The sequence below is a fragment of the Amycolatopsis roodepoortensis genome, from assembly GCF_024628825.1.
Classification (GTDB): Bacteria; Actinomycetota; Actinomycetes; order Mycobacteriales; family Pseudonocardiaceae; genus Amycolatopsis; species Amycolatopsis roodepoortensis.
This window is the reverse complement of sequence record NZ_CP102415.1, coordinates 6,049,573-6,161,949: the sequence shown is the minus strand read 5'-3', so window position 1 is coordinate 6,161,949 and position 112,377 is coordinate 6,049,573. Positions and strand designations below refer to the sequence as shown.

Genomic DNA, 112,377 nt, shown 5'->3' with positions numbered 1-112,377 from the left:
CGCAAGCCGTCACCTGCTCGTCACCTGGCGGGACCTGATCGATCAAGGTCGAAGGTCGGTCCGCCCGGCGCTTTGTTCCGGCTCTTTCCGGTCGTCCGCGGAATCGCGCCCGGCTTCACAAAATACGGAAAGCGCCTGGACAGACCGGGTCGGCAAGGAATTCACGGCCATCCTTTCCGCTTTTGTTTCGTCGATATTTCGGAACTCCGCGAACAATTCTTCCGGTTTTCACAGCGGCACACGCGCCCGCCCCTGCTAATTCTGTCGATTGACAGAAATTACCGCCCGGAACATCTTCGTGAGGTGTGCCGGCGAAGGACGGCTCCGGGACGGCAATTCGCCTCCCGAAACCGGCCTTCTCCGGGGTTGTCAGTTCGTGACGGTGAACTCCGCCCGGACGATCCAGCCCCAGCAGTCGTACGACGCCGTGTACCGCCCCGGGACCGTCCCGGCCGGACCGTCGCCGCGCAACGCGACACCGATGCCGCCGGTGCCGCCGTCCCCCACCACCCGCAACGGAATCGGCGCGGCGAGACCGTCCGCGACGAGGGTCGTCGCGAGCTCGCCCGCCCCCGACGGGCGCAGGCAATAGATATCCGCGGTGACCGTCCCACCTGCGACGACGGTGTTCGGGCTCAGGACGAGGCTCGACGGTCTGGTCGCGTTCGCCTGCCCCGCACCGGCCAAGGTGGACAAGATCGCCGCCCCCGCGACGCATGCCGCGGCCGCACGAAATTTCATCCTCTGCTCCCTCCGGAATTTTCACCCGCCACCCGATGGACGTACGCCGCCGGGCACCGGGTTGCCCACCAGGTGAGAGTCCGCCCTTTGGGGCGAACGGCCGGGTTTAGCAGAATGTGACAGCGAATCGTGCAAGAGCCGACGATCACACTAGGTAGACCTTGCGCCACTCGATAGGATCGCCGCCGAGAGCAACGGGGTGATCACCTCTATCCAGAGTGTTCAGAGGTTTTGATGGGACGGCCGGGTGTGCGGCCGCGCCATCGCCATTACCGGCCGGGCTTCCGTGAGGGAGTTCGACACCGGTCGATCAGTCCTGCGCTCGAACAGCCGGAACTTTCCACGCCCGAGTTACTCCCCTTCCCCAGGAGTGCGTTGTGATTTCCCGTTCCCGCCGTCTCGTGACGGCGTTGTTGTGCGTCCTTTCGCTGGCAGGCGTGACCGCCCTTTCGGCTTGTTCCGACAGCACGGCCGCCTCCGGCACCAAGGTCACGATCGGTTACAGCGCCTGGCCGGGCTGGTTCCCGTGGGCGGTGGCCCAGGAGAAGGGCCTCTTCGAGAAGAACGGCGTGAACGTCGACCTGAAGTGGTTCGACAGCTACACCGAGAGCATCAACGCCCTCTCCTCCGGCGCGATCGACGCGAACAGCCAGACCCTGAACGACACGCTCGCGTCGGTCAGCGGTGGCGCGAAGCTGTCGGTCGTGCTGGTCAACGACAACTCGACCGGCAACGACAAGGTCATCGCCCGCCAGGGGATCGGCAGCGTCGCCGAGCTCAAGGGCAAGAAGGTCGCCGTCGAGCAGGGCACCGTCGACCACTACCTGCTGCTGCTGGCGCTGCAGGAGGCGAAGCTGACCGAGAAGGACATCGAGCTGGTCCCGCTGCTGACCGACGCCGCCGCGGCCGCGTTCGTCGGCGAGCAGGTCGACGCCGTCGCCGCCTTCGCCCCCTTCACCACGAAGGCGCTCGAGCGCCCGGGCAGCCGCGCGATCGCGACGTCCGCCGAGTTCCCTGGCGCCATCCCCGACCACCTGGTCGTCTCCGAGCAGATGTCGAAGGAGCGCAAGAAGGAGGTCCAGGCGCTGGTGAACACCTGGTTCGAGACCATCGAGTGGATCAAGCAGAACCGCGAAGAGGCCGTGAAGATCATGGCCAAACGCGGCGCGGTGTCGATCGAGGAGTACAAGACCTACGACGCGGGCACCACGATCTTCACCAAGCAGCAGAACCTCGACGCGTTCACCCCTGGCGTCACCCCCGCCCACCTCAACTTCCAGGCGGGCAAGATCGCCGACTTCATCGTCTCCAACGGCCTCGCCCAGAGCAGGCCGAACTTCGACGGGCTGTTCGACGACCAGTTCGTCAAGGCGGTGAAGTGAGCGCCACGGACGCGTCGGGGCGGGCCGCTCAGCGGACGGACGCCGACGACGAGGCCGAAGCGCGCCGACTCGAAGACGAGCAGCGGCTCGCCGAGGCGCAGGAGGAGCGGCGCGGCACGCGACCGGACTGGTCGCCGCTGCCCCGCCGGGCGGGCCTGAAGCCGAACGCCTCACCGCTGTTCTCGCTCCGGACGCCGATCCCCGCGCGCTGGCGGTGGGCGCTGGCGGTGGCCTCGTTCGTGATCCCGCTGCTGATCTGGGTGACGCTGAACGCGCTGGGCACGATCAAGCCGATGTTCCTCCCGACGCCGGTCGCGGTGTTCGACGCGCTGGTGAAGATGATCGAGTCGGGCGAACTGTTCAGCGACCTCTGGGCCACCACGCAGCGGGTGCTGCTCGGCTTCGGGCTCGCGATCCTCGTCTCGGTGCCGCTCGGCATCGTGATGGGGACGTTCGACGCGGGGCTGGCGCTGTTCGAGCCGGTCATCGCGATGCTGCGCTATCTGCCGGCGAGCGCGTTCATCCCGCTGCTGATGATCTGGCTCGGCCTCGGCGAACCGTCGAAGGTCGCGGTCCTGTTCCTCGGCACGGTCTTCTTCAACACGCTGATGATCGCCGACGCCGTCCGCGGGGTGCCGCGTTCGCTGCTCGACGTGTCGTACACGCTCGGCGCGCGGCGCGGCGAGGTCCTGCGCAAGGTGATAGTCCCGCACGCGCTGCCCGGCATGATCGACGCGACCCGCGTCAACGCGGCGGCCGCGTGGAACTTCGTGGTGGTCGCCGAACTGATCAACGCCACCGCCGGGCTCGGCCTGCGGATCATGCGCGCGCAGCGGTTCACCCAGACCGACCGGATCTTCGCGCTGCTGATCGTGATCGGCCTGCTCGGGCTGGTCATCGACATCGCCTTGCGGCTCCTGCGGGCCAGAGTCGGGAAGTGGGCGGCATGACGCTGCAGTTGAAGGCGGTCGCCAAGGACTACACGGTCCGAGGCAAGACCACCCGCGCGCTCGACGGGATCGATCTCGACATCACGCGCGGCGACTTCGTCTGCGTGGTCGGCGCGAGCGGGTCCGGCAAATCGACCCTGCTGTCGCTGATCGCGGGGCTGACCGAACCGACCGAAGGCCTGATCACCCTCGACGGTGACGCCGTGACCGGGCCGGGCCCGGATCGCGGGCTGGTGTTCCAGCACGGCGCGCTGTACCCGTGGCGCACGGTGGAGAGCAATGTCGCGTTCGGACTCGAACTGCTGGACATCGACAAGGCCGAACGAGCCCGCCGGGTCGACTGGTATCTCGACGAGACGGGCCTCGGTCACCTGCGGAAGTCGTTGCCCAAACAGCTTTCCGGCGGGCAGAAACAGCGGGTCGCGATCGCACGGGCGCTGGCGTGCGAGCCCGACGTGCTGCTGCTGGACGAGCCCTTCGGGGCGCTGGACGTCCAGACCAAAGAGGACATGCAGGTCCTGATCCGCCGGATCTGGACCGACACGCACACCACCGTGCTGATGGTGACCCACGACGTCGAAGAGGCCGTGTTCCTCGGCCGTCGCGTCGTGGTGCTGGCCTCGGATCCGGGCCGGGTGGCCGCCGACATCGAGGTCGGCCTTCCCGCGGAGCGCGACCTCGCGGTCAAACGCGCGCCGGAGTTCGTCGCGCTGCGCGCGTCCATCGAAGACCTCGTCCGGGAACAGCACCGCGGACACCTCGGGCGGAGCCGGGGAGAAAGGTGACCATGAGGCACGGGAAGACCCGGCCCGAACGCGGGCCGCGGTCCGGATTGCTCGGCAGACTCGGTATCCGGGGCAAGCTCAACCTGCTCCTGATGCTGCCGCTGACCGCCGTGGTCCTGGTGTCGGTGCCTTACGTCGCCGGGGAGATCGACGACGCCCGGTCCGCGCGCACCACCGCCGACGTCGCGTCGCAGGCCCGCGCGCTCGGCACGCTCGCCTGGGAACTGCAGCGGGAACGGCTGCTGACGGCGCACTACATCGCGTCGTCGTCGGCGAGCAGTGCGGCGATGCTGAAACAGCAGGCCGTCGTCGCGGACACGGTGAACCAGGTGAGTTCGCAGCTGAGCGCCGACGCGCCGGAAGAACTCGCGGCGGCGCTGGTGCGCATCGGATCGCTGAACGAGATCCGGGAGAACGCGCTCCGGCGCGGCGCCTCACTCGACAGCGTGGCGCGGACGTATCACGCGGTGATCGACGCGGTCATCAACTCGCTCCGCCTGGTCCCGCAGCAGACCAGTGACGCGGCGGGCACCCAGCAGCTGACCGCGCTCGACGCGCTGCTGCGCGCGAACGAGGAGAACTCGTTGCGCGGGATGGCGTTGATCATCGTGCTGGTCACCCCCGAATCGGGCGCGCCGGTGCTGGCCGACGCGAAACAGCAGTCGTCGCTGTTCCTCGAACGGTTCGTGCAGCAGGCCGACGTCACCCAGGCCACGCAGGTCGTCGCGGTGGAGCAGGGCGAGTCCGGCCGCCGGGTCGACGCGCTGGAGGCCAGGCTCGCGGAGGCCCGTGGCCCGCAGGCCGTGCAGAGCCTGCTGCCGGACATCCTCGGCGCCGTCGACGCCCAGTCGAACCAGCGGCGCCTCGCGCAGGACGCGGTCACCACCGGCATCACCGACGCCGCGACCGCGCGAGCCGACGCGGCGCAGAATCTGGCGTGGACGATCGGTATCGGCGCCGGTGTGCTGTTCCTGCTGGTCGGTGGGCTCGCGATCGCGGTCAGCCGGTCGATCGCGGATCCGCTGCGGAAGCTGACCACGGCGGCGACCTCGGTCGCCGACCTCGCGAGCACCGAACTGGTCCGCGTCACCGACACCGAGCAGGCCGAAGAACTCGCGCCGCGGCTCGCCACCATCGACGTGTCCTCACAGGACGAACTCGGCAAGCTGGCCGAGGCGTTCAACCGGGTGCAGGCCACCGCGGCCGAACTGGTGGAACGGCAGGCCGTCACGCGGCGCAACGTCGGCCTCATGTTCGCCAACGTCGCGAAGCGCACGCAGAACCTGGTGGGCAGGCAGCTGGCGCTGGTCGACGAACTGGAGCGCAACGAGCAGGACGTCGCACTGCTGGCCAGTCTCTACCGGCTCGACCACCTCTCCACCCGCCTTCGCCGGAACGCGGACAACCTGCTCGTCGTGTCGGGGAACCGCGACGAGGCAAGGATTTCCGGCCCGATCGAGCTGTCGACGGCGCTGCGTTCGGCGCTCGCGGAGATCGAGGACTACCAGCGGGTGCGGCTCGGTTCGATGGGCGACGTGCTGCTGTCGTCGCCGTTCGGCTCCGATCTGGTGCTGATCTTCGCCGAACTGCTGGAGAACGCGACGTCGTTCTCGCCGCCGGAGTCCTTTGTGGACGTCGGGACGAAGATCCTGCCCGACGGCTCCTGCCTGATCGTGATCGTGGACCAGGGCATCGGCATGACCGCGGAGCGGCTCGCCGAGGAGAACCGGCGGCTCGTCGAACGCGAGCGGCTCGAACTGGCGCCGACCAGTGTGCTCGGGCTGTTCGTGGTCGGGCGGCTCGCGCGGCGGCACGGGCTCAAGGTCGAACTGGCCGAGACCGAGCCGGGAGCCGGGGTCACCGCGCGGATCACCATCCCGCCGACCCTGCTGACGTACCGGCCGCCCACGCCGAAGTCCGTCCCCGCGCCGCCGGTGTGGCCGACGGCGGAACCGAGCGAAGAGCCCGAACCGCCGTCGCGGCCGGAGCCTGCCGCGCACGAGCCGCCGACGTTGGCGATCGCCGGGATGATCCCGCGCGGCGGTCAGCGGGCCGGGGACTTCCGGTGGTTCCGCAAGACCGACGGGGAGATCGCGGAACCGGCTCCGGTGCCGCTGCCGCCGCCAGTGCCCGAACCGGCGCCCGTGTACCAAGCACCCGCGCCGACGCTCACCGCCGCCGATCCTGGCGAGACCCGCGGCGGGCTGCGACGCCGGGTCAAGGGCGCGCAGCTTCCCGGCGCCCCCGAAGCGCCTTCGCGGCAGAAGTCCAGGCATGATCCAGAAGCGGCCAAGGCGGCCTTCGACGGCTTCGAGGCCGGGCTGGCGAAGGCCACCGCGCCGCCGGCGGCCGTCCCGGCGCCGATGCCCACCCCGACGCCGGTGCCCGCCGCCTCGCGCGGCGGTCTCACCAGGAGGGTCCCCGGCGCGCAGCTGGCGCCGGGGCTCGCGAAAGGTCCGGCCGCGCGGCACCAGACCGCGCGGGCGGCGCTGAACACCACCAAGCCCAAGGGCATGCGTGACCCCGAGGCCGAGCGTGCCGCGTTCGACGCCTTCAGTGACGGGTTGGAGAAAGCCGTCAACCCGGAGATGCAACAGAGAGAGAAGAGCAAGAGATGACGACCGGAGTCAGCGTCGAAGCCCGGAACTTCAACTGGTTGGTGACGCGCTTCGCGCAGAACACGGCGAGCGCGATGGGCGCGATCGCCGTCTCGGCCGACGGCCTGCTGATCGCGATGTCGTCCGAGCTGGAGCGGGCGAACGCCGACCGGCTGGCCGCGATCTGCTCGGCGATGCTCGGCCTCGCGCACGGCGTCTCCGAGAGCCACCCGCTCGGTTCACCCGACAAGATCATCATCGAGCTGGAGCAGGGCTACCTGCTGGTCTGCACGATCAGCATCGGATGCTCGCTCGGCGTGCTCGCCACCAAACAGGCCAGCCTCGGCACCATCGCCTACGAGATGGCGATGTTCGCCAACCGTGCGACCGAGGTGCTCACCCCCGCGCTGATCGAGGAACTCAAGAAGAGCGTCGGCAGCTGAACTGACGAGGGGACAAGGGAATGAGCGACGACCAGGTACCTCAGCCGCGGGGCGCCGAACAGGGCATCTCGCCGCTACGCCCGTATCTGCTCACCGCCGGCCGCGCGCAGCCGGTGGACGGCACGCTCGAAATCGAGGCTCAAGTGCTCACGAGCAGGCTGGGCGCGGCGTCGCACGCGAGGCTGACGTTCGAACGGCGGGAGATCGTCTCCCTTTGCCGGGAAACGAAATCCGTCGCCGAAGTGGCGGCGATGCTCGGCCTGCACATCGGCGTGGCCAGGGTGCTCGTGGCGGATCTCGCCGCACTCGGCTACGTCGTGCTCCGTCGCCCGGCCGGTGCCTTCACCCAGGACCTCGGCATGATCGAAAGGGTCATTCGTGGACTCGAAGCAATTCGCTGAACCGGCGCCCGCCAAGCCGCCGACACCGGTCAAGATCGTCATCGCGGGCGGGTTCGGGGTCGGCAAGACGACCACCGTCGGCGCGATCTCCGAGATCAAACCGCTGACCACCGAGGCCGCCATGACCTCGGCGGGCGCGGCCGTGGACGGCTCCGGCGGGGAGGTGCCGTCGAAGACCACCACCACGGTGGCGCTGGACTTCGGCTGCATCACCATCGACGAAGAGGTGAAGCTGTACCTCTTCGGCACGCCGGGGCAGGACCGGTTCGGGTTCATGTGGCACGACCTCGTGCTGGGCGCGCTCGGCGCGCTCGTCATCGTGGACACCCGGCGGCTCGACGACTGCTATCCGGCCGTCGACTACTTCGAGAAGGCCGGGTTGCCGTTCGTGGTCGGGGTGAACGTCTTCGACGGTTCGCTGAAGCACGACCTCGAAGACGTGCGCTGGGCCCTCGCCGTCGGCGAGGACGTCCCGCTGATCACCTTCGATGCCCGGCAACGCCTTTCGGTGCGCGACGCGCTGCTGGCCGTGCTGCACAACACCTTCCGGCGGGCGTCGGCCGCGTCGTAACTTCGGCAAGGGCCCCGGTTTCGGCACGCCGACAGTGACGGCGAACGGGCAGGTCGTGAAGCTGGAGCAGGACTGGGTACAGAAGGTCGTCGGCCGGCTCTGGTGAAGTACATGAAGGCCCCCTTCCTCGCGCCTAGGTACAGGAAGGGGGCCTTCATGTACTTCGGGCCGACGGGGCGGCCCGGCGGAAGAAGTGACAATTAGCCCCTGAACGTCACACGATCCTGTTATCCTCGATCGCATTCCCGCCCATCCGGCCGCGGGAATGCGAAACGGGGTGGATGCGATGTCCGGCGACTACATGAGCGGAAGCGAGTATTCGGCGACGCTCACGGCCGCGCTCAACGGCTATTGGCAGACGCTGGAGAAGCGCTGGCTGCACGACGCCGGCCAGTTGCTGAGGGGCGGTTCGAGCCAGTTCCCCGGGGCACCGGAGCCCGCTCGTTGGCAGCCCCCGACCGACTCGTGGGGCCATCTGACGACCTGTCCGATCGTCGGGTGGGCGGTCAATGACGGCGCCGCGGCGAACCGGCCGCAGGCGGAGGCCTGTGACGGCTGGAGCGTGCGGGACGCGAAGTACGTCGAGTGCCGGGCGTTCGACGTGTTCACCCAGGTCGCGGATTGGGCGTGGCGGAAACGGGAACAGCTGGCGACCGGCATCCCGGATCTCGCGGGCGGGCCGGAACTGTCGTCGCTCGAAGAGGCTTACAGCGCCTTCTCCTCCGTCGAGAAGAAGATGCGGGTCGGCAACGCGATGGGCGACCACGACCTGGACAACATGATCGCGCTGCTCGCGGGCAGCAACGACGACTCGGGCACCCGGGCTTGGATGACCGGCTGGATGGGGCTCGCGGCGAACAGCCTCCGGGACGGTTTCCTCGCGACGGTCCTCCCCACCCTCACGCATCAGGACCTCCTCGTGCAGTGGCTCGGCAACAGCTACTCGTGCCGGGCCACGATCATCCACGCCGCCAGGAACAACATCCTGAACCTCATCGCCGAAGCCACCACCGCGCTCAACGAAGCCGCCCCCGCTCCGACGGAACCGCCCAAGGAGAAGCTGGTACTGAGCGCCGTCAGCGACAAGTGGGAGTACGCCAAAACCGTCATCGGCGCCTTGGGCCGCACGGCTCCGGCCGGCGTCGGCAACGCGCTGATCCTGCTCGAGTTCGCGATGAACATCACCGCACGGCCGTTCAACTCGGACCTGCGGTTCCCTCAGCTGGACGCGTTCTTCGCGCATGTGGACACCGGCGTCCGTGAACTCCACAGCGACCTGGACAAAGCCGAGAAGGACTACCACGACGCCATCAAGGCCATCGAGAGCGAGATCGCCGGGGTCGACCGCATCGATCTCGAGCTCTACGACATGACGCAACCTCCGGCGAAAGGCGGCCCCAAACCAGGATCGGACGGCACCCAGCGCTTCGCCGTGGACATCACGGTCGTGCTGCAGCTCGCCGAGGCCTGCTACGGAGCGGCCGAGATCTACTCGGGCTTGCTCGGGGAACTCGCGAAAACCTCTTACGCCGACGGCCAGCTCGTCGGTCGCGGGGTCGTTCCCACCGAGGCCGACACCGCCCTGAAGCAGTTACGGAACGACGTCGAGTCCTTCTTCCAGAAGACGACCGCGCGCTACCTGGCCGCGGGCGACCGCATCAAGGAAGCCGCCGAGAAGTACGCGCAGACCGACGCCGAGCAGAAGGAGCGGCTCCAGTCGTCGATCGGCACGCTCGGCGATTGGGCCAAGGAAGAGCCAGGCAAGAAGCCCGAGGGTGAACGGCGGGACCGGATCGACCTCGACCCGGACAAGGAAGGCGCCCAGAACTGACGTTCAGGCGGGCCGGGTGATCGCGGCCAGCATCAGGGCCCGGAGTTCGGCGGCCACCTCGGCGACCGGGAGCGGCGGGGTGTGCGCCTGCCACTCGCGCAGCAGACCGGTCGCCGCGCCGACGAGCGCGATCGCCGTCAGGCGGTAGTCGCGATCCGGTGCGACCCCGTGCGCGGCGGCGTGCCGGGCCTCGCTTTCGATGAACGCGGCCCACCGATCGACCCATTCCTGGTGCTGCGCCTCCAAAGCGGCGCTGACGCCGACGGCCTCGACGTAGTTCAGCCGCGGCATCCGGGGATCCGAGGTGACCGTGCTGACGAAGACGTCCAGCAGTGTCCCGATCCGGGTGACCGCGTCGGCGTCTTCCAGCGTCTCCAGGGTGCCGGTGACGTGCTCCAGCGCGAGCGCGTTGATGCGCTCGTGCAGGGTGAGCAGCACCTTCTCCTTGCTCTCGAACTCCTCGTAGAAGTTCCGCGTCGAGACGCCCGCGCGGGTGCACAACTCGGTGATCTTCGCCTGCCGGTAGCCCGTCGACGTGAACAGGTCCAGGGCCGCCAGGAGCAGGCGTTCACGCCGTTCGGCGCGCCGTTGCTCGGGCGCGACCCCGCCGTAGGTGCGGGCCACTCGACCTCCCCCGATTCGGTAACAGGGATTGCCAGATGCTAGCAACAGCGCCTACATTGCGAAAATCTCAATTACCAAACTGGAGGCAACGGTGCTTCGGACAGTTCTGGTCGCAGCTCTGACAGCCACCCTGATCGGCGCGCCGGCCGCGCAAGCCGCGCCAAGCGCTCCCGGGGACCTGGTCGACTACAAGCCGGTCATCGCCACCGCCCCGGCGAAGGCCTGGAAACTCCACTACCGCTCCACCTCGGCGACGGGGCGGCCGAACACGGTTTCGGGCATCCTGCTGGTCCCGCACACCCCGTGGACGAAGGGCGCGCGCCCGCTGGTCAGCTACGCCGTCGGCACGCACGGCCTCGGCGACCGCTGCGCGCCGTCGACCCGGCTGACGAACGGGTCCGAGAACGAAGTCCTCCTGATGAGCCAAGCGCTTTCGCGCGGCTGGGCGGTCGTCGTGACCGACTACGAGGGCCTCGGCACCCCGGGCACGCACACCTACGCCGTCGGCCAGTCCGAAGGCCGGGCCGTCCTGGACGCCGCCCGGGCCGCTTCCCGGGTCCCCGAAGCGGGCCTGTCCAAGACCGGGCCGGTCGGCGTTTTCGGTTACTCGCAAGGAGGTCAAGCCGCGGCTTTCGCCGGCGAACTGCAGCCGTCCTACGCGCCGGACGTCAACCTGGTCGGCGTCGCGGAAGGCGGGGTCCCGGCGGATCTGAACGCGGTCCTGAAGTTCAACGACGGCGGTCCGGCGTTCGGCCTCGTACTCGGTGCCGCTGTCGGCTTCGCGACCGCTTACCCGGAACTGCCGTTCACCGAGGTGCTCAACGCTAAGGGCGAGCGGGCCGTCGCGAAGGTCAAGGAAGCGTGCACCGTCGAACTCGGCGCTGCGGCGCCTTTCGCGCGGCTCAACGACTTCACGACCGTGCCCGATGTTTCGTCGGACCCGCGCTGGCAGACCCGGCTCGGCGAGAACCTGGCGGGCAAGACCAAACCCGGCGCGCCGGTCTTCCTGTACCACGCATCTCTGGACGAACTGATCCCGCTTTCGGTCGGCCAGGGCCTGCGCGACCGCTACCACGCTCTCGGCGCCGACGTCACCTGGCAGGAGTTCCCGCTGCTGGAGCACATCGGCGGCGTTTCGGCGGGCGGGCCCGTCGCGATGACCTGGCTGGGCACCAAGTTCTGACGAGCCCGGGGGATGACGCGAAAGCCACTTTCGCAACCTTGAAGGTTGCGAAAGTGGCTTTCGCAACGCTCGGCACCGTCACACGAGCCCCACCAGCCCCTCCTGAGGAGAGCAAGGGACCTTTAGTACCGCTAGGTTTTCTAGCGATGCTAGCGCCATCGGCCGGCACGCGAGACTGAATGGACGTCGCACGTGATCAGAGGGACGACACGCGTGATTGAAGGGACGACACGACCGAGGCCGGGTCTCACCCACGTGTCGTCCGTCCAGTCACGTGTGTCGTCCGTCTGATCACGCGTGTCGTCCAAACACGACCGGCATCAGACAGTGTCGAACACCCGAAGCGCGGTCACCGCGTCCGGAGCCAGCGAAGTCGTGAGCGTCCCACCGGCGGCCAAAGGCGTACGCGACCACCACTCACCCGAGGCGGCAGGCAGCGAAGGTCCGCCCACGACCAGGTCGGTCGCCAGCACCCGCCGCCCCGCCAGATGCGCGAGACTGGAGTCCAAAGTGGAGTCACCGATCTCCAGCGTCTGCCGCAGTACCGGAACGACTCCCCGCACCACATGTTGCGTGGTCACCAAAGACCCCGGCCGCTCACCCGCGCGCCCGAGAACCAGCACCTCCCGCGTATGCAGGTACGCATCAGCCGCCACGGCGGCCCGGAACTCGGCAGTGTGCCGCGCGCGAGCCGTCACCACGGTCGGCTCCGGCAGATACTCCAGCGACCCACCGTCCGCCACCACAACGTCCACAAGGGACGAACTCCCCTCCCCGTGCGGGCCGGGGAGCGCGATCGTCGCCGCGACCCCGGAAAGCCGCAGCGAAGCCCCGGCGCCGACGCGGATGGTCAGCTTCAGCTCGTCGCCGCCCAACGGCGAGGTCGCCGAATTGACCAGATGCACCACCGCCGTCGCACCGGCACCCCGCTTGGGAAGGAGCGTGAGCGGCGCCATCGAGCGCAGCTCACGCAGTACGGTCCGGCCGCCCTCGAAGCAGGCGGTCAGCCGCGCGTGCGCCTTCACCCCGCGCGGACCGGAAGCAGCGAGCGGACCCAGTCCGCGACCGCCGGCGCGTTCGGAGTGTCCACAAGGGACTGTGTGATCACCGGCAGCTCGCCCCGCATCCGGTGCGCGTCCGACGTCATCACGTCCATGTCCGCGCCGACCAGATGCGCGATGTCGATCTTGTTGATCACCAGCAGGTCCGCCGTCGTGACGCCCGGCCCGCCCTTGCGCGGCACCTTGTCGCCACCGGCGACGTCGACCACGAAGACCTGACTGTCGGCGAGCCCCCGGCTGAACACCGCGGTGAGGTTGTCCCCGCCGCTTTCGATGATCACCAGGTCCAGCCCCGGGAAGCGTTCCTCCAGCCGTTCGACGGCGTCGAGGTTCGCGGTGATGTCGTCGCGGATCGCGGTGTGCGGGCACGCACCGGTCTGCACGGCCTCGATCCGTTCCGGGTCGAGCACCCCGGCCTTGCGCAGGAAGTCGGCGTCCTCGGTGGTGTAGATGTCGTTGGTGACGACGGCGAGGTTCACCTCGTCGCCGAGCGCCCGGCACAGCGCCGCGGTGAGCGCGGTCTTCCCGCTCCCCACCGGCCCGCCGATCCCGATCCGGTACGCGCGCCCCGCGGTCGGCGCCTGCTCGTAGTGGTCGGGTTCCGCGGCGGTCGGGTCGAAGTTGACCGGGTGCACATGTCCGTGACCGTGACCATGCTCAGCTGGCAAAGAGACGCACCTCTTCCTGGTGATGCCGGGCGTGTGCCTCGGCGAACAGATCGAGCGCCGGTGAACCCGGCGCCGGGAGATCGGCCGGATCGTCGCCCGCGACCTCGGCCGCGCGCAGGGAAACCTCCCGTACCTCCTTCGAGAGACGGGCGACGACCGCGTTGACGGCGAACGGATCGAGCCCGAGCAATCGCACGGCCGCGCTCGCGGGCCCGCTGATCGCGAGGTATGCCACCGCCATCGCCGCGTCGAAGGGCACGCGAACCAGCGCACCGACGATCACCGGATGATGCGGTCGCGGAGTTTCCTTCAGCAGCTGCGAAAGCACCGGCGACGGCCACGCCGCCTTTCCCGCGCGAGCAGTTCCGCGACCCTGCGCGCGAGACGCCTCCCGCTGCGCGAGCGACGGCGTCCTGGCATCGAGTTCGAGGTCGAGTCGCCGCCAGTGTCCACTATGGACGCCTCGTGCGGCGGCATGTGCCGAAGCGGCCGCGAACACCGCGGCCAATGAACCGGCTGTTCGCAGCCGCCCGGAGAGGAAACCCGGCAGATCGCGCTCATGCGTGACCAGCTTCCGGGTGACGGCCTCTTCGAGCCCGCCGGAATGGACGTGCCCACCCCCGGGGAAGCGGGAGTCGGCGAGGATGAGCGCGGCGAGGTCCATCAGAACAGGAAGTACCTTTGCGCCATCGGCAATTCGGTCACCGGCCGCGGCTCGATCAGATCGCCGTCGACGTGCACGGCGAAACTGTCCGGATCCACCCGGATGTCCGGCGTCGCGTCGTTCAGCACCATGTCGGCCTTGCCCCGCGAGCGCGTGTTCGCGATCGGCACGAGCTTCCGCGTGATGCCGAAGCGCTCCGCTACCCCGCTTTCGAGCGCTTCCGGCGCCACGAAATGGAAGCTGCTCGCGGCGGCGACCACGGGGGCCGCGCCGAACATCGGCCGCGCGAGCACGGGCTGCGGCGTCGGGATGGACGCGTTCGCGTCGCCCATCGCCGCCCACGCCGGGAAACCGCCCTTGAGCACCACATGCGGCCGGACCCCGAAGAACTTCGGCTCCCACAGCACGAGATCCGCGAGTTTCCCGACCTCCACCGAGCCGATCTCGTGGTCCATCCCGTGCGCGATCGCGGGGTTGATCGTGTATTTGGCGACATAGCGACGAGCCCGCAGGTTGTCGGCCGCGCCGTCGCCGGGCAGGGTGCCGCGCCGTCGCTTCATCACGTGCGCGGTCTGCCAGGTCCGGATGATCACCTCGCCGATCCGGCCCATCGCCTGCGAATCCGAGCTCATCATGGAGATCGCGCCGAGATCGTGCAGGACGTCTTCGGCCGCGATGGTCGTCGGCCGGATCCGGCTTTCGGCGAACGCCAGGTCCTCGGGCACCGACGGGTTCAGGTGATGGCAGACGACGAGCATGTCGAGGTGTTCGTCGAGGGTGTTCGCGGTGTGCGGGCGGGTCGGGTTCGTCGACGACGGCAGGATGTTGGGCAGCCCGGCGACCTGGATGATGTCCGGCGCGTGCCCGCCGCCCGCGCCTTCGGTGTGGTACGCGTTGATCGAGCGGCCCCGGATGGCGTCCACAGTGGACTCCAGGAATCCGGCTTCGTTCAGTGTGTCGGTGTGGATCGCCACCTGGACACCGGATTCGTCGGCCACCGTGAGGCAGGCGTCGATCGCGGCCGGGGTGCTGCCCCAGTCCTCGTGCAGTTTGAACCCGCCGGCGCCCGCGGCCAGCTGTTCGCGCAGCGCCTCGTGCCGGACGGTGTTCCCCTTGCCCAGCAACAGGACGTTGACCGGCTGGCCGTCCATCGCCTGCAGCATCCGGCCGAGGTTCCACGCGCCGGGCGTGACGGTGGTGGCCTTGCTGCCTTCGGCCGGGCCGGTCCCGCCGCCGACGAGGGTGGTGAGGCCGGACGCCAGCGCGGTCTCGGTCAGCTGCGGGCAGATGAAGTGGACGTGGCAGTCGATCCCGCCCGCGGTGAGGATCTTCCCGTTGCCGGACAACACCTCCGTCGACGGACCGACGACCAGCGCCGGGTCGACGCCGTCCATCGTGTCCGGGTTGCCCGCCTTGCCGATGCCGACGATCCGGCCGTCGCGGACGCCGACGTCGGCCTTGACGATCCCCCAGTGGTCCAGGATCACGGCGCCGGTGATGATCAGATCCGGCGCGCCTTCGGCCCTGGTCGCCATTCCCTGGCCCATGGATTCGCGGATGACCTTGCCGCCGCCGAACAGCACTTCGTCGCCGCTGCCGGACGGACCCATACTGCGGTCTTCGGTGACCTCGACGAGCAGATCGGTGTCCGCGAGGCGGATCCGGTCGCCGGTCGTCGGGCCGAACAGTTCGGCGTACCGCTCTCGATCGATCGACGGCATCAGGACTCCATCCGCAATCCGGGCACCACACGGTTCCCGGCCAGCGGGACGAGATCGACTTCGCGTTCGACACCCGGCTCGAACCGCACCGAAGTCCCCGCGGGCACGTCGAGCCGACGCCCTCGCGCGGCTTCACGATCGAATTCGAGCCCCGGATTCACCGCCGCGAAATGGTAGTGCGAGCCGACCTGGACGGGCCGGTCGCCGAGGTTCCGCACGAGCAGCCGGACCCGCGGCCTGCCCGGGTTCAGCTCGACCGGCGCGCCGCCGGTGATGATCTCCCCTGGTCGCACTCGCGGCCCCTCCCTAGACGATCGGGTCGTGCACGGTGACGAGCTTCGTGCCGTCCGGGAAAGTGGCTTCGACCTGCACGGAATCGACCATCTCCGGCACCCCGTCCAGCACCTGTGCCCGGGAGAGCACCGTGCGGCCGCTCGCGACGAGTTCGCTCACCGTCCGGCCGTCACGGGCACCTTCGAGGACGTGGTCGGTGATCAGCGCGACCGCCTCGGGGTAATTCAGCCGGACCCCGCGTTCCAGGCGTTTGCGAGCCACGTCCGCCGCGACGTGGATGAGCAGTTTGTCCCGCTCCTGGGGGCTCAGGTGCATGGGAAAGGTCTATCACCGGAAACCGCCGGCCGCCCGATCTCGAAACACAGGATTTACCTCGGCGACCGGTACACGGAAAGTGAACGGCACCGTAACTCTTCGCGTACGAAGCCCGATTTCACTGAATCGTTCTCGTAATCGTGACCGAAAGCACCACATCTTTCGATTGCCCCACGCCGCGACGTGGAGCAAAGTTTGTCCATCCGTGCGATGAGGCGCGCCTTCGCTGCGTGCATCCCGTCCACGCATGAAACACAAAGCCGGGGAATGCGCATCGAAAGGTTTCACCACAGTGAGTACCTCCACGATCAGCACCAAGCCGTCCGACCAGGTCGACGACGGTTTCCGACCGGGTCTCGAAGGTGTGGTCGCCTTCAAGACCGAAATCGCCGAGCCCGACCGTGACGGTGGCGCACTGCGCTATCGAGGTGTCGACATCGAGGATCTCGCCGGCAAGGTGACCTTCGGTGACGTCTGGGGCCTTCTCGTCGACAGTCGCTTCGGCCACGGGCTACCGCCCGCCGAGCCGTTCCCGCTGCCGGTGCACACCGGTGACGTCCGCGTCGACGTCCAGGCCGCGCTCGCCATGCTCGCCCCCATCTGGGGTTACCGGCCGCTGCTCGACATCACCGACGACGAAGCGCGCGACCAGCTGGCCCGCGCCTCGGTGATGGCGCTTTCGTACGTCGCCCAGTCCGCGCGCGGTATCGGGCAGCCCGCCGTCCCGCAGACCCGGGTCGACGAGGCGAAGTCGATCACCGAACGCTTCATGGTCCGCTGGCGCGGCGAGCCCGACCCGGCCCATGTCAAGGCCATCGACGCCTACTGGGTCTCGGCCGCCGAACACGGCCTCAACGCCTCCACCTTCACCGCCCGGGTCATCGCCTCGACCGGCGCCGACGTGGCCGCGGCGCTGTCCGGCGCGATCGGCGCCATGTCCGGCCCGCTGCACGGCGGCGCGCCGGCGCGAGTGCTGCCGATGATCGAAGAAGTCGAGAAGACCGGTGACGCCGTCGGCCTGGTCAAGGGCATCCTGGACCGCAAGGAACGGATGATGGGCTTCGGGCACCGCGTGTACCGCGCGGAGGACCCGCGGGCACGCGTGCTGCGCCGCACGTGCCAGGAGCTCGGCGCGTCGCGCTACGAGGCGGCCGCCGAGCTGGAGCAGGTGGCGCTGAAGGAGCTGCGCGAGCGGCGTCCGGACCACCCGATCGAGACCAACGTCGAGTTCTGGGCGGCCGTGATCCTGGACTTCGCCGAGGTACCGCCGCACATGATGCCCGCGATGTTCAGCTCGGCGCGCACCGCCGGCTGGGCCGCGCACATCCTGGAGCAGAAGAAGACCGGGCGCCTGGTGCGGCCGTCGGCCAAGTACGTCGGGCCGGAGCCGCGTAAGCCCGAGGACGTCGAAGGCTGGGACCTGGTCGTCAAGCAGTCCTGACCGTCGTATGTCATGAAAGGGTCGTTCTTGACGTTTTTTGTCCTGAACGACCCTTTCATGACATCTGCGGGACCGAAGAATCGTGCGCCGCGGTCGCCGAAAGCATGGCCGTGAGCTGATCGACCAGCCACCCGTCGAGGGCTTCGCGCGGCACGGCTCGCTCCTGCAGCCAGCTCAGCAGCGAGCCCTCCACCACCGCGGTCCAGCAGCGCAACGTCAGCAGGAGCATGGGCGAGGGCTCCGACACTCCCAGCGCGTCGAGGATGAGCTCGACGGCGCGGTTGCGGACCTCGTCGATCGCCGCGTCGGTCTCCGAAGTCGCGATCACCGAGCCGCTGCGCAGCAGCGCGACATAACCCGCCCGGTAGTGGTCGGCGACGTCGATCAGCCCGCGGACGGCGGCCCGCAGGCGGGTTTCGGGCGGCCCTTCCTCCAGCCCGGCCAGGCCGTCGATAAGGCCTTCGGTGACCGTTTTCAGCGCCTCGACCTGCAGTTCCCGCAGACTCGAGAAATACCGGTAGAACAGCGGCCGTGATACCTCGGCGCGGGCGATGATGTCGTCGACCGTGACGAGTTCGGGCGCGCGCGAGCCGAACAGGTCCAGCGCGGCGCGGATCAGGTCCTCGCGGCGCGCTTCCGGCGACATCCGGCGTGGACGTCTGGTCACGGGGTGACGTCCAGTTTCGCCGCGGCCCGCAGCAGCCCGGGGGTGAGCCGGGAGAGGACGAGCGCGGCCTTGGCCTCCGGGGTCGACGGCTGGATCGCCTTGTCCTTCTCGACCGCGCGAAGGATGTCGCGCGCGACCTTCTCCGGGCCGAAACCGCGTTTCGCGTACAGCTTGCTGCTCGACTTCTGGCGCCGCTTCTGCTCGATCTCGTCGACGCCGACGAAACGGGTGGTGCTGGTGATGTTCGTGTTCACGATGCCGGGACAGATCGCGGTGACGCCGATGTTCTCGGCGGCGAGCTCGGCCCGCAGACAGATGCTCAGGGTCAGTACGGCGGATTTCGTGGTGGCGTAGGCGGAAAGGATCTTCGACGGCAGATAAGCGGCGGCCGAAGCGACGTTGACGATCTGGCCGCCTTCGGCCCGCTCGCGCATCTGCTCGGCGAAGACGCGGCAGCCGTGGATGACGCCCCACAGGTTCACGTCGATGAGGCGTTCCCAGTCCTCGACCGTCGTGTCGAGGAACGGGCCGGACAGGCCGATCCCCGCGTTGTTGACGACGATGTCCGGAACCCCGAACTCCTCCTTGACCTGCTGGGCGAACTTCTCGACCGCCTCGGCGTCGGAGGAGTCCACTGTGTACTCGCCGACGGTGACGCCCTTGTCCCGCAGGAGTTTCGCCGTTTCCGCGGCGGCCGAGCCGTTGATGTCGGTGATGACCAGGTCGGCACCCTTGTCCGCGAACGCGAGCGCCGTCGCGCGGCCGATGCCGCTGCCGGCACCGGTCACCACGACGAGCTTGTGCGCGAACCCGCCGGATCGGGCCCGCTTGAGCGCACGGCTCTCCTCGCCGCCTTCGACGTGGTCGATCAGCTCGGCGGTGGCGTCGGCGATCACCTGGGGCTTCTCCCGGACGACCCAGTGCGTGCCGACGATCCGGCGGATCCTGAGGTCCGGCGCCCAGCGCTCGATCTCGGTCTGCAGCGGCGTGGTGACGAATTTGTCGCCGGTGGGCGCGAGCACCTGTACCGGGATTTCGGCCGGCCGCGGCCTCGGCCGGGAAAGACGCGTGAACATGTTGGCGCGATAGAGGTTGAGTCCATACAGACCGTCCGAAGTGGACGGCGCTCCGGCCGCCGGGTCCATCCGGCCGATCAGCGCACCCATCGCGCCGGTGCGCCAGAGCAGCTGCGGGATCAGCGGGACCTGGAAGCCGAGGATGTAGGTCGAATGCGCCCCTTGGACGAGCGCGTTCTTGAGCCTTTTCGGGCTCGGGCGCACCTGCGCGCGGAACCACGCGCCGGCGTGGTCGAGGCTCGGCCCGGAGATCGACGTGAACGACGCGAGCCGTCCGCGCAGCTTTTCGCCGGTGACCGAATGCCAGGTCTGAATGGAGCCCCAGTCGTGCGCGAGCAGGTGGACCCTGCCCTCGGGCTGGACCTCGTCGACGACTGCGGCCAGATCGTCGGACAGCTGGTCCAGTTTGTAGGACGCGCGTCCCGACGGCTTGTCCGAGCGGCCCGCGCCGCGGACGTCGTAGACGACGACCCGGTAGCGGCGTTCCAGCACGGCCGCGATGCCGTCCCACATGGAGCCGTTGTCCGGGTAGCCGTGGACGAGCACCACCGTGGGCGCGTCGTCGACGCCGGTCACCCGGACCGAGAGGCGGACACCGTCGCTGGCCGTCACCCACTTGTGAGACATGATGTCATGTTAGACAACTTGTCAATAAGGGCGCTTTTTCAGTACCGCGCGACCGAGGGTCCACAAGGTGTCGATCACCAGGACGAAGGTCCAGATCCGGCCGATATTCAACAACCAGTGACCACTGGAGTTCCAGTACCACTCGGCGGGATGAGGGTCGCCGAACAACGCTTCGACAGGCCAGCTGTAACCGGCGAACGCCAGCGCCGCCTGCGCGACGACGTACACCGCGACATGGACCATCCAGTTGCGGAGCGGATTCGCGCGCTTGTTCGGCTCCTTCGTCACCGATTCGGCCGCTTGCGGACTCTCCCCGACCGTGCGGGTTACCGGCTTTTCCTTTTGTGACACCGTTTTTCGTGGTTCCACGGGAAACTCCGCAACTCCGACACGCCGTACGGCGCCACGAACCACGAACGATCCGAAGAGCAGGAGCGCCGCCGCGCCGAAGCAGGCGGCGCGCCACCCGGCGTCCGAACCGTAGAGCTGCCCCGCCACGAAGGTGCCGATCGTCGCTCCGAGTAGCGTCGCGCTCTCGTAGATCCCCATCGCGCGGCCGAGACTGAGCCCGGCCGCCTCGGCGACCACCGCCTGCTCCACCGGGATGGCCGCCGCGAACGCCGCCGCGGACAGCACCCACATGACCGCGAGCACCGGCGGACTCGGCGCGAAGGCCAGCCCGGCGGCGAAGATCGCGCTCGCCACCATCGCCAGTGCGAGCACCCGCGTCCGGCCGACCTTGCGGACGAAGCCGTGCAGGTAGTCCGGCAGCAGGCTGTACACGATGAAGCCGGGGATGAACACCGCCGCGATCTCGCCGAGTTGCAGCTGGTGCCCGCGTTGCAGGTGCATCAGGAGCAACAGGGCGACCCCGGCCTCCGCCATCGCGGTCAACGCGACGAGCGCGAGCATCGGGCGCATCCTCTTGCCCAGTTGCAGCAGCCGCGGCGCGCCTTCTTCGCGCACGGGTGCGGACTTCGCGTTCAGCAGGACCACCGCGGCCACCGCGCAGGCCGCCGCGCCGAGCCAGAACACACCCCGGTAGTCGATCCAGGCGATGGCGGTCAGCGCGACCACGAACGCGATCCACGTTCCGCCGCCCTCGGCCGCGAACAGCTTGCTGAACGCCCCGTCGTCCCTCGCGAGCCCCTCGCCCACGCGGGCCCGCAACGCGACCCAGAACAGCGCGCCGCCCGCGCCGCCGAGAACCGCGGCCAGATAGGCGACCCCGATCCCCGGCGCCACCGCATAGACCACAAAGGACAGTCCATAGAGGACCGCGCCGACGGCCGCGATCCGGCCGCGATCGAACCGGTCCGCGAGGGAACCCGCGATCGGCCGGGCCACGAACGACACCAGCGTCTCCAGCGCCGTCAGCGCGCCGACCTCGGCGGCCGACGCGCCGAGCTGGCTCCCCACCCACAGCGGCAGGAGGAAATCGAGAACCTCCGCCGGACCCTTGGTCAGCGCGGCGGCGAGCTGGTTCTCCTCCGCCCTTCGTTTCTGCGCTACTTCGTCCACCCCAGTACCCCCTTTTCGGATACGACTGTATTCTAAAGAGTGCCGGGTGAGCAACTTGCGGACGATGTCGCGAAAGCCACTTTCGCAACGTTGAAGGTTGTGAAAGTGGCTTTCGCAACGCCCAGCTCGGGCCACGAAGGGCAAATCAGCCAACGGCGAGGGAGGATGCGTCCGTGCCGAAGATCGTGGACCGCGCCGAACGCCGTCGCGAGATCGCCGGCGCCCTCCTGCGCATCGTCGCGCGCGAAGGCGTCGAGGCCGTCAGCGTGCGCTCGGTCGCCGTCGAAGCAGGCGTGTCCGCGGGCGCGGTGCAGAAGTACTTCTCCACCAAGGAAGACCTGTTCCGCTTCGCCCTCGACATGACCAGCGAGTTCCTGGAGCAGCGCTGGAACACCCTCGACCAGTCCGGCGACCTGCTCGACCTCCTGCTGCGCTTGCTGGTCGAGGCGATGCCGCTCGACGAGCAGCGCCGCGCGGAGGTGATCGTCATCAACGCCTTCACCGCCCGCGCCGCCGTCCGGCCGTCGTGGGCCGAGTTCATCCGCACGGGCTACGACGAGCTCGTGGAGATCACGGCCCAGTACCTCTCGAAAGCACAGGCAGCGGGCCATGTGCGAGACGACCTCGCGGCGAGCGACCTGGCCGACGCCGTCCTCGCCCTGACCGACGGCTTCGCGAACCGGATGCTCACCGCCACCGACCCGGCCGCCCTCCTCCCTTCCCTCGAAACCTCCGTACGCACGCTCCTGACTCCCCGCATTTAGTCCTCTGGATGCGGTAGTTGCACGCGCAAGGACCACATCCAGAGGACTAAATGCGGGAGGGGGCGACACCGGTGTCCATCGATCGGTTGACAGCCGGGTTCAGTCCAGCGGACGTCCCGTGGACCCGCCCAGCGCAGCACGATCGAAGGTATGAAAACGGCAGTGAGAGTGCGCGGCCTGCGCAAGGAGTACCCGGGACACACCGCCGTCGGGGGCATCGACCTCGACATCGAGTCGGGCGAGGTATTCGCGCTGCTCGGTCCCAACGGGGCGGGCAAGACGACGACGGTCGAGATCCTGGAGGGCCACCGCAAACGGACCGACGGCGAGGTCGACGTGTTGGGCGAGGATCCCGGCACCGCCGGGCGCGCCTGGCGGGCGAAGCTCGGGATCGTGTTGCAGACGGCCAACGACGCCGCCGAGCTCACCGTCGCCGAGACGGTCCGGCATTTCGCCCGCTACTACCCGGATCCCCGCGACACCGAAGAGGTGATCGAGCAGGTCGGCCTGACCGAGAAGGCGGGCGCCCGCGTCAAAAGCCTTTCCGGCGGCCAACGACGTCGTGTGGACGTCGCGCTCGGCATCATCGGGCGGCCTGAACTCGTGTTCCTCGACGAGCCCACGACCGGCTTCGATCCGGCGGCCCGGCGCCAGTTCTGGGAGCTGATCAGGAGTCTCGCCCGCGAGGGCACCACGATCCTGCTCACCACCCACTATCTCGACGAGGCCGAGGCGCTGGCCGACCGCGTCGCGGTCATCACGCGCGGGGAGATCGTCGCCGAAGGGACGCCGCAGACGCTCGGCGGCCGGGCGACCGCGGAGGCCACCGTCCGCTGGACCGACGAGCGTGGCGGACACCAGGAGCGCACCCACTTCCCGGCCAAGCTGATCCGCGAGCTCTCCGCCGACGGCCGCGAGCCGTCGGAGCTGACCGTCCACCGCCCCACTCTCGAAGACACCTACCTCGACCTGATCGGAGAAGCCCGATGAGCACGCTGACCCTCCCGGGCACCCTCTCGCTCGGTCTGGTCCGGGGCGCCGCGGAGATCAAACAGTTCTTCCGCATCCGGGAGCAGGTGATCTTCACCTTCGCCTTCCCGTCACTGCTGATGATCCTGCTCGGCTCGATGCTGAACTCCTCGATGCCCGGTATGGCGATCACCACCGGTCAGGTGCTGGCCGCGGGCATGATCGGCTCCGGCATCGTCTCGACGTCCTTCACCAGCATCGGGATCAACCTCGCGTCCGATCGCGAGCTCGGGGCGCTGAAACGGCTGCGCGGCACGCCGATGCCCGCGGCGTCCTACTTCGTCGGCAAGATCATCCTGGTCGGCTTCACCAGCATCGCGCAGGTGGTGCTGATGTCGATCGTGGGCAGCCTGCTGTTCGATCTGGAACCGCCCACCGATCCGGCGAAACTGCTGACCGCGCTGTGGGTCTTCCTCCTGGGCATCACCAGCTGCACGTTGCTGGGTATCGCGATCGGCTCGGTCACCAGGACGGTCAGCGGCGCGGTCGCGGTGACCAACCTGATCTACATCGCGCTGCAGTTCGTCTCCGGGGTGTTCGTCACGCCGATCACCACTCTGCCGAAGGTTATGGTCGACATCGCTTCGTTCTTCCCGGTGAAGTGGATCTGCCAGGGCTTCCGCTCGGTGTTCCTGCCGGCCGAGGCCGCGACACAGGAGATGGCGGGAACATGGGAACTTCCGATGGTGGCACTGGTGCTGACGGCGTGGTGCGTCGCGGGGCTGCTGCTGGCGAAGCTGACGTTCCGCTGGTCGAACGAGGGCAGGTGAACGCCTGGGAGCGGTTCTACTGGCTCTGGGAAGTCCTGTTCGGGGTCACCTTCGTCGCGACGACGGCCTTGGTGGTTCTCGACGACGGGGCGGCGACGAACAGAACGGTCGCGCTCCTGTGCCTGGCAGGGCTCGGCGTGACCTACCTGGTCCGGGGACGCCGCCTCATCAAAGGCCCGGACTACGACCACACGCCACGGTTGTTCGCCGGGACGATGATGCTCTTCACGCTGGGCGCCGTCTTCGCCTCCGGCAACTCGAGCTTCATCCTCTTCCTGGTCTGCCCCGTGCTGTACATGACGATGCCGACGAAGGCCGCGTCGATCCTCACCACGGCGGCGGTGCTGTCGAGTCCCGCGTCCCTGCTCGTCCGGGGCGGGCTCGATGAGCAGCCGGTCCTGCTGCCGATGACGGCGATCCTGATCATCTTCAGCCTTCTCGCCGGCCGCTACACCACCCAGATCATCGAGCAGAGCAAGAGCAGGGCGGCGCTGATCGAACAGCTGAAAGCCAGCCAGGCGGAGGTTTCCCGGCTCTCGCGGGAGGCGGGGACGGCCGCCGAACGCGAGCGCATGGCCCGCGAGATCCACGACACGCTCGCGCAGGGTTTCACCAGCATCGTCACCCTCACCCAGGCGATAGAGTCCGAAATGGACACCGACCCGAAGGCCGCGCGCCGTCATCTGGAGCTCGCGGCCCGGACGGCGCGGGAGAACCTGGCGGAGGCGCGGGCGATGGTCGCGGCACAGGGGCCGTCGGCACTCGCCGCCACTTCACTGGAGGAAGCGTTGCGCCGTCAGGTGGAACGGCTGACCGAGGAGACCGGGATCGAGACGTCGATCGAGGTCGGCGGCCCGCTGCCCGCGCTCCCGATGGCCACCGAGGTCGTCCTGTTGCGAGGCGCGCAGGAGGCCTTGAGCAACATCCGCAAGCACTCCCGCGCCACCTCCGCCGCACTCCGGCTGTCCACTATGGACGGACGGGTCCAGCTCGCCGTGGCCGACGACGGCAGCGGATTCGACCCCGCGGCGCCCACCGGCGGCTTCGGCCTGGCGGGGATGCGGGCGCGCACCGATCAGGTCGGTGGCATCGTGACGTGCACGAGCGAACCCGGTGCGGGGACGACGCTGGAACTGGAGGTACCCGCGTGATCACGATCATGCTGGTCGACGATCACCCCGTGGTCCGGGAAGGTCTGCGCGGAATGCTGGAGGCCGAGCCGGATCTGAGCGTCGTCGGGGAAGCGGGTTCCGGCGACGAGGCCGTCGCGCTGAGCCGGATCAAGCAGCCCGACGTGATCCTGATGGATCTGCGGATGCCCGGTCTCGACGGCGTCGGCGCGACGCGGAAGATCCTCGCCGACCGGCCGGGCCAGCGGGTCGTCGTGCTCACCACCTACGAGACGGACGCGGACATCCTGCGCGCGGTCGAAGCCGGCGCCTCGGGCTACCTGCTGAAGGACGCTTCGCGCGCGGAGCTGGCCGGTGCGATTCGTGCCGCGTCGCGCGGCGAGACGGTCTTGGCGCCTTCGGTGGCTGGGAAGCTGGTGAACCGCGTGCGCAACCCGACGACATCGCCGTTGTCGGCGCGCGAGATCGAAGTGCTCCGGCTGGTGGCGCGGGGAAGCACGAACGCCGAGATCGGCCGGGCGCTCCACATCAGCGAGGCGACGGTCAAGACCCACCTGCTGCGCGTGTTCGGCAAACTGGACGTTTCGGACCGCACGGCCGCGGTGACCACCGCTATGCGACTGGGCCTGCTCGGGTAGGCAGAATGCGTCCCATGCTTGCCTCGACCGAATTGGCGCTGCTCCGCCGCCTCGCGCACGAGCAATCCTCGTGCCGCGCCCCGTCCATCGTCGCCGCCGTCGTCCGCGACGGGGAACTCGCCTGGTCAGGAGGGCGCGGACGCGTCGACGGCGAGACACCCGGCGCCGACACGCAGTACCGGCTCGGCTCGATCACCAAGACACTCGTCGCGACGGCCGTCATGCGGCTGCGCGACGAAGGCAAGCTCGACCTCAACGACCCGCTGGAGCGGCACCTGCCGGGTACCGCGTTCGGCTCGGCCACCATCGCGCAGCTGCTGTCGCACACCTCGGGCCTGACCGCGGAATCGCCCGGCTCCTGGTGGGAGCGCACGGTCGGCGCCGACTGGAACGCGCTGGTCGAGAGCCTCAAGGACGGTGCGACGCGGCTGCGTCCGGGCAGCAAATTCCACTACAGCAACGTCGGCTACGGCGTGCTCGGCGAGCTGGTCGCCCGGCATCGTGGGCAGTCCTGGCTCGACGTCATCCGCGCCGAAATCCTCGGCCCGCTCGGCATGACCAGGACGTCGCCGCATCCCGAAGGCGCGCACGCGAGCGGATTCGCGGTGCATCCCTTCGCCGATCTCCTCATGCCGGAGCCGTCTCCGGACGCGGGCGCGATGGCGCCCGCCGGGCAGCTGTGGTCGACGGCCACCGACCTCGCCCGCTGGACGGCGTTCCTCGGCGGGCACACCGGCGGCGTGCTGAGCGAGCAGACCGTCGCGGAGATGCGCGAGATGGTCACCGTGGACGACGGTGACGCCTGGACCACCGGGTTCGGCCTCGGCGTCATGCTGGTCCGCACGGAGGGCAGGCGGCTGGCCGGGCACACCGGGTCGATGCCGGGGTTCCTTGCCTGCTCCCTGGTCGACGCGAACGCGGGCATCGGCGCGCTGGTGCTGACGAACTCGACGGCGGGCGTCGGCATCACGCAGCTCTGCCTCGACCTGATGAAGCTGACCGAACAGCACGAGCCCGCCATGCCCGCGGAATGGCAACCGTCCACAGTGGACCCGAAGCTCCTGGAGCTGACCGGTTTGTGGCACTGGGGCCCGACTCCGTACCACCTGCGGTTGCTCCCCGGCGGCCTGTTCTCCCTCGCGCCGACCGACGGCCCCGGCCGCGCGTCGCGGTTCGCACCGGTGGGCGAAGACACCTGGGTCGGCCTCGACGCCTACTACGCGGGCGAAACGCTGCGGGTCGGGCGGGACTCGGCGGGGAAGCCGAACCACCTCGACCTCGCGACGTTCATCTTCTCGCGGACCCCGTTCGACCCGGCCGCGCCCATCCCGGGCGGTGTCGACCCCGAGGGCTGGCGCTAACGGAAGCGGATGGCGGCGGTCGTGAACTCGCGGCCGCCGTCGGCGCACACCAGGACATCGCCGTAGCGGGCATCGCCGACGACCCACATCCGGCGCGGTCCGCGCAGCGATTCGGCGAGTTCGTCCGGGCAGTCGTCGATGACGAACTTCGCCGGGTCGCCGTCGAGGACGGCCCATCCGCGCGCGGTTCCGGTATCCGGGTCCAGCGTGGCGGTGGACAGCGCCCAGGGTCCGAGCACGACGTCGAGGACATGTTCACGACGGCGGATCGTGTACCGCAGCGCCGCCCACCACTGGCGGATCCTCGGCGAGGACCTCTCCCCGGGGAGGTCTCCGTGCATCCAGGACGGCAGGCCGGGGACGAACACGAGCACGAGCGCGCCCACGAAACCGACGATCGCGCCGATGGTGGCGGTGTCGTCCCAGTCGCGGAAGATCCAGTGCCCGCCGAGCCCGAGGAAGTACAGGAGCAGGAAACCCCATCTGGGTCTCCACGGATCGGGCATCAGGCCGCCGGGGTGTGCCCGACCGCCGCGCCGACGGCCGCGATGAACTTGCGGGCGATGCGCTTGCCCTCGCCCCAGTCGACGAAGCCGAACTTCAAGCTCGTCTGGATCGCCAGGCCGGAGCCCTCCGTCGTCCGCTCCACCTTCACGGTGACCGTCTGCCCGTAGCTGAAGAAGCCGAGCTTGGTCGAGAAGGTGACGTACCCGGCCGCGGCGTCGTAGTAGGGGACCTGCCCCTTGACCGCGTCGACCCCGTTCGGGAGGGCCTGCCACAACGCCTCGGGGGGAACGGGGAATCGTTCGTGCACTGTCGCCATGAGGCGAGAAGCTACCCGGCGGTCGGCGACGGCGGGAGCCGGTCCGCCGATCCCACATTCCGGACTCGCGGCACCGATTGTCAGCAGGGGCATCCCGACCTGAGAGACTGGGCACATGACCGACGCACCTGAGTTGACCCTCCCCGCGGACCTGAAGCCTGCCGATGGCCGCTTCGGCTGCGGACCGTCCAAGGTCCGTGACGAGCAGCTCGCCAACCTGGCGAAATCCGGTGCCACCTACCTCGGCACCTCGCACCGTCAGAAGCCGGTGAAGTCCCTCGTCGGCCGCGTGCGTGCGGGTCTGTCCGAATTGTTCTCCCTGCCCGACGGCTACGAAGTGGTCCTCGGCAACGGCGGGACGACCGCATTCTGGGACGCCGCCGCGTTCGGGCTCGTGCGGGAACGTGCGCAGCACTTCACCTACGGCGAGTTCTCCTCGAAGTTCGCCACGGTGACCAAGGGCGCCCCGTTCCTCGCCGACCCGATCGTCGTCAAGGCCGACCCGGGCAGCGCTCCCGAGATCGCCTACGAGGCCGGTGCCGACCTGGTCGGCTGGGCGCACAACGAGACGTCGACCGGTGTCGCGGTGCCCGTGCGCCGCCCCGAAGGCAGTGAAGGCGCCCTCGTCGCCATCGACGCCACCTCCGGCGCGGGCGGCCTGCCGGTCAAGGCCGAGGACTTCGACGTCTACTACTTCGCGCCCCAGAAGTCCTTCGCCTCCGACGGTGGCCTCTGGATCGCGCTGGCCTCGCCGGCCGCGGTCGAGCGCATCGGCGAGATCGGCGCGAGCGACCGCTGGATCCCCGAGTTCCTGTCGCTGACCACGGCGCTCGACAACTCCCGCAAGGACCAGACTTACAACACCCCGGCGGTGTCGACGCTGTTCCTGCTGGCCGACCAGATCGAGTGGATGAACTCGAACGGTGGCCTGGAGTGGACGACCTCGCGCACCCGCGACTCGTCGACCCGGCTGTACGAATGGGCCGAGAAGACCAGCTACACGACGCCGTTCGTCAGCGACCCGTCGCTGCGCTCGCAGGTCGTCGGCACCATCGACTTCGCCGACGAGGTGGACGCCGCCGCGGTGGCGAAGGTGCTGCGCGCCAACGGGATCGTCGACACCGAGCCGTACCGGAAGCTCGGCCGCAACCAGCTGCGCGTCGGCCTGTTCCCGGCCATCGACCCGGACGACATCACAAAGCTGACCCAGAGCATCGAGTACGTCGTCGAGCGCCTGGGCTAAGTCTCCTTTCGCGCGTGAAGGCCCCCTTCCCTCGGCTGAGCCGAGGGAAGGGGGCCTTCACGCGCTACCAGGGCGAAAAAGAGCAGCAGCACAAGGCCGTACAGCACGAAGGATTCCGTCGCCAGCCACCAGCCGAAGCTCCCCGCGGGCCGCGGAGCGAGCCACATCGGCGCGATCACGAACAGCGCGACCGTCACGGCCGCGAGCGCGTACGAAACGACCGAGCGCGTCCAGATGAGCAGCGCGAGGATCGGCACGCACCAGATCCAGTGGTGCGTCCAGGACACCGGCGACACCAGCAACCCGCCGATCGCGCAGGCGGTCAGCGCGAACACCGGCTCCGCGACGCGCACGATCACGAACGCGGTCAGCGCGACCACGGCGACCGAGGCCAGCACCCAGGCGATGTCCTCCGCCGAGCCGAGCCCGAACCGCGCGAGCATCCCGCGCAGCGACTGGTTGCCGACGTAACCGCGATCGCCGATCCGGCCGGTGTCGAAGAGGATGTTCGTCCAGAACTTCGCGGACGCCCCCGGCGCGACCAGGAACATCAGCCCGCCCACGCCGACGAATCCGGCCACGACCCGGGCCGCGGAGCGGAAATCCTTGCGGAGCAAGAAGAACAGGATGAAGAACGCCGGGGTCAGCTTGATCGCCGCGGCGACGCCGATCAGCAGTCCCTTCGTGCGGGCGCGGCCTGGGAGCAGCGCGTCGAGGACGACCAGCAGCATCAGCAGGGTGTTCACCTGGCCGAAGCCGAGCGTCGAGCGGACCGGCTCCATGATCCCGCCGACGGCCTGTGCCCCGATCGCCGCCAGGACGGCGATGGCGCGGCCACGGACGTTCGCACGATCGGTGAGCGAGCCGTTGAGCGTCGCCACGAAGAGGTAGACGACGATGCCGCCCGCGATGATCGACGCGAGCCCGACCAGTCTCGTGGCCAGCGCGGCGGACAGGAGCGTGCCGGGCAGGAACACCGCGGCCGCGAACGGCGTGTAGGTGAAGGGCAGCCAGCCCCCGTGTGTCTGCACCCACGCCCCGTACGGGTCACCCGAGTCGAGAAGCAGCCGCGCACCGCCGATGTAGACCTCGAGGTCCTGGCCGTCGAACACCTTGAGGGTGAAGAGCACGCCGACCACGACCACTTCGAGCGCGATCAACGCCCCCGCGAGTTTCCGCCCCGACAATCCCACCAGCACCCGGCGAGATTACCCACCGCTACTCCGCGTCCAGTCCTCTGGATGCGGTGAACCACCGCATCCAGAGGACGAAACGCGAGCTAGGCGAGGGCCTGGGTGGGCGGGAGCCGCGCCGCGCGCATCGCCGGATAGGCGCCGGCGACGGCACCGACCAGCGCCGAGATCCCGACCCCGCCGAGCAGGGCGCCGACGGGGAGCACCGCCGGCCACCCTTGGCTCAACGCGTACCCCGACGTCACCAGCACCCCGACCAGCACCCCGGCGATCCCACCGAGCCCGGACAACAGCACCGACTCGGCCAGGAACTGGCCTCTCACCTGCCGTTTCGTCGCGCCGAGCGCGCGACGGAGGCCGATCTCCCGGCGCCGCTCCAGCACCGAGATCACCATCGTGTTGGCCACCCCGACGCCGCCGACCAGCAGCGCCACCCCGCCGAGTCCGAGGAACAGCGCGCTGTAGGTGTTCTCCGTCAGCTTCTGCGCCTCCAGCGCCTCCGACGGACGACGGACCTCGACCTCGTTCGGCGCCTCCGGGTTCATCGTCTGCGCGAGCACCGACCGCACGTTCTCGACCTGCGAGTCCTTCGCCCGCACGTACACCGTCGTCGGATGCCCCTTGAAGCCGAGGAGCCGCTTGGCCGCGTCCCAGCCGACCAGCACCGAACGCTCGATCTCGGGCGCCAGCGGCGTCGGCCCGAGGATGCCGCCCACGGTGAACCACTTCCCGTCGATGAACACCTGCGGTGGCTTGGCCGGGTCGATGCGGTCGATCCCGAGCCGCGCGGCCGCGACCGAACCCAGCACGACGACCGGGTAGTCGCGCGTGGCGTCCCGCAGGAACTGCCCTTCGCGGACGGCGCCGCCGATGACGTCGAGGAGTTCCGGCGTCGCCGCGTAGACGCCGAGGCCGGACGTCTCGTCCTTGTCGATCTTGTCCGTGCGCCGCACGGTCGCGCCGGTGGTGCCGGTCGCGGACGCCGCAGTCACCGGCGCGATCCGCTTCGCCATCGGCACCGCGCTGTCCGGCAGGGTGGCGTCGCCGCCGAACAACGTCTTGCCCGGCCCCGCGGTGAGCAGGTTGGTGCCCAGCGCGGCCAGCTGGTCTTGCAACGCCTTCGCGCCCGACGCCGGGATCGCGAGCACAGCCACCATCGCGGCGATCCCGATCCCGATGCCGAGCGCGGACAGCACCGCCCGCATCGGCCGTGTCCGCATCCCGTGCGCGCCGAGGCTCAGCACGTCACGCGGGCCGAGCCGGGCCGGATCCGGCGTCTTGCCGAGGACGGGTGCGCTCACACCAGCACCCCCGTCCCGGTGTCGAGCCGGATCCGGCCGTCCCGCAGCTCGATCCGCCGCGGGATACCCGCCGCGATCTCCCGGTCGTGCGTGATGATCACGACCGTCGTCCCCTGCGAACTCAGCGTGGCCAGCAGGTTCAGGATCGCCGCGCCGTTGCCCGTGTCGAGGTTCCCGGTCGGCTCGTCGGCCAGCAGGATCGACGGCGAGTTGACGACCGCCCGCGCGATCGCCACCCGCTGCCGTTCCCCGCCGGAGAGCTCGTTCGGGAAATGGGCCGCGCGATGCGCGAGACCCACCCGGTCGAGCGCGGCCAGCGCCCGCTCACGCCGCTTCCGCCGCGGCACCCCCGCGTACAGCAGCCCCGTCGCGACGTTGTCGACCGCGCTCACCCCCTCGCTGAGGAAGAACTGCTGGAACACGAACCCGATCCACCGCGACCGCAACGCCGAAAGCTTGCGATCGGGCAGTTTCGCCACGTCGTGCCCGCGCAGTTCGATGACGCCGCTGGTCGGCCGGTCGAGCGTGCCCATCAGCTGCAGCAGCGTCGACTTGCCGGAACCGGACGGCCCCAGGATGGCGACCATCTCCCTGTCCTCGATGGACAAAGTCACTTCGTGCAGGGCGCGCACGCCGCCGGGATAGGTGCGCGAGGCGTTGCGCACGGCCAGCACCGGGGTCATGACGTCGTCACCACCCGCATCCCGGCGGCGAGGCCGGTGCCGCTGACTTCGACGCGACCGCCGGAGAACAGGCCGGTCTTCACCGCGACGAGACGGCGTTGGCCGTTTTCGTCGACCTCGACGGCGTATCCGCCTTCGGCGAGCGCGAGCAGCGCCCCGACCGGGACCGCCAGCACTCCACTGTGGACTTCCTTGGTGAAGCGCACCGAGACGGGCGTCGAATCGAGGGACCCCGCCGCGGCCGGATCTTCCAGCTTGATCTTCACCTTGATCTTCGGCTTGCCGTCGTCCTGCCCGGCGCCGTCCTTGCCGGTTTCCGCGACCTTGCCGACCTCGGTGATCACGCCGGTCGTGGTCTTGCCGCCGGTGATGTCGACCCCGACCTTGTCCCCTTCCTTCGCGATCGCCTGTTTGGCGGCGTCGAGCTTGACCTCGACGAGGCGCTCGGTGCCGGTGTACTTCAGGAGTTCGCCACCGCCGGGGCCGCCGAGCTGCGCGGCGACCTGCGAAACCCGGATCTCGCCGGGCGCGAGGACGACGTCGCCCTGCCCGAACGCGCCGGTCTGCTCCAGGCCCAGCGACTTCTGCCATTTCTTGAGCGCGGCGGCGGTGGCGGAGGTGAACTTCTTGTCCGGGGTGCCGAAACCGCCGAAACCGAGCGCCTTCAGGTTCTCTTCCAGCTGCTTGACGTCCGGGCCGTCCGCGGCCCCGTCCGCGAGGTCACGGAAGAACGGCAGCGTGCCGTAGAACAACGGCACCGGCTTGGCGTCGACGCCGTACACGGTCTTCCCCCGGGTGTACACCGCACCGGTGTCCGGCAGGGAGGTGACGGTGCCCTGTTTACGGCCGGCGAGAGCGTTTTCCTCGCCGTAGCCCAAGGTTCCGTTCGCCTCTTCCTCCTCCTGCAGGTCGGTCTTCTCGATCTGCGCGGTCTCCACCGGCGGGGGTGCCTGCCCGACCTGCTGGGCCTCCGACGTGACCCTGGTCAGCACGACCACGGACATCGTCCCGGCCACGACGACGAGGACCGCCGCGATGATGAACCAGCGTGCCCGGCGCGACCGCCGTGCACCGCCGGGTCCTTCGTGTTCGCTCATTTCGCCGGAGCCGCCCTCATGGTCATGCCCAGACCGCAGGCCTTCGCCGCTTCTTCGAACTTCTTGGGGTCGCCGCCCGCGTCCAGCGTCATGGCGGCGCCCTTTCCACTGGGATCGGGATCCGGGAAGTCGATGCCGTGCTCGCGCATGCACTTGGCTTCCTTGCGCAACTTGTCGAGTTCTTCGGGCGTGGGCGGCTTGATCTCGCCGCCGTTCGGCAGCAGCTTCCGGCACGCGTCGCTCGCGGCCTTCATCTTGTTCTCGTCGCGCCCGACCTCGCCCGCCTCGATGGAGATCGAGCCCTGCCCATCCCCGTTGGTCTGGGGATCCGGCATGTCGACGCCGTGCTCCCGCATGCACTTCGCGAAGTTGCGCATCTTGTCCTCGTCGGACACGTTGTCCGCCTGCTTCCCGTCACCCGCTCCGGCGGCGGGCGGGGAAGAGATCGACGCGACCTTGTCGCCGCCGTCCCCGCCACCACCGCAGCCGGCCACCAGCGCGAAGACCGCTCCGGCGATCAGCACCGCCATGGGTCGTTTCCGCATCGCTGCTCCTTCGGTCGTCTTGGCGTCCCGATTTCTACGGAGCGAGCGATTCCGGGGCGGTAAGCGATGTTGCTTATGCCGCGCTTACCGTCCCGATCAGCGGAACAGAGGTCTGATCTATCCGCCGTCTTTCCGGGTGAAATAGGCACTCAGACAGCCTTTCGGAGGTTCACATCCGACCTTTGACCTCTTAGAGTCCCCGGCGTCCACACCTCAGCGAGGAGGAGTGCATGAATCGCCGCAAGCCACTCCGGGCCCTGGCGGCCCTCGTCATCGCGACCACCGCACTGGGCGTCGCGCCCGCCGCGGAAGCCGCGCCACTCCCGTCCGACCACGCCTACGACGACCCGTTCACCGCCGAGCGGACGCGCTGGTGGCGCGACGACCGGTTCGGCCAGTTCATCCACTTCGGCGCGTACTCCCAGCTGCAGGGGAAGTACACCCGCCCCGACGGAAGCGTTTGCCAGGACGCCGAGTGGATCCAGCGGAACTGCCAGATCCCACGCGCCGAATACGAGCAGATCGCCGCGAAGTTCAACCCGGCCGGTTTCGACGCGAACGCCATCGCGCAGTCGGCGAAGGACGCCGGGCAGAAGTACGTGGTGATCACGTCGAAGCACCACGAGGGCTACGCGATGTGGCCGACGAAGGTCAACAAGTTCAACCTCCGCGACCACTCTTCGTTCGACAAGAAACGCGACATCCTCGCCGAACTGAAACGCGCGACCGCCGCGCGCGACGTCAAACTCGGCTTCTACTACTCGATCTGGGATTGGCACGATCCGGACTTCCCCGATCCCGCGACGTTCCCGAAATACAAGGAACGGATGTACGCCCAGCTCAAGGAACTCGTCGACAACTACCGCCCGGCGGTGCTGTGGTTCGACGGCGAATGGAGCACCGACCGGCCGAACAACCCGTGGACGGAAAGGGACGGCGAGGAGTTGGAGGCCTACGTCCGCAGCCTCGATCCGTCCATTGTGGTCAACAACCGCGTCGGCAAACGGCGAGTGGTCGACGGCGACACCGGAACGCCCGAACAGGAGATCCCGGACAAGCCGGTCGACGGGCAGCTGTGGGAGTCGTGCATGACCCTCAACGGCAGCTGGGGTTACACGGACTGGGACCACAACTGGAAGTCGTCGGCGGATCTGACCAGGAAGCTGCTTTCGATCGCCGGCCGGAGCGGGAACTTCCTGCTCAACGTCGGCCCCGATCGCAACGGCCGCGTGCCGCGGGAATCCATCGACAGGCTGAAGCAGATGGGCCAGTGGCTGCGCACGAACGGTCACTCCGCCGCCGTCTACGGGGCGGGTGCGCCGGGGCTGGTCGCCGAACCGGGTTGGGGCGTCGTCAGCCGTCGCGGTGACAAGCTCTACGCGTCGGTGTTCGACTGGCCTGCCGCGGGCGGCTCGCTGACGCTCGACGCGTTGGCACCCTTCCGGGTTCGCGAGGCGCGGGTGCTCGGCAGCCATCAGCGCGTGCGGGTCGAGCAGACATCCGGAAGCGTGAAGCTCACGCCGTCGGGCAACCGGACGAACGACATCGCGACCGTCATCGAACTGAGCGTCGATCCGCTGCCGCAGGCGCCGGCCGGCCGGGGGACGGGGCTGGCCGCCGAGTACTGGCCGAACGCGGACTTCACCGGGACACCGACGGTGCGCCGGATCGAGCCGGGAGTGAACCACAACTGGAAGTTCACCGGCTCGCCGGACGCGAAGATCCCGGCGGAGACCTTCTCCTCGCGCTGGACCGGGCAGGTCACCGCGCGGGACACCGGGAAGTACACGTTCACCACGGTTTCGGACGACACCGTGCGGCTGTGGGTCGACGGGAAACTCCTGATCGACAACACCGTCCCGCACGGCCCGAGTGTCGACAAAGCGACTCTCGACCTGGTCGCCGGACGGTCGTACGCGATCCGGCTGGCACACACCGAGCGCGGCGGCGAGGCGTCGATGAAGCTGCTGTGGTCCAGCCCGAACACACCACAGCAGGTGATCCCGGCGCGGCAGCTGCACCCGGCCGGATAACGCGTGCTTGAAGCCGTAACTCGCGTGATTGGAGCCGGATCACGCAGTTACGGCTTCAAGCACGTGAGTTACGGCTCCACGCACGCGAGGTACGCCTTCGACCGCCGCCCCGTCGGCGGATCCACACACTCGCCGGAGCCGGTGGTGTCGCGAAAGCCACTTTCGGGACATCTGACGTCTCCAAAGTGGCTTTCGCGGCACCACGGACCGGCGCGCCTTGACATGAAAGGGACTTTCGCAACCCGGTCGGTGGATCCACGCAGAGACGAGCACCGAGCAAGGCCCGGGTGTCGCGAAGGGGACTTTCCTCGTCCGATGCGGGGAAGGCTCCCTTCACCTGGGCCCCGCAGCGCGAAGCGACGTTGCGAAAGCCACTTTCGCAACGTTCAAGGTTGCGAAAGTGGCTTTCGCAACCCCGGGCCGCCACCCGGTCGGCTGAGCCGCGCTTATCCCCCGCTTACCCCCATCCGGGGCAGACTGGCCAGGTGAGAGTGCTGGTGGTGGAAGACGAGCGGCTCCTGGCGGACACGATCGCCGAGGGCCTGCGACGGTTCTCCATGGCCGTCGACGTCTGCTACGACGGCGCGCAGGCCCTGGACCGGGTGGGGGTGCACGGCTACGACGTCGTCGTGCTCGACCGGGATCTCCCCGTCGTGCACGGCGACGAGGTCTGCGCCGCGGTGATCGGCACCGGCGGCGAGGCGCGGGTCCTCATGCTGACGGCCGCGGCCGACGTCAACGACCGCGTCGCCGGGCTCGGCCTCGGCGCCGACGACTACTTGACGAAACCGTTCGCGTTCGCCGAACTCGTCGCGCGGGTGCAGGCGCTGTCGCGGCGCGCCCGGCCGGCGCTGCCACCGGTACTGGAACGCGGCGGCGTCGTCCTCGACCTGCCCCGGCACCAGGCGTCCCGCGACGGCCGGTTCCTTCCCTTGTCCCCCAAGGAGTTCGCGGTACTGGAGGTGCTCATGCGCGCCGAAGGGACCGTCGTCAGCGCGGAAGACCTGCTGGAGAAGGCGTGGGACGAACACGCCGACCCGTTCACGAACGCCGTCCGGGTGGCGATGATGACGTTGCGGCGCAAACTCGGTGAACCGCCGCTGATCGAGACCGTGCCCGGAGCCGGTTACCGGTTCGGGTCGTGAAACCGCTCCGGCTCTCCGTCCGCACCAAGCTGACGGCGCTCTACGGCGGCGCGTTCCTGATCGTCGGGCTCGCCCTGCTGATCGTCAACTACCTGCTGGTGAGCTCGACCCTTCCGGACACGACAGCCTTCGCGAGCGACGCCGCGGGCCTCGCGGTCCAGCGCGCGTATCCCCTGGACACCACGACCATCCTGCCCGTGGAGCGCGCTCAAGCCACCCAGCTGGTCGCGACCTCGATCACCGAATACCGGTCGGACGTCCTGTCGACCCTGCTGTGGCAATCGCTGGTCGCACTGGCGATCGCAGGCGCGCTCGCGGTACTGCTCGGCTGGCTGATGGCGAGCCGCGTGTTGCGACCGCTGCACGCGATCACCTCCACCGCGCGGAAACTCGAGGTCGAAAACCTGGACCGGCGCATCGACCTCGACGGTCCCGACGACGAACTCAAGGAACTGGCCGACACGTTCGACGGCATGCTCGACCGGCTCGCCGTGTCGTTCGACAGTCAGAAACGCTTCGTCGCCAACGCCTCCCACGAACTGCGGACCCCGCTCGCGGTGCAGCGCACGCTGGTCGAGGTGGCGATGGCCGATCCCGACGCGAGCCCCGAGGTCCGGAAACTCGGCGAACACCTGATCTACACCAACGAACGCAGCGAACGGATGATCGAGGGCCTGCTCGTCCTCGCTCGCAGTGACCGCGGCCTGGCCGCGCGCGGCCCCGTCCGGCTGGACGAGGTCGCGGCGACGGTGATCCGCTCGGCGTCGGCCATCGCCGAGGAAGCGGGCGTCACGGTGGAGTCGCGGCTGCGGCCGCGGACGGTGTCCGGGGATCCCGTGCTGCTGGAGCGACTGGTCACGAACCTGGTGCACAACGCCATCACCTACAACCACCAGGGCGGCTGGGTCCACGTCGACATCGGCGCCGATCCGGCGCTGGTGGTGCGCAACACCGGCCCGCGGGTGCCGCTGGACGCCGTGCCCGCGCTGTTCGAACCGTTCCGGCGGCTCTCGGGCGACCGCACCGGCGACTCCCGCAACGCCGGGCTGGGCCTGTCGATCGTCCGGTCCATCGCGAAGGCGCACGGCGGGACCGCGGGCGCGGAACCCGGCGGCCGCGGCGGCGGACTGGTCGTCCGGGTGCGGCTGCCGTAGATTCCCCCGATCGTGACTGTGCGTGTCCGGCGCGTCACGCGGCGGACGGCGCGTCGCTCCCGCAGAATTCCCCTTGCCGTCATGAACAAAATAGTGAGCAGGACACATGACATCGGCGCGCCTCACACGTCAAGGCGACGCGCCGTTTTAACGTGGACACCCACAATGGTGAAGAATCGGGGAGGCGAGAATGCGAGCGCTACGGGTGGTCGGGCTGCACGAGGACGGTAAGTCCATCGTGTGCGAAGACCCGGCGAGCCGCACGCGCTTCCTGCTCCCCGCGGATGAGAGGCTGCGAGCGGCGGCGAGGGGTGACATCACCCGCCTCGGCCAGATCGAAATCGAGTTGGAGAGCCAAATGCGGCCACGCGAGATCCAGGCACGAATCCGGGCCGGTGAGTCCGTGGAGCAGGTCGCGAGCAGCGCCGGCGTCACCGTGCAGCGCGTCGAGCGGTTCGCGTACCCCGTCCTGCTCGAACGATCCCGCACCGCCGAACTGGCCCAGCGGGCGCATCCGGTCCGCGAAGACGGCCCCGACGTCCAAACGCTCGGCGAGGTCGTGGCGCACTCCTTCGGGCAGCGCGGCCATGACTACAGCCAGGCGACCTGGGACTCCTGGCGAGGCGACGACGGCAAATGGGTCGTCGTGCTGAGCTGGAAGGCGGGCCGCTCGGACAACCGCGCGCACTGGTCGTTCGCGCCCGGCGCGCACGGCGGCACCGTGCAAGCCCTCGACGAGAACGCCGAAGTCCTGCTCAACCCCAACGCCTACCGTGCCCCGCGCACCGTCCGGGCATTGGAACCCGGCAGGGACGCGGTCGTCCAGCCCACCCTCGATTCGGTTCCGGACGAGCCGGTCGCGAAGGTGATCGACGCGCCGATAGCCGAGCCCGAAGAAGATGCCGAGCCACCACTTCCGGCTGACGAGCCGGCGGAAGTGGCCGAACCCGCTCCACGGGCGAAGGGGAAGAAGAACCACCCCATCGTTCCATCCTGGGAAGACGTCCTTCTGGGCGTCCGATCACAACGAGGTTGAATCCGCACGTAGTGGCCCCTTCCGGTGGAGGGGCCATTACGTGCGTCCGGGGACCTGCGCGATCAGGGATTTCGGCGCCACGAGGCAATACGCGTCGGTGACGATCTGTCCGATCTCGGCCCAGTCGACGTCGGTGTCCAGCCGCACCCCGAGCCACCCCCGATGCCCGACGTACGGCGGCCGGAAGAACCGTTCCGGCTCGGCGCCCACGAGTTCCTCCTGCGCCCCGGGCGGCGCCGGGCACCAGAAGGCGACCTTGTCGTCGTGATGACGGTCGGCGTACATGACGAACGTCTTCTTCCCGCGCACGAACCATGTCGGCTCGCCGTGACTGAGCCGCTCGGAGACTTCCGGCAGCGCGAGACACAGCCTTCTGAGTGAATCCAGCGGGTCACCGGTCATGGGGCTCAGTATCGTCCCGGCATCCTCGCCGCCGAGGGGGATTCATGCAGGATTGGTACGCACGCGCTGTCCGTTTGCGTTTCCAGGTTTCACCGGAACGCCGTACGCGCATGTCTCACCGATGGAATGGCGGATCGATCCCGGCGCTCTCCGCGGTATCGCCCAAAGCCGCGGCTACCTCGAACACCGTTTTCGATCTCTAGAAGACGACGACCAGCACGCCGATCCACGCGATCACGATCCCCGCGGCCGCGCCGAAGGCGGCCCAGCGCACGATCGGCACCCGACGCGCGAGCCACAGCGACGGCGTGATCCCGGCGGTCACGACGGCCGACGCGAGCAGCGCGAGCCAGCCGTTGGTCTCCCGCGCGAGGGTGTTCGCCAGTGCCAGCATCGCCACGACGACCAAGGCCGCGGCGAACGCGGAGACGGTCAGCCCGGTCAGCCACGGGGTCGGTTCCCCAGCGGGGTCCGGCGTGCCGAAGAGCCGCCGCGCGAGTTCGTTGCGGGGTGTGGGTGCGGGCGGGTCGATGATGACGCGGTCGCCGGAGACCGGATCGACGAACCGCACCGACGTGCCCATCGTGGCGGCGACCCGCTGGGCGAGCTGGCGGCCTCGCTGCGAAACCACGGAAGCCGCCTCGGTGCCGGAGCCGCCGACGGCGGAGGCGACCCGGGCCCATTCGTGCAACGCCTGCGCGAGATCCGAACCGATCGCGAGTGAATGCGGGTCCACCTCGCGCGCGCTTTCGCCGCCAGGACCGGCCAGCACCGCGCGTCCCTCACGGATCCGCAATTCCATGGTTCTCCTTGTGATCGCCCGGGTGCTCACGATAGCGGTGGACGCGTCTCGTAGAACGCGATCGCGCCCGCCGTGGCGACATTCAGCGAATCGACGCCTTCCGGCATCGGGATCCGCACCGCGACGTCGGCGGCGGCGATGGCCTCCTCGGTCAGGCCCGGCCCTTCGGCGCCCAGCATCAGCGCGACCTTCTCCGGTGTCTGGTCCCGCAACTGGCGCAGCGAAACGGAATCCGCACGAGGAGTGAGGGCAGCGATGCGGAAACCGCGTTCCCGCAGCAGTTCGAGGCCGCCTGGCCAGGATCCGAAGGTCGCGAACGGCACGCGCAGGACGTGCCCCATCGAGACGCGGACGCTGCGCCGGTACAGCGGGTCCGAGCAGCCGGCGCCGAGCAGGACCCCGTCGACGCCGAGCGCGGCCGCGTTGCGGAACAGCGAACCGAGATTCTCGTGGTCACCGACGCCTTCGAGTACCGCGAGCACCCGCGCGCCGTCGATGACCTCTTCCACCGCCGGCGGCGGAGACGGCCGGTCCGCGACGGCCAGGATGCCGCGATTCAGGTGGAATCCGACCACCTCGGCCATCGTTTCGGCCGAAGTCACGTATCCGGGGACGTCGACACGGTCCAGGTCGCCGCCCAGTTCGTGGAATCGCCGTTCCACCCCGAGCAGGGAACGGACCGGATAGCGGGACTTGAGCAGGCGCTCGACCACGACGGTGCCCTCGGCGATCACAAAGCCACGCCCACCCGGCCTATCGGGACGCCGATCGGCTGTGGACAAGTCGCGGAAATCGTCGAGCCGCGGGTCGTCACGGTCGTCGATGGTGATCAGTTCTGCCACCAGGAGAGTGTGTCATCCGCCCGCTGCGCGCCGTTTGCGTCCGATCGTCCACGGGTAAGTAGTACGAATGGAGGTATTTTGCTGTCAGTTAACCCCTAGTGACAGAGAGCACCAGTTTGGCCGCTAGCCGGGCGGCTGCGAGGCGTGAAACCGTTGGGCCGCCTGGCAGTCCCGCCTGGATCCCGCGGAGCGTGGCCAATGAGGAGCTCGACGAACATGGGTAAGAATCTTTCGGCGGACCCCTCCGAGCCGCAGGATCGCGGCCGCTATCGCCGGAAGGTACAGCGCTGCCTCGACACCTTGGCCCGGATGCTCACCGACGGAAGTTTTTCCTTCCCGCGCAAGAACATCGGCCTCGAGGTCGAACTCAACCTCGTCGACGCGGAACTGCGCCCGTCGATGACGAACACGACGGTGCTCGAAGCGCTGAACGATCCGTCGTTCACCACCGAGCTCGGCCAGCACAACCTGGAGCTCAACGTGCCGCCGCGGCCGCTGGCAGGCGAGTCCGCGCTGCAACTGGAGGACGACCTCCACGCGTATCTGGGCGCCGCTTCGCGCAAGGCCGAGGAATCCGGTGCCTCCCTGGCGATGATCGGCATCCTCCCGACCTTGCGGCACGAGCACTTCGACCAGAAATGGCTGACCAACAACGCCCGGTATTCACTGCTCAACGACCGGATCTTCGCCGCGCGCGGGGAGCGCACCGTGCTCTCCATGGAGGGCGCGCCGCTCCCCGGCCGCCAGCCCGAGCGGCTGCGCAGCTACTCCGAATCCATCCTGCCCGAAGCCGCCTGCACCTCCGTCCAGCTGCATCTGCAGGTCGCGCCGGAGGAATTCGCGGCGCACTGGAACGCCGCTCAGGCGCTGGCCGGGGTCCAGATCGCGGTCGGCGCGAATTCGCCTTTCCTGCTCGGCAAGGCACTGTGGCACGAGACCCGGATCCCGCTGTTCCTGCAGGCCACCGACACCCGGCCCGAGGAACTGAAGAACCAGGGCGTGCGGCCGAGGGTGTGGTTCGGCGAGCGGTGGATCACCTCGATCTTCGACCTGTTCGAGGAGAACGTCCGGTACTTCCCCGGCCTGCTTCCCGAGACCGACCGGGAGGACCCGATCGAGGCGCTCGATTCCGGGCAGGCCCCGAAACTCACCGAGTTGCGGATGCACAACGGCACCGTCTGGCGCTGGAACCGGCCGGTCTACGACGTCGTCGACGGCCTGCCGCATCTGCGGGTGGAGAACCGTGTGCTGCCCGCGGGCCCGACCGTCGTCGACATGGTCGCGAACGCCGCCTTCTTCTACGGCGCGCAGCGGGCGCTCGCCGAGGCCGACCGTCCAGTGTGGACACAGATGTCGTTCCAGGCGGCCGAGGAGAACATGTACGCGGGGGCGCGCCGGGGTTTCGACGCGCAGCTGTACTGGCCGGGTATCGGCTGGATCCCGCCGGACGAGCTGGTGCTGCGGGTCCTGCTGCCCCTGGCACACGAAGGACTACGCCGGTCGGACGTCTCGGACGAGGCGAGAGAGCGCTATCTGGGCATCATCGAGCAGCGGTGTCTCACCCGGCGGACCGGCGCGGCCTGGCAGCGGGAGTACGTCCTGCGCGCGGAGGAGCGCGGCGCGGAGCGGGAGACCGCGCTGAACCGGATGCTGGGCCGGTACCTGGAGCTGTCGGCCACCGAGACGCCGGTGCACACCTGGTCCCTGGAGGCTTAGAGTCTTCCTCCAGGGAGGTGGCTCGTGCCCAAGATCATCGGCCGGTCGCTGGAGGAGCACCGGCGCGAGGTCCGCAGCAGGGTGTTCGACGTCCTGCGCGGGCAGCTGTACGAGCGCGGATTCGACGCGATCACGCTCGCGGGTGTCGCCGCCGAAGCGGGCCTCGGCCGCACGGCGATGTACAACCACTTCCCCGACAAGGAAAGCCTGCTGGTCGCCTTCGTCGAGGACGAGGCGACGCGGTACGTCGAACGACTGAAGGCGGCCGTCGCGACCGCGGACACCCCGGTCGAGAAGCTCGCGACCTTCGTCCGGCTCCAGCTGCGGGTGCTGGCCGAGTACCACCTGCCGCCGGGGACGGCGCTCGCGTCGGCGCTGGCACCCGCCGCGTACCGGCGGATCAGCGCACACGCCGACCCCATCACCGGCCAGCTGCGCGAGATCCTCGCCGAGGGAGTGCCGGACGAGGACCCCGACGTGCTGATCCCGATGATCACCGCCGCGCTGGGCAGCCGTCAGGTCGTCGACGTGCCACCCGAACGGCTGGACGACGCGATCGAGGGAGCCGTCCGCTTCGTGCTCAGAGCGGTCGGGATGACGGAAAACCCGTAAATAAGGGTAGCCTAACCCGTGGTTGTGCCTTACGCTCTTTCTGACAGCATGTCAGATCGATGCTTGGAGGCTCTGTCCATGCCGGTGACCACCGACGTCGAATCCGGGCCGTTCTCCGCGGCCCTGCGCGCCTCCACCCTCCCCGCCCACGAACGGGCCAACCACTCCGAGTACATGAACGCGCTGCTCGGCGGCGAGCTCACGCGCGACGGGTACACCCGGCTGGCGATCCAGTACTACTTCATCTACCAGGCCATCGAACAGGCCGCCGACAAGCTGGCGAAGGACCCGGTGGCGGGCAAGTTCGTCTTCGAGGAGCTGCGGCGGCTGCCGAGCCTCGAACGCGACCTCGAACACCTCGTCGGCCCGGACTGGCGCGAGACCATCCGGCCGCTGCCCTCGACAGAGCGGTACGCGCGGCGCGTGGCCGAGGCGTCGGACTGGTCCGGCGGGTTCGTCGCCCACCACTACACGCGCTACCTCGGCGACATCGCCGGCGGCCAGGTCATCCGGCGGCTGCTGGAGCGCAAGTACGAGCTCACCGAGGCGGGTTCGCTGTTCTACCACTTCGACCAGCTGGGCAGCGCGCCCAAGTTCCGGGACAACTACCGCGAGCAGCTGAACTCGGCGCCGTGGACCGAGGACGAGCGCGCGCGGCTGATCGACGAGGCCATCGTGGCCTTCGAATGCAACATCGCGGTGTTCGACGAGCTGGCGAGCGAGCTGGACGCGTACCGGGCCGCCTGACCTCGTGAGTGGTAAGGACGGTTAGAACCGTCCTTACCACTCACGAGCAGCTTGACGCGGGCCGGTCACCAGGTAGGGCAGGCCCCACCCCGCGCTCGGCGGCCCGCCGGATCCCTTCTCCCCGGGGAAATCCCTAACTTTCGGGGTATGTTCCGGATCGCGGCCACCGCCGCCCTGCTGACCTTCGCGACGGTCCTGAGTGCCCCCGCCGCCCAAGCCGCGACGCCCGCCGGTGTCTTCGACGAAATCCTCCCGCGAAGTCTTGCCGAGCATCACATCCCCGGTGCCGCCGTGGTGGTCGTCGAAGGCGGCAAGACCGTTTTCTCGAAGGGTTACGGAGTGTCCTCAGTGGACACTCAGGCCAAGGTGGACCCCGAGCACACCGGATTCCTGATCAACTCCGTCGGCAAGTCGATCGCCGCGACGGCCGCGATGCAGCTGGTCGAACAGGGCAAGCTCGCGCTGGACGCCGACGTCAACACGTACCTGAAATCGTTCAAGATCCCCGAAACCTTCCCCGGCCGTCCGGTCACCCTGTTCTCCCTGCTGACCCACACCGCCGGTTTCGAGGACCGCGTGTACCGGATGTTCACGCCGCGGGACGAGAAACTCCCCTCGCTCGCCGAGCACCTCGCGAACGAGATGCCCACCCTCGTCCGCCCGCCCGGCGAGATCGCGATCTACTCGAACTACGGCTTCGCGCTGGCCGGGCATCTCGTGGAACTCGCGTCCGGACAGTCCTATTCGGACTACGTGCGGCAGCACATCTTCGAACCGGCGGGCATGAAGGACAGCAGCGTCGCACAGCCTGCCCCGGACGTCCCGCTGGCGAGCGGGTACCGCTGGGACGGTGCCGCACAGGTCGTCCCGCCCGCCAACTTCGGCCCCGAACCGCCCGCCGGTGACGGGAACGTCGCCACTCCGGCCGACATGGGCCGCTATCTGTCCGCGAACCTCGTGCCCGGCGTGTTCAGCCGCTCCTTGCTCGACCAGCTGCACGGCGCGCGGTTCCGCAACGACCCGCGGCTGCCCGCGATGGGGTTCGGCTTCTCCGAGCGGTATCTGAACGGCCTGCGCATGGTGGAGAAGACCGGCGACTCACCGGGGTTCTTCAGCGTGCTGGAGCTGATCCCCGAGAAGAACACCGGCGTGTACCTGGCGTTCAACGGCGGCGCGTTCTCCGGTGACGCCGCCGCGGTGACCGCCGAGGTGCTCAAGGCCTTCGTCGAGCGGCTCCAGCCCGCCGCTCCCGTTCCCGCGCCCGTGGCCCTCGCGGGTGATGTCTCCCGGTTCGAAGGCAGCTACACCAACACCCGGCTGGACTACGACAGCTTCACGAAGGTGCGTGCGCTCGCGGGCGGCGTCACGGTGACCGCCGACGGCGACGGCGTGCTGACGACGTCCGGCCTCGGCGAAGGAACCAGGCGATGGACGCAGACGGCCCCCGGGCTGTTCACCGACGCGGCCGGTGAGCGGCTCGCGTTCCGCGAATCCGGCGGGGAGATGCTGCTGTTCGCGGGCGACGACCCGAACTCCTCCTACGAACGCACATCATGGCTCAGATCGCCGTCCACGCACCTGCTGATCCTCGGTATCGCACTGCTGTTCCTGCTGGGCGCGCTGCTGTGGTGGCCGATCCGCGCGTTCGTCCGGCGTGGCCGCGAGCGGAATCCGAAGGGCGCCCGGTTCGCGACGGTCGCCGCCTGGTCCGCCGCCCTCGCGGTCCTGCTGTTCACGGGCGGTTTCGCCCTCCTCATGAGTGATCTCAGCGCCGCCGCCGTCGCGCTCACCTCCGGGCACTCCCCCTTGCTGAGCGTCACCCTGCTCCTGCCGAACGTCGTCCTGCTCCTGACCGGCGCGGCCGTCGTCTGCACGGCGCTCGCGTGGCTCCGCCGCTGGTGGACCACCCCCGCCAGGATCACCTACACGGTGGTTTCCGTGGCACTGGTGGCCTTCCTCGGAGTGCTCGCCACCTATCACCTGGTCGGGCTGCCCTACCTGGCTTGATGACCGCCGTCACATCGCCTTGACCTCCAGCTAACTGGAGCTAGCAGGGTGGGTTTCAGGCGGTGGCCCCACCGGGTACAGCCGCTACGAACGGGTCGTTCCACCTGGGGAGAAACGCGGCGCCCCCGGTCGCCGCAAACGGGTGAAGACGACTAAGTTCGTCCTTGGAAACTTGTGTCGAAGACAGAAGGAGGGCCGATGGCCCGCTACGTGCTCCCGGAACTCGACTACGACTACGGCGCCCTGGCGCCGCACATCTCCGGCGAGATCAACGAGCTGCACCACAGCAAGCACCACGCGACCTACGTCAAGGGCGCGAACGACACGCTCGACAAGATCGCCGAGGCCCGTGAGGCCGGCAACTTCGGCGACATCGTGGGCCTGCAGACCACGCTGGCGTTCCACCTCGCCGGGCACGCCAACCACGTCGTGTGGTGGAAGATCCTCTCCCCGGAAGGCGGCGACAAGCCGACCGGCGAGCTGGCCTCCGCGATCGACGAGGCGTTCGGCTCCTTCGACAAGTTCAAGGCGCAGTTCACCGCGGTCGCCACCACCATCCAGGGCAACGGCTGGGCCGCGCTCTCCTGGGACCCGATCGGCAAGACGCTGATCACCCAGCAGCTGCGTGACCACCACAACAACCTGGTCCTGCCGACCACGCCGATCCTGCTGGTCGACGTGTGGGAACACGCGTTCTACCTGGACTACAAGAACGTGAAGCCGGACTACGTCAAGGCGCTCTGGAACATCTTCAACTGGGCCGAGATCTCCAAGCGGTTCGACAACGCCGTCGCCGGTGGCAACGGCCTGCTGCTCGGCTGACACTTCTCGTCACGAAGCGGGGCTCTCCTTCACGGAGGGCCCCGTTTTCGTTTCTTGACCTCCAGCGAAGTCGAGGTGTCAAGGTGGACGCATGGACGTCGCCGCATACCTCGACCGACTCGGGCTCGACCCTCCCGCCACCGCGGACGTCGCCGCGCTGCGGACGCTGCAGGAACGCCACCTCGCGGTGGTGCCGTTCGAGAACCTGAGCATCCACCTCGGCGAACCGATCGTCCTGGAGACCGAGGCGTTGTTCGGCAAGATCGTGCTCCGGCGCCGTGGCGGCTTCTGTTACGAGCTGAACGGGCTCTTCGCCGCCTTGCTGCGGGAGCTGGGGTTCGACGCCGGGTTGAGGTCGGCGAAGGTGTTCCGGCCGGACGGCACCCTCGGACCGCCGTTCGACCACGCCGTCGTCCACGTCGAACTGGACGAACCGTGGCTGGCCGACGTCGGCTTCGGGCGGTTCAGCCGGTTCCCGCTGCGGCTGGCCGCCACCGAGGCGCAGGCCGACCCGGAAGGGGAGTTCCTGGTCCTCGACGCGCCCCACGGCGACATCGACGTCCTGCTCGACGGCGCTCCCCAGTACCGGATCGAGCGGCGGCCGCGGGCGCTGGACGAGTTCGTCCCGACCGCTTTCTGGCAGTCGACGTCGCCGGACTCGCATTTCACGCGGGGACCGACCTGCTCGCTGCCTGCCAAGCACGGCCGGGTCACGCTGGCGGGTGACAAGCTGATCGTCACCACCCACGGCGTCCGCGAGGAGACCAGGCTTTCGGGTGATCAGGAGATCCTGGACGTCTATCGGAAGGAGTTCGGGATCGCACTCGACCGGGTGCCTTGACCTGATCGGCGCGGTCATCGACCATGAACCCTCCGGAATGAACGAAGCCCCGCCTCCGGGGGTGACCCGGTCGCGGGGCTTCGTCCGTTCCCGAACTGACTGCCGCTCCCACCACGAAGCGGACATGTATGAGGTTAGCCTAACCTCATCTGCCCCGACAAGGGGTTCGGCCGAGAGATGCCGATCTCACCCGTCCGGGTGACGGCACACTTGTCCCCATGAGTCTTCTGAGCGGCACCGGATCGGTTCCCTCCGGCGTTGCTTCGTCGTCCCCGCGAGAGGGGAGCTTTGCCCGCGCGCAAGGGCATCACTCTCAGCCGATGATCGTCTTGTCGGCCCTCACCGGAACAATGCACGGGATGACCAGCCACGTGTTCGTCGACGAAAGCAAAGAGCGCGGTTACTTGGTGACAGCCGCCGCGCTGCTTTCAGGCGACCTCACGTCCGCCAGGCGCGCTATACGCGGCCTGGTGCTTCCCGGACAACGGCGTCTGCACTTCACCCACGAGAACGACGGCCGCCGGAAACGGATCCTGGACACCATCGCCGGACTCGGGCCGACGGTGACGATCTACGACGCTTCAGCGCATCATCGACGTCGTCAGCGCGAAGCCTGCCTCGACGCGCTCGTCGAGGACCTCGCGAGCGCCGGGACCCGAATGCTGGTCCTGGAGAGCGACGAATCGATAGTGGAACTGGATAGGAAGACGCTGTATCGCTCCGTCCGGCGGCACGGATGCCACGACACTCTCGAGTACCGGCATCTACGTGCCTTCGAGGAACCACTGCTGGCCGTACCGGACGCCCTCGCCTGGTGCTGGCAGCGTGGCGGCCACTGGAAGACCCGGGTGAGGGAAATGGCGGAAGAGATCAGAACCGTATGAGGTCCGGATACGCGAAACCCGGCCCACCCACCGTCCGGAAGGCTGCCGGGTCCACTTCGCCGGTTTACTAACCAGCGCTGATCGAAGTCTACCGCAACCCTCCCCGAAGGCCCACCTCCGCGGATCCGCCCATCGGGTTGGCGTTTCGCCGGACAGGCGGCGCCCGACGGGCTAGCTTCACCCCGTGGCCACCCCGAACGATTACCGAGCCATCGCGCGCAGGACCGACCGTCCGATGTGGATCTGGGCGGGCTGCGCGCTCGTCAGTGCCCTGCTGCTGTTCGGGGTGGGCATCTTCGTCGCGATCACCCTGCTGAACCGGGACGACACCGGTACCGAGGCGAAGCTCCCCGAAGTCTGGCCGTCCAAGTCCGGGCAGGAGCTCCGTCCGGTCATGATGCCGACGGGCGAGATGGTGGCCGCGCTGACGGACGAAACCGCCGCGCAGGTGCTGTGCCAGGCGATCCCGGAGCAGCGCTGGGAGGAGATCCTCGGCGGTCGCACGCTTCGCGAGGCCGGTCAGTCCTGTCACGCGGTCACCGCGGAGCTCGACGTCAGCACGCAGATGGTCCCGGCGCTGCCGGAAGACACGAGCCGCGGCCTGCCCACGAAGACCACGGTCGCCGGCAAGCTCGCGGTCATCGCCACGGACAAGGACGGCACCACCCTGGGCGTCGAACTCGTCGAGGTCGCGCCGCACATCGGCGCCTCGCCGGTCCTGCACGTTTCGCTCCGCGGCAGGATCGTCGAGAGCCCCGAAACCGAGAAGAAGGCGAGGGCGCTCGCCGAAGCACTGATCGCCGGCGCGATGCCGCCGGGGCCGAAGTTGCCGAAAACCGGCAAGGACGGCGAGATCCCCCTGGAGAAGACCGAACCCGGCCCGATCAAGGACAAGCCGCTCCCGGTGATCTCGTGGCTGCTGTGCGGAGAACTCGGCCGCGCGCTCGGTGTGCCGCCGGACAACGCGAAGCCGAACTTCTTCGCCGCCTGCGAGCTGAACGGCGTGACCGCGGACTACAGCGAGCTGTCCACCGCCGTCGCCCCGACCACGACGATCGCCGGGCGGCCCGCCCAAGTCGACGGACGAGGCGTCTTCGTGCAGCTCACCGGCGATCCGGCCGGGCAGACGCTCAAGTTCAAGGGCCCCGGCGATCTCGTGGCACTCGCCGAGAAGATGGTGCCGCCGCTGCTCGGCGGCTAGGCCCGGTATTTCGACAGGAGGTCGCCGAGCAGCGTCTCGTACGCCTTCCGGTCGAACCTTGCCCCGGTGAACCCGTCCTCGTCCAGACCGTCGAACGGCTCGTAGTCGGTTTGCCAGCCGAGGGCCCGCCATTCGACCACGTCGTCGCCGAACACGACCTCGACGCTGTAGGCGCCACAGCCGAGATCACCGCACGCCGGGCACACCAGCAGCGCGACCCGGCCGTCGTCGAAATCACCCGGCAGTTCGCCCAGCAGACGGCGAAGCGTCTCGACAGCGGCCTCGCGCCACACATCGTCGTCCAGGAACAGCGGTGTCTGCTGCTCCGGCATCTCAGAAACCAGCGTGCGCAGCGCGACACCGTCGATCGTCCAATCGAGGAACCGGGCCTCGCCGTCGGTCCACCGGGTCACCGAAGGTTCGACGCCGAGTCTGTTCACACCCGCTCCCGCTTCAGCACCCGCAGCCCGTTCCCGAACCGCCGCACCGGCAGGCTCACCCCGCCACGCCGGATCAGCACGACGGCACAGGCTATCGCGGCGAGCGCCGAGACCGCGCCACCGATGTAGAACGGCGAGCGGCCGCCGAAGGCGTCGGCCATCCAGCCGGTCATCGGGCCGCCGATGGGGTTGCCGCCGATCAGCACCAGCACGTACAGGCCCATCACACGGCCGCGCATCTCCGGGCTGACCGCGGTCTGCACCAGCGCGTTCGCCGTGTTCAGGAAGGTGATCGTCGCGAAGCCGAGCGGGATCAGTGCCAGGCCGAAGCTCAGGTACGTCGGCATGAACGCGGTGACCACCTCGAACGCGCCGAGCAGGAACGCCGAGATCAGCAGCAGCCGCACGCGGGGACCACCGCGGGTGTTGCGGCGGGCCGACATCAGCGCGCCGGTGAAGGTACCGACGGCGACCAGCGTCGACAGCAGGCCGTAGCCGTCGGCGTCGGTGTGGAAGACGTTCGCGGCGACGATGGGGAGCGACGTGAAGTACGTGATGCCGAACGTGCTCACGAAGAACACCAGCACCATCACGGTCATCAGGTCGCTGCGCCGCCGCACGTAGCGCAGCCCTTCTACGAGCTGCCCCTTCTCGCGCGGGATGGCCGGGCCGCGGAAGAGCTTGTCCGGGTTCATCATCACCAGCGCGGCGATGACGGCGCCCGTGCTCACCGCGTTCGCCATGAACAGCCAGCCGGTGCCGACCCAGGTGATCGCGAAACCCGCGATCGCCGGGCCGACGATCCGGGCCATGTTGAAGATCGAGGAGTTGAGCGCGACGGCGTTGGTGACCTTGTCCCTGCCGACCATCTCGGCGACGAACGACTGCCGCGCGGGCACTTCCAGCGACGCCGTCACGCCGAGGGTGAAGCAGAGCAGATAGACGTGCCAGAGCGCCGCGATCCCGCTCAGATCGAGCGCGCCGAGGACGACCGCCTGCGCTAGCACGGCGATCTGGATGCCGATCAGCAGCCGTCGCTTGTCGACGCGGTCGGCCAGCACGCCGGCCCACAGCGAGAGGAACAGCGTCGGCAGGAACTGCAAGGCGACCGCGATGCCGAGCGCGATCGGGTCGTTGCCGCTGAGGGTGAACACCAGCCAGTCCTGCGCGATGCGCTGCATCCAGGTGCCGATGTTCGAGATGACCTGGCCGGTGAAGAAGAGCCGGTAGTTACGGACCTTCAGCGAGGAGAACATGCTCCCGCGCGGTTTCTCGCGAACGGGAGATGGCGGTGGAGAAGGTTCCCGGGTAGCGGCAGTCTTGGAAGGACACTGTGTTTCGCTACCCGTGGTCGTCACCGCTGTTAGTTCCCCGCCATCCTGTCGATGATCTCGGAGGCGCGAGAGAGCACTTCGCGTTCTTCGGCGCTCAACTCCGCCAATTGCTTGTCCAGCCAGATCTCCCGCGCGGTGATCTGCTCGATCACGTAGGCCCGGCCGCGGTCGGACAGTTCGACGATGGCCTGGCGGCCGTCCGTCGGATGCGGCCTGCGCTCGACGTAACCCATCTCCTCGAGCGCGGCGATCACCCTCGTCATCGAGGGCGGCTGGACGCCTTCCTTCGCGGCGAGCTGCCCAGGGGTCAGCGCACCGCATTTGTGCAACGTCGACAACGCGGACACCTGGGTCAGCGAGATGCCGTCACCGGCCCGCTGGGCCCGCAGCCGCCGATTCAGCCGCACCACCGCGAGACGCAGGCGGCTCGCCAGTGAGCGCTCGTGCGTGTCTCCGGACATATAGTTAGCATACCTCACGATCGGATCATCGGCCCGTGAGATCGCCCACGGCTGACATAACCGCTGGTCAGCTGAACGCGGCCTGGATGGGGCCGACCGCGAAGTAGGCCACGAACATCGCCGCGATGGCCCACATGAGCGGGTGCACGCCCTTGGCCTTGCCGGTGACCGCGCGGATGACGACGTAGCTGACGAAGCCGGCGCCGATGCCGTTGGCGATCGAGTAGGTGAACGGCATGACCACGATGGTCAGGAACGCGGGCAGCGCGACGGTGAAGTCGGCGAAGTCGATCTCCTTGACCTGGCTCATCATCAGCGCGCCGACGACGACCAGCGCCGGAGCGGCGGCCTCGACCGGGACGACCTGATAGAGCGGGGTCAGGAACATGGCCGCGATGAACAGCACGCCGGTGACGACGTTCGCGAGCCCGGTCCTGGCGCCCTCGGCGATACCGGACGCGGACTCGACGAAGACGGTGTTCGAACTCGAAGACGCGAACCCGCCCGCCACCGCGGCGGTGCCGTCGACGAACAGCGCCTTGCCGACGTTCGGGAGTTTGCCGTCCGGCGGGAGCAGGCCGCCTTCCTTCGCCAGGCCGGTCATCGAGCCCATGGTGTCGAAGAAGTCCGCCAGCACCAGGGTGAACACCAGCAGCACGACGGTGATGATCGGCAGCCGCGTCCACGCGCCGAAGGAGATGTCACCGACCAGCGAGAGATCCGGCACGCCGAGTACCTGATCGGGCAGCGCCGGGTAGCCGAGGTTCCAGCCCTGCGGGTTCACGCCTTTCGACGGGCCGACCTTGGTGATCGCCTCGATGACGATCGCCAGCACGGTCGAGGCGAGGACACCGATCAGGATCGCGCCCTTGACCCGCTTCGCCACCAGGATTCCGGTGATCAGCAGGCCGACGACGAACACCAGCGTCGGCCACGACGCGATCGAGCCGTTGATGCCGAGCCCGACCGGCACGGTGGTCTTAGCGTCGTCGGGGACGCGGCGGACGAAGCCGGCGTCGACCAGGCCGATCAGGCAGATGAACAGGCCGATGCCGACCGCGATCGCGGATTTCAGCGGCGGCGGCACGGCGTTGAACACCGCCGTCCGGATACCGGCGAACACCAGCAGGACGATGACCAGGCCTTCGATCACCACCAGGCCCATCGCCTCCGGCCAGGTCATCTGGGAGGCGAAGGTGACCGCGATCAGGCTGTTGATGCCGAGACCGGTGGCGATGGCGAACGGGTAGTTCGCGACCAGCCCCATGATGATCGTCAGCACCCCGGCGACCAGCGCGGTCACCGCGGCGACCTGCGGCACGGGGAGGATGTTGCCGAGGACGTCCTTGTGCGCGCCCGCGTCGTCGGCGGAGAAGCTGCCGAGGATCAGCGGGTTCAGGACCACGATGTAGGCCATCGTGAAGAAGGTGACGACCCCGCCGCGGATCTCCCGCCCCGGTGTCGAGCCGCGCTCGCTGATCTTGAAGAACCGGTCCAGTGTGGACCGGGTGCGCTGCTCCGCCATCGCGTACCACCCTTCGCCCGTTGCCGGGTACCCTTCCCCACGTGGGCGAATCGATCAATTCCGGGGAAGTAAACGGTTCATTGCGGCCAACGCCGGAGCTGCCGAAGCGGCTGACCGACCTGACGCCGGTGGTGATCGTAGGTACCTCGCTCTGGGCGGTCGCGACCGTGGTCCTGTTCTTTGTGACCGACGGCATCTGGGTGCAGACGGCGTTCTCCGGCCTCGTGCTCGGCTTCATCGGTCTCGCGATCATCGCCTGGCAGCGCGCCGCCGCCCGGCGGGGCTCGAAGGGCGCACAGCGTTTCTAACCCCGCATTTCGTCCTCTGGATGCGTCAGTTGAGCAGGGCCGAAGGCGAGGGGTCTTCGAGCAGGGCCGTCAGGACGTGGCGGTCGGCCCATCGGCCGGTGGCCCAGGCGAATGCCCGGCCGAGGCCTTCGGGGGTGTCGGCGGCGTGCAGCCTGCCGTCGGACCACCAGGCGACCTCGTGCTCCGCGTCCTCGAAGGTCACCGTCAGCGCCTCGTGCAGCAGCACCCCGCCGTCGGGCAGCTCGACGCCCAGCTGGTCGGCGGCCAGCCGCAGCGCGGAAAGCTCCGTCCACGGCACGAACTCGCCGTCCTCGGTGACCTTGGCGTCGAGACCGCTCGCCACCGGCAGGTCCAGCAGTTCCGCCAGCGCGGCGGCGCCGCTCGCCGACACGACCATCCGCTCCGGTGCCAGCACGGCCGCGAACCACGGCACGTCGAGCACGACGGCGTCGCGGGCGTCGACGGCCGAGCCGTCCGCGGCACGGACACGATCCGGCGCGGGAACGTCCACTGTGTACTCGGCGAGGGCCGCGTGCGCCCGGGAAGCGAGCCCGGGGCTCACCTTGCGCTCGGGATCCCCAAGCCGCTCCAAGAGATCCTCGACGTCTTCGGCGTCTGCCCCCAGCTCCGTCCGGACACCGACGGCGAGCAGGATCTCCTTGCTCAGCCCCGAATCCGGGACGACGTCGTAGAGTCCCGCCAGCGCGGACGCCTCCGGCATCCGCCAATCGAGCGGCGCGTGCCCGTCCAGGAGCGCGTACCGCGCGAGCCACCAGCCGGTGTGCCCGCCGGGTTCGGTGAGGGCACGCCAGGTTTCGGGACGAGACGCCAGCAACCGCAGCGCCTCCGGCCAGGCATCGTCTGCGACGAGATCGAGATCCCGCACGGCCAGTACCCGTGACGGCGGACGCTCCAGCGAATCCCACCAGTCGTGCTCGTCGGGCAGGCCGTGCTCGGGTTCCAGCGGTTCGTCGTCGGTGATGATCGCGAACGAATCGAGCACGCCGACCGCGACGAGCGTGGCCGCCGGCCAGTCCTCGGCGAATTCCTCGTCCAGCACGGACAAGGCGCCGTCTTCTTCGAACACCTCGGGATCGAAGATGTCGCCCAGCGGCGACGTGGGCAGGACGAGTTCGTCCGCGCGCCGCCAGCCGTCCTCACTCGGCAGGGCCAGCGCACCCGCCCAATCGGGGGCTTCGTCGCCGACCTCGGCGATCAGGCGGAGCACCGCGCCCGCGAGGGCCATTCCGTCCAAACCGGACCGGACGTCCTCGACGCTGCGTTCGACGGCGGCGCTCAGCGCGTCGGCTTCGAGCAGGTCCCTCGCCTCGGCGTGCTTGGCTCCCAAGCGTTCCAGCAACGGATGCGCGGCGGCCGGATGCACCAGCCGCAGGCCGATGATGTCCACATCGGACAGCAGTTCGAGCAGTTCCGCCGAGCCGCCGACGAGCAACGCGTCGCGGACGCCGGGCAAGGTACGGCCGTCCGACATCGGCACCGGCAACGCGCCGAGGTCGTCCTTGGTGAGGTCGTGGGCTTCGAGCGCCGGGAGCAGCACGTCGTAGAGCGAACGCCACCACGAGGGATCACGCTGCGCTCCGGTCAGCAGCTCGATAGCCTCGGCGGGCGAAAGCGACCGCGCACCGACCGCACGAAGGTCCACACCGGACAGTGAAGTCAGCCCGGGCACCAGGTCCGCCAGCAGCGGCGCCAGCCCCGGAACGTCCACCGACAGGACACGCGCCTGACGCCCCGGCAAGTCGTCACCCGCTTGCGCCGGAAGCCAGGGCGAGTCGGCGAGATTTTCGAGAATGGCCTCCCGCAGCGTTCCGTCCACAGTGGAACGCGGGAAGTCCGCCCCGGGCACGAGCGCCAGGCGTTCCTTGCCTGGCAAAGAACGGACGAGTTCGACGTACTCCCGCGCGGCGTTCTTCAGCGCCGCCGTCAGCTCCGGGCCCGGCAGCGCGCGGCGGCGGGACGGCTCGATCGGCAGCGTCGCGATCAGCCTGGCAGGCAGGGAAAGCTCGTCGTCGGTGGGAGTCGGCGCGTGCAGGACGTCGTCACCGAGCGGCCGGGGCGAACCGGACCCGTCCAGCGGCACGGCCCAGACGACATCGCCGCGATGGACCTGCCAGTGCTCGGAACCGTCCGGCGACGCGAGCTCGACGACGCCGTCGCCCAGCTCGGACCGGCGCCAGACCCCGCCATCGACCTCGATGCTTTCGAGCCAGGGCAGGGTGAGCAGGAGATCACCGACGTCGTTCTTCAGATCCTCCAGCAGGGCCTGGCCGTCGACGCCTTCACGCAGCGGAAGCCGGACCTCGGTGGTGAAGCCTCCGGGCACGGGAGGTTCGGCGTCGGCGACCGGCCACGGAAGCCGGAGCACGGGAACGTCGCCGGTGCGGCCGGCTTCGGCCCGCGTGCGTTCCGCGGAGAAGGCGACGCCACCGGTCACCGAAACGATCCTCGGCTCGGCGGAAACCGTGAGCACGGCGGCGAACCCGACGCCGAACCGGCCGACGGTCTCCTCGCCCTTGCCGGAAGCGCGAAGAGATGCGAGGGATTCGACACCGCGCGCGTCCAAGGGAGCGCCCGTGTTGGCGAACCTCAGCTCACCGTCCACAACGGACACCCGGAGCGTGCCGCGTTCACCGGCGGCGAGGGCCGCGTCGGCGGCGTTCTGCGCCAGCTCGACGAACAGCCGGTCACGGTAGCCGCCGACCCGCAGGTCGTTTTCGGTGTTCGTGTCCTCGGTGAACCTCGTCGGCGAATCCGCCCACGCCCGCAGGACGGCGGCGCGGAGCCGCTCGGTGCCGAACGGGTCAGTGCTCACTGGCGCTTTCGGTCTCGACCTGCGCTTCGTCGGCGGTCTCCGAAGACTGCGCAGCGGCGGCCTCGGGCTCGACCTCCGGCTGGACCTCGGCGGTCTCCGGCGCCTCGGCGACGGGGGCCTCGGACTCGTCGACGACGGTGGCCTCGGCCGGCTCGGGCTCGGGCTCGGCCGGGGTCTCCGGCGCGGGCTCGAAGTCGATCAGCGAGTCGTCGTAGACCAGCTCCGCCACCGGCACCGACGAGGTCACCTCGACCTCGATCTCGGAGTGCGCGCCGCAGCCGTACTCGACGTCGACGACGTGGCCGTCCGCCGGGGAGATGTCGTTGGTGCACGCACCGAAGGCCGCGCTGAGCGACCCGGCGAGCGGCACGAAGAACCCGCAGCTCCCGCAGACGTCCGGCGCGCTGCGCGCCATGTCCGACCGCGGGCCGAACTCGCCGCCGTGCCAGCGGGCGGCGGCGTCGAGCCTGCCGTACCGGGACAGCACGTGGACCCGGCCGAGACCGGTCTCCTTGGCGACCGCTTCGACCGCGGGGTCGTCGGACTCCAGGTACGCCGGGACGAGCCGCGGGTCGTCCTTCTCCACCGGGAAGATGTCGCCGACGCCGAGGTCGCCCGCCTGGACGCGGCGGTCCCACGGGACCCACGCCGGGGCGACACGTGCTTCCGGACCGGGGATCAGCACGACCTCGCTGACCGTGATCGGCTCTTCCTCGCCGGCGAGCGCGACCGTGACCGACCAGCGCCAGCCTCGATAACCCGACACGGTCGCCTCGAACAGGTGGCTCGCGGAAACCGCGTCCTCCCGGTCAACGCCGACGTGCGCGCCGACCTGTTCGGCACCGGCGTCCTCCAGCACCGCCGCACGGGCGAGATCGACCGCCTCGGCGAGTTTGCGCTGGATGGAGCCGTCGTCCAGGGTCAACAGCAGGGTCATGCCCCCATTCTGCCGCACGCGATATCGCGGTCCGTGTCAGGCTGTCCGCGTGCGCACGCTGATGACCATGTCGCTCCTGCTGGCCGCCGTCCTCGGTGGCTGCGCCGCCGCGCCGGTGAGCGACGCCGCCCCGCCCGCGCCCGAGAAACTGAAGGTGCGGGTGGTCTCGACGCTGCCCCACGACCCGGCCGCCTTCACGCAGGGCCTCGAGTTCTCCGGCGAGACGCTGTACGAGGGGACCGGCCTGGTCGGGAAGTCGTCGATGCGGGCCGGGCCCCCGGGCGCGGCGCCGTCGGTCCGGCGGGAACTGCCCGGCCTGTTCGGCGAGGGCATCACGGTGCTGGGGGCGACGGCCTGGCAGATCACCTGGCAGGACGGCGTCGCGATCGAACGCGACGCCAAGACGCTGGCCGAGCTGAGGCGCGTGACGTACACCGGCGAGGGCTGGGGGCTCTGTCACCGCGACGGGCAGCTGGTGATGAGCGACGGCTCGTCGAAGCTGACCTTCCGGGACCCCGTGACCTTCGCGCCGACGGGCAGCGTCGAGGTGGGCCGTGACCAGCTGAACGAGCTGGAGTGCGTCGGGGCCTCCGTGTACGCGAACGTCTGGCAGACCGACCGGATCCTGCGGATCGACGCCGCGACCGGGCGGGTGACCGGCGAGATCGACGCTTCCGGGCTGCTCGCTCCCGAGGAACGGGGGTCCGCCGACGTCCTCAACGGCATCGCGGCGGTGCCGGGGACCGACGAGTTCCTGCTCACCGGCAAGCTCTGGCCGAGGATGTTCCGCGTGAAATTCGTCCCCGCCGCCTAGAAAGCAGTGGTGAACGCGCGAAGCGAGACCCGCGTAAGGCAGGATTGAAGCGTGGGAATCTTCGGCTCGAACTCTGGACGCGACGGCACGCCTTCCGGCAGGCCGGGCAAGGAGCGTGGCCGCAAGAGCAAGCGGAAGTGGACGCCGGAACCGGGGGCCGCCCAGGCGCGCAGCTGGTCCGCGCCGCCGCCGACCCGCGTCGATCAGCAGCCGGTGCCGCCACCGCCGCCGCGCGCGTCCCGTCCGCAGCCCCAGTACCAGCCGCATCCGGCCGGGCCGACCGCCGACGAGGCGCGCACCAGCGCGATCCCGATGGGACACCACCAGCCACCGCCGCCGCCTCCACCGCCGAGGACACCTCCCCGCGGCGCGCGACCGTATCCGGATCCTTCGCAGCGGCAGACCGAACCCGTCCGGCGTCGTCCGGGCGGGTTCTACGACGAACACCCGCCGGGCAGCGGCGAGTACGAGCACTACGACACCGGCGGTTACGCGGGTGAGCCGCGGGTCGCCCAGGAGCAGCCGCACGAGCACCCGACGACCGCGGTCCCGCCGCGCGCGGGCTCCCTGCCGAAGATGCCGAAGAAGATCACGGTCACCCGGGTCGCGGCGATGCGCAGCCGTCAGCTCACCGGGCAGGCCGTCGGCGCCTTCCAGCGCGCGACGAAGGCGGACGGCGCCGACAAATCGGGCCTGACTTCGCTGACGTACGCGGTGATGCTGAACTACGCCAGCGACGCCGCCATGGCGATCGCGCTGGCCAACACCCTGTTCTTCGCCGCCACCAGCGGGGAGAGCAAGGGCAAGGTCGCGCTCTACCTGCTCATCACGATCGCCCCGTTCGCGCTGGTCGCGCCGGTGATCGGCCCGGCGCTGGACAAGATCCAGCGCGGCCGCAGGCTCGCGATGTGCGTGTCCTCGGCAGGCCAGGCGCTGATGGCCATCGTGATGGCGCTGCACTTCGACGACTGGCTCCTGTACCCGGCGGCGCTGGGCATGATGGTGCTCTCGAAGTCGTTCACCGTGCTCAAGGCCGCCGTGACCCCACGCGTGCTGCCGCCCGAGATCACGCTGTCGAAGACGAACGCGCGGCTGACCGTGTTCGGCCTGGTCGCCGCCGGTGCGTTCGGTGCGCTGGCGAGCGGGGTCAACGCGATCTGGGGCTCTCAGGGCGCGCTGTGGTTCACCATGCTGATCTGTGTCGCCGCCGCGGTGCAGTCGATGCGCATCCCGTCCTGGGTCGAGAAGACCGAGGGCGAGGTGCCGGCCTCGCTGTCCGCGCATCCCGAGCGGCGGGTCAAGAAGCAGCGGCAGCCGATGGGGCGCCAGATCGTCCTCTCGCTGTGGGGCAACGGCACCGTCCGGGTGCTGACCGGGTTCCTGATGATGTTCTCCGCGTTCGCGGTGAAGGCGCAGGCGGAGGGCAGCGGGCAGAGCCCGTTCGAGCAGCTGTTGCTGCTCGGCATCATCGGCGCCGCGGCGGGTGCCGGCGGCTTCCTCGGCAACGCGCTGGGTTCGCGGCTGCACTTCGGCAAACCGGATCAGGTGATCCTGGCCTGTGTCGGAGCCTGTCTCGGCATCGCGATCATCGCCACCGTCGCGGCGGGACTGGCGACGGCGGCGATCGTGGCGCTCGTCGGCGCGACCGCGAGCGCGCTGGCGAAGATCAGCCTCGACGCCGTCATCCAGGAAGACCTGCCGGAAGAGTCGCGCGCGTCGGCGTTCGGGCGGTCGGAGACCGTGCTGCAGATGTCCTGGTGCTTCGGCGGTGCCGTCGGCCTGCTGCTGCCGCCGACGTACTGGATCGGCTTCCTGGTGCTTTCGATCCTGCTGGCCGTCGGGTTCACGCAGACGTTCATGGTGCGGCGCGGCACTTCGCTGATCCCGGGACTCGGCGGCGACCGGCCGCTGCGCCCGGAGCCGACCAGCGAATCGCCGATCCCCTCGCAGCCCGGTGACTCCCGGTGGCGGCCGGGCTCGTAATCTTCACCGTATGCGGCGACTTCGTATTGCAGCCCTACTCGCGGCGGGTGGTTTCGTGGTGGCCGGTTGCTCGGCCCCTGGCCCCGAAGAGGTGACCTTCTTCGCCGACGGCAACACGGTGAACGTCACCCCGCTGGCGTCCTGCGACATCAAGACCGCGCAGTGCACCACCAGGCCCGACGCCGCGGGCAAGCTGCGCATCCGGCCGGGTAAGCCGGTGCAGATCTCCGTGCCGACCGCGATCGCGGAGACACCGTGGAAGGTCACGGTGCAGTACGTGAACGGCAAGGGCGAGCCGCAGGAGCTCAAGCAGGACATCATCACGTCGCTGGACCGGTTCGCCTACACCGTGACGACGCCCCGGCCCGACGACCAGATCCTCGTCGTCGAGGTCGCGCAGGCTTCGGTGATCAGCCAGACCGGACGTCCGGAGGACGCCGAGGCGGTCACCACGGCGATCTGGTCGCTGCAGGTCGAGCCGCCTGCCGCCTGAGGGAGCAAGGGACCTTTGCTACCACTCGCGGATCTCCCCTGAGCTGAATCGCGTGAAGGCCCCCTTCCCTCGGCTCAGCCGAGGGAAGGGGGCCTTCACGCGCTTGGGCCGCGGGGGTGCCGATCAGGGATCGAGGTCCCGGGCGACGGCGCGCATGATCTCGGCGATCTGCTTCGTGTTCTTGCGGTCCGGGTAGCGGTTGCGCCGCAGATCCGGCTGCACCTTGAGCTCGAGCAGCTTGATCATGTCCTCGATGAGCCCGTGCAGCTCCTCGGCGGGACGGCGGCGCGCCTCGGCGACCGACGGCGGCGGGTCCAGCAGCCGGACGGAGAGCGCTTGCGGGCCGCGGCGGCCGTCGGCGACACCGAACTCGAGGCGCTGGCCAGCCTTGAGCCCTTCGACGCCCTGCGGCAGCGCGGCTTTACGGATGTAGACGTCGGCGCCCCCATCCTGGGTGACGAAACCGAAACCCTTCTCCGCGTCGTACCACTTGACCTTGCCGGTCGGCACTTCCCTCACCAGTCCTTTGCTGTCCTGCTCACAACGAACGCGCCCGGGGGCGTACCCAGGGCGCGCGTCCCATAAGCGTATCTCGCCACACGCCCTGTGGAGAAGCGGATACCGGCGGATACCCTCTGCTCCATGGAGACCGCAGTAAAGGAGGCCGCTGTGGCCGTCCCCGAAAAGCCGGGCAAACCGATCCTCATGCGCGTCGGCATCGGCCTGTTCGCGCTCGGCATGCTCGCCGTCACGGCGGTGTTCGTGCTGTTCGCCGCCGGGCTGGAGAACCTGCCGGTGTGGCTGTCCGCCGCGGCGGGCGTGATCACTCCGCTGGGGCTCGCCCTCGGTCTGATCGCCCTGATCCGCGAGGCTCGCCGAAAGAGCTGAACCAGCCGGGGAACTCGGTCAGCGAGTCGAACACCACGTCGGCCCCCTCCGCGAGCAGCTCCTCCTTGGTGCACGGGCCGGTGGTGACCCCGACGGGGACCGCGCCCGCCGCCAGCGCGCCGCGGATGTCGCCGAGGTGGTCGCCGACGTAGACACGGGCGCCGTGCTCGGTGAGCGCGGCGGCCTTCTCCGTCGACCACAACTCCCCGACCAGGACGTCGACCTCGAGCCCGAGGGCGTCCAGGTGGAGTTTCGCGTTGGGCCCGTACTTGCCCGTGACGACGACGGTGCGCCCGCCGGCCTCGCGGACCGCGTGCAGTGCTTCGGCCGCGCCGGGCAGCGCGACCGTCACGGGCACGACCGTGTCCGGGTACATCGCGCGGAACCGCGCCACCAGCTCCGGGATCCGCTCCTCCGGCGCTCCGAAGCCCCGCAGGCTGGCGTCGAGGGGCGGGCCGAGGTTGGCCGCGAAGTACTCGCCGTCCAGCGGCAGGCCGGACTCCACGCCGAGCGCGTTCATCACCGCGACCATGCCCGGCCGCGGATCGATCAGTGTCATGTCGAGGTCGAACCCCACGGTGATGCCCACCAGGCCACGGTAGCCGCCGCCACCGACGGATTTACATCGGATGGGCGCCCGTCAACTTCTTTGACATGGACGTGATCTGTGTCAAGCTGGGAGTGTGGGCGAGATCACCAGCTTCTCCGATCGGACCAAGGCCTCCCTGCGGGAGGCGCTGCTCGACGCGGCCACCGAGCTGCTCACCGAACACGGTTACACCGCCTTGCGGATGGCGGACGTCGCCGCGCGCGCCGGGGTGAGCAGGCAGACCGTCTACAACGAGTTCGGCAACAAGGCCACGCTCGCCCAGGCCGTGGTCCTCCGGACGACGTCGGAGTTCCTGGAAGGCATCCGGTTGCGTGTGCAGGACGCGAAGGACCTGCGCGACGGGATCCGCGAAGCGGTCGTCTACACGATCGAGCACGCCCGGGAGAACCGGCTCGTCGCCACCACCCTGGGCACCGAAGCGGGCGAAGACCTCCTGCCCCTGCTGACCACCAAGGGCGAGCCCATCCTGACCGCGGCGACCGAGGTCGCGGCCGGGCAGTACCGGGAGTTCGAGCCGTCGCTCTCCCCGGAATCCGCCACGCTGCTGGCGGAGACCGTCGTGCGGCTTTCCCTGTCCCATCTCGTCATGCCGACGCATCCGGCCGGCGAGGCGGCGGCTTCGGTAGTCGCCGTGCTGGCGCCCGCGATCCGGGCGCTGACCACCGATTCGTCCACAATGGAGTGACACGAAGGGTACGTCATGACCGATACGCTCTCCGAACTGCGGACCGGTTTTTCCTCACTGCGCAAGGGCGGGCTGAACTGGGACTCGTTCCCCCTGCGGCTGTTCGTCAAGGGCAACCAGAAGTTCTGGAACCCCGCCGACATCGACTTCTCCCGTGAACGCGAGGGCTGGGACTCCCTCAACCCGGAACAGCAACGGTCGACGACCTATCTCGTGGCGCAGTTCATCGCGGGCGAAGAGGCGGTCACCGAGGACATCCAGCCGTTCATGCGGGCGATGTCCGCGACGGGCCGCTTCGGCGACGAGATGTACCTGACCCAGTTCTGTTTCGAAGAGGCCAAGCACACCGAGGTGTTCCGCCGCTGGATGGACGCCGTCGGGCTGACCGAGGACCTGCATCCGTACGTCGCGGAAAATCCCCACTACCGCAAGCTTTTCTACGAAGAGCTGCCGCAGTCCTTGCGCGCACTGGAGGACGATCCCAGCCCGCTCAACCAGATCCGCGCGAGCGTCACCTACAACCACGTCATCGAAGGCAGTCTCGCGCTCACCGGGTACTACTCCTGGCAGCTGATCTGCACGCAGCACGACATCCTGCCGGGAATGCAGGAACTGGTGCGCCGCATCGGCGACGACGAACGCCGTCACATGGCCTGGGGCACCTTCACCTGCCGTCGTCACGTCGCCGCGGACGATTCGCTGTGGGACGCGGTGCAGCAGCGGATGGGCGAACTGCTCCCCCACGCGCTGGGGATGATCCAGTGGGTGCAGGACCAGTTCGAGGAGATCCCGTTCGACAACGATCCCGAGGAGATCATCCAGTACGCGGCCGACCGGGCGCAGCGGCGACTCGGCGCGATCGAATCCGCGCGCGGGATGCCGGTGGAGCAGATCGACCTCGACTACTCGCCGGAGAACCTCGAAGAGACCTTCGGCGAAGAAGACGCGAAGGCGATCGCCGCGGCCGCCGCCAACACCGCGGCCTGACACTCGCGTGAAGGCCCCCTTCCCTCGGCTGAGCCGAGGGAAGGGGGCCTTCACGCGCGATCAGGCGTGTTTGGTTGCCGCCGCCTTTTCGAGCCCGAGGATGCTGATCGACTCCGCCCGCATCTCGACCTTGCGCACCTTGCCGGTCACCGTCATCGGGAACTCCTCGACGACGTGGACGTACCGCGGGATCTTGTAGCGCGCCAGCTTTCCCTCGCAGAACTCCCGCACCGCTTCGGCCGTCAGCGGCTCCGCGCCCTCGCGCATGCGGACCCACGCCATCAGTTCCTCGCCGTACTTCTCGTCCGGGACGCCGATGACCTGCGCGTCGAGGATGTCCGGATGGGTGTAGAGGAACTCCTCGATCTCGCGCGGGTACAGGTTCTCACCGCCGCGGATGACCATGTCCTTGATCCGGCCGGTGATGTTGACGTACCCGTCGGCGTCCATGATCGCGAGGTCGCCGGTGTGCATCCACCGCGCCGCGTCGATCGCCTCGGCCGTCTTGTCGGCCTGTTCCCAGTAGCCGAGCATCACCGAGTAGCCGCGGGTGCAGAGTTCGCCCGGTTCACCGCGCGGCACGGTCAGCCCGGTCTCCGGATCGACGACCTTGACCTCCAGATGCGGCCCGACCCGGCCGACCGTCGACACCCGCCGTTCCACCGAATCGTCCGCGCGGGTCTGCGTGGACACCGGCGACGTCTCGGTCATGCCGTAGCAGATCGACACCTCCGCCATGCCCATCCGGTCGATGACCTGCTTCATCACCTCGACCGGGCACGGCGAGCCCGCCATGATCCCGGTGCGCAGCGAGGACAGGTCGTGCGAAGCGAAATCCGGGTCGGCCAGTTCGGCGATGAACATCGTCGGAACGCCGTACAGGGACGTGCACTTCTCGGCCGCGACGGCTTCGAGCGTGGCCTTCGGCTCGAACGCGGGCGCCGGGATGACCATGCACGCGCCGTGCGTCGTCGCCGCGAGATTGCCCATCACCATGCCGAAGCAGTGGTAGAAGGGCACGGGGATGCAGATCTTGTCGGCTTCGGTGTAGTTGCAGAGTTCGCCGACGAAGTAGCCGTTGTTGAGGATGTTGTGGTGGCTCAGCGTGGCGCCCTTGGGGAAACCCGTGGTGCCGGACGTGTACTGGATGTTGATCGGGTCGTCGGCGGAGAGTTCGGCCTGCCGCTTCACCAGCGGCGCGCGGTCGGCCTTGTGGCCGATCTCCAGCATCGACGGCCACTCGGGGCCGTCCAGCAGCACGACGTGTTCCAGCGCCGGGCATTTCGGGCCGGCTTCGGCGATCATGCCCGCGTAGTCCGACGTCTTGAACGACGCCGCGGCCACGATGAGCTTGATCCCGGCCTGGTTCAGCACGTATTCGAGCTCGTGCGAGCGGTACGCCGGGTTGATGTTGACCAGGATCGCGCCGATCTTCGCGGTCGCGTACTGGACGCAGGTCCACTCCCAGCGGTTCGGCGACCAGATGCCGACGCGGTCGCCCTTGGCGATCCCGAGGTCGAGCAGGCCCAGCGCGAGCGCGTCCACCTCGGCGGCCAGTTCGGTGTAGGTCCAGCGTTTCCCGGCCGCGCGGTCGACGAGCGCGTCCCGGTCGCCGAAGGCGGCGACGGTGCGGTCGAAGTTGTCACCGATGGTATCCCCCAGCAGCGGGGTGTCCGAGATTCCCGATGCGTAGCTCGGTACTGCGGGGGCGTCGGGCATGGAGACTCCTGCGTTCGGCGGCATCGACGCGTCGAGTCTAGGAACGCGACGTGACGGCGGCCACCTGCAAGTGGAGACCACCTCAGGGGAAACCCGGAGGCCGGGTCCTGCGGCGGCCGATATCGTCGGAGGCATGCGCCTCTACATCGTCGACGCTTTCACCTCCGAGGCCTTCGCCGGTAACTCCGCCGGCGTGGTGCTGCTGGACGCGCCGGGCGACGCGGGCTGGATGCAGTCCGTCGCCGCCGAGCTGAAGCACGCCGAGACGGCCTTCGTCGAGGTCGGAGGCGAAGGCCCGAAGGCCCTTCGCTGGTTCACGCCGGAGACCGAAGTCGACCTGTGCGGGCACGCGACGCTGGCGACCACGCACGTCCTCGGCGGCGAACAGACCTTCACGACGAAGAGCGGCGAGTTGCGCTGCCGCGCCGAAGACGGCTGGGTGTCGATGGACTTCCCGTCGGATCCGCCCCGCGAGTCGGACGACGATCTGTCGTCGATCCTGCCTGGCCTGGAGTTCGAGTACGTCGGGCGAAGCAAGCACAACCTGTTCGCGGTGGTCGACGACGCGTCCGTGGTGCGCTCCCTCGCCCCGGACCTCGCCGCGTTGCGCGCGCACTGGAACGGACGGCTGATGGTCACCGCGCCGGGTGACGTGGCCGGGATCGACTTCGTCACCCGGTTCTTCGCGCCGGGCGTCGGCATCGACGAAGACCCGGTCACCGGCTCCGCGCACTGCGTCCTCGCGCCGTACTGGGCCGCCCGCCTCGGCCGGGACGAGCTCGTCGGCGAGCAGGCCTCGGCCCGCGGCGGCATCGTGCGGATGAACCTCGAAGGCGACCGGATCCTGCTCTCGGGGCAGGCGGTCACCGTGGCCAGCGGGGAGTTGCACGTCTGATGCGCCTGATCCTGAACGTCATCTGGCTCGTGCTGTGCGGCCTGTGGATGGCACTCGGCTACGTCGTCGCCGGCATCATCTGCTGCATCCTGATCGTCACCATCCCGTTCGGGCTGGCGTCGTTCCGGATCGCGGCGTACGCGCTCTGGCCGTTCGGCCGCACGGTGGTGGACCGGCGCGACGCCGGGGCGGCGTCGACGATCGGCAACGTCATCTGGTTCGTCTTCGCCGGGCTCTGGCTCTCGATCGGCCACGTGCTGACCGGGGTCGCGCTGTGCGTCACGATCATCGGGATCCCGCTGGGCGTGGCGAACTTCAAGATGATCCCGGTCTCGCTGATGCCGCTCGGCAAGGAGATCGTGGAGCTCCCGTGAGGGGGGCGCCGGTCTCGTCCCTGCAGTACGTGAAGGCCCCCTTCATTGCGTCTAGCGCAGTGAAGGGGGCCTTCACGTACTTGGGTCAACAACGCGCCCGGCGCGTCAGTCCTCGGGTTCCCAGGGCAGCGGCACGATGAGGCACGGACCGCCGACGAACAACCCGCCGTCGATCCCGAGCGCCTTGCCGCCCGCGTAGAGGTACGGCCCCTCGATCTGCGCGGGATGGATCCCGAGCTGGTCGGCGATGACGCTGTGCCCGTGCACGATGCGTTCGCCGCCGAGCCGGTCCATGAGCTGCCGCGCGACGTCGGCGCCGTCCGGGCCGCGGAAGGCGTACCGCGTGGTCATCCGCCGCCACACGTCCCACCAGGCCTGGATGTCGCTGCCTTCGAGGATCTCGCGGCCACGAGTGTTGATCTCGTCGATGTCCTCGCCCCAGCCGAGGTACTCGAGCGTGTCCGAATGCATCAGCAGATGGTCCGCGGCCAGCGTCAGCATCGGGCGGGAGCTCAACCACTCGATATGCTGCGGAGTGAGCCTGTCCTGGTCTTCGAGCAGGCCGCCATTGATCTCCCAGCTGCGGGCGAAGCTGCGCGGCCCGAAGTCGGACGGCACCTCGGTGTCGCCGAAGTGGTACATCCCGAGCAGCAGGATCTCGTGGTTGCCCAGCAGCGTCCCGCAGCGCCCGCCCGCGGTGGCGGCCTGCCGTTCCAGCCGCATCACCAGGTCGATGACGCCGACGCCGTCGGGCCCCCGGTCGACGAAGTCGCCGAGGAACCAGAGCGTCGCTTTCCCGCCCGACCAGTCGTCGTCGGAGTCGATCAGCCCCTTCTCCCGGAGCGCTTCGGCCAGCTCGTCCCGGTGTCCGTGCACGTCACCGACCACATAGGTCGGGGACGCGGGCTGATCGTCGTGCATCGTCTGACGATAAGCCCTCCCCATGCGACCGTGCCGCTCAGCCTTCGCCGAACGGGTCGCCGGTGCGCCCGACCAGATCGGCGATCGAGTCGATGATCTTGGTCGGCCGGTACGGGTAGTGCTCGGCGCTTTCCCGCGTGGAGATGCCGGTGAGCACCAGGATCGTCTGCAAACCGGCCTCGATTCCCGAGTGGACGTCGGTGTCCATCCGGTCGCCGATCATCAGCGTCGACTCCGAATGCGCGCCGAGCCGCCGCAGCGCCGAGCGCATCATCAGCGGGTTCGGCTTGCCGACGTAGTACGGCGAGCGGCCGGTCGCCTTCTCGATCAGCGCCGCGACCGAACCGGTGGCGGGCATCGAGCCCTCCATGCTCGGGCCGGTGGCGTCGGGGTTGGTGGCGATGAACTTGGCGCCGCCCTCGATGAGCCTGATCGCGCGGGTTATCGCGCTGAAGCTGTACGTGCGGGTCTCGCCGAGGACCACGTAGTCCGGGTCGCGTTCCGTCAGCACGTAGCCGACTTCGTGCAGTGCCGTGGTGAGCCCGGCCTCGCCGATCACGAACGCCGAGCCGTTCGGCCGCTGCGACGCGAGGAACTTCGCGGTCGCCAGCGCGGAGGTCCAGATGGCCTCCTCGGGGATGTCGAGACCGGTCCGCTCGAGCCTCGCCCGCAGGTCGCGCGGGGTGTAGATCGAGTTGTTGGTCAGCACCAGGAAGCCGATGTCGTTGGCGCGCAGCTCCTTGAGGAACTCGTCCGCGCCGGGTACGAGGTGCTCCTCCTGGACCAGCACGCCATCCATGTCGCTGAGGTATGTCCAACGGCGCTCGTTCATACCGCCCACCCTAATGATCCGAGACGGCGTGAACAGCCACGGACGCCGCCTTGACCGAAAGATTGACCGGTGTGCCGGGTTCGAGCGCCAGCTCGGCGACCGCGGCCGGGGTGAGGTCGGCGGCGAGGCCCGCCGCCCAACCGTCGCCGCGGGCCCGGACGCGGATCACCGGACCGTGTGGTTCGAGCGCGTCGACGATTCCCTCGACGGTGTTGCGGGGGCTGCCCCGGTGCTCGCCGTCCCGCAGGTACACCGCGACGGCGCTGGGCGCGAAGACGGCGACGGCCGCTTCGCCCTCGACGACGTCCTCGGCCGGAATTCCGGCCAACTGCCCGCCTGACGTGCGCAAACCACCTTCGGCGGCGACGCCCGGCACCAGGTTCAGCCCGGCGATCCGCGCGGTGAACGCCGTGCGCGGGGCGGAGAGGACCTTGCGGGTCTCGCCGCGTTCGACGATCCGGCCACCGTCGAGGACGGCGACGTGGTCGGCCAGCGCCAGCGCGTCGAGCGGGTCGTGGGTGACCAGTACGGTCGGCGGCCCGGACCGCAGGATCCGCCGGAGCAGCCCCCGGATGGCGGGCGCCGCGTCGACGTCCAGCGCGGCGAAGGGCTCGTCGAGCAGCAGGAGCCCCGGCTCGGCGGCCAGCGCCCGCGCGATCGCGACGCGCTGCGCCTGCCCGCCGGAGAGCTGCGCGGGCCGTCGCCCGGCCAGTTCGAGGGCGTCCACTTCGGCCAGCCACTCCCGCGCGCGCTTCTTCGCCTCGGCGCGGCCGGCGCCGGTCGAGCGCGGAGCGAAGGCGACGTTGTCCAAAGCGGACAGATGCGGGAAGAGCAAGGCGTCCTGGGAGAGCAGGCCGATACCGCGTGCGTGCGGCGGCAGGCAGGCCAGGTCGCGGCCGCCGAGCGTGATCCGTGCCCGGCCGGGCCGGAGAAGACCGGCGAGACAGCCGAGCACACTGGACTTCCCCGACCCGTTCGGGCCGAGCAGCGCGAGCACACCGCCGTCGGGAACCTCGAAGCCGACGTCCAAGGTGAACTCGCCGCGCCGGAGGGCGAGCTCGGCCGAAAGGGTCACGACCGGACTCCTTCGAGCGCGCGCGGCCGGGCGAGCGCGATGACCGCGACGGCGACCAGGATGAGCAGCAACGCGAGCGCCACCGCGCTGTCGACGTCGACCTCGGCCTGGGTGTAGACCTCCAGCGGCAGGGTCCTGGTCACCCCTTCGAGGCTTCCGGCGAAGGTGATCGTCGCGCCGAACTCGCCCAGCGCCCGCGCGAAGCTGAGCACGATGCCCGATCCGAGCGCGGGCAGCAGCAGCGGCAGCGTGACCCGGCGGAACACCGTCCACGGCTTGGCGCCCAGCGTCGCGGCGACCCGTTCGTACCGGTCACCGGCGCCCCGGAGGGCTCCTTCGAGGCTGACCACCAGGAACGGCATCGCGACGAACGTCTGCGCGATGACCACGGCCGCCGTGGTGAACGGCACCTGCTCGCCGGTCAGGGTGGTCACCAGGATGCCGAGGAAACCCTTGCGGCCCAACAGGTACAGCAACGCCAGGCCGCCGACGACGGGCGGCAGGACGAGCGGGAGCAGCACCACCGCGCGCAGCACCCGGACCCCGCGCGCCCTCGACTGCGCGAGCACCACGGCGAGCGGGACACCGAGCAGCACACAGGCCACAGTGGACAGTCCGGCGGTGAGCAGCGAGAGCTTGAGCGCGTTCAGCGACGACGGCGAGGCGATGAGGCTCGGGAAGCGGGTCAGGTCCGAACGCACCAGCAACCCGACGACCGGCAGCACCACCAGCGCCAGCGCGCAGATCGCCGGCGGCCACAGCACCCACGGCACCCCGGCTCCCGCGTTTCGTCCTCTTGCGCGTGCATCCACCGCATCCAGAGGACGAAACGCGGGGTCAGGGCGTGCCAAAACCGGCCTTCGCGAGTTCGGCCTTGCCTTCCGGACCGAGGACGAACTCCCTGAACAGCCCGGCGAGCTGAGCCTGCGGAGCGTCCTTCAGCACCGCGATCGGGTAGTCGTTGAGCGCGCCCGCGGCCTCCGGGAAATCGACTTTGTCCACGTCGGCCGACGCCGATGCCGCGTCGGTGACATAGACGAGCCCGGCGTCGGCGTCACCCGAACGCACCTTCGCGAGCACCGACTTGACGTCCTGCTCCTCGCTCGCCGGCTTGAGCGTGACCCCGGCCGACTGCTGGACCTTCTTCGCCGCGGACCCGCACGGCACCTGCGGCGCGCAGACGACGACGGTCAGCCCGTCCTTCGCGAGATCGGCCAGCCCCTTGACGCCCTTGGGGTTGCCCTTGCCGACCGCGATGGCGAGCCGGTTGGTGGCGAAGACCGACGGCTGCCCGCCGAGCAGCTCCGCCTTGGCGGCCTTGTCCATATTGGTCTTGTCGGCGGAAGCGAAGACGTCCGCTTTCGCGCCTTGGGTCAGCTTCTGGACCAGCGCCGAGGAGCCCTCGAAGCTGAACTTCACGGACACCCCGGAGTTCTGCGCCTCGAACCGCTTGCCCAGCGCCCCGAACGACTCGGTCAGCGACGCGGCCGCGAACACGGTGAGCGTCTTGGCCTCCGCGGCCGGCTCCCCGGATCCGCAGGCCGTCGCCGCCAGCGCCAGTGCGGCCAGGACGGGCGCGAGCTTCCTCATCGGCTTCCTTCCGGGGTTTCGATCACGACGGTGGTCGCCTTGACGACGGCGACCGCGAGCACCCCGGGCCGCAGCCCGAGTTCGCGGACGGCCTCGGCGCTCATCAGGGAGACCACGCGATGCGGGCCGCACTGCAGCTCGACCTGTGCCATCACCTTGTCCGTGATCACCTCGGTGACGAGACCGACGAACCGGTTCCGCGCGGAGCGGCCGACGCCCGACGGGTCCTCCGGCTGTTCGGCCTGCGCCTTGGCGAACGCGGCGAGCTCGGCGCCGTCGACGACCTTGCGGCCCGCCGAGTCGTCGAACGCGGTCAACTGGCCGGCGCGCACCCAGCGGCGGACGGTGTCGTCACTGACACCGAGCAGACGAGCGGCCTCGGACAACCGGAATTGCGGCATGCCCGGAAGATTACTTCCGCAGATGCGGAAAAGCTACGCATCACCGGTGAGTTCGTCGCGGAGCCCGTCGAGCACCGCGCTCTGGAATCGCTCCAGCACTTTCCGTTCTTCGGGAGAGAACTGTTCGAGCACCGTCTTCAGGTTCGTGTACGCGGATTCGAAGAGCGGCGCGTGCCGTTCCATGGCGCCGGGGACGACCTCGATCAGAACCTTCCGGCGGTCGGCGGTGTCGCGGACGCGGCGGGCGAGACCGGCCTTCTCGAGCCTGTCCATGACGCCGGTCACAGCGCCCGTCGACAGTCCGGTCAGCTCGGCGATCCTGCCCGCTGTCAACGGTCCCGGCGCCTGGCCCGCCAGTTCGAGCACCTTGTGATCGGTGGCCGACAGGCCCATCCGCTCGGCGATACGCGCGTGCCGGAGAACGGTCAGGGTGCTGCTTTCCCTGCCGAGATGGGCGAACCGGGCCAATTCCTCCGCCGGGAGCGGGTATTTCGCCATCCGGAAACCCTTCAGATTCGGTGCCCGTGGAATTCTAGACAGTCGGTTTTCGCCCGCTTCGGGGTTAGTCTGGTGTCAATGACAGCAGTCGATCTCGGGTTTCCCCGTGTCCCCGGTACACGCGGTCGCCCCAGCGTGCCCAGGCCGGACAACCCCGCTCTGATCGACACCTTCGGCCGCGTGGCGACCGACCTGCGGGTGTCGCTCACCGACAAGTGCAATCTGCGCTGCACCTACTGCATGCCCGCCGAAGGGCTCGAGTGGATGCCGAGCGCGGACGTGCTGACCGACGACGAGCTCGTGCTCCTGCTGCGGATCGCCGTCGAACGGCTCGGAATCACCGACATCCGGCTCACCGGCGGCGAACCGCTGCTGCGCCAAGGGCTGGAGAAGATCGTCGAGCGGGTCGCCGTGCTCGAACCGCGGCCGCGGCTTTCCATGACCACCAACGGGATCGGGCTCGCGAAGCGCGCGAAGTCGCTCGCCGACGCCGGGCTGGACCGGATCAACGTCTCACTGGACACCGTCGACCGCGCGCTGTTCGAGAAGATCACGCGTCGCGATCGGCTTTCGCACGTGCTCGCCGGCATGGCCGCGGCGCGGGAGGCCGGGCTGGACCCGGTGAAGGTCAACGCGGTGCTGATGCGCGGGCTGAACGAGGACCAGGCCGTGCCGCTGCTGCGGTTCTGCCTCGCCGAGGGCTACCACCTGCGCTTCATCGAGCAGATGCCGCTGGACGCGCAGCACGGCTGGAACCGCGCCGACATGATCACCGCCGAGGAGATCCTCGGCATGCTCGGCGAGGAGTTCGCGCTGTCGCCGTTCCCCGCCGCGCGTGGCGGGGCGCCCGCCGAACGCTGGCTGGTCGACGGCGGGCCGGGCGACGTCGGCGTGATCGCGTCGGTGACCCGTCCCTTCTGCGGCGCCTGCGAGCGGACCCGGCTGACCGCGGACGGCGCGGTGCGCTCGTGCCTGTTCAGCAACGACGAGACCGACCTGCGCGCCCTCGTGCGCGCGGGCGCGCGCGAAGAAGAGGTGGCGGACGCCTGGCGGGCGACCATGTGGGGCAAACTCGCCGGGCACGAGATCAACGAGGCCGGGTTCGCGCAGCCGATCCGGCCGATGAGCGCGATCGGCGGCTGACATGGTGACCATCGTGGTGCGGTACTTCGCCTCGGCCCGCGCGGCCACCGGCCTCGACGAGGAGAAGGTGACCCTGCCGGACGGCGCCCGCGTCGCCGACGCCGTCGCCCGCCTGCGCGAACTCCACCCGGAGAAGCTGGCGAAGCTGCTCGACGCGGTCTCGTACCTGCTGGACGGCGTGGCGGTGCGGGATCTCACGCGGCCGCTGACCGAGGGCGCCGAACTGGACGTCCTGCCCCCGTTCGCCGGCGGCTGACCTGCCGTCTCGCCGCCAGGGCGTGTCGCGAAAGCCACTTTCGGGACACCTGACGTCTCGAAAGTGGCTTTCGCGACACACTGGCCGCCCGCCGACCGCCGCTGACCTGCGCGAACGGCGAAAGTGGTAGCAAAGGTCCCTTGCTCGCCCACTCGAGTTCACCGTCCGGTCGCCGAAGCAGCCGAGGATGCGCCAGTGATCACTCCCCGCCGTATCCTCGCCGCACTGCTCGCCGCGGTCGCCGCCACGAGCCTCGCGACCGCTCCGGCGTCCGCCCACGAACGCGGCGTCCGGCCGCTGCCGCAGGCGCACAGCCACAACGACTACGAGCACACGCGTCCGCTGCACGACGCGCTCGATCAGGGCTTCACCAGTGTCGAAGCCGACATCTTTCTGGTGGACGGGCAGCTCCTGGTCGCCCACGACCTCGCGGACACCCGCCCGGACCGCACCCTCGAGTCGCTCTACCTGGAGCCGCTGCGCCGGCGTGTCCTGGCCAACCACGGGGTCGGCGTCTACCGGCAGCGGGCGGAGTTCCAGCTGCTGATCGACGTCAAGGGTGACGCGAACAGCACCTACGCGGCTCTCGAGAAGCGGCTGTACGACCCGCGCTACTCCTTCCTTTTCTCTCTGTACGCGTTCGGACACGTCAAGAAGCGGGCGGTCACGGCGGTGATCTCCGGCGGGCGCCCCAAGGACGTGATGCTCGGGCAGAAGTTCCGGCTCGCCTTCTACGACGGCCGGATCAGGGACCAGAACGACCTCGGCATCGGCTCGGACCCCCGGGTCACCCCGCTGGTCTCGGACTCCTGGAGCAGCCTTTTCACCTGGACCGGTGAGGGCCCCTTCCCCGCCGAGGAGCGGGCGAAACTGCACGATCTGGTCAAGCGGGCCCACGCGGCGGGTCAGCGCGTGCGCTTCTGGGCCACGCCGGACACCGCCGGGCCAGGACGTGACGCGTTGTGGAAAGAGCTGGTCACCGCCGGGGTCGACCACCTGAATACGGATGACCTGCCAGGGCTGGCGAACTTCTTGAGGTCTCGCTAAAGTGCGCGGCCCATTCGCGCGCGAAGGCGCACGAATGGGCCAGTCACCCCTTAATCCACGTGATGCAAGCCTCACGATCCGTGAATTATCTCGGTCAGGAAACGGCCAGATAACGGCCCGCTGACCTGCACAAACAGCCGAATCGTTATGGGTTGCGTGCTGTTACTGTGATGTAGGTCACAGCTCGAATAATTTCCGATCAGGCCGTTCGTTACGTACCGTCGCTTTTCGGTTGGCCCCGACCGACCACGCAACACCGGGAACCCGTAGCGCCGAGCCCTGTCCAACGGATTCCCGGACCCAACCCCGAGCGAAAGCATTTCCGGACAGGGACGAGGGGACCGAGCCGACGCGTCGTGCGTCAGGCGAAGTCAGCCGGCCTGAGACGGCCGGCCAGGACCCACGGGTCTTTCCCTCAGCACAGGCTCGTAGGCGCAGGGAGCGAGATTCATTCACATGTCTTACCGAGGCAAGCACCGCAAGATGTCCGCCGCCACCCGTCACATCGCCCGCGTCGCCATTGCGGGTGTCGCGGTCGGCGCTCCCCTCGCAATCGCCGCGACCCCCGCGTCGGCGACCAACTGGGACGCCATCGCGCAGTGCGAGAGCAGCGGCAACTGGAGCACCAACACCGGCAACGGTTACTACGGTGGCCTGCAGTTCTCGCCGAGCACCTGGCGCGCCTACGGTGGCACCGGCAGCGCGCACACCGCGTCGCGTGAACAGCAGATCGCCGTCGCCGAGCGGGTCCTCCAGGGCCAGGGCATCGGCGCGTGGCCGCACTGTGGCAAGAAGGGCGGCTCCGCCAGCCCCGCCAAGGCCAAGTCGAGCGCCCCGAAGGCCACCAAGAAGGTGACCCCGAAGAAGTCGACCGCGCCGGTCCAGAAGCAGCAGGCCCCGGCCCCGGCCGTCGCGAATGTCGCGAACTCCAACCCGGCGGGTGACTACACCGTCGTGGCCGGCGACACGCTGTCCAAGATCGCCTCCAAGTTCAACGTCCAGGGCGGCTTCCAGAAGCTGCAGGAGCTGAACAAGGAATACGTGCCCAACGCCGACTTCATCGTCGTCGGCCAGAAGCTCGCCACCAAGTGAGCTCTTGAGCACCGGTAAGTCGTGATGCCCGCGGGATTCCCCGCGCGGCCACGTCACGACTGACAAGGCCCCACCGCGCCATTCCCCCGGCGGTGGGGCTTTGTCGTGCCCGGGCCGAAGCGCCCTACGGCGAGTTGACCCATTCGTCGCTGCCGTCGCTGAAGTGCTGGTGCTTCCACACCGGCAGCCGCGCCTTGACCTCGTCGACCAGCTCCGAGCAGGCGGCGAACGCCTGCCCCCGGTGCTCGGCCGCCACGGCGCACGCCAGCGCGACGTCACCGATGGCCAGCGCGCCCAGCCGATGGCTCACGGCGACCGCCCGCACGCCCTCCCACTTGCCCGAGAGGTCCGCGACGACCTCCGCGAGCACGTCGGCGGCGCTGGGGTGTCCTTCGTAGGCGAGCCGGTCCACCGACCGACCGCCGTCGTGGTCCCGCACGACCCCGCCGAAGGTGACGACGGCACCCGCGGCCGCGTCGTCCACCAGGCGGGCGTGTTCCTCGACCGAAAGCGGCTCGTCCACCACCGCGATCCGTGCGACCCGAACGCTCACTGCTGTACCTCCCGTGGGTGGTCGCCGCCCGCCAGCTGGTCGACGGCGTGGTCGAGGATCCCGTCCAGTACGCCGAGGCCGTCCTTCACCCCGCCGCGTGAGCCCGGCAGGTTCACCACGAGGGTCCGGCCCGCGACGCCGGCGACCCCGCGGGAGAGCACGGCCGTGGGCACCTTGGGCAGCCCGGCGGCGCGGATCGCGTCCGCGACGCCGGGGAGCTCGTAGTCGAGCACGGCGCGCGTGACGTCCGGGGTGCGGTCCGTCGGCGAGATGCCGGTGCCGCCGGTCGTCACGATCACCTGGACCCCGGCCGCGACGGCGTCTCGCAGGGCTTCGCCGACCGGCTCCCCGTCTTCGACGACCACGGGCGCCGGAACATCCCAGCCCCGTGCGGCCAGCCAGTCCGTGATGACCGGGCCCGTGGTGTCCTCGTAGACACCCTTCGCGGCGCGGTTCGACGCCACGATCACCCTCGCGACCCGCTTCACGGCCGCTCCCAGGTCCCGGTCTTGCCGCCGTCCTTGCGGATCAGGCGGACGTCGTCGAGGGTCGCCGCGGGATCGACGGCCTTGATCATGTCGTGCAGGGTCAGCCCGGCGACGGCGACGGCGGTCAGCGCCTCCATCTCGACGCCGGTCCGGTCGTTCGTCTTCGCGGTCGCGGTGATGTGCACGGCGGTCTCGTCGAGGACGAATTCGACCTTCACGCCGGACAACGCGATCTGGTGGCAGAGCGGGATCAGCTCCGGCACCTTCTTCGCGCCCATGATGCCCGCGATCCGGGCGGTCGCGAGGGCGTCGCCCTTGGGTAGCCCGTCCGTCGCCAGCAGGCCGAGCACCTCGGCCGTGGTGTGCACGGTGCCGCCCGCCAGCGCGGTGCGGGCGGTGGGCGTCTTGCCGGAAACGTCGACCATACGGGCGGCGCCCGTATGGTCGACGTGGCTGAGTTCACTCACGCCCAGCAGGCTAGTCCTCAGAACATCCGCTGCTTCGAGCGAACCTCGTCGAGCGCCTTCTCCCGCTCCCGCCGCTGCTCCGGCGTCATCGAAGCGAAGAGCCCGCCCTTGTCCGCCGCGCAGGCCGTGTCGCGCGCGGGGCGCTTGCCTTCCACGAAGAACCGGTTGACGGCGTTGTTGCCGCAAGCGTTCTCGTCGCTCAGCCAGACCCCGTGCCCGCCCTCGTCCACGGTCACGATCCGCGCCCGGTCACCGAGCGCGCGGCGCATCTCCTTGGCCCCGCTCAGCGGCGTCGCCGGGTCACGCAGGTTCTGCACCATCAGGATGTTCGACGGTCCCCGGTCGCCGATCCGCACCGGCGGCTCGATCGGTTCGGACGGCCAGTACGCGCAGGCCCAGATGTTCGCTCCGGCGGCGCCGAACATCGGGTACTTCACCCGGTCCTTCGCGACGTTGCGCTGGTAGGTCGCGACGTCCTCGGGCCAGTTCGCGTCGTTGCAGACCACGTGCAACTGGCCGGACAGCAGCTGCGCCACGTCGATCTGCGCGGCCTGGGCGGTCTGCTCCACGGTGCCCTCGGTGTCGAGCGCCTGCCACTGCTGCGCCAGCGTCGGGAAGGAACTGGTCGCGTACAGCGCGCCGAAGGTGCCCATGCGGAACGCCGCGCCGTCGACCCCCGGGACGGCGCCGCCGTCGAGCTTGGCGACGAGCTCGTGGAACTTCGCCGTCACCTGCTGCGGAGTGCGGCCCAGCCCGTAGCTCGTGTGCCGCGCCGCCGCCCATTTCGCGAAGTCCGGGAAGCGGTCCTCGAACCCCTCCGCCAGGCGGCGCGAGGTGACCGGATCGAGCCCGCCGGGGCCGGTCACGCTGTCGATCACCACGCGATCGGTCTGTCGCGGGAACAGCGTCGAATACACGGCGCCCAGGTAGCTGCCGTACGAAACGCCGTAGTACGACAGCTTCTCCTCGCCGAGGGCTTCCCGGATGCGGTCCATGTCGCGGGCGGTGTTGGCCGTGGTGATGTACGGCAGGTTCGCGGCAGTCGCCGATGCCCCGCACTGCTTGGCGATGCCCTCGACGTACTTCGCGCGCTCAGCCACCGCCGCGGCGTCACGCGCGTACGGCGGGACGTTGCTCACCTGCTGCTCGGGCTTGAGATCGCAGGTGACCGGCGTGCTGTGCCCGATCCCGCGCGGATCGAAGCCGATGATGTCGTACGCGTCGAGCACACTCGACGGCATACCCGCCGACCGCAGCCCGGCCGGCATGGTCAGCCCTGGCCCGCCGGGGCCGCCCGGGTTGGTCAGCATGATCCCGCGCCGCTTCGCCGGCTTGGTGCTGGCGAGCTTCGAAACGGCGATGTCGATCGTCTTCCCACCCGGGTCCCGGTAGTCGAGCGGGACCTTCAAGGTGGCGCACTGCACGCCGGGCGCGGCCACGTCCTCCGGACACGGCCCCCAGCTGACAGACGGAACCGCGGCGGACGCCGTGGCCGGTACGAGTACCGCTATGGTGACCGCCGCGGCCGTGAGTGTCCCGATCCTGCTCAGGACAGAGCGATTCATTCCCCAACCCCCGTCATGATCGACTTCCTGGTCGGAGTCGAGCCTATGAGCGGGGCGTCGGCGGAGTCGTCACCCTGAAGTCGGCCGCCGGGTCGGCCTCAGTGATGACGCTCCCACCGAATGGAGCAAGGGACCTTTGCTACCGCGTCCTACTCGTGGGCAGCGACCTTGGCAGCCTTCGCCGCCTTCTTCACGGCGTCCGCCACCGCGGGGGCGACGGCGTTGTCGAACACGCTCGGCACGATGAACGAAGCGTTCAGCTTGCCGTTGTCCACCACGTCCGCGATGGCGTCGGCGGCCGCGAGCAGCATCGAGTCGTCGATGTGGTGCGCCTGCGCGTCGAGCAGCCCGCGGAAGACGCCGGGGAACGCGAGCACGTTGTTGATCTGGTTCGGGAAGTCGCTGCGGCCGGTGGCGACCACGGCGGCGTGCTTCTGCGCCTCCAGCGGGTCGATCTCCGGGTCCGGGTTGGCCAGCGCGAACACGACGGCGTCGGACTTCATGGTCGCGACCTGCTCGGCCCCGAACAGGTTCGGCGCGGAGACACCGATGAACACGTCGGCACCGACGAGCGCCTCGTGCAGCGTGCCCGCCTGCTGCTCCTTGTTCGTGTGCCCGGCGATCCAGGTCAGGTTGTCGTCGAGGTTGCCGCGCGCGGAGTGCACGATGCCGTCGATGTCGGCGGCCACGATGTCGCCCGGGTTCTTGCGCAGCAGCAGGCGGATGATGGCCGAGCCCGCCGCGCCGACGCCGCTGACGACGATCTTGCAGTCTTCGATGTTCTTCCCGACCACGCGCAGGGCGTTGCGCAGCGCGGCGACCACGACGATCGCGGTGCCGTGCTGGTCGTCGTGGAACACCGGGATGTCGAGCTGCTCACGCAGGCGCTTCTCGATCTCGAAGCAGCGCGGCGCGGCGATGTCTTCGAGGTTGATGCCCGCGTAGACCGGCGCGAGCGCCTTCGCGATCATGATGATCTCTTCGGTGTCCTGGGTGTCCAGGCAGACCGGCCACGCGTCGACGTCGGCGAACTTCTTGAACAGCGCCGCCTTGCCCTCCATCACCGGCAGCGCGGCGGCCGGGCCGATGTTGCCGAGCCCCAGCACCGCGGAGCCGTCGGTGAGCACCGCGACGGTGTTGCGCTTGATGGTCAGGCGGCGCGCGTCCTCGGGGTTCGCCGCGATCGCCTGGCAGACGCGGGCGACGCCCGGCGTGTACGCGCGGGAGAGGTCGTCACGGTTGCGGAGCGCGACCTTGGGGCTGACCTCGATCTTGCCGCCGAGGTGGATCAGGAACGTCCGGTCGGAGACCTTGCGCACGCGGACGCCGGGCAGCGAGTCCAGGGTCTGCGTGATGTCCTGCGCGTGGTTCTCCGACAGGGCGTTGGCGCTGATGTCGACGACGATCGAGTCGGGGTGCGACTCGACGACGTCGAACGCGGTCAGCACGCCGCCGACCCGGCCGACGGCCGTCGTCAGGTCACCCGCCGCGGTGGACGACGCGGGGGCCTCCACCCGGACGGTGATCGAATATCCGGGACCGGGAACCGGCATGGCACTACCCCCGCTGAGGAACGCTCGAATAGGTCGATCGAAAACCTACTCCCGTGACGACCGCCACGAACCCTCGCAGGGGTGACTGACCGGTAACCTCGCGGGCCGTCGAAAGTGGAGCGCCGGACCGCGCGGCCGTGCCGCGAAAGCCACTTTCGGGACATCAGGCGTCGCGAAAGTGGCTTTCGCGACACGCGTGCCGAGTTCGGCGGGCCGCCTACCGGTTGATCTCGGTCTCGGGGTGCACGTAAGGCACGCTCTCGAGCGGGAAGGTCACGTCGCCGAACGGGGACAGGGCGCCCTGCCGGTCGGACGCGAGCTCGGTGACGGGGTGCTCCCCGTCTTCACCGGGCCACGTGGGGTCGATGCCCGCGCGCTTCTTGTTATCGCCCTTCGCCACAACGTCCTCCAGAGCATGGTCAAGCGTTCTCACGGGACAGTCTGCCCGAACGCGGCTGGCGGGCCATCACCCGCCCGGTATCCTGGTCGTCTATGCCCGCGCCATCCCTGGCGGACTGGCTGCGCCAGGAGTCCGACGACGCCCTCGCCGCACTGCTGCGCACGCGTCGCGACCTGTCCACGCCGCCCCCGTCCGACACCATCGTGCTCGCCACCCGGGCCGGCACGCCGGGCTCCGTCGCGCGTGCCTGCGAAGACCTCGACACCTTCACCCTCGCCGTCCTCGACGCCCTGCTGCTGGCCGGGGCGGACACCGAGCCCGTCGCCGCGGCCGAGGTCGCGCGGCTCGTGGGCAAGGAGATCGGCGAGCCGCTGGCGCTGTTGCGCAAACGGGCACTGGTCTGGGGCGAGGACGCCGCGCTGCGCGTCCCGCCCTCGGCCCGTGACGCGCTCGGCCCCTTCCCTGCCGGGCTCGGGTCGTCGTCGCCCTCGCTCGCCGGGGCGGATATCGAGGCCGCGCTCGCGGAGGTCGGCGAGGACGAGCGCGCCGTCTTGACGACGCTGGCGGCCGGGCCGCCGATCGGCCGGACCCGTGACGCGGCGGCCGACGTCACGCTGGAGCGGGCGCAGAACCCGGTCCAGCGCCTGCTCGCGCGCGGGCTGCTGCTGCGCCGGGACGACCAGACCGTCGAGCTGCCGCGGGAGATCGGGATCGCGTTGCGCGGCGGGTCGGTGTTCGATCCGGCGTCGCTGCGCGAACCGGAGCTCCCCACGCATCCGCATCAATCGTCCACAGTGGACACGACGGCGGCCGGCGAGGCGATGGAGTTCTTGCGCCAGACCGAAAGCATGCTTCGCGCGTGGTCGGAGACGCCGCCGCCGGTGCTGAAGTCCGGCGGGCTCGGGGTCCGCGAGCTCAAGAAGCTCGCCAAGGATCTCGACGTCGACGAGACACGGGTGACCCTGCTCGCGGAGATCGCGGTCGGCGCCGGGCTGGTGGCCGACAGCGAAGCGACCACGCCGGAATGGGTGCCGACGACGCTCACGGATTCGTGGCTCGCGTCGCCGACCGCGCAGCGCTGGATGACGATCGCCCAGGCCTGGCTCGAACTGCCCCGGCTGCCCGGTCTCGCCGGCGGGCGGGACGCGAAGGACAAGCCGATCGCGCCGCTTTCGGAAGACCTGCGCCGTCCGCTGGCGCCCACGTCGCGGCGGCGGATCCTCCTCGCCCTGGCCGCGCTTCCCGAAGGCGCGGGGGTGAAGAGCACCGACGAGCTGGTCGCCGCGCTCGCCTGGCGCGCGCCGCGGCGGGGCGGGCGGCTGCGCGACGAGACCGTGCGCTGGACGATGGCCGAGGGGGCGGCGCTCGGCCTGATCGGGCTCGGCGGGCTCACCACGGCGACGCGGGCGCTGCTGGCCGAGGACCGGCCCGGGGCGGTCGAGGCGATGATCGACGCGCTGCCGCGTCCGGTGGACCACGTCCTCGTCCAGGCCGACCTCACCGTGGTCGCGCCCGGGCCGCTGGAGGCCGAACTCGCGGCCGAGATGACCGCCGTCGCCGACATCGAATCCTCCGGGCACGCGACCGTCTACCGGATCACCGAGACGTCCGTGCGACGCGCGCTCGACACCGGGCGGACCGCGGGCGAACTGCAGCAGCTGTTCTCGACGAAGTCGGCGACGCCGGTGCCCCAGTCGCTGAGTTACCTGATCGACGACGTCGCCCGGCGGCACGGGCGGCTGCGCGGCGGGGCCGCCGAGTCGTTCCTGCGCTGCGACGACGCGTCGCTGCTCGCCGAGGTCATGGGGAGCCCCGTCGCGACCGAGTACGGCTTGCGGATGATCGCGCCGACGGTGCTCATCAGCGCGTACCCGCTCGCCGAAGTCCTCGACGCCCTCCGCGCCGCCGGGTTCGCCCCGGCCGCCGAAGGGCCCGACGGACGCGTCATGGACATCAGGCCGTCCGGACGCCGCCTTCCCGCGAAGGCGCGTGCCGCGCGTCGCGCGCCTGGCGAGCCCGCCGGGCTGACCGACGAGCAGGTCGGCAAGATCGTCGCGCACGTCCGGGCCGGCGACGCCGCTTCGGCGCGCCGCCGGGGCGAGACGGTGCGCGCGCCGCAGGGTGGCGGCGCCGGGGACACGTCCGCGACGCTGGCACTGCTGTCGCAGGCGACCATCGAGCGGCGCGAGGTGTGGATCGGGTTCGTCGACTCACGCGGGACGGCGAGCCAGCGGGTGGTGCGGCCGCTGCGGGTCGGCGGCGGGGTCCTCGAAGGGACCGACAACGAGCGCTACCCGTTGCACCGGATCACGTCGGCGGCCCTGGTGGAGGACTGACCCCTCCCGCATTCAGTCCTCTGAATGCGGGAGGGGGTCAGAGGGCGCGAAGGCCCTGAAGCACCCGTTCCATGAAAGCGCGTGAGGAAGAGTCGCCGAGGATCAGCTCGGTCTGGTGGATCAGCACCAGCCCGGCGTCCGCCATGTCGCCCACGAGCACCTTCACCACGCCCAGCGGCAGCCGCAGATGCGCGGCGATCTCCGCGATCGACCGGGTGTCCAGGCAGAGGTCGCAGATCTGGCGGTGCTCGGGAGTCCGCACGCCGCGGTACCGGCGGCCGTCCTCACTGGTCGAAACCAGCGCCTCCAGCGCCAGGTCGTGCGCGGTGCGGGTGCGCCCGCCGGTGCGGGTGTAAGGCCGGACCCGGGAGCCCGAAGCCGGCGGCAGGTAGACCGAGGCGGGGGCGACGTCGGCGTGCGCGGGACGCGGCGGCGACTGGCGGATCGGCGAAGACATCGAAGACGGCATCGATGGAGGCGCGGGAGGCGGCTCCGGCGGCGCGGCCGGGCGCCGCGGCATGACCGTGCTGATCGAGCTCAGCTCGAAGCGGCTCGGTGAGTCGAAGGCCTCGCGTTCGGTGCCCTGGTAGAGGGAGTCCCAGCCGGACGGTTCCGGTTCGGTGAATCCGGTGATCTTCATCGGTCACCCACGGACGCCGCCCTGCAGCTGCGCCCGCAGCTCGGGGGTGATCTGCTGGCCGACCCGCTCGACGAGCAGGGTCATCTCGTAGGCCACGGTGCCGATGTCGCAGGTCGGCGCGGCCAGCACGGCGAGTGACGAGCCGTCGGCGACCGACATCAGGAAGAGGTACCCGCGTTCCATCTCGACGACGGTCTGGTTGACCCCGCCCGCGTCGAAGCAGCGCGCCGCGCCGGCGGTGAGGCTGATCAGCCCGGAGGCGACCGCGGACAGCTGTTCGGCCCGTTCCTGCGGCAATCCGTCCGACGGCGCGAGGAGAAGCCCGTCCGCGGAGACCAGCACGGCGTGCGCCGCGCCGGGAACCCGGCGCGCGAAATCCGTGATGAGCCAGCCGAACGAGCTTTGCTGCCCGGATGCCGTCACAAGTCCCTCCTCGCTGCGTCAAGACCACCTGGGCGGCGTGGTCCGGGCGTCTTACGCCGACCTGCACCGATCCCGGTGCCGCCGAGCCGGAAGACGCCTCCACCCAGCGTATTCGTCCCGTCGATCGTGTCGAGCCCGCCACCCGGCCGCCGTCGCTAACCGAACGTGAACGTCCAGCCGCTCACCGCGTCGACCCATCGCGAACCACGCATTCGTGGGTCACCCCGTGGTGGCCGGGTGCGACCAGGCGTGAATCAGTGTCCGCGCAGGTCATCGGCGTCCTGGCCACCCGATCGGGCGAGGCCGGTGCCGGATCGCGTGAAAGGGATCGCCCCGCGTTCAGTCCGGCCGGTGACGCCACTCCCCGAAGCGGGTGAAGCCTGCCGAGTTCACTCCAACGGCCGCATCCGCTCCGGGCTTTCGTACCGCTTTCTACCCCCGCGCACCCTCTTGTGTCGCGTTATCCCGCGCGCAACGCCGAATCGTGTGCGATGGCGTGCTGCACGACCGAGATCAACACCTGCTTGGCGGACTCACGCTCCCGGGCGTCACAGGCCATGATCGGCACGGACGGCGAGATCGTCAGCGCGTGCCGGACGTCCTCGATCTGGTGGTGCAGCAGCCGGTCGAAGCAGTTGATCGCCACGACGTACGGCAGCTTCCGGTTCTCGAAGAAGTCGATCGAGGGGAACGCGTCGGCGAGCCGCCGCGTGTCGACCAGCACGACGGCACCGATGGCGCCGACCGCGAGGTCGTCCCACATGAACCAGAACCGGTGCTGGCCCGGCGTACCGAACACGTACAGCACCAGGTCCGAGTCCAGCGAAATCCGGCCGAAGTCCATGGCCACGGTCGTCGTCGACTTGTTCGGGGTGGCCGAATTGTCGTCGACGCCGGTACTGGCCTCGGTCATCATGGCCTCGGTGGTCAGCGGATCGATCTCCGAAACCGCTCCGACCAGCGTGGTCTTCCCCGAGCCGAATCCGCCAGCGACCACGATCTTGGCCGACGAAGTCGGTCCGGTCACCTGCGGCGCATTCGCGTCGGAGTCAAATTCTCCGAAGCCCACTGAGCACCCTCTCCATGAACTCGATACTCGGCCGGTCACCCACGTTCTGGCTGGCGCTGTGCACCAGGACCAGACCGAGGCCGGCCACGTCTCCGATCAGCACCCGGACCACGCCGAGCGGCAGGCGCAGCAGCGCCGCGACTTCGGCGACGGACCGGGTGTCCAGGCAAAGGTCGCAGATCGACCGGTGTTCGGGGACGCGCACCCGGTCGAGCACACGTCCCTGTTCGCTGGTCGAGATCAACGCCTCGATGGCAAGGTCGTACGTCGGCTTGGTCCGTCCCCGCGTGCGGAAGTACGGCCGGACCAGGCCGGAGGATTCGACGTCGGTGGTGTACTGCTCGTCGACGTACTCGTTCTGCGCCTGCTGCGGCAGTGCCGCGGCGAGCGGGTCGGCGGCGGCCGCCGCCCGGCGCTCCTCCTCCTTGTCGAAGGAGAACTTGGCGAACTCGCCAGAGTCGTAGAGCGGACCGCTGCCACCACCGAACAGTTCCGCCCCGGGGCCGCCGAGGAGGCGTTCCCGGTAGTCCGAAACGCTGAAATCGGCGGGTCCCTGACCCGCGTTCGAATCGGTCAGCCAGCGGGAGGCCTCGTCCGGGGACACGGGGTCGTTGTCCGACCCCTGTGCCCGCCGCGATCGCCATTCGCGGTCGACCCGGTCCCGGAAGGACGTCCAGTCCTCCCGGCCGTCGTCACGTTCCGACCACCCGCCGGAGAAGTCGTCACCGAGCCGGCCATCGCCCCTCAAGCGCCCGTCGTCCACGGCATTCTCCTCGGTTCCCGGTCGCTCAGCGGCGGACCGACGCGCCCTGCAGCTGCGCGCGCATCTCCGGTGTCAGCTGTTGCCCCACCCGTTCCACCAGCAGGGTCATCTCGTAGACGACCAGGCCGATGTCGCTCTCCGGCGAGCCGAGGACCGCCAGGCAGGACCCGTCGGACACCGACATCAAGAAGAGGAAGCCGTTGGCCATCTCGACCACCGTCTGCGCGACCGTGCCGCCTTCGAACACCTTCGCCGCACCGCGGGCGAGGCTCGTGAGCCCCGACGCGACGGCGGCCAGCTGATCGGCCCTGTCCTTGGGAAGTCCCTTCGAGGAGGCCAGCAGCAAACCGTCCGCCGACACCACCACGGCATGCGCCGCGCCCGGGACCCGGTGCACGAAATCCGTGATCAGCCAGGCAAAGCTGCTCGTGTGTCCTTTACCCTGCGCCTGGCCGCCAGGCTGCGCCGGACCACCCGGCTGCATCGCACCCGCCCGTGTCACTGTCACTCCTTACTGCTGTCATCGGCAGAGGTATCCCTGCCGGTCACCGGAACGCCGTTGTCATCCAGCGCATCGAGCGGGCGTTCCTTCAACGCGTGCCGTCCCGACGTGTAGCCCTTCTGGAAGCTTGCCATCCGACTCCGCGCCGCCGTCGCCGAGCGGGCGATCGCGCCCGTTCCCGGCATTCCGGAGGTCTTGTCGGCGAACGAGTCTTCCTTCTTCGGCTCGTTCCCGCCGATCGAGCCGGGGACGAGGTACTGGTTCGGCACCCGTTTGGGCAGGCCCGCCGGGGTGATCTCGTCGTTCCGGTCTTCGTACAGGACCTGCGCCGCCTGCCAGCCGTCGTCCGACGCGCTGCGCCAGCCATTGTCCTGGAGCACCGTCTCCGGCGGAACACTCCGCGGTGTCCGAGTGGGCAATGCCTCTTCGGAAGCGGATTCCGCCGCTTCGGCGCCACTGTCCGGAGTCCGCGCGGGCAGCTCGGACTCGACCGGCTCGGTGTAGGTGGTCGGGCTGTCGCCCCCGGCCTCGTCGCCTTCGCTGAACCAGCGCGAGAGCACCGACTGGTAGATCGGCAGCCGCCGGGTGGGCACGTCGTCGTCGAGCGCCGACTTGCCCGCTTCCGAAGACTCGGCGGTCTCCTCGGGCTTGTTCCGCGGCTCGACCGGGGTGTACTTCGGCTCCCGCTTCGGCAGCACCAGCGACGCGAACTGCGTCTCGGTGCCACTGGAGGCGCCGTCGCCGTTGGCGGGCGAGATGTCTTCGGCCGTCGGCCACGCCGGGGCCTCCTCGGCGGGCGTCGCCGGGCTGAGGAACGGCCCGGCCGCGTTCTTGCCCGCGACCAGGTCGTCGAGGCTGATCGGCTGGTCGAGCGGGACGAGCCCGCCCTGCTGCGCGACCGGTTGCGAAGCCGGGGGCTTCGACGGCGGCGGCGGGGTCATCTCCAGGCCGCGGTCGGAGGCGGGGATGTTCGGCAGCGAGGTCGACATCTCGGACACCGACGGCATCGAGGGGATCGACGTCTCCGAACGGTTCGCCGGCGGCGGGGTGTTGCGCACGCCGCCGGGCCGCATCTGCGTGAGCAGCTCGGCGGGCACGACGACCCGCGCGATCACGCCGCCCTCGATGTCCTCGTTCTCCCGCAGCCGGACCTCGATGCCGTGGCGGCGTGCCAGGCGCGCGACCACGTACAGGCCCATCCGCCGGGTCACCGAGACGTCCAGGTCCGGCGGGTCGGCGAGCCGCTGGTTGACCTCGGCGAGCCGCTCCTCGGTCATGCCGACACCGTGGTCGGTGACCTGGATGGCGAGCGCCTTCTTGCGGGTGATCACCGCGCGGACGGTCACCTTCGTCTCCGGCTCGGAGAAGTAGGTGGCGTTGTCGAGCAGTTCCGCGAGGACGTGCACGAGGTCGTGGATCGTCAGACCCTGGACGGCGACCTCGGGGACGATCCCGATCTCGATCCGGGCGTACTGCTCGATCTCCGAGACCGCGGCGCCGATGACGTCGGCGGCGGGCACCGGCTTGGGCACCGACTTCGCGAGACCGGCGCCCGAGAGCACCAGGAGGCTTTCACCGTTGCGGCGCAGCCGGGTGGCGAGGTGGTCGAGCTCGAACAGGCTGGCCAAGTGGTCCGGGTCCTGCTCGTCGGCCTCGAGCCGGTCGATGACGCCGAGCTGGCGTTCCACCAGCCGCTGCGACCGGCGGGACAGGTTCACGAAGATGCCGTTGACGTTCTCGCGCAGGAGGGCCTGTTCGGCGGCCATCTTGACGGCCTGTTCGTGGACGACGTCGAACGACCGCGCCACTTCACCGATCTCGTCACGCGAAGTGACGGGCACCGGCTCGACCGACCGCTTCGAGGCGTTGACCGGGTCCGGGTCGTCCAGGATCGCTTGCACGGTTTCCGGCAGCCGTGTGTAGGCGACGTCGAGCGCCGTCTTCCGCAGCACCCGCAGCGGGCGCAGCATCAGGCGAGCGATGACGAGCATCAGGAACAGCGCCGCGAGCAGGGCCAGCAGCACGATCGCGCCGCCGATCCAGGCCGAGTTGATCGCGTCGGTGGCCAGGCCGTCGGCCTGCGCCCGAAGCTGGCCGAGCAGATTGGTCTCGACCGCGCGCAGCTTGTCCAGCGCGACGCGGCTGTCGTTGCCGAGGGCGACGTTGTCGATCGCCGGCGGCTCGTTCTGCTGGTGCAGCGAGAACGCCATCGTGGTGATCCGGCGGCGGTCGTCGACCTCGGGGCCGGAGAAGGTGTCCGAGTAGAGCTGCCGCTGTTCGGGGCTGGCGTTGGCGACGAAGGCCGCCGTCGAGGCGTCGCCGCTCGCGACCGCCGAGCGGGCCTGGTCGAACAGGTCGCCGGGGAAGCCGGAGCGGAAGGAGGCGATCAGCAGCGCCGCGTCACCGCGGGCGATGAACTCCTTGCTCTCACTGATGGCCTGCACGGTGACGCCGAGCCGGAGGACGTCGCGGTTGGCCACCGCGGTTGTCACCTCGCGGCCGAGCTGGACCAGCGAGTCGAGGATGCCGGAGTAGGCGATGAGGACCGGGGTGTCGCCCAGCAGCGAGGTGTTCATCGCGCCGCGCAGCGGGCGCAGGGCGTCGAGCCGCTGCAGACCACGCGAGTAGCGGTCCCTCGTGTCCTGGTCGTCCGGGTTGATCTGGTTCGCCGAAGCGCGCAGGTCGTCGACGGCGCGGTCGACCTTGGCGATCTGCGCGTCGAGACCGTTCTGGCGCGACGGGTCGCCGGAGGCGATCTTGGCGACGGCGAGCGCGCGTTCGCTCTGCAGCTCGTGCACCACGAGCGTGATCTTGTCGGCGAACGCGACCTGGTCGGCGGTGTCCTGGAACCGCGCCGCCTCGTTGCTGTCGTCGATCACACGCAGCGTGCCGAGCGCGAGCGCCGTCAGCGTCGGAATGATCAGGATGGCCGCGAGCTTCGATCGCAGACGCCAGTTACGCAGGCCCAGGAACGACCCGGCCTTCCCGCCAGGACCGTCTCCGGTATCCCGCGCAGGGGCCCCTCCCACCCCCGCGGTGTCTTCGTTCGGCACCGCCGCACCACCATCATCTTCATCCGGGCCGGGAAAGCCCATTTTGGACATGCCGTTCTCGAGCTGGCCGTACTGCTGCTGTCTGGGTCGGTTGTCGGAGACCACTATCCGCACGCTCCCGTCATCCGGGAGGGACGCGCACGGCGTGAGTATCCACTCATCCGAATGAGGAAGTCGTCTTCGACGCGATCTCTCAAGTGCACTTGACCGAAACCCTGCTCGGTACCATTGGTCTGTTCGGCCTAACCCGCCAGTGCGCGGGCGCGCACCAGTGAAGCACGGACGTGTTCACCGTGTTTGACACAGAGTGCCTTGCACCTCGGGAAAGGTCCAGAGCGTTCGGCCATCCAAGGCACTCTCTTTCACTACATCAGTGGTCCACACCTCACTACCGGTGCATGAGGGTAGCGAACGGGCGGCCCAGATGTAACCCTTCGGTCAAGACCTACGAGTAAGCCCCGGACGGCTCTTGACCCGTCGGCGCTCAGTTGTCAACAAGTCCCCGGCGCGAACACGCCCAGTTGTGTTCACTTCTGACAAACAACCTGTTCGGGTGATCGTTACCACTTGGGATCATGGGATGACCACCCATTGTGAGCACAGTGTGTGTTCTCTACAGTGGGCCCTGACTTGAGACAAAGAGTCACTTCCGAATTCCACATCAGGCCACGTCATCACGTGTCCCTCCCCTTGATCAGGAGCACCACTTTGCTTGGCTCTGCAAGCTCGAAGAAGGCCTTGAGCGCCAGCCTGGGCCGTCGTGGAGCCCTCGCATTCGCGATGGCGGCCGCGGTTTCGGTATCGGTCAGCGGCTGCGGGCTCCTCGGCGGCGAGGATTCGTCCTCCTCCGGCGGCTCGGGGAACCTCGAGAAGTCGAAGATCAAGGTCGCCGTGATGTCGACCATCGACCTTGCCCCGCTCCGCCTCGCCCAGGACGGCGGCTACTTCAAGAACGAAGGCCTCGAAGTCGAGGCCATCGAAGCCGCGACCGGTCAGGTCTCGCTGACCAAGCTGATCGGCGGCGAGGTCGACATCGCGTACGCGAGCTACACGCCCTTCTTCATCGCGATGAGCAAGAACACCGCCGACATCAAGCTGGTCGCGGACGCCTCCTCCGCGGGCCCGAAGAGCACGATGCTGGTCACGCTGCCGACGTCCACGGTGAAGAGCGTCAGCGACCTGGCGGGCAAGAAGATCGGCATCACCGCGCCGAACACCGTGTCGGACACGCTGTCCAAATCGGTCATGAAGGACCACGGCGTCGACGCCAGCAAGGTCCAGTGGGTGCCGATCCCGCTGCCGAACGTCGGGACCGCGCTCAAGAACGGCGACATCGACGCCGGCTTCCTGACCGAGCCCTTCATCACCCAGACCGCGAAGCAGGCGGGCACCGTCCCGGTCGTGGACACCGCCACCGGCGCCACCCAGGACTTCCCCACCGCGGGCTACGGCTCGCTCGGCAAGTTCGTCTCGGAGAACCCGAAGACCGTTGCCGCCTTCCAGCGCGCCATGCAGAAGGCCACCCGGGACGCGGCGGACCGCTCCAAGATCGAGCCGCTGCTGGTCAAGTACGCCAAGATCGACCAGGACACCGCCGCGCTGACCACGCTGCTGACGTTCCAGTCCACCCTGGACCCGCGCCGTATCCAGCGCGTTCCGGACCTGCTCCTGCAGATGGGCGCGATCCAGAGCAAGATCGACGTCGGCCCGATGATCGCGGCCCAGGCCACGAGTTGATGACTCGCGGTCACCTCGAATTGCCCATCCACGCGGAATTCGATCACTGAAAGTAATGTTGTCCAAGCGGGTGATCAGGTGATCGGGCGAATGGCCTAAAATGATCACCCGCTCACGACACCCATTGTGAGCAGGTGGGCAAATCTCTAAGGTGACCGCGTGCCTGGCGAAATGAAGCCACGACACGGATGAAAAAACCCAACGGTGATTCATTGTTTCCGAGGAGCTGGCTTTGTTTCGAAACGCCATGAGCAGGAGCGGTGCACGTAGAGGACGGGGTGCCGTCGGCGTCGCCCTGAGCGCGCTCATGCTGGCCACGTTGGGCGCCTGTGGCGCACTCGGCGGCGAGGACACGTCGAAGGCGTCGGGCGGCGAAGGCGGACTGGAGAAGCCGAAGATCAAGGTGGCCCTGCTGCCCGTCGTCGACCTCGCGCCGCTGCGGCTGGCGCAGGAAGGCGGCTACTTCAAGGCCGAAGGTCTCGAGGTCGAAGCGGTCGACGCCCCGAGTGGCCAGCAGGCGATGACCAAGATGATCGGTGGCGAGGTCGACATCGCCTTCTCCACCTACATGCCGTTCTTCGTCGCGAAGAGCAAGGGCGCGGCCGACATCCGGCTCGTCGCCGACTCGGTTTCGGCCAGCCCCAAGAGCAACGCGGTCGTCACCGTGCCGACCTCCTCGGTCAAGACGATCAACGACCTCGCGGGCAAGAAGATCGCGATCACCGACAAGAACACCGCCTCCCACCTGCTCACCGTCTCGGTGATGAAGGACCACGGCGTGGACACCAGCAAGGTCCAGTGGGTGCCCATGGCCCTGCCGAACATCGCCGCGGCGCTCTCGTCGGGCCAGGTCGACGCGGGCTACCTGCCCGAGCCGTTCCTGACCCAGGCCTCGAAGGTCGTCGGCGCGACCCCGGTCGTCGACATCTCGACCGGTGCCACCCAGGACTTCCCCCTGGCGGGCTTCGGCGCGCTCGGCTCCTTCGTGGACAAGAACCCCAAGACGCTGGCCGCGTTCCAGCGTGCACTGGGCAAGGCCGTGCGCGACTCGGCCGACCGCTCCAAGATCGAACCCCTGATCGTCAAGTACGCCAAGGTCGACGCGGAAACCGCCTCACTGCTCACGCTGCCGACGTTCGGGTCCACACTGGACGCCCGTCGCTTGCAGCGAGTGCCGGATCTGCTGCTGCAGACCGGAGTGATCACGGCCAAGCTCGACGCCGCTCCGATGCTCGCCCCTCAAGCTGGATAAAGGTCAAGGTGCCACGACTTCTCCGTGCCCTGGCCGGTCTGGCCGGTTTCTTCCTCGTCTGGGAAGTGATCGTCCAGGCCGGCCTGGTCCGTAAAGAGTTCCTCCCCCCGCCGTCCGTCGTCCTGGTGACGATCTTCGAACAGTTCGGCGAGACCCAGTTCGTCCGGGACCTGATCGCCACGTTCCTCGCGTGGGCGATCGCCCTGCTGATCGCGGTCGCCATCGCCGTGCCCGCCGGCCTGCTGCTGGGCAGCATCCCCGGCCTGCGCACCGCGACCGCGGTCGTCATCGAGTTCCTGCGGCCGATCCCCGCCGTCGCGCTGATCCCGCTGGTGCTCCTGCTGATCGGCGGTGGCCCCGAAGCGAAGATCACGCTGGCCGTGTACGCGTCGTTGTGGCCCATCATGTTCAACACGATCTACGCGCTCGGCGAGATCGACCCCGTGCTGCAGGAGACCGCGAAAGCCTGCGGGACCAGCAAGTTCCGGACGTTGACGTCGGTGGCGCTGCCGCATACCGCGCCGTTCGTGTTCACCGGGGTGCGGCTGTCGGCCAACATCGCGCTGATCGCCGTGGTCAGTACCGAATTCCTCGCCGGCGCCAAACTCGGCATCGGCAACTTCATCATGCAGGCCAGCACCGGCTCCACCAGGTTCGACCTCGTGCTCGCCGGCACCGTGGTGGTCGGCGCGCTCGGCTTCCTCATCAACGGCGGGCTCGAGATGATCGGCAGGCGGGCGTTCCGCTGGAGCACGGTCGACCGGGAGGCGGTCTCGTGACGACCCTCACGCTGACCAGCCGCGTCGGCAGGCGCGTGGGCCGGGGTATCGGCATCCTGGTCCGCAACTGGCTGCTCTTCTTCGCGCTGCTGGGGATCTGGGAGCTCGCGACCCGGCTCGCGGAAAGCCCGTTCTTCCCGCCGCCGACCGAGATCCTGTCCGCATCGGTGAAACTCTGGTTCACCGGCCCGGCCTCACAGCTGTTCCTGACCGACACCGTGTTCGACAACGTCCTGCCGAGCCTCGGCCGGACGCTCGGCGGCTGGCTGCTGGCCGGCGCCCTCGGTGTCGCGCTGGGTGTCCTCTTGGGACGGTCGAAGACCGGGATGGACTACGTCGGACCGCTTTTCGCGTTCTTTCGCTCGGTGCCGCCGCCCGCGCTGATCCCGGTGTTCATCGTCCTTTTCGGACTCGGGCCGGGGATGCAGACCGGCTCGATCATCTTCGGCGCGATCTGGCCGGTGCTGCTCAACACCGTGGACGGCGTCCGCTCGGTGGACCAGGTGAAGATCGACACCGCGAAATCGTTCCGGACGCCCAGGTCGTACTGGGTCCGCTCGATCGTGCTGCCCGCCGCCGGGCCGAAGATCTTCGCTGGCCTGCGGCTGAGCCTCTCCATCTCCTTGCTGCTGATGGTGATCTCGGAGCTGGTCGGCTCCTACAACGGCATCGGCCGGTCCCTGATGGACGCCCAGCAGGCGTTCGACTTCCCGCTCATGTGGTCGTGGCTGGTCCTGCTCGGGCTCCTCGGCTTCGGGTTCAACGCGGCGTTCCTCGCGGTGGAGCAGAGAGTGCTTCGCTGGCAGCCCACCCGCAACGGCCGTCTCTAGTTTTCGAAGGGTCAGCAAGATGTCAACCATGCTCGAAGTCTCCGGGCTGAACCACCGGTACGGCGCGGGAGAAAAGGCGCACGTCGCGGTCAACGACCTGTCGTTCACCGTCGAAGCGGGACAGCTCGCGAGCATCGTCGGCCCGTCGGGCTGCGGCAAGTCCACGCTCCTGCGCTGCATCGCCGGGCTGATCAAGCCGACGTCCGGCCGCGTCAGCCTGCACGGTGACGACGTCTCCGGCGTGCCGGAGGATCTCGCCGTGGTGTTCCAGGACTACAGCCGCTCGCTGTTCCCCTGGCTCTCGGTCGAGAAGAACGTCGAGTTCCCCTTGCGGTGGCGTAACTTGAGCCGCTCGGAGCGCCGCACGCGGGCTCAGGAGGCGCTGGAGTCGGTCGGCCTGTCCGGGGTCGGTTCGAAGTTCCCGTGGCAGCTCTCGGGCGGTATGCAGCAGCGCGTGTCGATCGCGCGGGCGCTGGCCAGCCGTCCGGCCCTGCTGCTGATGGACGAGCCGTTCGCGTCGGTCGACGCGCAGACGCGGTTCGAGCTCGAAGACCTGACGCGGCGCGTGCAGCGTGAGAACGGCAGCACGGTCCTCGTCGTCACGCACGACATCGACGAGAGCGTCTACCTGTCGGACCGGGTGCTGGTGCTGTCGAAGTCGCCCGCGAAGATCGTCGCGGACCTGCCGGTCGGGCTGCCCGCGGAGCGGGACCAGATCACCACGCGCGAGTCGGCGGAGTTCGTGACGCTGCGCGGCGAGGTGGCGCGGCTGCTGCACGGCGGTGCTCCGGAGGCCGTCACCGCCGCTTCGGACGCGGCCGAGTACGAGCTGGCGCAGCAGGAGGCCGCTGCCGACGCCGAGGCCGCCGAGTCCGAGGTGCGCGCCAAGAGCTGAAAGTACGTGAAGGCCCCCTTCATTGCGCTAGGCGCAGTGAAGGGGGCCTTCACGTACTTCATGGAGTGGCCCCGGCGGCCTCTCTCAGTACAGCGTGCGCGGGTTCGCGTCGATGCGGACGTGCACCAGATGCGGCCGCTCGTCGGGCAGCGCGGCCTCCAGCGTCGGCTTGAGGTCCTCGGCCTTCTCTACGACCGACGTCCGCAGCCCCAGGCTCGTCGCCAGCGCGGGGAAATCGATGCCGCCGAGGTCGACGCCCGGCACCTTCTCGCCGCCCGCCGCCTCGCCGAGGATGCGCACGGCGGCGTACTGCGAATTGTCGAAGATCACGAACGTCACCGGCAGGTTGTGCTGCGCCGCCGTCCACAGTGCCTGGACGCAGTACATGCTCGACCCGTCGCCGAGGATCGCGACGACCTTGCGGTCCGGCCGGGCCAGCGCGGCACCGACGGCGGCCGGGAGGCCGTAGCCCAGCGTGCCGCTGGCGACGGTGAGGAAGCCGGTGTCGGTCGACTTGATCGGCAGGTGGTCGTGCAGTTCGTTGCGGTGGCTCGGCGTCTCTTCGACGACGATCGCGTCGTCCGGCAGCACCTCCGAGATCACGGAGTAGGCGAAGGCCGGGGTGATCGGCGTGACCGCGGCGGGCTTTTCCAGCCTGGTGCGGGGTTTCGGCGCCTCACGCGGCGCGGCGCGGTCCAGCAGCGCGCGGATCGCGAGCTTCGGCGTCGCGCGGATACCGGTGCCTTCCGCCGCCCTGGCGAGGATCTGCTCGTCGTCGCTGACCAGGAACAGCGGCGGCAGCGCGGTTTCCGACTCGCCCCGGTACACGTGGTAGGTGAACGCCGGTGCGCCGATGACGACCACGAGATCGTGCTCGGTCAGCGCGCTCGCGAGCGCTTTCCGTTCCGGCTGCAGGAATCCGAAGAACTGCGGGTGGTCCTCGGGGAAGGAGCAGCGCGCCCCCATCGGCGGCGCCCAGACCCCGGCGCCGACCTTCTCGGCCAGCTCGACGACGTCGGGCACGGCGCCCTCGCCGTCGATCCCGGGGCCGACCACGATCGCCGGGCGTTCGGCGGCGTCCAAGGCGGACACCAGTTCGTCCAAAGCGGACGGATCGGGCGCGAAACCCCGGATCTGCGGCCGCGAGATGATCGGCTTCGTGGTCTCGACGTCCCAGTCGTCCACCGGCACCGAGACGAACACCGGACCCATGGGTGCCTGCGTCGCGATGTGGTACGCCCGCGCCAGCGCCGCCGGGACGTCCTCGGCCCTGGCGGGCTCGCAGCTCCACTTCACGTACGGCTTGGGGAAGTTCGCCGCCTCGACGGCCCCGAGGAACGGATCGTCCGGCAGCAGCGACCTGGTCTGCTGACCGGCCAGGATGATCAGCGGGGCGTTGTTGCGGTACGCGGTGAAGATATGCCCGAGCGCGTGGCCGACCCCGCCGGCGGAGTGCAGGTTCACCAGCGCCGCGCGCCTGCTCGCGCGCGCGTACCCGTCGGCCATCGCGACGACGGACGCCTCGTGGAGCGCGAGCACGTAGGTGAAGTCGTCGGGCCATTCCGTCAGGAAGGCGATCTCGGTCGTGCCGGGATTGCCGAAAACGGTGGTCAGGCCCAGATCGCGCAGCAGTTCCCTGGTCGCGTCACGTACGGTGCGGGTAGCCATGGCCACACGCTATCTGGTCGCCCCCGGATAGTTGAAGATGCAACCTCGGATCACCGTATGTGGTCTGGACCTGACCCCCCGCGTACGTCCCACGCCCCGCATTTCGTCCTCTGAATGCGGTACTTGCACGCGCGGCCTACTCCTTGACCAGCGCCGCCCACTCGCGAACGGCGGCGACGTCCACAGTGTCCATGCCGGACTCCCAGCCGCCCGGCCGGACCGCGCTGCCGACGTGGAAAGCGCCGACCCCGCCCGCTCGCAACAGGTGCACCTGCTGCGCCCGGAGGCCGCCGCCGACCAGCAGCCGGGGCCCGTCCTCACGCCGGGCGAGCCGCTGCAGCACCGAAAGCCCGTGCGCGACGCCGTGCGGATGCCCGGCCGCGAGCACCGTGTCGCAGCCGAGGGCGATCAGCTGGTCGTAGGCGCGCAACGGGTCCCGCGCGCGGTCGATGGCGCGATGGAACGTCCACGGCAGCCCGTCGAGCTCCTTGACCAGTGTCTCGCAGGCTTCGACGTCGATTTCGCTTTCCAGGTCCAGGAAACCGAAGACGAACTCCCGCGCACCGGCGTCGATCAGGCGCGCGGCGTCCGCACGCAGTCCGTCGAGGTCGCCGGCGGCGAAGGACATGTTGTCGCGCAGCATGACCCGCACCGGGAGATCGGTGGCGCCGAGCACGTCGCGCAGCGTCTCGACCGACGGAGTGAGACCGTCGCTGGCCATGTCGCTGACCAGTTCGAGGCGATCGGCCCCGCCCTCCTGCGCGCGCTCCGCGTCCACCGCGGTCAGCGCGATCACTTCCAGCAGGCCGGTTTTCGAACTCATGGACCTTCCAATTCGCTTATGCCGAGGGGTTGTCGTCACCCCTGGCGTGGCGACCGCGCCGGAATCCGCCTTGCAGGCTGGTCATCCGTTCGCGGACCGCTTCGGGGGAAAGTGAGAGTATCGGCCTCTCCCCTCGCGGCTTCTCCGGCCTGTCGTCCTGCGACCGGGCCTCGGGAACGACGGCGGGCAGCACCGGCCAGGTCTCCTCCGCCCCGTCCTCCTGTTCCAGTTCGGCGGGCGTCGGCCACGCCGGTTCCGGTTCCTTTTCCTTCGGTTCCACCGGCTTCAGCGTCGGCTCGGTCGGCTCGTCCGGATCCGGCTCGGATTCCTCGGGCACGGTGTTCTTGACCGGCTCGAACGAAGGCAAGGAAGGCGGGCCGGGCTCCGCTGGCGAAGGCCCTTCGCGCGGGCCTCCGTGGTCGAACCACTGCGAAAGCACGCTCTGGTACTTGGGCATCCGCTCGGTCGGCGCGTCCAGCTCCAGATGGTCGACGGCGTCGTCGTCCGAAGACGGCCATTCCGGCTGGGTCTCGCGCTCGACGACGGGGGCGCGCCGCAGCGGGCCGGGATCCAGCACCGGCGCGAACCGCGACTCCTCGGCGTTCTCTTCCGGCTCGGGCAGCGGCGGGACTTCCAGCGGCGGCTCGGGTTCCGGCTCCGGGGCGACGACGGTGACGGGCACGGGTTCCGGTAGCGGCGCGGGCCGGGGCGCTTCGACGATGAGCTCGGCGGGGACGACGACCTCCGCGGTGATCCCGCCGCCGTCGGCGGACCGGAGCCGGACGTCGATGTGGTGCCGGATCGCCAGCGTCGCGACCACGAACAGCCCCATCCGCCGGGAGACCTCGACGTCGACGTCCGGCGGGTTCGCCAGCCGCGCGTTGGTCCGGTCGATCTCGGCCTGCGGCATCCCGGCGCCGTGGTCGGTGATCTCGATCTGCCATTCCCCGCGGCCGGTCTCGTGCCCCTCGACCTGCACCATCGTGCTCTGGTCCGAATAGCGGGTGGCGTTCTCCAGCAGCTCCGAGACCACGTGTACGAGGTCGTTGACGGCCTCGCCGCGCACCGCGATCCGCGGCGCCGGGCCGAGCTCGATCCGCTGGTAGTGCTCGACCTCCGAGAGCGCGGCGCCGATGATCTCGTCGGCGACGACGGCGCCGCCGTCCTCACGGACGACGTCGGTTCCGGACAGCACCAGCAGGTTCTCGCTGTTGCGGCGCATCCGGGTCGCGAGATGGTCGAGTTCGAAGAGCCCGGCGAGCGTGTCGGGATCCTGTTCGTCGGCCTCCATGCGGTCCAGCACGGACAGCTGCCGTTCGACCAGGTCCTGGCTCCGCTGCGACAGGTTCACGAACATCGCGTTGATGTTCTCCCGCAGCATCGCCTGTTCCCCGGCGAGCCGGACGGCCTCGCCGTGCACCGCGTCGAACGCGCGCGCCACCTGGCCGAGTTCCTCACGGCTGAACACCGGGACCGGGGCGACGGCCAAGCGCCGACGCAGGTTTTCGGGCTGCGGCTCGGGATCGCTCAGCAGTCCTTCGACGGCCGCCGGCAGCTGGTGTTCGGCGACGTGGAGCGCGCTGCGGCGCAGGATCCTCAGCGGCCGCAACAGCGAACGCGCGATGATCACCGAGAGCACCCCGGCGACGACCAGCACGCCGAGCACGATCCCGCCGTCCCAGATCGCGGACGTCCTCGCCCGTGCCGCGAGGGCGTCGGTGCGTTCCTGAAGCTGGACGAGCAGCGCCTGCTGCACCTGGTGGGCCAGGTTCACCGTGTACGTGGCCGAGGTGTCCCACTGGTTCGGGTCCAGCCCGCCGAGTCCCTGATCGTTCTCCGCGCGGATTAGCGCCGATTCGACCATGTCGTTGCCGATGTCGACGATCAGGCCGATGACCGTGTCGTCGTACATCCGCTGCTGCTCGGGGGTCGCGAACGTGCGGTAGTCGTTGCGGGCGGCGGCGAGTTCGGCCTCCGCGCCGAGCAGCGCGCGGGTCCGGTCCCGGTTGAGACCGCCCTCCGCGAGCGCGGCCGCCATGATCGCGCGTTTGACCGACATCTGGTCCTTGACCCGCGCGAGCGCGTTGCCCGCGAGGCGGAGCTTCCCCAGATCCGGGTCGGAGACGTCGGCGGCGGTGGAATCGCTGATGTCGAGCAGGCCGGAGATCAGGTCGCTGTAGGAACGCAGCACCGCGTCGGCGGGAAAAGCGGAGTGTTCCGCGGAAAACCGGAGCCCGGTCAGCACGCGCAGCCGGTCGCTGGTCTGCTGCAGGCTGGTCGCGGTGTTGCCGCCGAGCCTGCTCTTGCTCTCGCCGAGCGTGCGGTCGAAGGTGCCGATGGCCTCGTCGACGCGCTTGCGCTGCTCGGTCAGTTCGGAAAGGTCGCCCTTGCGGTCGCCGGCGACGAACCGGACGGTGAGGTCCCGTTCGCGCTGGAGCTGGTGCACGGCTTCGGCGACGGTGCTGTCGACGCGGCCGCGGGTGGCGAATTCGGCCAGCTGCCGCGCGTCCCGAAGATCGGAGTTGACCCGGAGCCCGACGAGGGCGACCACCGCGAGCGCGGGAATCAGGAGTACCACGAAGAGTTTGGTACGCAGGTGCCAGTTCCGCAGCCGCCAGCGTCCGCCGACACGAGGATGCCGTTCCGCCGCGTCGCCCCCACGGGGACGCTTGTCGCGACGGGCCACCTGGTTTCCTTTTCCCACCACGGGACCCTTTCCCATGGCTGACATCGGGGACGAGAGCCCGAACCTACTGTAGAGTAACAAGGTTCGAGAACGATCGAAAGCCGCGCCGTCGGGCGCCTCCCGCAGGCGATCGTATGGGGCGCGGACCATACGATCCAGCAGGAGGAGCACATTCTCTCGGTAGGTGAGCGGTGACGAAGATGCGCGTCTTGGCGATTCCGCTGGTAGCGGCGCTGCTGGCGACCGCCGGTTGCGGAGTGTTTTCCGGTGGTGACGCAAGTACCGACGCGCCACTCGAACGGACGGAACTGCGCATCGGCGTCGGGAGCCCCATCGACACCGCGCCGTTGCGGGTCGCCGTCGCAGAGGGGAAGTTCACCGCGGCCGGCCTGTCCGTGACCCTCGTCGAAGTTCCCGCCGACCAAGCGATCGGCAAGCTCTCCGCGGGCGAGGTCGACCTGGCGTTCGCCAGCGACGTGTCGATCTTCCGCGCCGCCGCGGCCGGGACGGCGCTCCAGCTGCAGGGCGAGGCGTACACCGCCGGCCGCAACACCATGGCGCTCGTCACACTTCCCGGCTCCGACTACACCGAGCCCACCCTCAAGAAGTCACCGAAGATCGCGGTGAACATGCTCGACGACGTCGGCGTGCTGGCGGCGCGATCGGTACTGGCGACCGCGGGCGTCGACGCGACCCGCATCCAGTTCAAACAGCACCCGTTCGACCGGATGCCCCAGGCGTTGCAGGCGGGCGAGGCCGACGCCGCGTGGATGGTCGAGCCGTACATCACCAGGGCCGAGAAGGAGCTCGGGGCGAGCATCCTCGCCGACGGCGCCCGCGGCGCGACGCTGGACTTCCCCATGTCGTCCTACGTTTCGACGGGAGCCTTCGGGCAGGCCAACGCCCGCACGCTCGCGGTCTTCCGCAAGGTGCTCGGCGAAGCGCAGGTGCGGGCGGCCGATCCCGCCGTGGTCCGCGACGCGCTGCCGTCGTTCTCCGACATCGACCGGACGACGGCCTCGCTGATCTCGCTCGGGACGTACCCGGTGTCCCTCAACGGCATCCGGCTGCAACGCGTGGCCGACCTGATGCACAACTCCGGCATGCTCGGCGCGCGGCTCGACGTGCAGTCGATGGTGGCGCGGCCCTAGATGTTCTCCCCGGTCGGCCTCAGGCACACGGTGCGCTCGGGCGGTCCGGTGTAGTGCAGGGCGGTGTCGTCCGACGAACAGGTGTACTCCGTCGAGCCCCGCATCACCGTCGCGCGCGCCTCCGCGCTGATGTCACTGCAGCGGACCTTCGCGATCCGCGTCTCGTGCACGACGTCGCGCAGGCAGTCCCCGCTTTCGACGTTCAGCGCGAGACAGAGCGTCTTTTCCGCCCTCTTGCTCGACGAACCCCCGTACAGCTCGAACTGGATGTAGTCGGCGCTACGGCAGTCCGACGAGCCCGTCCGCACCTCGTCGACCCGGAAGGTCGCGCGATCCGACGAGCAGCTGGCCGTCGTGTAGCTCTGGTTGCCGCCCGCCTCGTCGGTCAGATACAGGCATTTGCCCGCCTCGACCTTGGTGAACCGGCTCGACTGCGAGATCCCGAAGGCGAACAGGCTCCCCAGGCCCAGCGCGGCGACGACGCCCAGCACGATCGAGGCCTTGGCCAGCACGCTCAGCGGCGGCGGCTTGGGGAACGGTGTCGGCGGTACCGCCTCCGGCATCGACGGCAGCGGCGCGGGCGCGTTATACGGGTCGTACTCGGGCATCCCGCCGGTCGGTGTAGTCGTCAAGGTCCCCTCCAGTCACCTTCCGCACATCCTTCCACCAGCGGTGCCGCGGCGGGAGCCGGTGTGGCCGGAACGTATAAAGGAGGATGTGACCGATGGCCCGCTGATCGTCCAATCCGACAAGACCGTGCTCCTCGAGGTCGACAACAGCCAGGCCGACGACGCGCGGATCGCCATCGCGCCGTTCGCCGAACTGGAACGCGCGCCCGAGCACGTCCACACCTACCGGATCACGCCACTGGCGTTGTGGAACGCCCGCGCGGCGGGCCACGATGCCGAACAGGTCGTCGACGCGTTGACGACCTACTCGCGCTTCCCCGTCCCCCAGCCCTTGCTCATCGACATCGTGGACACGATGGGCCGGTTCGGGCGGCTGCAGATCGCGAACCACCCGGCGCACGGCCTGGTGATGTCGACCATCGACCGCGCGGTGCTGGAGGAGATCCTCCGGCACAAGAAGATCAGCCCGATGCTGGGCGCGCGCATCGACGAGGACACCGTCATCGTGCACCCGTCCGAACGCGGGCGGCTCAAGCAAGCGCTGCTGAAGGTCGGCTGGCCCGCGGAGGACCTCGCCGGTTACGTCGACGGCGAGGCGCACCCGATCGACCTCGCCGAGGTCGGCTGGGAGCTGCGCGACTACCAGCGCAAGGCCGCCGAGGCGTTCTGGGCGGGCGGATCCGGCGTCGTGGTGCTGCCGTGCGGCGCGGGCAAGACGCTGGTCGGCGCCGCGGCCATGGCGCACGCGAAGGCGACCACGCTGATCCTGGTGACGAACACCGTCGCCGGACGGCAGTGGAAGCGGGAGCTGGTCGCGCGGACCTCGCTCACCGAGGAGGAGATCGGCGAGTACTCCGGGGAGAAGAAGGAGATCCGGCCGGTCACCATCGCCACGTACCAGGTGGTCACGCGCAAGACCAAGGGCGAGTACAAGCATCTGGACCTGTTCGATTCGCGGGACTGGGGCCTGGTCGTCTACGACGAGGTCCACCTGCTGCCCGCGCCGGTGTTCCGGATGACCGCGGACCTGCAGTCGCGGCGGCGGCTCGGGCTGACCGCGACTTTGGTGCGCGAGGACGGGCGCGAGGGCGACGTGTTCTCGCTGATCGGCCCGAAGCGATACGACGTCCCGTGGCGCGACATCGAGGCGCAGGGCTGGATCGCGCCGGCGGAATGCACCGAGGTCCGGGTGACGCTGACCGACGCCGAGAGGCTCGCGTACGCGACCGCAGAGGCCGAGGAGCGGTACAAGCTGGCGGCGACCGCGGACACCAAGACCAAGGTGATCAAATCGCTGGTCGACCGGCATCCCGGCGAGCCGACGCTGGTCATCGGGGCCTATCTCGACCAGCTGGAGATGATCGGCGACGAACTCGACGCCCCGGTGATCCAGGGCGCGACACGGAACAAGGAACGCGAGGAACTGTTCGACGCGTTCCGGCGCGGCGAGATCAGGACGCTGGTCGTTTCGAAGGTCGCGAACTTCTCGATCGACCTGCCGGAGGCGTCGGTCGCGATCCAGATCTCCGGCACGTTCGGCTCGCGGCAGGAAGAGGCGCAGCGGCTCGGGCGGCTGCTGCGGCCCAAGGGCGACGGACGGCAGGCGCATTTCTACTCGGTCGTCTCGCGGGACACCGTCGACACGGAGTACGCGGCGCACCGGCAGCGGTTCCTGGCGGAGCAGGGGTACGCGTACCGGATCGTGGACGCGGACGACCTGCTGCGCCCGATGTAGGTCTTGCAGTCCTCGGCCCGGGTGCCGCCGCCGCGCTTTTCTCTTGAAGGCCGTGCCGCTCTCGTCCCAGGTACACCAGCAACCACAGCAGCCGCAGCGGCCGCGCGTGAAGGACCCCTTCCCTCGGCTCAGCCGAGGAAACTCGACCTTCACACCTTGCCGATCGTGGACGCGGACGACCTGCTGCGCCCGATGTAAGTACATGAAGGCCCCCTTCACTACCTTGAGGGTAGGCAGGAGCCCTTCACGGCACGGCGATCCTGCGCCGACGCGTTGCGAAAGCCACTTTCGCAACCTTCAACGTTGCGAAAGTGGCTTTCGCAACAGCACCTTCACCACCCGGCATGTCCACTGTGGACAGACCCTGTGGCCACTGTGACACCAGGGGCGCGTGAGGCACCGGTAGCGAGATCCCGCGAACGGGGTATCGAAAACTGTCGGTGCTTCGAACTAGTGTTCGGGTAGAGTCGACCGAACACCAGTTCGAGGGGAAGCCGATGACGATCGCACCGTTCCGTCCGGGTACGCCGCCCGTCCAGACCCTGCCGCCCGGCCGGTGGCACGGCCGGATCTGGGTTTCGGATCTGCCGCTGGCCAGGCCGGAGCGCTACACCGGCTGTGTCGCCGAGTTCGACCGCTCCGGTCTGTGGCCGGTGCTGATCCCGCACGACCAGCGCTTCGCCGCCAACGGCGAGGACTGGATCGACGACCGCGGCAGGCTCGCCCCCGCCGACCACCGGATCGCCTCGGTGGATCCGGCCGAGGTGCTGGCCCGCTGGTGGGACACGTCGTGCTGCGACGGCGCCTGCCTGCGCCCGTTCGGCGCGAAGTTCCCCGGGCTGGCCCGCCGTCCGTCGCGCCGGGCGGATCCGCTGGCCGAGGCGGGCAACACCGGGTCGATCCTGGCCGCGCGCGGGCCGCATCGGCTGGCGCTGGTGCAGACGGAGCGGCCCGCCGACATCCCGGCGATCCTCGGCTGGACGGGCATGATCAAGGCGACCGACCAGGTCCACGAACTGTCCGCCGTCCTGCGCAGCTGGGAAGACCGTTTCGGCGCGACGCTCACGGTGCTGGGCTTCGACTCGATGGAGCTGTCGGTGGCCGCGCCACCGCGCACCCAGGGCCGCGCGCTCACCGTCGCCGCCGAGCACCGGGCGTTCTGCCTGCCCTCGTTCGCCGGTCAGCCGGGCAATCTCCGCGAGTTCGCCGCCGGCCTGGTCCAGACCCGGAGGTGGCGGTTCTCGTGGGCGTGAGCGGGCGTTTGCACCGGCCGGAGAGGGGGAATCAGGGCGACACGGGAAGGCGGTGATCGACGTCGCGGAGCTGAGGATCGGCACTTCGGGCTGGCGCTACCCACCGTGGCGCGGGGACTTCTACCCCCGCGGCCTGGTGCAGCGGCGCGAGCTGGAGTACCTGTCGTCCCGGATGAACTCGGCCGAGATCAACGGCTCGTTCTACTCGCTGCAGCGTCCCGAGCGGTACCGGGCGTGGGCCGAGGAGACACCGGACGACTTCGTCTTCGCCGTCAAGGGCGGCCGCTTCATCACGCATATGAAGCAGCTGCGTGACGTCGATGCGCCGCTGGCGAACTTCTTCGCGTCCGGTGTCCTGGCGCTCGGCCGGAAACTGGGGCCGTTCCTCTGGCAGCTGCCGCCACGGCTGGCGTTCGACGCCGAGCGCGTCGAGGCGTTCTTCAAGCTGCTACCGCGCACCAGTGACGCCGCCGCCAAGCTCGCGGGCAAGCACGACGACAAGCTGAAGGCCGAGCCGCACACCGATCCGAAGCCTCGCCGGAAGCTCCGGCACGCCGTCGAAGTACGGCATCCGAGCTTCGCCGAGCCCGAGAGCCTCGAACTGTTCCGGAAACACGGCATCGCCCTCGTGGTCGCCGACACCGCGGGCAAGTTCCCCTTCGTCGACGAGATGACGAGCGACGAGTTCGCGTACGTCCGCCTGCACGGCGACGAGGAACTGTACGTCAGCGGGTACAGCGACAAGGCCTTGAAGAAGTGGGCCCGGAAGATCGAAGGCTGGGGCCGCGACACGTACGTCTACTTCGACAACGACGTCAAGGTCGAGGCGCCGAAGAACGCGATCACCCTCGCGAAACTGCTGGCTTGACCCGCGCACGCTGCACAGTCAGCGCGCAGTGAGCGGTGTCCTGTTAGGTGACGTGTGCGGGCACGGGCGTACTCGCGTGCTGCGGCTGGGGGTCGGCACGCCGGGCGCCCGTGCCTCACTCCGCCTTGGCCGCTTCGCCGACGAGCGAGGCCAGCTTGGTCCGGACGTCTTCGGCGTCGGGATGCGAAAGCTCGGTCAGCACCCGGACCGACCGCAGCCAGCATTCCCGCGCCGACGAGGGATCACCGAGCCGCAGATGGATTCCGCCGAGCTGGGCCAGCACGTCGGCCGCCTCGTAGAGCTCGCCGTGGGCGAAGAACATCTCGACGGCGCGCCGCATACAGGCGATGCCCTCGTCGGCGCGGCCGAGCCCGACCAGCGCGGTCCCCTTGGTGTGCAGGGTGAAGCGCGCTTCGTCGGGGAGCGCGTGCGCCTCCAGCGCCAGGGCCTGGTCGGCGAAGTCGAGTGCCTGCTGGAAGCGGCCGGCCTGAGTGCAGATGTCGCCGAGGGCCTGCAGCGCGCTGGCCTCCATGCCGGCGCCGACGTTGCTCTCCCGGATCAGCCGCAACGCCCGTGTCCCGTATTCCCACCCGGTTTCGGGATCCTGGCTGGCCAGCGTGAGGTTGTAGAGGGCCCGCGCCTCACCCTGCCGGTCACCGACCTGCCGTTGCAGTTCGACGACCTGCTTCAGGTAGGCGATGCTGTCGTCGTACTGGCGGGCGACCCCGCAGGCCACGCCGAGCCCGCTGAGGATGGCGGCCTCGCCGGAGCGATCCCCCAGGTCGCGAGCGGCGCGGAGCGCCACCCCGAACACCGAACGCCAGTCCTCCAGCCGTGCCCGCACGATGAAGTACGACTGCAGCAGCCACGCCAGCTGCCAGCACTCCCGGTACCGCCGCTCCCGGTACGCGACGTTCACCGCGGCGATGAGGTTTCCCGCCTCCTCGTCGAACCAGTCGAGCGCCTGCTCGTAATGCCCGAACCTGAGGCCGTCGCCGTCGAACCGCTCGGGTTCGACGAGCCGGTAGTGCCGTTCCGGGCGCAGGAGCCTCGACGCGTTCAAGGCCGAGGCCAGGGAGGCGTGGAGCAGTCTGTCGAGTACGGCCGTCCGCGCTTCGGGCCCGTCGATCTTCGCCGACAGCTCGGCCGCGTACGCGCGGATCAGGTCGTGGAACTGGTAGCGGCCGGGCTTGGACCGCGCGATCAGGTGCGCGGACGCGAGTTTCGCCAGATCTTCTTGCGCTTCGGCGATGTCGACCCCGGCCACCGCCGCGGCCGCGGGCAGGCTGAAGTCACCGCCGGTGGGCAGGCCGAGCAGCCGCAGCAGGCGTGCGGCGCGTTCGTCGAGCGCCCGGTACGAGTACGAGAAGACGGCCCGGATGTTCGTCTCGTCGCCGTCGGCGAGGTCGAACGAGCCCAGCCGGTCCTGTTCGGCTTCCAGCAGCCGGACGAACTCCCGCAATCCGAGGTCCGGGAACTGCGCCGCCCGCACCGCGAGGATCCGGATGGCCAGCGGCAGCCCGCCGCAGTACCGGACGAATCGTTCGGTGGCATCGGGATCTTCGGCGACCCGGTCCAGCCCGATCGTCGACGCGAGGAGCGCGATCGCGTCCTCGTCCGGCAGTTCCTCCAGCGCGACGCGCCGCGCGCCGTGGGTCGCGACGAGTGCCCGCAGCTGCCATCGGCTGGTCACCAGCACCAGGCAGCCGGGGCCGGGCAGCAACGGCCTGATCTGCTCGGTGCTCCCCGCGTTGTCGAGCAGGATCAGCATCCGGCGGCCGGCGCTGTAGGAGCGCCACGTGGCCGCGCGCCCGTCGACGTCGGCGGGGATCCGGTCGGCGGGGACGCCGAGGGAAACGAGCATGGTTTCGAGCGCGGCGGCGGCTTCGACCGGCTCACCGGGGCCGTAGCCGCGCAGATTGAGATACACCTGTCCGCCGGGGAAGCGGTCCCCGACCTCGTGCGCGAAGTGGACGGCGAGGGTCGTCTTGCCGATACCGCCCATCCCCTCGATCGACGCGATGGGCGTCGAGCGCTCGGTGTCCAGCGCCTCCGGGACGAGGCCGTGCAACGCCTTGAGGTCGCGTTGGCGGCCGGAGAACACCCGCAGATCGGCGGGGAGCTGACGGGGGATCAAGGGTTCGGCGCCGAGCCGGTACCGCGTCAGCCCCGAGTCCAATGTGGTCTCGACGGACTCTTCACCGGTGAGGATGGCCTGGTGCGCCCGCCGCAGCGACGCGCCGGGGTCGAGGCCGAGTTCTTCGGCCAGGACCGCGCCGATCCGGCGGTAGACGTCCAGCGCCTCGGCCTGCCTGCCGGAGCGGTAGAGCGCGATCATCAGCTGTTCGTGCAGCCTCTCCCGCAGCGGGTGCTCGCGGCACAACCTGGTCAGCTCGGGGACGACGGTGGCGTGCTCGCCGAGGGCGATGAGCGCGTCGGCCCACTGCTCGCGCACGCGTAACCGCTCTTCGCCCAGCTGGTCGGCTTCGTCCCGAAGCAGCGCTTCGGAGTGGACGTTCTGCAACGCCGGGCCACGCCATTCGGCCAGCGCGGCGGCGAACCGGTCCGCGGCCACACGCAGGTCACCGTCCCGCGCGGCCTCCGTCCCGGCCGCGGCGAGTGACCGGAACCGGGCGAGGTCGAGCAGCTTCTCGTCGAGTTCGAGCAGGTAGCCGCCGCGTTCGGTGCGGATGGCGACCTCGTCGCCGAGGGCGCGCCGGACCCGCAGGACGTAGGTCTGCAGTGCTCCCTTCGACCGCCGCTGGTCGTCCGGCCACAGCCAGCGGCCCAGTTCCTCGACCGGCACCACCGTGTTCGCGCGCAGCAACAGGCCTGCCAGCACGATGAGCGGCCTGCTGCCGCCCAAGGGCACCGGCAGCCCGTCCGCCGTGACCTCCGTGGGCCCCAGCACGCGAAAGTCGAGTGCCACGTCGCTCATTCTGTCGGGAACCCGGACAAACGGCACGTGATTCCCGCGGTGGCATGATCGGTGCCGATGGACGTCTACGCGATCCCCCTGCGCACGCGGTTCCGCGGCATCACCGTCCGTGAAGGACTGCTGATCCGCGGCGAAGCGGGCTGGGGCGAATTCTGCCCGTTCTCCGACTACTCCGACGCCGAGAGCGCGCCGTGGCTGGCGTCCGCGCTGGAGGCGAGCGAGCGCGGCTGGCCGTCGCCGGTACGGGAGAGCGTCGAGGTGAACGCGACCGTCCCGGTGGTGTCCCCGGACAAGGCGTACGAACTCGTGTCCGCGTCGGGCTGCCGCACGGCGAAGGTGAAGGTCGCCGATCCACGGGTGAGCCTCGCCGAGGACTGCGCCCGGGTGGAGGCGGTGCGGTCGGCGCTGGGCCCGCGGGGCGCGGTCCGTGTCGACGCGAACATGGCCTGGGACGTGGACACCGCGGTCAAGGCCATCGGTGAACTGGACCGCGCGGCGGGCGGGCTGGAATACGTCGAGCAGCCGTGCCCGTCGATCGAGGAACTCGCCGACGTCCGGCGCCGGGTCGGCGTGCGGATCGCCGCGGACGAGTCCATCCGCCGGGCCGAGGATCCGCTCAAGGTGGCCGTGGCTGGGGCGGCCGACGTCGCCGTGCTGAAGGTCGCGCCGCTGGGCGGGGTCCGGCGCGCGCTGGAGGTCGCCGAGGCGTGCGGGCTGCCGTGCGTGGTGTCGTCCGCCGTCGAGACGAGCGTCGGCCTGGCCGCCGGGCTGGCCCTCGCGGGCGCACTGCCCACATTGGACTTCGCTTGTGGCCTGGGCACGATGTCCTTGCTGACGGGGGACGTCTGTGGCGAATCACTGTCCCCTGTGGACGGACGACTGCCGGTGCCGCTTCAGGCTCCCGCACCCGATCTGTTCGCCGCACACGCCGCCGGCCCGGACGTCCGGGCAGCCTGGGAGGCCCGGCTCACCCGCGTCCGCACCCACCTCCCGACGCCATGAACGCGTCGTTCCTCGCGAATTTCGCGAGGAACGACGCGTTCATGGGGTTCAGCTGCAGTGTTCGAAAGGCGATTCGTAGGTGTTGGAACCCGCCGAGCCGCCCCACCGGACGCACTTCGCGCCGGCGGCCGCGCTCACCGGGCCCGCGTAGTACTCGAAGCTGCCGGAATCGGTCTTCCTCGCCGAGCCTTGGACTTCGAGGAAGGCGGAAACCGCGCTGCCCGTCCCGACCGAGGTGGCCTTGATGGTGGTGACGCAGTTGTTCTGGTTCGCGGAGTTGTACAGCAGGTAAGCGGTCGCGGCGCTGCCGAGCGCCTGCGAGTCGATCACCTTGTAGCCGTCGCCGCACACCTCGACGGCGTCGTACGGGTTGGGATTCCCGTTGCCGCTGCAGGTGTTCTTCGAGGTCACGTTGGCGTTGGGGTAGCCGAACCGCACGCCGTTGAAGTACGCGGGCTGGATGTTGCTCGGCCACGACGAGTCGTTGGTGCGGACCTCGTAGTGCAGGTGCGGGCTGATGTTGTTGCCCGGCTTGGAGGTGTTGCCGACCTCGCCGATCTTCTGCCCCTGCGCGACCTGCGCGTTGAGCGCGACCGAGCGGACCTTCAGGTGCGCGTAGTAGGTCGACCACCCCCCACCGTGGTCGATCTTCACCAGGTTGCCGAACCCGTTGTCCGAACCCTGGTGCGCCGAGATGACGACCTTGCCCGCCGCCGCGGCGACCACGGTGTCACCGAGGTCGGCCCCAGCGGAGCTGCCGCGGTTGAAGTCGATCTCGTACGCCCGGTGCGCGCTGCTGTTGTCGTTGTCGCCGTTCCACACCTGGTTGCAGGGGAACGGGAGCTGGAAGTTGGGACGCGGTCCGACGGCGGCCTCGGCCGACGTCGCGGTGATCGCCAGCCCGGCCATGCCCAGCAAGGCGGTGGCGGCCGCCGTGACCACTCGTCTGAATCTCATCGGTTGTCCTTTCTCGGCGTTTCGCGAGAAGCGTCCCGAAAGGCCGTACAAGCGAGATACAAACGACCACGAGCCCTCCTGGCCGAGGGGACCAGGAGGACTCGTGCCGCCTCCACACCGGGACCGTCCGCGTCTTCCCCGCCCCGGTGTGGGTGTCTCAGCCGACCCGCTCGATGGTGGCCCGGCGGATCAGGAACTTCCCGGGTTCGCGGACCTGTTCGAAGGCCGCGTTGTTCAGCAGCGCGCAACTGCCGGAAACACCGGTGACCTCGACGGTCGTGGACTTGTCGTTGTCCAGGTTCGTCACCTTCAGCTTGGTGCCCGCCGGGAATTCGCTGCTGGACGCCGCGGGCGCACCGCCCTCGCCGGACAGCGTCACCGTGGAGCCCTGACAGACGACTTCCCCTGCCGCCTGCTCGACGGCCTCACCCGCCATGGCGCCGTCCTGCTCCTGCTTCACGGCGTCGGCCTGTACGTCCTCGGTGCACCCCGCGGCTTCGCGACGCTGCTGGATGAGGTCGACGACGGCCTGCCGGTTCGCGATCCGCGCCGCGGACTGCGCGTCCGGATCCGCCTGCTGGCCCGCGATGAAGTTCAGGTTGTTCCGCAGGGCGGTGTCCAGTCCCTGGCAGCTTTCCGCGGCCTGCCCGTCCGGAGTGCTGATCGCGAACATCGCCGCGGCGATGGCGGCCACGCCGAGAACGGACGCGATGCCGATCGTCGCACGCTTGCGGTGTTTCCCGGCACTGTTCATCATCGGTGCTTCCTCCGGTCTGATTCCTCCTCACCCACATCCAGGGATACGGCCGGGTAACGGAAGTGGTTCAAACCGATTTC

At 69.4% G+C, this 112,377-nt stretch carries 109 protein-coding genes and 1 pseudogene (1 of these 110 only partly in view); 53 read left to right on the top strand and 57 right to left on the bottom strand.

Features of this window, described 5'->3' with window-relative positions; genetic code table 11:
- Positions 1-369: 369 nt before the first annotated feature.
- A complete protein-coding gene (locus NQK81_RS29470) occupies positions 370-741 on the bottom strand; it encodes a hypothetical protein (protein WP_257484091.1) in 372 nt (123 codons plus the stop codon).
- Positions 742-1,118: 377 nt separating this feature from the next.
- On the opposite strand from NQK81_RS29470, the gene NQK81_RS29465 reads away from it, so the two are divergent.
- The 8 genes from NQK81_RS29465 to NQK81_RS29430 all read left to right on the top strand — a co-directional run bounded on the left by NQK81_RS29465 (position 1,119) and on the right by NQK81_RS29430 (position 9,701).
- Positions 1,119-2,123 (top strand): ABC transporter substrate-binding protein, encoded by a 1,005-nt coding sequence (locus tag NQK81_RS29465; RefSeq protein ID WP_257484090.1) that lies wholly within the window; start codon positions 1,119-1,121, stop codon positions 2,121-2,123.
- Positions 2,120-3,073 carry an ABC transporter permease gene (locus NQK81_RS29460; protein WP_257484089.1) on the top strand — a complete coding sequence of 318 codons (954 nt, stop codon included), beginning with the start codon at positions 2,120-2,122 and terminating at the stop codon, positions 3,071-3,073. Before NQK81_RS29465 ends, NQK81_RS29460 begins: the two co-directional genes overlap by 4 nt.
- Complete coding sequence (locus tag NQK81_RS29455) at positions 3,070-3,858, top strand: ABC transporter ATP-binding protein (RefSeq protein ID WP_126730506.1); 789 nt, start codon at positions 3,070-3,072, stop codon at positions 3,856-3,858. The genes NQK81_RS29460 and NQK81_RS29455 overlap by 4 nt, the downstream gene beginning before the upstream one ends.
- Before the next feature lie 2 nt (positions 3,859-3,860).
- Positions 3,861-6,476 (top strand): sensor histidine kinase, encoded by a 2,616-nt coding sequence (locus NQK81_RS29450; RefSeq protein WP_257484088.1) that lies wholly within the window; start codon positions 3,861-3,863, stop codon positions 6,474-6,476.
- Complete coding sequence (locus tag NQK81_RS29445) at positions 6,473-6,898, top strand: roadblock/LC7 domain-containing protein (protein WP_005156032.1); 426 nt, start codon at positions 6,473-6,475, stop codon at positions 6,896-6,898. The genes NQK81_RS29450 and NQK81_RS29445 overlap by 4 nt, the downstream gene beginning before the upstream one ends.
- A gap of 20 nt (positions 6,899-6,918) precedes the next feature.
- Positions 6,919-7,299 carry a DUF742 domain-containing protein gene (locus NQK81_RS29440; protein WP_034308529.1) on the top strand — a complete coding sequence of 127 codons (381 nt, stop codon included), beginning with the start codon at positions 6,919-6,921 and terminating at the stop codon, positions 7,297-7,299.
- On the top strand, positions 7,277-7,870 hold the full coding sequence (locus NQK81_RS29435; protein ID WP_126730503.1) for a GTP-binding protein: 594 nt from the start codon (positions 7,277-7,279) through the stop codon (positions 7,868-7,870). Before NQK81_RS29440 ends, NQK81_RS29435 begins: the two co-directional genes overlap by 23 nt.
- Before the next feature lie 286 nt (positions 7,871-8,156).
- A complete protein-coding gene (locus tag NQK81_RS29430; RefSeq protein ID WP_257484087.1) occupies positions 8,157-9,701 on the top strand; it encodes a hypothetical protein in 1,545 nt (514 codons plus the stop codon).
- Between the two features lie 3 nt (positions 9,702-9,704).
- Here the strand turns inward: NQK81_RS29430 and NQK81_RS29425 are convergent, their stop codons facing one another.
- Positions 9,705-10,325, bottom strand: a complete 621-nt coding sequence (locus NQK81_RS29425) for a TetR/AcrR family transcriptional regulator (protein WP_257484086.1) — start codon at positions 10,323-10,325, stop codon at positions 9,705-9,707.
- Positions 10,326-10,416: 91 nt separating this feature from the next.
- On the opposite strand from NQK81_RS29425, the gene NQK81_RS29420 reads away from it, so the two are divergent.
- Positions 10,417-11,508, top strand: a complete 1,092-nt coding sequence (locus NQK81_RS29420; RefSeq protein WP_257484085.1) for a lipase family protein — start codon at positions 10,417-10,419, stop codon at positions 11,506-11,508.
- 320 nt (positions 11,509-11,828) lie between these two features.
- On the opposite strand, the gene NQK81_RS29415 is transcribed toward NQK81_RS29420, so the two are convergent.
- From NQK81_RS29415 to NQK81_RS29390, 6 genes are read right to left on the bottom strand one after another with little or no spacing between them, the layout of a single operon-like run.
- On the bottom strand, positions 11,829-12,533 hold the full coding sequence (locus NQK81_RS29415) for an urease accessory protein UreD (RefSeq protein WP_257484084.1): 705 nt from the start codon (positions 12,531-12,533) through the stop codon (positions 11,829-11,831).
- Positions 12,530-13,237, bottom strand: a complete 708-nt coding sequence (ureG, locus tag NQK81_RS29410) for an urease accessory protein UreG (protein ID WP_037348019.1) — start codon at positions 13,235-13,237, stop codon at positions 12,530-12,532. Before ureG ends, NQK81_RS29415 begins: the two co-directional genes overlap by 4 nt.
- On the bottom strand, positions 13,227-13,901 hold the full coding sequence (locus NQK81_RS29405; protein ID WP_257484083.1) for an urease accessory protein UreF: 675 nt from the start codon (positions 13,899-13,901) through the stop codon (positions 13,227-13,229). The genes ureG and NQK81_RS29405 overlap by 11 nt, the downstream gene beginning before the upstream one ends.
- A complete protein-coding gene (locus NQK81_RS29400) occupies positions 13,901-15,622 on the bottom strand; it encodes an urease subunit alpha (protein ID WP_126730491.1) in 1,722 nt (573 codons plus the stop codon). Before NQK81_RS29400 ends, NQK81_RS29405 begins: the two co-directional genes overlap by 1 nt.
- The gene (locus NQK81_RS29395; protein ID WP_257484082.1) at positions 15,622-15,915 is read right to left on the bottom strand and encodes an urease subunit beta; all 294 of its coding nucleotides are present in this window, start codon (positions 15,913-15,915) and stop codon (positions 15,622-15,624) included. The genes NQK81_RS29400 and NQK81_RS29395 overlap by 1 nt, the downstream gene beginning before the upstream one ends.
- A gap of 13 nt (positions 15,916-15,928) precedes the next feature.
- The gene (locus NQK81_RS29390) at positions 15,929-16,231 is read right to left on the bottom strand and encodes an urease subunit gamma (RefSeq protein WP_126730487.1); all 303 of its coding nucleotides are present in this window, start codon (positions 16,229-16,231) and stop codon (positions 15,929-15,931) included.
- A gap of 292 nt (positions 16,232-16,523) precedes the next feature.
- On the opposite strand from NQK81_RS29390, the gene NQK81_RS29385 reads away from it, so the two are divergent.
- Positions 16,524-17,672: a citrate synthase 2 gene (locus tag NQK81_RS29385; protein WP_126730486.1), complete on the top strand. Its 1,149-nt coding sequence runs from the start codon at positions 16,524-16,526 to the stop codon at positions 17,670-17,672.
- Positions 17,673-17,727: 55 nt separating this feature from the next.
- Here the strand turns inward: NQK81_RS29385 and NQK81_RS29380 are convergent, their stop codons facing one another.
- From NQK81_RS29380 to NQK81_RS29370, 3 genes are read right to left on the bottom strand one after another with little or no spacing between them, the layout of a single operon-like run.
- Positions 17,728-18,318, bottom strand: coding sequence for a TetR/AcrR family transcriptional regulator (locus tag NQK81_RS29380; RefSeq protein WP_257489875.1), 591 nt, complete (start codon positions 18,316-18,318; stop codon positions 17,728-17,730).
- A gap of 17 nt (positions 18,319-18,335) precedes the next feature.
- The gene (locus tag NQK81_RS29375; protein WP_257489874.1) at positions 18,336-20,027 is read right to left on the bottom strand and encodes an SDR family oxidoreductase; all 1,692 of its coding nucleotides are present in this window, start codon (positions 20,025-20,027) and stop codon (positions 18,336-18,338) included.
- A gap of 36 nt (positions 20,028-20,063) precedes the next feature.
- Positions 20,064-21,563 (bottom strand): MFS transporter, encoded by a 1,500-nt coding sequence (locus tag NQK81_RS29370; protein ID WP_257484081.1) that lies wholly within the window; start codon positions 21,561-21,563, stop codon positions 20,064-20,066.
- Between the two features lie 173 nt (positions 21,564-21,736).
- Here NQK81_RS29370 and NQK81_RS29365 point away from each other — a divergent pair, with 173 nt between their 5' ends.
- From NQK81_RS29365 to NQK81_RS29340, 6 genes are all read left to right on the top strand, one after another.
- Positions 21,737-22,327, top strand: coding sequence for a TetR/AcrR family transcriptional regulator (locus tag NQK81_RS29365; RefSeq protein ID WP_257484080.1), 591 nt, complete (start codon positions 21,737-21,739; stop codon positions 22,325-22,327).
- 150 nt (positions 22,328-22,477) lie between these two features.
- Positions 22,478-23,317 carry an ABC transporter ATP-binding protein gene (locus tag NQK81_RS29360; protein ID WP_257484079.1) on the top strand — a complete coding sequence of 280 codons (840 nt, stop codon included), beginning with the start codon at positions 22,478-22,480 and terminating at the stop codon, positions 23,315-23,317.
- Positions 23,314-24,126, top strand: coding sequence for an ABC transporter permease (locus NQK81_RS29355; protein WP_257484078.1), 813 nt, complete (start codon positions 23,314-23,316; stop codon positions 24,124-24,126). The genes NQK81_RS29360 and NQK81_RS29355 overlap by 4 nt, the downstream gene beginning before the upstream one ends.
- Positions 24,123-25,277 (top strand): sensor histidine kinase, encoded by a 1,155-nt coding sequence (locus NQK81_RS29350; RefSeq protein WP_257484077.1) that lies wholly within the window; start codon positions 24,123-24,125, stop codon positions 25,275-25,277. The genes NQK81_RS29355 and NQK81_RS29350 overlap by 4 nt, the downstream gene beginning before the upstream one ends.
- The gene (locus NQK81_RS29345) at positions 25,274-25,894 is read left to right on the top strand and encodes a response regulator (protein ID WP_257484076.1); all 621 of its coding nucleotides are present in this window, start codon (positions 25,274-25,276) and stop codon (positions 25,892-25,894) included. The genes NQK81_RS29350 and NQK81_RS29345 overlap by 4 nt, the downstream gene beginning before the upstream one ends.
- Positions 25,895-25,908: 14 nt before the next feature.
- The gene (locus NQK81_RS29340) at positions 25,909-27,255 is read left to right on the top strand and encodes a serine hydrolase domain-containing protein (protein WP_126730475.1); all 1,347 of its coding nucleotides are present in this window, start codon (positions 25,909-25,911) and stop codon (positions 27,253-27,255) included.
- Here the strand turns inward: NQK81_RS29340 and NQK81_RS29335 are convergent.
- Both NQK81_RS29335 and NQK81_RS29330 read right to left on the bottom strand, forming a co-directional pair.
- Positions 27,252-27,761, bottom strand: a complete 510-nt coding sequence (locus NQK81_RS29335; RefSeq protein ID WP_257484075.1) for a hypothetical protein — start codon at positions 27,759-27,761, stop codon at positions 27,252-27,254. The genes NQK81_RS29340 and NQK81_RS29335 overlap by 4 nt on opposite strands.
- On the bottom strand, positions 27,761-28,078 hold the full coding sequence (locus NQK81_RS29330) for a hypothetical protein (protein ID WP_192743760.1): 318 nt from the start codon (positions 28,076-28,078) through the stop codon (positions 27,761-27,763). Before NQK81_RS29330 ends, NQK81_RS29335 begins: the two co-directional genes overlap by 1 nt.
- A gap of 115 nt (positions 28,079-28,193) precedes the next feature.
- Between NQK81_RS29330 and serC the strand changes: the two genes are divergently transcribed.
- Positions 28,194-29,321 carry a phosphoserine transaminase gene (serC, locus tag NQK81_RS29325; RefSeq protein WP_257484074.1) on the top strand — a complete coding sequence of 376 codons (1,128 nt, stop codon included), beginning with the start codon at positions 28,194-28,196 and terminating at the stop codon, positions 29,319-29,321.
- Here the strand turns inward: serC and NQK81_RS29320 are convergent.
- From NQK81_RS29320 to NQK81_RS29300, 5 genes are all read right to left on the bottom strand, one after another.
- Complete coding sequence (locus tag NQK81_RS29320; protein WP_257484073.1) at positions 29,318-30,520, bottom strand: glycosyltransferase 87 family protein; 1,203 nt, start codon at positions 30,518-30,520, stop codon at positions 29,318-29,320. The genes serC and NQK81_RS29320 overlap by 4 nt on opposite strands.
- An 80-nt stretch (positions 30,521-30,600) precedes the next feature.
- Positions 30,601-31,815 carry an ABC transporter permease gene (locus NQK81_RS29315; RefSeq protein WP_257484072.1) on the bottom strand — a complete coding sequence of 405 codons (1,215 nt, stop codon included), beginning with the start codon at positions 31,813-31,815 and terminating at the stop codon, positions 30,601-30,603.
- Positions 31,812-32,498 carry an ABC transporter ATP-binding protein gene (locus tag NQK81_RS29310; protein WP_257484071.1) on the bottom strand — a complete coding sequence of 229 codons (687 nt, stop codon included), beginning with the start codon at positions 32,496-32,498 and terminating at the stop codon, positions 31,812-31,814. The genes NQK81_RS29315 and NQK81_RS29310 overlap by 4 nt, the downstream gene beginning before the upstream one ends.
- Entirely contained in the window at positions 32,495-33,595 is a 1,101-nt protein-coding gene (locus tag NQK81_RS29305) for a peptidoglycan-binding protein (protein WP_257484070.1), read from the bottom strand. Before NQK81_RS29305 ends, NQK81_RS29310 begins: the two co-directional genes overlap by 4 nt.
- The gene (locus tag NQK81_RS29300; RefSeq protein WP_257484069.1) at positions 33,592-34,140 is read right to left on the bottom strand and encodes a hypothetical protein; all 549 of its coding nucleotides are present in this window, start codon (positions 34,138-34,140) and stop codon (positions 33,592-33,594) included. Before NQK81_RS29300 ends, NQK81_RS29305 begins: the two co-directional genes overlap by 4 nt.
- Before the next feature lie 230 nt (positions 34,141-34,370).
- Between NQK81_RS29300 and NQK81_RS29295 the strand changes: the two genes are divergently transcribed.
- From NQK81_RS29295 to sepH, 4 genes are all read left to right on the top strand, one after another.
- On the top strand, positions 34,371-36,173 hold the full coding sequence (locus NQK81_RS29295; RefSeq protein WP_257484068.1) for an alpha-L-fucosidase: 1,803 nt from the start codon (positions 34,371-34,373) through the stop codon (positions 36,171-36,173).
- A 485-nt stretch (positions 36,174-36,658) separates the two neighbouring features.
- Positions 36,659-37,318: a response regulator transcription factor gene (locus NQK81_RS29290; RefSeq protein ID WP_126730462.1), complete on the top strand. Its 660-nt coding sequence runs from the start codon at positions 36,659-36,661 to the stop codon at positions 37,316-37,318.
- Complete coding sequence (locus NQK81_RS29285) at positions 37,315-38,472, top strand: ATP-binding protein (protein WP_257484067.1); 1,158 nt, start codon at positions 37,315-37,317, stop codon at positions 38,470-38,472. The genes NQK81_RS29290 and NQK81_RS29285 overlap by 4 nt, the downstream gene beginning before the upstream one ends.
- A gap of 190 nt (positions 38,473-38,662) precedes the next feature.
- A complete protein-coding gene (sepH, locus tag NQK81_RS29280; RefSeq protein ID WP_126730459.1) occupies positions 38,663-39,508 on the top strand; it encodes a septation protein SepH in 846 nt (281 codons plus the stop codon).
- A 36-nt stretch (positions 39,509-39,544) separates the two neighbouring features.
- On the opposite strand, the gene NQK81_RS29275 is transcribed toward sepH, so the two are convergent.
- The 3 genes from NQK81_RS29275 to NQK81_RS29265 form a co-directional block, all read right to left on the bottom strand.
- The gene (locus tag NQK81_RS29275) at positions 39,545-39,910 is read right to left on the bottom strand and encodes an MmcQ/YjbR family DNA-binding protein (RefSeq protein WP_257484066.1); all 366 of its coding nucleotides are present in this window, start codon (positions 39,908-39,910) and stop codon (positions 39,545-39,547) included.
- Between the two features lie 199 nt (positions 39,911-40,109).
- A complete protein-coding gene (locus NQK81_RS29270; RefSeq protein WP_126730456.1) occupies positions 40,110-40,712 on the bottom strand; it encodes a DUF2537 domain-containing protein in 603 nt (200 codons plus the stop codon).
- A 26-nt stretch (positions 40,713-40,738) separates the two neighbouring features.
- On the bottom strand, positions 40,739-41,554 hold the full coding sequence (locus NQK81_RS29265; protein ID WP_257484065.1) for a TrmH family RNA methyltransferase: 816 nt from the start codon (positions 41,552-41,554) through the stop codon (positions 40,739-40,741).
- A gap of 216 nt (positions 41,555-41,770) precedes the next feature.
- On the opposite strand from NQK81_RS29265, the gene NQK81_RS29260 reads away from it, so the two are divergent.
- The 8 genes from NQK81_RS29260 to NQK81_RS29225 all read left to right on the top strand — a co-directional run bounded on the left by NQK81_RS29260 (position 41,771) and on the right by NQK81_RS29225 (position 50,384).
- Positions 41,771-43,270: a glutamate-cysteine ligase family protein gene (locus NQK81_RS29260; protein WP_257484064.1), complete on the top strand. Its 1,500-nt coding sequence runs from the start codon at positions 41,771-41,773 to the stop codon at positions 43,268-43,270.
- Positions 43,271-43,294: 24 nt separating this feature from the next.
- A complete protein-coding gene (locus NQK81_RS29255) occupies positions 43,295-43,882 on the top strand; it encodes a TetR/AcrR family transcriptional regulator (protein WP_192743778.1) in 588 nt (195 codons plus the stop codon).
- Positions 43,883-43,960: 78 nt separating this feature from the next.
- Positions 43,961-44,629: a biliverdin-producing heme oxygenase gene (locus NQK81_RS29250; RefSeq protein WP_257484063.1), complete on the top strand. Its 669-nt coding sequence runs from the start codon at positions 43,961-43,963 to the stop codon at positions 44,627-44,629.
- A gap of 147 nt (positions 44,630-44,776) precedes the next feature.
- Positions 44,777-46,636, top strand: coding sequence for a serine hydrolase domain-containing protein (locus NQK81_RS29245; RefSeq protein ID WP_257484062.1), 1,860 nt, complete (start codon positions 44,777-44,779; stop codon positions 46,634-46,636).
- 198 nt (positions 46,637-46,834) lie between these two features.
- On the top strand, positions 46,835-47,458 hold the full coding sequence (locus NQK81_RS29240) for a superoxide dismutase (RefSeq protein WP_126730446.1): 624 nt from the start codon (positions 46,835-46,837) through the stop codon (positions 47,456-47,458).
- A gap of 91 nt (positions 47,459-47,549) precedes the next feature.
- A complete protein-coding gene (locus NQK81_RS29235; protein WP_126730445.1) occupies positions 47,550-48,299 on the top strand; it encodes an arylamine N-acetyltransferase family protein in 750 nt (249 codons plus the stop codon).
- Positions 48,300-48,517: 218 nt separating this feature from the next.
- Positions 48,518-49,183 (top strand): hypothetical protein, encoded by a 666-nt coding sequence (locus tag NQK81_RS29230; RefSeq protein ID WP_257484061.1) that lies wholly within the window; start codon positions 48,518-48,520, stop codon positions 49,181-49,183.
- A gap of 184 nt (positions 49,184-49,367) precedes the next feature.
- Positions 49,368-50,384, top strand: a complete 1,017-nt coding sequence (locus NQK81_RS29225) for a hypothetical protein (protein WP_257484060.1) — start codon at positions 49,368-49,370, stop codon at positions 50,382-50,384.
- Here the strand turns inward: NQK81_RS29225 and NQK81_RS29220 are convergent.
- The 4 genes from NQK81_RS29220 to NQK81_RS29205 form a co-directional block, all read right to left on the bottom strand.
- Positions 50,381-50,824 carry a hypothetical protein gene (locus NQK81_RS29220; protein WP_257484059.1) on the bottom strand — a complete coding sequence of 148 codons (444 nt, stop codon included), beginning with the start codon at positions 50,822-50,824 and terminating at the stop codon, positions 50,381-50,383. The two genes, NQK81_RS29225 and NQK81_RS29220, sit on opposite strands and share 4 nt — an antisense overlap.
- Positions 50,821-52,080 carry an MFS transporter gene (locus NQK81_RS29215; protein ID WP_257484058.1) on the bottom strand — a complete coding sequence of 420 codons (1,260 nt, stop codon included), beginning with the start codon at positions 52,078-52,080 and terminating at the stop codon, positions 50,821-50,823. The genes NQK81_RS29220 and NQK81_RS29215 overlap by 4 nt, the downstream gene beginning before the upstream one ends.
- Before the next feature lie 107 nt (positions 52,081-52,187).
- On the bottom strand, positions 52,188-52,619 hold the full coding sequence (locus NQK81_RS29210; protein WP_016337543.1) for a MarR family winged helix-turn-helix transcriptional regulator: 432 nt from the start codon (positions 52,617-52,619) through the stop codon (positions 52,188-52,190).
- Positions 52,620-52,686: 67 nt separating this feature from the next.
- Complete coding sequence (locus NQK81_RS29205) at positions 52,687-54,144, bottom strand: NCS2 family permease (protein ID WP_126730438.1); 1,458 nt, start codon at positions 54,142-54,144, stop codon at positions 52,687-52,689.
- A gap of 80 nt (positions 54,145-54,224) precedes the next feature.
- Between NQK81_RS29205 and NQK81_RS29200 the strand changes: the two genes are divergently transcribed.
- Positions 54,225-54,452 carry a DUF2530 domain-containing protein gene (locus NQK81_RS29200; protein ID WP_125684146.1) on the top strand — a complete coding sequence of 76 codons (228 nt, stop codon included), beginning with the start codon at positions 54,225-54,227 and terminating at the stop codon, positions 54,450-54,452.
- A gap of 25 nt (positions 54,453-54,477) precedes the next feature.
- On the opposite strand, the gene NQK81_RS29195 is transcribed toward NQK81_RS29200, so the two are convergent.
- Together NQK81_RS29195 and NQK81_RS29190 are read right to left on the bottom strand one after the other, a co-directional pair.
- Positions 54,478-57,285 (bottom strand): sacsin N-terminal ATP-binding-like domain-containing protein, encoded by a 2,808-nt coding sequence (locus NQK81_RS29195; RefSeq protein ID WP_257484057.1) that lies wholly within the window; start codon positions 57,283-57,285, stop codon positions 54,478-54,480.
- Positions 57,275-58,222, bottom strand: coding sequence for a DUF3027 domain-containing protein (locus tag NQK81_RS29190; RefSeq protein ID WP_257484056.1), 948 nt, complete (start codon positions 58,220-58,222; stop codon positions 57,275-57,277). Before NQK81_RS29190 ends, NQK81_RS29195 begins: the two co-directional genes overlap by 11 nt.
- 49 nt (positions 58,223-58,271) lie before the next feature.
- Between NQK81_RS29190 and NQK81_RS29185 the strand changes: the two genes are divergently transcribed.
- Genes NQK81_RS29185 through NQK81_RS29175 form a run of 3 tightly spaced genes read left to right on the top strand, consistent with a single transcriptional unit; the run spans position 58,272 to position 61,512 of the window.
- Complete coding sequence (locus NQK81_RS29185; RefSeq protein WP_257484055.1) at positions 58,272-59,036, top strand: glutaminyl-peptide cyclotransferase; 765 nt, start codon at positions 58,272-58,274, stop codon at positions 59,034-59,036.
- A gap of 51 nt (positions 59,037-59,087) precedes the next feature.
- Positions 59,088-61,019: an MFS transporter gene (locus NQK81_RS29180; protein ID WP_257484054.1), complete on the top strand. Its 1,932-nt coding sequence runs from the start codon at positions 59,088-59,090 to the stop codon at positions 61,017-61,019.
- A gap of 10 nt (positions 61,020-61,029) precedes the next feature.
- Positions 61,030-61,512: a DUF2771 family protein gene (locus tag NQK81_RS29175; RefSeq protein ID WP_126730430.1), complete on the top strand. Its 483-nt coding sequence runs from the start codon at positions 61,030-61,032 to the stop codon at positions 61,510-61,512.
- A gap of 123 nt (positions 61,513-61,635) precedes the next feature.
- On the opposite strand, the gene NQK81_RS29170 is transcribed toward NQK81_RS29175, so the two are convergent.
- Positions 61,636-62,022: a cold-shock protein gene (locus NQK81_RS29170; protein WP_016337551.1), complete on the bottom strand. Its 387-nt coding sequence runs from the start codon at positions 62,020-62,022 to the stop codon at positions 61,636-61,638.
- A gap of 132 nt (positions 62,023-62,154) precedes the next feature.
- Between NQK81_RS29170 and NQK81_RS29165 the strand changes: the two genes are divergently transcribed.
- Positions 62,155-62,400, top strand: coding sequence for a hypothetical protein (locus tag NQK81_RS29165; RefSeq protein ID WP_126730429.1), 246 nt, complete (start codon positions 62,155-62,157; stop codon positions 62,398-62,400).
- On the opposite strand, the gene NQK81_RS29160 is transcribed toward NQK81_RS29165, so the two are convergent.
- Positions 62,336-62,989, bottom strand: a complete 654-nt coding sequence (locus NQK81_RS29160) for an HAD family hydrolase (RefSeq protein WP_257484053.1) — start codon at positions 62,987-62,989, stop codon at positions 62,336-62,338. The two genes, NQK81_RS29165 and NQK81_RS29160, sit on opposite strands and share 65 nt — an antisense overlap.
- Before the next feature lie 94 nt (positions 62,990-63,083).
- On the opposite strand from NQK81_RS29160, the gene NQK81_RS29155 reads away from it, so the two are divergent.
- Positions 63,084-63,695: a TetR/AcrR family transcriptional regulator gene (locus NQK81_RS29155; RefSeq protein WP_192743792.1), complete on the top strand. Its 612-nt coding sequence runs from the start codon at positions 63,084-63,086 to the stop codon at positions 63,693-63,695.
- A gap of 15 nt (positions 63,696-63,710) precedes the next feature.
- Positions 63,711-64,682, top strand: a complete 972-nt coding sequence (locus tag NQK81_RS29150; protein ID WP_126730425.1) for a R2-like ligand-binding oxidase — start codon at positions 63,711-63,713, stop codon at positions 64,680-64,682.
- A gap of 60 nt (positions 64,683-64,742) precedes the next feature.
- Here NQK81_RS29150 and NQK81_RS29145 read toward each other — a convergent pair whose 3' ends face one another.
- Positions 64,743-66,401, bottom strand: a complete 1,659-nt coding sequence (locus tag NQK81_RS29145; protein WP_257484052.1) for an AMP-binding protein — start codon at positions 66,399-66,401, stop codon at positions 64,743-64,745.
- Positions 66,402-66,534: 133 nt separating this feature from the next.
- Between NQK81_RS29145 and NQK81_RS29140 the strand changes: the two genes are divergently transcribed.
- Together NQK81_RS29140 and NQK81_RS29135 are read left to right on the top strand one after the other, a co-directional pair.
- Positions 66,535-67,296 (top strand): PhzF family phenazine biosynthesis protein, encoded by a 762-nt coding sequence (locus NQK81_RS29140; protein WP_257484051.1) that lies wholly within the window; start codon positions 66,535-66,537, stop codon positions 67,294-67,296.
- Entirely contained in the window at positions 67,296-67,670 is a 375-nt protein-coding gene (locus tag NQK81_RS29135) for a YccF domain-containing protein (protein WP_257484050.1), read from the top strand. Before NQK81_RS29140 ends, NQK81_RS29135 begins: the two co-directional genes overlap by 1 nt.
- A 105-nt stretch (positions 67,671-67,775) precedes the next feature.
- Here NQK81_RS29135 and NQK81_RS29130 read toward each other — a convergent pair whose 3' ends face one another.
- The 7 genes from NQK81_RS29130 to NQK81_RS29100 form a co-directional block, all read right to left on the bottom strand.
- Entirely contained in the window at positions 67,776-68,591 is an 816-nt protein-coding gene (locus NQK81_RS29130) for a metallophosphoesterase family protein (RefSeq protein ID WP_257484049.1), read from the bottom strand.
- Between the two features lie 37 nt (positions 68,592-68,628).
- Positions 68,629-69,423 carry an HAD-IIA family hydrolase gene (locus NQK81_RS29125; protein ID WP_034308369.1) on the bottom strand — a complete coding sequence of 265 codons (795 nt, stop codon included), beginning with the start codon at positions 69,421-69,423 and terminating at the stop codon, positions 68,629-68,631.
- A 10-nt stretch (positions 69,424-69,433) separates the two neighbouring features.
- Positions 69,434-70,498, bottom strand: a complete 1,065-nt coding sequence (locus tag NQK81_RS29120; protein ID WP_257484048.1) for a sulfate/molybdate ABC transporter ATP-binding protein — start codon at positions 70,496-70,498, stop codon at positions 69,434-69,436.
- Positions 70,495-71,262, bottom strand: a complete 768-nt coding sequence (locus tag NQK81_RS29115) for an ABC transporter permease (protein WP_257489873.1) — start codon at positions 71,260-71,262, stop codon at positions 70,495-70,497. The genes NQK81_RS29120 and NQK81_RS29115 overlap by 4 nt, the downstream gene beginning before the upstream one ends.
- Before the next feature lie 73 nt (positions 71,263-71,335).
- Positions 71,336-72,088 (bottom strand): molybdate ABC transporter substrate-binding protein, encoded by a 753-nt coding sequence (gene modA, locus NQK81_RS29110; protein ID WP_257484047.1) that lies wholly within the window; start codon positions 72,086-72,088, stop codon positions 71,336-71,338.
- The gene (locus tag NQK81_RS29105) at positions 72,085-72,489 is read right to left on the bottom strand and encodes a TOBE domain-containing protein (protein ID WP_126730413.1); all 405 of its coding nucleotides are present in this window, start codon (positions 72,487-72,489) and stop codon (positions 72,085-72,087) included. Before NQK81_RS29105 ends, modA begins: the two co-directional genes overlap by 4 nt.
- Before the next feature lie 33 nt (positions 72,490-72,522).
- Complete coding sequence (locus NQK81_RS29100; protein ID WP_257484046.1) at positions 72,523-72,987, bottom strand: MarR family transcriptional regulator; 465 nt, start codon at positions 72,985-72,987, stop codon at positions 72,523-72,525.
- Between the two features lie 78 nt (positions 72,988-73,065).
- Here NQK81_RS29100 and moaA point away from each other — a divergent pair, with 78 nt between their 5' ends.
- The 4 genes from moaA (at position 73,066) to NQK81_RS29080 (ending at position 76,525) form a co-directional block, all read left to right on the top strand.
- On the top strand, positions 73,066-74,130 hold the full coding sequence (gene moaA / locus NQK81_RS29095; protein ID WP_257484045.1) for a GTP 3',8-cyclase MoaA: 1,065 nt from the start codon (positions 73,066-73,068) through the stop codon (positions 74,128-74,130).
- 1 nt (position 74,131) lies between these two features.
- Positions 74,132-74,386 (top strand): MoaD/ThiS family protein, encoded by a 255-nt coding sequence (locus NQK81_RS29090; RefSeq protein ID WP_185926969.1) that lies wholly within the window; start codon positions 74,132-74,134, stop codon positions 74,384-74,386.
- Positions 74,387-74,581: 195 nt separating this feature from the next.
- Entirely contained in the window at positions 74,582-75,433 is an 852-nt protein-coding gene (locus NQK81_RS29085; RefSeq protein WP_126730410.1) for a phosphatidylinositol-specific phospholipase C/glycerophosphodiester phosphodiesterase family protein, read from the top strand.
- Positions 75,434-75,889: 456 nt separating this feature from the next.
- Positions 75,890-76,525, top strand: coding sequence for a transglycosylase family protein (locus NQK81_RS29080; protein WP_257484044.1), 636 nt, complete (start codon positions 75,890-75,892; stop codon positions 76,523-76,525).
- 124 nt (positions 76,526-76,649) lie between these two features.
- On the opposite strand, the pseudogene NQK81_RS45295 reads toward NQK81_RS29080, so the two are convergent.
- From NQK81_RS45295 to NQK81_RS29050, 5 genes and pseudogenes are all read right to left on the bottom strand, one after another.
- A pseudogene (locus tag NQK81_RS45295) lies at positions 76,650-77,566 on the bottom strand (molybdenum cofactor biosynthesis protein MoaE).
- Entirely contained in the window at positions 77,563-78,033 is a 471-nt protein-coding gene (moaC, locus tag NQK81_RS29065; RefSeq protein WP_016337573.1) for a cyclic pyranopterin monophosphate synthase MoaC, read from the bottom strand. The pseudogene NQK81_RS45295 and the gene moaC overlap by 4 nt, the downstream one beginning before the upstream one ends.
- Before the next feature lie 17 nt (positions 78,034-78,050).
- On the bottom strand, positions 78,051-79,598 hold the full coding sequence (locus NQK81_RS29060) for an alpha/beta hydrolase (protein ID WP_257484043.1): 1,548 nt from the start codon (positions 79,596-79,598) through the stop codon (positions 78,051-78,053).
- 149 nt (positions 79,599-79,747) lie between these two features.
- Positions 79,748-81,151, bottom strand: a complete 1,404-nt coding sequence (locus tag NQK81_RS29055) for an NAD-dependent malic enzyme (RefSeq protein ID WP_257484042.1) — start codon at positions 81,149-81,151, stop codon at positions 79,748-79,750.
- 217 nt (positions 81,152-81,368) lie between these two features.
- A complete protein-coding gene (locus NQK81_RS29050; protein WP_007033389.1) occupies positions 81,369-81,551 on the bottom strand; it encodes a hypothetical protein in 183 nt (60 codons plus the stop codon).
- A gap of 92 nt (positions 81,552-81,643) precedes the next feature.
- Between NQK81_RS29050 and NQK81_RS29045 the strand changes: the two genes are divergently transcribed.
- A complete protein-coding gene (locus NQK81_RS29045; RefSeq protein WP_257484041.1) occupies positions 81,644-83,887 on the top strand; it encodes a helicase-associated domain-containing protein in 2,244 nt (747 codons plus the stop codon).
- Positions 83,888-83,924: 37 nt separating this feature from the next.
- On the opposite strand, the gene NQK81_RS29040 is transcribed toward NQK81_RS29045, so the two are convergent.
- The 7 genes from NQK81_RS29040 to NQK81_RS29010 form a co-directional block, all read right to left on the bottom strand.
- Positions 83,925-84,527, bottom strand: coding sequence for a DUF742 domain-containing protein (locus NQK81_RS29040; protein WP_257484040.1), 603 nt, complete (start codon positions 84,525-84,527; stop codon positions 83,925-83,927).
- A 3-nt stretch (positions 84,528-84,530) separates the two neighbouring features.
- On the bottom strand, positions 84,531-84,950 hold the full coding sequence (locus NQK81_RS29035) for a roadblock/LC7 domain-containing protein (RefSeq protein ID WP_005156190.1): 420 nt from the start codon (positions 84,948-84,950) through the stop codon (positions 84,531-84,533).
- A 460-nt stretch (positions 84,951-85,410) separates the two neighbouring features.
- A complete protein-coding gene (locus tag NQK81_RS29030) occupies positions 85,411-86,019 on the bottom strand; it encodes a GTP-binding protein (RefSeq protein WP_007033392.1) in 609 nt (202 codons plus the stop codon).
- Positions 86,000-86,782, bottom strand: a complete 783-nt coding sequence (locus NQK81_RS29025; protein WP_125683850.1) for a DUF742 domain-containing protein — start codon at positions 86,780-86,782, stop codon at positions 86,000-86,002. Before NQK81_RS29025 ends, NQK81_RS29030 begins: the two co-directional genes overlap by 20 nt.
- A gap of 25 nt (positions 86,783-86,807) precedes the next feature.
- A complete protein-coding gene (locus tag NQK81_RS29020) occupies positions 86,808-87,266 on the bottom strand; it encodes a roadblock/LC7 domain-containing protein (protein WP_085939650.1) in 459 nt (152 codons plus the stop codon).
- Between the two features lie 20 nt (positions 87,267-87,286).
- Entirely contained in the window at positions 87,287-90,388 is a 3,102-nt protein-coding gene (locus tag NQK81_RS29015; RefSeq protein ID WP_257489872.1) for a sensor histidine kinase, read from the bottom strand.
- 623 nt (positions 90,389-91,011) lie between these two features.
- A complete protein-coding gene (locus NQK81_RS29010) occupies positions 91,012-91,242 on the bottom strand; it encodes a hypothetical protein (protein ID WP_257484039.1) in 231 nt (76 codons plus the stop codon).
- Here NQK81_RS29010 and NQK81_RS29005 point away from each other — a divergent pair.
- The 5 genes from NQK81_RS29005 (at position 91,232) to NQK81_RS28985 (ending at position 95,830) form a co-directional block, all read left to right on the top strand.
- The gene (locus tag NQK81_RS29005) at positions 91,232-92,074 is read left to right on the top strand and encodes an ABC transporter substrate-binding protein (RefSeq protein WP_257484038.1); all 843 of its coding nucleotides are present in this window, start codon (positions 91,232-91,234) and stop codon (positions 92,072-92,074) included. The two genes, NQK81_RS29010 and NQK81_RS29005, sit on opposite strands and share 11 nt — an antisense overlap.
- 247 nt (positions 92,075-92,321) lie before the next feature.
- Positions 92,322-93,326, top strand: coding sequence for an ABC transporter substrate-binding protein (locus NQK81_RS29000; RefSeq protein WP_321183049.1), 1,005 nt, complete (start codon positions 92,322-92,324; stop codon positions 93,324-93,326).
- 8 nt (positions 93,327-93,334) lie between these two features.
- Positions 93,335-94,105 carry an ABC transporter permease gene (locus tag NQK81_RS28995; RefSeq protein ID WP_126730393.1) on the top strand — a complete coding sequence of 257 codons (771 nt, stop codon included), beginning with the start codon at positions 93,335-93,337 and terminating at the stop codon, positions 94,103-94,105.
- Positions 94,102-94,935 (top strand): ABC transporter permease, encoded by an 834-nt coding sequence (locus tag NQK81_RS28990; RefSeq protein WP_125683838.1) that lies wholly within the window; start codon positions 94,102-94,104, stop codon positions 94,933-94,935. Before NQK81_RS28995 ends, NQK81_RS28990 begins: the two co-directional genes overlap by 4 nt.
- Before the next feature lie 19 nt (positions 94,936-94,954).
- The gene (locus NQK81_RS28985; protein ID WP_257484037.1) at positions 94,955-95,830 is read left to right on the top strand and encodes an ABC transporter ATP-binding protein; all 876 of its coding nucleotides are present in this window, start codon (positions 94,955-94,957) and stop codon (positions 95,828-95,830) included.
- Between the two features lie 84 nt (positions 95,831-95,914).
- Here the strand turns inward: NQK81_RS28985 and mdlC are convergent, their stop codons facing one another.
- From mdlC to NQK81_RS28970, 3 genes are all read right to left on the bottom strand, one after another.
- Complete coding sequence (gene mdlC, locus NQK81_RS28980) at positions 95,915-97,498, bottom strand: benzoylformate decarboxylase (RefSeq protein ID WP_257484036.1); 1,584 nt, start codon at positions 97,496-97,498, stop codon at positions 95,915-95,917.
- A 136-nt stretch (positions 97,499-97,634) separates the two neighbouring features.
- Positions 97,635-98,321: a copper homeostasis protein CutC gene (locus tag NQK81_RS28975; protein ID WP_257484035.1), complete on the bottom strand. Its 687-nt coding sequence runs from the start codon at positions 98,319-98,321 to the stop codon at positions 97,635-97,637.
- Positions 98,322-98,337: 16 nt separating this feature from the next.
- Positions 98,338-101,007: a sensor histidine kinase gene (locus tag NQK81_RS28970; RefSeq protein WP_257484034.1), complete on the bottom strand. Its 2,670-nt coding sequence runs from the start codon at positions 101,005-101,007 to the stop codon at positions 98,338-98,340.
- Between the two features lie 191 nt (positions 101,008-101,198).
- On the opposite strand from NQK81_RS28970, the gene NQK81_RS28965 reads away from it, so the two are divergent.
- On the top strand, positions 101,199-102,158 hold the full coding sequence (locus NQK81_RS28965; protein ID WP_257484033.1) for an ABC transporter substrate-binding protein: 960 nt from the start codon (positions 101,199-101,201) through the stop codon (positions 102,156-102,158).
- On the opposite strand, the gene NQK81_RS28960 is transcribed toward NQK81_RS28965, so the two are convergent.
- Entirely contained in the window at positions 102,155-102,790 is a 636-nt protein-coding gene (locus tag NQK81_RS28960) for an LppU/SCO3897 family protein (RefSeq protein WP_257484032.1), read from the bottom strand. The two genes, NQK81_RS28965 and NQK81_RS28960, sit on opposite strands and share 4 nt — an antisense overlap.
- An 85-nt stretch (positions 102,791-102,875) precedes the next feature.
- Between NQK81_RS28960 and NQK81_RS28955 the strand changes: the two genes are divergently transcribed.
- The 3 genes from NQK81_RS28955 (at position 102,876) to NQK81_RS28945 (ending at position 106,643) form a co-directional block, all read left to right on the top strand.
- Positions 102,876-104,522 (top strand): DNA repair helicase XPB, encoded by a 1,647-nt coding sequence (locus tag NQK81_RS28955; RefSeq protein WP_126730379.1) that lies wholly within the window; start codon positions 102,876-102,878, stop codon positions 104,520-104,522.
- 497 nt (positions 104,523-105,019) lie between these two features.
- Positions 105,020-105,775 carry a DUF4253 domain-containing protein gene (locus tag NQK81_RS28950; RefSeq protein ID WP_126730376.1) on the top strand — a complete coding sequence of 252 codons (756 nt, stop codon included), beginning with the start codon at positions 105,020-105,022 and terminating at the stop codon, positions 105,773-105,775.
- Between the two features lie 52 nt (positions 105,776-105,827).
- Positions 105,828-106,643, top strand: coding sequence for a DUF72 domain-containing protein (locus NQK81_RS28945; protein WP_257484031.1), 816 nt, complete (start codon positions 105,828-105,830; stop codon positions 106,641-106,643).
- A gap of 115 nt (positions 106,644-106,758) precedes the next feature.
- Here the strand turns inward: NQK81_RS28945 and NQK81_RS28940 are convergent, their stop codons facing one another.
- Positions 106,759-109,572 carry an AfsR/SARP family transcriptional regulator gene (locus tag NQK81_RS28940; RefSeq protein WP_443092888.1) on the bottom strand — a complete coding sequence of 938 codons (2,814 nt, stop codon included), beginning with the start codon at positions 109,570-109,572 and terminating at the stop codon, positions 106,759-106,761.
- A 66-nt stretch (positions 109,573-109,638) separates the two neighbouring features.
- Between NQK81_RS28940 and NQK81_RS28935 the strand changes: the two genes are divergently transcribed.
- The gene (locus tag NQK81_RS28935; protein WP_257484029.1) at positions 109,639-110,583 is read left to right on the top strand and encodes an o-succinylbenzoate synthase; all 945 of its coding nucleotides are present in this window, start codon (positions 109,639-109,641) and stop codon (positions 110,581-110,583) included.
- Between the two features lie 48 nt (positions 110,584-110,631).
- Here the strand turns inward: NQK81_RS28935 and NQK81_RS28930 are convergent, their stop codons facing one another.
- The 3 genes from NQK81_RS28930 to NQK81_RS28920 all read right to left on the bottom strand — a co-directional run.
- The gene (locus tag NQK81_RS28930; RefSeq protein WP_257484028.1) at positions 110,632-111,540 is read right to left on the bottom strand and encodes a M23 family metallopeptidase; all 909 of its coding nucleotides are present in this window, start codon (positions 111,538-111,540) and stop codon (positions 110,632-110,634) included.
- 157 nt (positions 111,541-111,697) lie between these two features.
- The gene (locus NQK81_RS28925; protein ID WP_126730369.1) at positions 111,698-112,297 is read right to left on the bottom strand and encodes an RlpA-like double-psi beta-barrel domain-containing protein; all 600 of its coding nucleotides are present in this window, start codon (positions 112,295-112,297) and stop codon (positions 111,698-111,700) included.
- Between the two features lie 78 nt (positions 112,298-112,375).
- Positions 112,376-112,377, bottom strand: partial view of a transporter substrate-binding domain-containing protein gene (locus tag NQK81_RS28920; RefSeq protein WP_257484027.1) — a 2-nt sliver only. Its footprint extends 793 nt past the window's final position; a 2-nt sliver of its 795-nt coding sequence is all that appears in the window; its start codon lies off the right edge, out of view; its stop codon straddles the right edge of the window (only 2 of its three bases are visible, at positions 112,376-112,377).

What these genes read in the sequence shown, in the direction of transcription:
- NQK81_RS29470 (WP_257484091.1), bottom strand. Translation starts at nt 741, where the DNA reads ATGAAATTTCGTGCGGCCGCGGCATGCGTCGCGGGGGCGGCGATCTTG.
- NQK81_RS29455 (WP_126730506.1), top strand. Translation starts at nt 3,070, where the DNA reads ATGACGCTGCAGTTGAAGGCGGTCGCCAAGGACTACACGGTCCGAGGC.
- NQK81_RS29450 (WP_257484088.1), top strand. Translation starts at nt 3,861, where the DNA reads ATGAGGCACGGGAAGACCCGGCCCGAACGCGGGCCGCGGTCCGGATTG.
- NQK81_RS29445 (WP_005156032.1), top strand. Translation starts at nt 6,473, where the DNA reads ATGACGACCGGAGTCAGCGTCGAAGCCCGGAACTTCAACTGGTTGGTG.
- NQK81_RS29440 (WP_034308529.1), top strand. Translation starts at nt 6,919, where the DNA reads ATGAGCGACGACCAGGTACCTCAGCCGCGGGGCGCCGAACAGGGCATC.
- NQK81_RS29430 (WP_257484087.1), top strand. Translation starts at nt 8,157, where the DNA reads ATGTCCGGCGACTACATGAGCGGAAGCGAGTATTCGGCGACGCTCACG.
- NQK81_RS29405 (WP_257484083.1), bottom strand. Translation starts at nt 13,901, where the DNA reads ATGGACCTCGCCGCGCTCATCCTCGCCGACTCCCGCTTCCCCGGGGGT.
- NQK81_RS29400 (WP_126730491.1), bottom strand. Translation starts at nt 15,622, where the DNA reads ATGCCGTCGATCGATCGAGAGCGGTACGCCGAACTGTTCGGCCCGACG.
- NQK81_RS29390 (WP_126730487.1), bottom strand. Translation starts at nt 16,231, where the DNA reads ATGCACCTGAGCCCCCAGGAGCGGGACAAACTGCTCATCCACGTCGCG.
- NQK81_RS29380 (WP_257489875.1), bottom strand. Translation starts at nt 18,318, where the DNA reads ATGTCGCCGGAAGCGCGCCGCGAGGACCTGATCCGCGCCGCGCTGGAC.
- NQK81_RS29360 (WP_257484079.1), top strand. Translation starts at nt 22,478, where the DNA reads ATGAAAACGGCAGTGAGAGTGCGCGGCCTGCGCAAGGAGTACCCGGGA.
- NQK81_RS29355 (WP_257484078.1), top strand. Translation starts at nt 23,314, where the DNA reads ATGAGCACGCTGACCCTCCCGGGCACCCTCTCGCTCGGTCTGGTCCGG.
- NQK81_RS29340 (WP_126730475.1), top strand. Translation starts at nt 25,909, where the DNA reads ATGCTTGCCTCGACCGAATTGGCGCTGCTCCGCCGCCTCGCGCACGAG.
- NQK81_RS29335 (WP_257484075.1), bottom strand. Translation starts at nt 27,761, where the DNA reads ATGCCCGATCCGTGGAGACCCAGATGGGGTTTCCTGCTCCTGTACTTC.
- NQK81_RS29330 (WP_192743760.1), bottom strand. Translation starts at nt 28,078, where the DNA reads ATGGCGACAGTGCACGAACGATTCCCCGTTCCCCCCGAGGCGTTGTGG.
- serC (WP_257484074.1), top strand. Translation starts at nt 28,194, where the DNA reads ATGACCGACGCACCTGAGTTGACCCTCCCCGCGGACCTGAAGCCTGCC.
- NQK81_RS29310 (WP_257484071.1), bottom strand. Translation starts at nt 32,498, where the DNA reads ATGACCCCGGTGCTGGCCGTGCGCAACGCCTCGCGCACCTATCCCGGC.
- NQK81_RS29305 (WP_257484070.1), bottom strand. Translation starts at nt 33,595, where the DNA reads ATGAGCGAACACGAAGGACCCGGCGGTGCACGGCGGTCGCGCCGGGCA.
- NQK81_RS29300 (WP_257484069.1), bottom strand. Translation starts at nt 34,140, where the DNA reads ATGCGGAAACGACCCATGGCGGTGCTGATCGCCGGAGCGGTCTTCGCG.
- NQK81_RS29295 (WP_257484068.1), top strand. Translation starts at nt 34,371, where the DNA reads ATGAATCGCCGCAAGCCACTCCGGGCCCTGGCGGCCCTCGTCATCGCG.
- sepH (WP_126730459.1), top strand. Translation starts at nt 38,663, where the DNA reads ATGCGAGCGCTACGGGTGGTCGGGCTGCACGAGGACGGTAAGTCCATC.
- NQK81_RS29275 (WP_257484066.1), bottom strand. Translation starts at nt 39,910, where the DNA reads ATGACCGGTGACCCGCTGGATTCACTCAGAAGGCTGTGTCTCGCGCTG.
- NQK81_RS29270 (WP_126730456.1), bottom strand. Translation starts at nt 40,712, where the DNA reads ATGGAATTGCGGATCCGTGAGGGACGCGCGGTGCTGGCCGGTCCTGGC.
- NQK81_RS29260 (WP_257484064.1), top strand. Translation starts at nt 41,771, where the DNA reads ATGGGTAAGAATCTTTCGGCGGACCCCTCCGAGCCGCAGGATCGCGGC.
- NQK81_RS29250 (WP_257484063.1), top strand. Translation starts at nt 43,961, where the DNA reads ATGCCGGTGACCACCGACGTCGAATCCGGGCCGTTCTCCGCGGCCCTG.
- NQK81_RS29245 (WP_257484062.1), top strand. Translation starts at nt 44,777, where the DNA reads ATGTTCCGGATCGCGGCCACCGCCGCCCTGCTGACCTTCGCGACGGTC.
- NQK81_RS29240 (WP_126730446.1), top strand. Translation starts at nt 46,835, where the DNA reads ATGGCCCGCTACGTGCTCCCGGAACTCGACTACGACTACGGCGCCCTG.
- NQK81_RS29235 (WP_126730445.1), top strand. Translation starts at nt 47,550, where the DNA reads ATGGACGTCGCCGCATACCTCGACCGACTCGGGCTCGACCCTCCCGCC.
- NQK81_RS29230 (WP_257484061.1), top strand. Translation starts at nt 48,518, where the DNA reads ATGAGTCTTCTGAGCGGCACCGGATCGGTTCCCTCCGGCGTTGCTTCG.
- NQK81_RS29215 (WP_257484058.1), bottom strand. Translation starts at nt 52,080, where the DNA reads ATGTTCTCCTCGCTGAAGGTCCGTAACTACCGGCTCTTCTTCACCGGC.
- NQK81_RS29210 (WP_016337543.1), bottom strand. Translation starts at nt 52,619, where the DNA reads ATGTCCGGAGACACGCACGAGCGCTCACTGGCGAGCCGCCTGCGTCTC.
- NQK81_RS29205 (WP_126730438.1), bottom strand. Translation starts at nt 54,144, where the DNA reads ATGGCGGAGCAGCGCACCCGGTCCACACTGGACCGGTTCTTCAAGATC.
- NQK81_RS29190 (WP_257484056.1), bottom strand. Translation starts at nt 58,222, where the DNA reads ATGACCCTGCTGTTGACCCTGGACGACGGCTCCATCCAGCGCAAACTC.
- NQK81_RS29175 (WP_126730430.1), top strand. Translation starts at nt 61,030, where the DNA reads ATGCGGCGACTTCGTATTGCAGCCCTACTCGCGGCGGGTGGTTTCGTG.
- NQK81_RS29165 (WP_126730429.1), top strand. Translation starts at nt 62,155, where the DNA reads ATGGAGACCGCAGTAAAGGAGGCCGCTGTGGCCGTCCCCGAAAAGCCG.
- NQK81_RS29150 (WP_126730425.1), top strand. Translation starts at nt 63,711, where the DNA reads ATGACCGATACGCTCTCCGAACTGCGGACCGGTTTTTCCTCACTGCGC.
- NQK81_RS29145 (WP_257484052.1), bottom strand. Translation starts at nt 66,401, where the DNA reads ATGCCCGACGCCCCCGCAGTACCGAGCTACGCATCGGGAATCTCGGAC.
- NQK81_RS29140 (WP_257484051.1), top strand. Translation starts at nt 66,535, where the DNA reads ATGCGCCTCTACATCGTCGACGCTTTCACCTCCGAGGCCTTCGCCGGT.
- NQK81_RS29135 (WP_257484050.1), top strand. Translation starts at nt 67,296, where the DNA reads ATGCGCCTGATCCTGAACGTCATCTGGCTCGTGCTGTGCGGCCTGTGG.
- NQK81_RS29130 (WP_257484049.1), bottom strand. Translation starts at nt 68,591, where the DNA reads ATGCACGACGATCAGCCCGCGTCCCCGACCTATGTGGTCGGTGACGTG.
- NQK81_RS29125 (WP_034308369.1), bottom strand. Translation starts at nt 69,423, where the DNA reads ATGAACGAGCGCCGTTGGACATACCTCAGCGACATGGATGGCGTGCTG.
- modA (WP_257484047.1), bottom strand. Translation starts at nt 72,088, where the DNA reads ATGAGGAAGCTCGCGCCCGTCCTGGCCGCACTGGCGCTGGCGGCGACG.
- NQK81_RS29105 (WP_126730413.1), bottom strand. Translation starts at nt 72,489, where the DNA reads ATGCCGCAATTCCGGTTGTCCGAGGCCGCTCGTCTGCTCGGTGTCAGT.
- NQK81_RS29100 (WP_257484046.1), bottom strand. Translation starts at nt 72,987, where the DNA reads ATGGCGAAATACCCGCTCCCGGCGGAGGAATTGGCCCGGTTCGCCCAT.
- moaA (WP_257484045.1), top strand. Translation starts at nt 73,066, where the DNA reads ATGACAGCAGTCGATCTCGGGTTTCCCCGTGTCCCCGGTACACGCGGT.
- NQK81_RS29090 (WP_185926969.1), top strand. Translation starts at nt 74,132, where the DNA reads ATGGTGACCATCGTGGTGCGGTACTTCGCCTCGGCCCGCGCGGCCACC.
- NQK81_RS29080 (WP_257484044.1), top strand. Translation starts at nt 75,890, where the DNA reads ATGTCTTACCGAGGCAAGCACCGCAAGATGTCCGCCGCCACCCGTCAC.
- NQK81_RS29060 (WP_257484043.1), bottom strand. Translation starts at nt 79,598, where the DNA reads ATGAATCGCTCTGTCCTGAGCAGGATCGGGACACTCACGGCCGCGGCG.
- NQK81_RS29055 (WP_257484042.1), bottom strand. Translation starts at nt 81,151, where the DNA reads ATGCCGGTTCCCGGTCCCGGATATTCGATCACCGTCCGGGTGGAGGCC.
- NQK81_RS29045 (WP_257484041.1), top strand. Translation starts at nt 81,644, where the DNA reads ATGCCCGCGCCATCCCTGGCGGACTGGCTGCGCCAGGAGTCCGACGAC.
- NQK81_RS29040 (WP_257484040.1), bottom strand. Translation starts at nt 84,527, where the DNA reads ATGAAGATCACCGGATTCACCGAACCGGAACCGTCCGGCTGGGACTCC.
- NQK81_RS29020 (WP_085939650.1), bottom strand. Translation starts at nt 87,266, where the DNA reads ATGCAGCCGGGTGGTCCGGCGCAGCCTGGCGGCCAGGCGCAGGGTAAA.
- NQK81_RS29015 (WP_257489872.1), bottom strand. Translation starts at nt 90,388, where the DNA reads ATGTCCAAAATGGGCTTTCCCGGCCCGGATGAAGATGATGGTGGTGCG.
- NQK81_RS29005 (WP_257484038.1), top strand. Translation starts at nt 91,232, where the DNA reads ATGTCGACCATCGACCTTGCCCCGCTCCGCCTCGCCCAGGACGGCGGC.
- NQK81_RS29010 (WP_257484039.1), bottom strand. Translation starts at nt 91,242, where the DNA reads ATGGTCGACATCACGGCGACCTTGATCTTCGACTTCTCGAGGTTCCCC.
- NQK81_RS29000 (WP_321183049.1), top strand. Translation starts at nt 92,322, where the DNA reads ATGAGCAGGAGCGGTGCACGTAGAGGACGGGGTGCCGTCGGCGTCGCC.
- NQK81_RS28985 (WP_257484037.1), top strand. Translation starts at nt 94,955, where the DNA reads ATGTCAACCATGCTCGAAGTCTCCGGGCTGAACCACCGGTACGGCGCG.
- mdlC (WP_257484036.1), bottom strand. Translation starts at nt 97,498, where the DNA reads ATGGCTACCCGCACCGTACGTGACGCGACCAGGGAACTGCTGCGCGAT.
- NQK81_RS28975 (WP_257484035.1), bottom strand. Translation starts at nt 98,321, where the DNA reads ATGAGTTCGAAAACCGGCCTGCTGGAAGTGATCGCGCTGACCGCGGTG.
- NQK81_RS28950 (WP_126730376.1), top strand. Translation starts at nt 105,020, where the DNA reads ATGACGATCGCACCGTTCCGTCCGGGTACGCCGCCCGTCCAGACCCTG.
- NQK81_RS28935 (WP_257484029.1), top strand. Translation starts at nt 109,639, where the DNA reads ATGGACGTCTACGCGATCCCCCTGCGCACGCGGTTCCGCGGCATCACC.
- NQK81_RS28930 (WP_257484028.1), bottom strand. Translation starts at nt 111,540, where the DNA reads ATGAGATTCAGACGAGTGGTCACGGCGGCCGCCACCGCCTTGCTGGGC.
- NQK81_RS28925 (WP_126730369.1), bottom strand. Translation starts at nt 112,297, where the DNA reads ATGATGAACAGTGCCGGGAAACACCGCAAGCGTGCGACGATCGGCATC.